General features: G+C 61.3%; 97 protein-coding genes and 1 pseudogene (1 of these 98 running past the window's edge). 53 read left to right on the forward strand and 45 right to left on the reverse strand.

The window, feature by feature from the left end; translation table 11 throughout:
* Positions 1–2,695, reverse strand: partial view of an NEL-type E3 ubiquitin ligase domain-containing protein gene (locus tag ACLK1G_RS10055; RefSeq protein ID WP_420765299.1) — the 5' portion only. The gene continues 1,727 nt to the left of window position 1, outside the view; only the first 2,695 of its 4,422 coding nucleotides appear in the window; it begins with the start codon at positions 2,693–2,695; the stop codon falls past the left edge of the window.
* A 325-nt stretch (positions 2,696–3,020) separates the two neighbouring features.
* Here ACLK1G_RS10055 and ACLK1G_RS10060 point away from each other — a divergent pair, with 325 nt between their 5' ends.
* The 4 genes from ACLK1G_RS10060 (at position 3,021) to ACLK1G_RS10075 (ending at position 9,101) form a co-directional block, all read left to right on the forward strand.
* Positions 3,021–4,283, forward strand: coding sequence for an RHS repeat domain-containing protein (locus ACLK1G_RS10060; protein ID WP_420765300.1), 1,263 nt, complete (start codon positions 3,021–3,023; stop codon positions 4,281–4,283).
* Positions 4,228–5,802: an RHS repeat domain-containing protein gene (locus tag ACLK1G_RS10065; protein ID WP_420765301.1), complete on the forward strand. Its 1,575-nt coding sequence runs from the start codon at positions 4,228–4,230 to the stop codon at positions 5,800–5,802. The genes ACLK1G_RS10060 and ACLK1G_RS10065 overlap by 56 nt, the downstream gene beginning before the upstream one ends.
* 205 nt (positions 5,803–6,007) lie before the next feature.
* The gene (locus ACLK1G_RS10070; RefSeq protein ID WP_420765302.1) at positions 6,008–7,774 is read left to right on the forward strand and encodes a sensor histidine kinase; all 1,767 of its coding nucleotides are present in this window, start codon (positions 6,008–6,010) and stop codon (positions 7,772–7,774) included.
* Positions 7,767–9,101, forward strand: a complete 1,335-nt coding sequence (locus ACLK1G_RS10075) for a sigma-54-dependent transcriptional regulator (protein WP_420765303.1) — start codon at positions 7,767–7,769, stop codon at positions 9,099–9,101. Before ACLK1G_RS10070 ends, ACLK1G_RS10075 begins: the two co-directional genes overlap by 8 nt.
* A 63-nt stretch (positions 9,102–9,164) precedes the next feature.
* On the opposite strand, the gene ACLK1G_RS10080 is transcribed toward ACLK1G_RS10075, so the two are convergent.
* A complete protein-coding gene (locus ACLK1G_RS10080) occupies positions 9,165–9,491 on the reverse strand; it encodes a hypothetical protein (protein ID WP_420765304.1) in 327 nt (108 codons plus the stop codon).
* 336 nt (positions 9,492–9,827) lie between these two features.
* On the opposite strand from ACLK1G_RS10080, the gene ACLK1G_RS10085 reads away from it, so the two are divergent.
* From ACLK1G_RS10085 to ACLK1G_RS10125, 9 genes are all read left to right on the forward strand, one after another.
* Positions 9,828–10,583 (forward strand): hypothetical protein, encoded by a 756-nt coding sequence (locus tag ACLK1G_RS10085; RefSeq protein WP_420765305.1) that lies wholly within the window; start codon positions 9,828–9,830, stop codon positions 10,581–10,583.
* 78 nt (positions 10,584–10,661) lie between these two features.
* Complete coding sequence (locus ACLK1G_RS10090) at positions 10,662–11,159, forward strand: CS1 type fimbrial major subunit (RefSeq protein ID WP_420765306.1); 498 nt, start codon at positions 10,662–10,664, stop codon at positions 11,157–11,159.
* A gap of 72 nt (positions 11,160–11,231) precedes the next feature.
* Entirely contained in the window at positions 11,232–13,919 is a 2,688-nt protein-coding gene (locus tag ACLK1G_RS10095; protein WP_420765307.1) for a TcfC E-set like domain-containing protein, read from the forward strand.
* Positions 13,916–15,067, forward strand: a complete 1,152-nt coding sequence (locus ACLK1G_RS10100; RefSeq protein WP_489685930.1) for a CblD like pilus biogenesis initiator family protein — start codon at positions 13,916–13,918, stop codon at positions 15,065–15,067. The genes ACLK1G_RS10095 and ACLK1G_RS10100 overlap by 4 nt, the downstream gene beginning before the upstream one ends.
* A gap of 157 nt (positions 15,068–15,224) precedes the next feature.
* Entirely contained in the window at positions 15,225–16,370 is a 1,146-nt protein-coding gene (locus ACLK1G_RS10105; protein ID WP_420765308.1) for a CblD like pilus biogenesis initiator family protein, read from the forward strand.
* A gap of 156 nt (positions 16,371–16,526) precedes the next feature.
* On the forward strand, positions 16,527–17,690 hold the full coding sequence (locus tag ACLK1G_RS10110; RefSeq protein WP_420765309.1) for a CblD like pilus biogenesis initiator family protein: 1,164 nt from the start codon (positions 16,527–16,529) through the stop codon (positions 17,688–17,690).
* Positions 17,691–17,978: 288 nt separating this feature from the next.
* Complete coding sequence (locus tag ACLK1G_RS10115) at positions 17,979–19,298, forward strand: MFS transporter (protein WP_420765310.1); 1,320 nt, start codon at positions 17,979–17,981, stop codon at positions 19,296–19,298.
* 147 nt (positions 19,299–19,445) lie between these two features.
* Positions 19,446–19,664 (forward strand): hypothetical protein, encoded by a 219-nt coding sequence (locus tag ACLK1G_RS10120; protein ID WP_420765311.1) that lies wholly within the window; start codon positions 19,446–19,448, stop codon positions 19,662–19,664.
* A gap of 131 nt (positions 19,665–19,795) precedes the next feature.
* A complete protein-coding gene (locus tag ACLK1G_RS10125) occupies positions 19,796–20,416 on the forward strand; it encodes a flavin reductase family protein (RefSeq protein WP_420765312.1) in 621 nt (206 codons plus the stop codon).
* A 43-nt stretch (positions 20,417–20,459) separates the two neighbouring features.
* On the opposite strand, the gene ACLK1G_RS10130 is transcribed toward ACLK1G_RS10125, so the two are convergent.
* Together ACLK1G_RS10130 and ACLK1G_RS10135 are read right to left on the reverse strand one after the other, a co-directional pair.
* A complete protein-coding gene (locus ACLK1G_RS10130; protein WP_420765313.1) occupies positions 20,460–20,693 on the reverse strand; it encodes a hypothetical protein in 234 nt (77 codons plus the stop codon).
* Between the two features lie 41 nt (positions 20,694–20,734).
* Positions 20,735–21,088: a putative quinol monooxygenase gene (locus ACLK1G_RS10135; protein WP_420765314.1), complete on the reverse strand. Its 354-nt coding sequence runs from the start codon at positions 21,086–21,088 to the stop codon at positions 20,735–20,737.
* A 328-nt stretch (positions 21,089–21,416) separates the two neighbouring features.
* On the opposite strand from ACLK1G_RS10135, the gene ACLK1G_RS10140 reads away from it, so the two are divergent.
* Entirely contained in the window at positions 21,417–22,346 is a 930-nt protein-coding gene (locus tag ACLK1G_RS10140; RefSeq protein ID WP_420765315.1) for an AraC family transcriptional regulator, read from the forward strand.
* A 42-nt stretch (positions 22,347–22,388) separates the two neighbouring features.
* Here the strand turns inward: ACLK1G_RS10140 and ACLK1G_RS10145 are convergent, their stop codons facing one another.
* Both ACLK1G_RS10145 and ACLK1G_RS10150 read right to left on the reverse strand, forming a co-directional pair.
* Positions 22,389–23,837 carry an aldehyde dehydrogenase family protein gene (locus ACLK1G_RS10145; protein ID WP_420765316.1) on the reverse strand — a complete coding sequence of 483 codons (1,449 nt, stop codon included), beginning with the start codon at positions 23,835–23,837 and terminating at the stop codon, positions 22,389–22,391.
* On the reverse strand, positions 23,834–25,471 hold the full coding sequence (locus tag ACLK1G_RS10150; protein WP_420765317.1) for a 5-guanidino-2-oxopentanoate decarboxylase: 1,638 nt from the start codon (positions 25,469–25,471) through the stop codon (positions 23,834–23,836). The genes ACLK1G_RS10145 and ACLK1G_RS10150 overlap by 4 nt, the downstream gene beginning before the upstream one ends.
* 157 nt (positions 25,472–25,628) lie before the next feature.
* Here ACLK1G_RS10150 and ACLK1G_RS10155 point away from each other — a divergent pair, with 157 nt between their 5' ends.
* Positions 25,629–26,510, forward strand: a complete 882-nt coding sequence (locus ACLK1G_RS10155) for a LysR substrate-binding domain-containing protein (protein ID WP_420765318.1) — start codon at positions 25,629–25,631, stop codon at positions 26,508–26,510.
* A 30-nt stretch (positions 26,511–26,540) separates the two neighbouring features.
* On the opposite strand, the gene ACLK1G_RS10160 is transcribed toward ACLK1G_RS10155, so the two are convergent.
* Positions 26,541–27,560 carry an alpha/beta fold hydrolase gene (locus tag ACLK1G_RS10160; protein WP_420765319.1) on the reverse strand — a complete coding sequence of 340 codons (1,020 nt, stop codon included), beginning with the start codon at positions 27,558–27,560 and terminating at the stop codon, positions 26,541–26,543.
* A 123-nt stretch (positions 27,561–27,683) separates the two neighbouring features.
* Positions 27,684–28,268: pseudogene (locus ACLK1G_RS10165) on the reverse strand (5-methyltetrahydropteroyltriglutamate--homocysteine S-methyltransferase); the annotation flags it as partial.
* A 194-nt stretch (positions 28,269–28,462) separates the two neighbouring features.
* Between ACLK1G_RS10165 and metR the strand changes: the two are divergent.
* On the forward strand, positions 28,463–29,380 hold the full coding sequence (gene metR, locus ACLK1G_RS10170; RefSeq protein WP_420765320.1) for a transcriptional regulator MetR: 918 nt from the start codon (positions 28,463–28,465) through the stop codon (positions 29,378–29,380).
* 37 nt (positions 29,381–29,417) lie between these two features.
* On the opposite strand, the gene ACLK1G_RS10175 is transcribed toward metR, so the two are convergent.
* The 4 genes from ACLK1G_RS10175 to nosR all read right to left on the reverse strand — a co-directional run bounded on the left by ACLK1G_RS10175 (position 29,418) and on the right by nosR (position 32,565).
* Positions 29,418–29,915 carry a GNAT family N-acetyltransferase gene (locus ACLK1G_RS10175; RefSeq protein ID WP_420765321.1) on the reverse strand — a complete coding sequence of 166 codons (498 nt, stop codon included), beginning with the start codon at positions 29,913–29,915 and terminating at the stop codon, positions 29,418–29,420.
* Entirely contained in the window at positions 29,912–30,550 is a 639-nt protein-coding gene (locus ACLK1G_RS10180; RefSeq protein ID WP_420765322.1) for a LysE family translocator, read from the reverse strand. The genes ACLK1G_RS10175 and ACLK1G_RS10180 overlap by 4 nt, the downstream gene beginning before the upstream one ends.
* A gap of 19 nt (positions 30,551–30,569) precedes the next feature.
* Positions 30,570–30,986: an NUDIX hydrolase gene (locus tag ACLK1G_RS10185; protein WP_420765323.1), complete on the reverse strand. Its 417-nt coding sequence runs from the start codon at positions 30,984–30,986 to the stop codon at positions 30,570–30,572.
* Positions 30,987–31,197: 211 nt separating this feature from the next.
* Complete coding sequence (gene nosR, locus ACLK1G_RS10190) at positions 31,198–32,565, reverse strand: response regulator c-di-GMP phosphodiesterase, NosR family (protein ID WP_420765324.1); 1,368 nt, start codon at positions 32,563–32,565, stop codon at positions 31,198–31,200.
* A gap of 226 nt (positions 32,566–32,791) precedes the next feature.
* Between nosR and ACLK1G_RS10195 the strand changes: the two genes are divergently transcribed.
* The 8 genes from ACLK1G_RS10195 to ACLK1G_RS10230 all read left to right on the forward strand — a co-directional run bounded on the left by ACLK1G_RS10195 (position 32,792) and on the right by ACLK1G_RS10230 (position 47,250).
* Positions 32,792–35,083, forward strand: coding sequence for a GGDEF/EAL domain-containing response regulator (locus ACLK1G_RS10195; protein WP_420765325.1), 2,292 nt, complete (start codon positions 32,792–32,794; stop codon positions 35,081–35,083).
* Complete coding sequence (locus tag ACLK1G_RS10200; RefSeq protein WP_420765326.1) at positions 35,080–36,954, forward strand: EAL domain-containing protein; 1,875 nt, start codon at positions 35,080–35,082, stop codon at positions 36,952–36,954. Before ACLK1G_RS10195 ends, ACLK1G_RS10200 begins: the two co-directional genes overlap by 4 nt.
* Before the next feature lie 57 nt (positions 36,955–37,011).
* Positions 37,012–37,971, forward strand: a complete 960-nt coding sequence (locus ACLK1G_RS10205; RefSeq protein WP_420765327.1) for a cytochrome-c peroxidase — start codon at positions 37,012–37,014, stop codon at positions 37,969–37,971.
* Positions 37,968–39,767, forward strand: coding sequence for a DAHL domain-containing protein (locus ACLK1G_RS10210; RefSeq protein ID WP_420765328.1), 1,800 nt, complete (start codon positions 37,968–37,970; stop codon positions 39,765–39,767). Before ACLK1G_RS10205 ends, ACLK1G_RS10210 begins: the two co-directional genes overlap by 4 nt.
* Positions 39,764–41,170 carry an ATP-binding protein gene (locus ACLK1G_RS10215; RefSeq protein ID WP_420765329.1) on the forward strand — a complete coding sequence of 469 codons (1,407 nt, stop codon included), beginning with the start codon at positions 39,764–39,766 and terminating at the stop codon, positions 41,168–41,170. Before ACLK1G_RS10210 ends, ACLK1G_RS10215 begins: the two co-directional genes overlap by 4 nt.
* A gap of 225 nt (positions 41,171–41,395) precedes the next feature.
* Positions 41,396–43,015: an FMN-binding glutamate synthase family protein gene (locus tag ACLK1G_RS10220; RefSeq protein ID WP_420765330.1), complete on the forward strand. Its 1,620-nt coding sequence runs from the start codon at positions 41,396–41,398 to the stop codon at positions 43,013–43,015.
* 268 nt (positions 43,016–43,283) lie between these two features.
* Positions 43,284–44,936 carry an OpgD/OpgG family glucan biosynthesis protein gene (locus tag ACLK1G_RS10225; RefSeq protein WP_420765331.1) on the forward strand — a complete coding sequence of 551 codons (1,653 nt, stop codon included), beginning with the start codon at positions 43,284–43,286 and terminating at the stop codon, positions 44,934–44,936.
* A gap of 4 nt (positions 44,937–44,940) precedes the next feature.
* Positions 44,941–47,250, forward strand: a complete 2,310-nt coding sequence (locus tag ACLK1G_RS10230) for a glycoside hydrolase family 3 N-terminal domain-containing protein (protein WP_420765332.1) — start codon at positions 44,941–44,943, stop codon at positions 47,248–47,250.
* 7 nt (positions 47,251–47,257) lie between these two features.
* Here the strand turns inward: ACLK1G_RS10230 and ACLK1G_RS10235 are convergent, their stop codons facing one another.
* The 4 genes from ACLK1G_RS10235 to ACLK1G_RS10250 all read right to left on the reverse strand — a co-directional run bounded on the left by ACLK1G_RS10235 (position 47,258) and on the right by ACLK1G_RS10250 (position 50,232).
* On the reverse strand, positions 47,258–47,548 hold the full coding sequence (locus ACLK1G_RS10235) for a hypothetical protein (protein ID WP_420765333.1): 291 nt from the start codon (positions 47,546–47,548) through the stop codon (positions 47,258–47,260).
* A gap of 110 nt (positions 47,549–47,658) precedes the next feature.
* Positions 47,659–48,270, reverse strand: coding sequence for a hypothetical protein (locus ACLK1G_RS10240; RefSeq protein WP_420765334.1), 612 nt, complete (start codon positions 48,268–48,270; stop codon positions 47,659–47,661).
* Between the two features lie 16 nt (positions 48,271–48,286).
* The gene (locus tag ACLK1G_RS10245) at positions 48,287–48,616 is read right to left on the reverse strand and encodes a polysaccharide synthesis protein GtrA (protein WP_420765335.1); all 330 of its coding nucleotides are present in this window, start codon (positions 48,614–48,616) and stop codon (positions 48,287–48,289) included.
* Positions 48,617–48,810: 194 nt separating this feature from the next.
* The gene (locus ACLK1G_RS10250; protein ID WP_420765336.1) at positions 48,811–50,232 is read right to left on the reverse strand and encodes an amino acid permease; all 1,422 of its coding nucleotides are present in this window, start codon (positions 50,230–50,232) and stop codon (positions 48,811–48,813) included.
* Between the two features lie 559 nt (positions 50,233–50,791).
* Here ACLK1G_RS10250 and ACLK1G_RS10255 point away from each other — a divergent pair.
* From ACLK1G_RS10255 to purT, 6 genes are all read left to right on the forward strand, one after another.
* Positions 50,792–51,253 carry an REP-associated tyrosine transposase gene (locus ACLK1G_RS10255; protein WP_420765337.1) on the forward strand — a complete coding sequence of 154 codons (462 nt, stop codon included), beginning with the start codon at positions 50,792–50,794 and terminating at the stop codon, positions 51,251–51,253.
* A gap of 147 nt (positions 51,254–51,400) precedes the next feature.
* Positions 51,401–54,508, forward strand: a complete 3,108-nt coding sequence (locus tag ACLK1G_RS10260) for a transglycosylase domain-containing protein (protein WP_420765338.1) — start codon at positions 51,401–51,403, stop codon at positions 54,506–54,508.
* 176 nt (positions 54,509–54,684) lie between these two features.
* On the forward strand, positions 54,685–55,254 hold the full coding sequence (locus tag ACLK1G_RS10265; RefSeq protein WP_420765339.1) for a PadR family transcriptional regulator: 570 nt from the start codon (positions 54,685–54,687) through the stop codon (positions 55,252–55,254).
* Between the two features lie 4 nt (positions 55,255–55,258).
* Positions 55,259–56,044, forward strand: a complete 786-nt coding sequence (locus ACLK1G_RS10270; RefSeq protein WP_420765340.1) for a siderophore-interacting protein — start codon at positions 55,259–55,261, stop codon at positions 56,042–56,044.
* A gap of 240 nt (positions 56,045–56,284) precedes the next feature.
* Positions 56,285–56,752: a VUT family protein gene (locus ACLK1G_RS10275; RefSeq protein WP_420765341.1), complete on the forward strand. Its 468-nt coding sequence runs from the start codon at positions 56,285–56,287 to the stop codon at positions 56,750–56,752.
* Between the two features lie 92 nt (positions 56,753–56,844).
* Positions 56,845–58,026 carry a formate-dependent phosphoribosylglycinamide formyltransferase gene (purT, locus tag ACLK1G_RS10280; RefSeq protein WP_420765342.1) on the forward strand — a complete coding sequence of 394 codons (1,182 nt, stop codon included), beginning with the start codon at positions 56,845–56,847 and terminating at the stop codon, positions 58,024–58,026.
* Positions 58,027–58,258: 232 nt separating this feature from the next.
* Here purT and ACLK1G_RS10285 read toward each other — a convergent pair whose 3' ends face one another.
* The gene (locus ACLK1G_RS10285) at positions 58,259–60,673 is read right to left on the reverse strand and encodes a glucose/quinate/shikimate family membrane-bound PQQ-dependent dehydrogenase (protein ID WP_420765343.1); all 2,415 of its coding nucleotides are present in this window, start codon (positions 60,671–60,673) and stop codon (positions 58,259–58,261) included.
* A 494-nt stretch (positions 60,674–61,167) separates the two neighbouring features.
* Here ACLK1G_RS10285 and ACLK1G_RS10290 point away from each other — a divergent pair, with 494 nt between their 5' ends.
* Complete coding sequence (locus tag ACLK1G_RS10290; protein ID WP_420765344.1) at positions 61,168–61,398, forward strand: VF530 family protein; 231 nt, start codon at positions 61,168–61,170, stop codon at positions 61,396–61,398.
* Positions 61,399–61,401: 3 nt separating this feature from the next.
* A complete protein-coding gene (locus ACLK1G_RS10295) occupies positions 61,402–62,046 on the forward strand; it encodes a Pr6Pr family membrane protein (RefSeq protein WP_420765345.1) in 645 nt (214 codons plus the stop codon).
* A 63-nt stretch (positions 62,047–62,109) separates the two neighbouring features.
* Here the strand turns inward: ACLK1G_RS10295 and ACLK1G_RS10300 are convergent, their stop codons facing one another.
* From ACLK1G_RS10300 to ACLK1G_RS10310, 3 genes are read right to left on the reverse strand one after another with little or no spacing between them, the layout of a single operon-like run.
* Positions 62,110–62,319 (reverse strand): DUF1289 domain-containing protein, encoded by a 210-nt coding sequence (locus ACLK1G_RS10300; RefSeq protein ID WP_420765346.1) that lies wholly within the window; start codon positions 62,317–62,319, stop codon positions 62,110–62,112.
* Entirely contained in the window at positions 62,316–62,840 is a 525-nt protein-coding gene (locus ACLK1G_RS10305) for a gamma carbonic anhydrase family protein (RefSeq protein ID WP_420765347.1), read from the reverse strand. Before ACLK1G_RS10305 ends, ACLK1G_RS10300 begins: the two co-directional genes overlap by 4 nt.
* A gap of 16 nt (positions 62,841–62,856) precedes the next feature.
* The gene (locus tag ACLK1G_RS10310; RefSeq protein WP_420765348.1) at positions 62,857–63,456 is read right to left on the reverse strand and encodes a CoA pyrophosphatase; all 600 of its coding nucleotides are present in this window, start codon (positions 63,454–63,456) and stop codon (positions 62,857–62,859) included.
* A 146-nt stretch (positions 63,457–63,602) separates the two neighbouring features.
* On the opposite strand from ACLK1G_RS10310, the gene ACLK1G_RS10315 reads away from it, so the two are divergent.
* The 7 genes from ACLK1G_RS10315 to nagE all read left to right on the forward strand — a co-directional run bounded on the left by ACLK1G_RS10315 (position 63,603) and on the right by nagE (position 72,688).
* Positions 63,603–64,154, forward strand: coding sequence for an NUDIX hydrolase (locus tag ACLK1G_RS10315; RefSeq protein ID WP_420765349.1), 552 nt, complete (start codon positions 63,603–63,605; stop codon positions 64,152–64,154).
* A gap of 80 nt (positions 64,155–64,234) precedes the next feature.
* Positions 64,235–64,741, forward strand: coding sequence for a L,D-transpeptidase family protein (locus ACLK1G_RS10320; protein WP_420765350.1), 507 nt, complete (start codon positions 64,235–64,237; stop codon positions 64,739–64,741).
* 781 nt (positions 64,742–65,522) lie between these two features.
* A complete protein-coding gene (locus ACLK1G_RS10325) occupies positions 65,523–66,251 on the forward strand; it encodes a GntR family transcriptional regulator (protein WP_420765351.1) in 729 nt (242 codons plus the stop codon).
* A gap of 16 nt (positions 66,252–66,267) precedes the next feature.
* Positions 66,268–67,374, forward strand: a complete 1,107-nt coding sequence (gene nagA, locus ACLK1G_RS10330; protein ID WP_420765352.1) for an N-acetylglucosamine-6-phosphate deacetylase — start codon at positions 66,268–66,270, stop codon at positions 67,372–67,374.
* The gene (locus ACLK1G_RS10335; protein WP_420765353.1) at positions 67,355–68,377 is read left to right on the forward strand and encodes an SIS domain-containing protein; all 1,023 of its coding nucleotides are present in this window, start codon (positions 67,355–67,357) and stop codon (positions 68,375–68,377) included. The genes nagA and ACLK1G_RS10335 overlap by 20 nt, the downstream gene beginning before the upstream one ends.
* A 49-nt stretch (positions 68,378–68,426) precedes the next feature.
* Positions 68,427–70,940: a phosphoenolpyruvate--protein phosphotransferase gene (ptsP, locus tag ACLK1G_RS10340; RefSeq protein WP_420765354.1), complete on the forward strand. Its 2,514-nt coding sequence runs from the start codon at positions 68,427–68,429 to the stop codon at positions 70,938–70,940.
* 32 nt (positions 70,941–70,972) lie between these two features.
* Positions 70,973–72,688, forward strand: coding sequence for an N-acetylglucosamine-specific PTS transporter subunit IIBC (gene nagE / locus ACLK1G_RS10345; protein ID WP_420765355.1), 1,716 nt, complete (start codon positions 70,973–70,975; stop codon positions 72,686–72,688).
* Positions 72,689–72,894: 206 nt separating this feature from the next.
* On the opposite strand, the gene ACLK1G_RS10350 is transcribed toward nagE, so the two are convergent.
* Positions 72,895–73,206 (reverse strand): YqfO family protein, encoded by a 312-nt coding sequence (locus ACLK1G_RS10350; protein ID WP_420765356.1) that lies wholly within the window; start codon positions 73,204–73,206, stop codon positions 72,895–72,897.
* Positions 73,207–73,210: 4 nt separating this feature from the next.
* Positions 73,211–77,107 (reverse strand): phosphoribosylformylglycinamidine synthase, encoded by a 3,897-nt coding sequence (gene purL / locus ACLK1G_RS10355; RefSeq protein ID WP_420765357.1) that lies wholly within the window; start codon positions 77,105–77,107, stop codon positions 73,211–73,213.
* Between the two features lie 288 nt (positions 77,108–77,395).
* On the opposite strand from purL, the gene mltF reads away from it, so the two are divergent.
* Positions 77,396–78,856 carry a membrane-bound lytic murein transglycosylase MltF gene (gene mltF / locus ACLK1G_RS10360; protein ID WP_420765358.1) on the forward strand — a complete coding sequence of 487 codons (1,461 nt, stop codon included), beginning with the start codon at positions 77,396–77,398 and terminating at the stop codon, positions 78,854–78,856.
* 116 nt (positions 78,857–78,972) lie between these two features.
* On the opposite strand, the gene pdxJ is transcribed toward mltF, so the two are convergent.
* From pdxJ to lptF, 8 genes are all read right to left on the reverse strand, one after another.
* Positions 78,973–79,716: a pyridoxine 5'-phosphate synthase gene (gene pdxJ / locus ACLK1G_RS10365; RefSeq protein ID WP_420765359.1), complete on the reverse strand. Its 744-nt coding sequence runs from the start codon at positions 79,714–79,716 to the stop codon at positions 78,973–78,975.
* 50 nt (positions 79,717–79,766) lie between these two features.
* Positions 79,767–80,456: a DNA repair protein RecO gene (gene recO / locus ACLK1G_RS10370; RefSeq protein WP_420765360.1), complete on the reverse strand. Its 690-nt coding sequence runs from the start codon at positions 80,454–80,456 to the stop codon at positions 79,767–79,769.
* 220 nt (positions 80,457–80,676) lie between these two features.
* Complete coding sequence (era, locus tag ACLK1G_RS10375) at positions 80,677–81,579, reverse strand: GTPase Era (protein ID WP_039591481.1); 903 nt, start codon at positions 81,577–81,579, stop codon at positions 80,677–80,679.
* Positions 81,572–82,261, reverse strand: coding sequence for a ribonuclease III (gene rnc, locus ACLK1G_RS10380; protein ID WP_245142433.1), 690 nt, complete (start codon positions 82,259–82,261; stop codon positions 81,572–81,574). Before rnc ends, era begins: the two co-directional genes overlap by 8 nt.
* 184 nt (positions 82,262–82,445) lie before the next feature.
* Complete coding sequence (gene lepB, locus ACLK1G_RS10385; RefSeq protein WP_420765361.1) at positions 82,446–83,300, reverse strand: signal peptidase I; 855 nt, start codon at positions 83,298–83,300, stop codon at positions 82,446–82,448.
* A 5-nt stretch (positions 83,301–83,305) separates the two neighbouring features.
* Positions 83,306–85,105, reverse strand: coding sequence for a translation elongation factor 4 (lepA, locus tag ACLK1G_RS10390; RefSeq protein ID WP_245142437.1), 1,800 nt, complete (start codon positions 85,103–85,105; stop codon positions 83,306–83,308).
* 141 nt (positions 85,106–85,246) lie between these two features.
* Positions 85,247–86,308, reverse strand: a complete 1,062-nt coding sequence (gene lptG, locus ACLK1G_RS10395; RefSeq protein ID WP_420765362.1) for an LPS export ABC transporter permease LptG — start codon at positions 86,306–86,308, stop codon at positions 85,247–85,249.
* Positions 86,301–87,422 (reverse strand): LPS export ABC transporter permease LptF, encoded by a 1,122-nt coding sequence (gene lptF, locus ACLK1G_RS10400; RefSeq protein ID WP_420765363.1) that lies wholly within the window; start codon positions 87,420–87,422, stop codon positions 86,301–86,303. Before lptF ends, lptG begins: the two co-directional genes overlap by 8 nt.
* A 361-nt stretch (positions 87,423–87,783) precedes the next feature.
* On the opposite strand from lptF, the gene ACLK1G_RS10405 reads away from it, so the two are divergent.
* The 5 genes from ACLK1G_RS10405 (at position 87,784) to rlmF (ending at position 94,412) form a co-directional block, all read left to right on the forward strand.
* A complete protein-coding gene (locus tag ACLK1G_RS10405; protein WP_420765364.1) occupies positions 87,784–89,274 on the forward strand; it encodes a leucyl aminopeptidase in 1,491 nt (496 codons plus the stop codon).
* A 58-nt stretch (positions 89,275–89,332) separates the two neighbouring features.
* Positions 89,333–89,761 carry a DNA polymerase III subunit chi gene (locus tag ACLK1G_RS10410; protein WP_420765365.1) on the forward strand — a complete coding sequence of 143 codons (429 nt, stop codon included), beginning with the start codon at positions 89,333–89,335 and terminating at the stop codon, positions 89,759–89,761.
* Positions 89,762–89,768: 7 nt separating this feature from the next.
* Positions 89,769–90,134 (forward strand): DNA polymerase III subunit chi, encoded by a 366-nt coding sequence (locus tag ACLK1G_RS10415; RefSeq protein WP_420765366.1) that lies wholly within the window; start codon positions 89,769–89,771, stop codon positions 90,132–90,134.
* Between the two features lie 221 nt (positions 90,135–90,355).
* A complete protein-coding gene (locus ACLK1G_RS10420) occupies positions 90,356–93,202 on the forward strand; it encodes a valine--tRNA ligase (protein WP_420765367.1) in 2,847 nt (948 codons plus the stop codon).
* 190 nt (positions 93,203–93,392) lie between these two features.
* Positions 93,393–94,412, forward strand: coding sequence for a 23S rRNA (adenine(1618)-N(6))-methyltransferase RlmF (gene rlmF / locus ACLK1G_RS10425; protein ID WP_420765368.1), 1,020 nt, complete (start codon positions 93,393–93,395; stop codon positions 94,410–94,412).
* Positions 94,413–94,583: 171 nt separating this feature from the next.
* Here the strand turns inward: rlmF and ACLK1G_RS10430 are convergent, their stop codons facing one another.
* Positions 94,584–94,865, reverse strand: coding sequence for an HU family DNA-binding protein (locus tag ACLK1G_RS10430; protein WP_030139622.1), 282 nt, complete (start codon positions 94,863–94,865; stop codon positions 94,584–94,586).
* Between the two features lie 395 nt (positions 94,866–95,260).
* Between ACLK1G_RS10430 and yejK the strand changes: the two genes are divergently transcribed.
* Positions 95,261–96,265: a nucleoid-associated protein YejK gene (yejK, locus tag ACLK1G_RS10435; protein WP_420765369.1), complete on the forward strand. Its 1,005-nt coding sequence runs from the start codon at positions 95,261–95,263 to the stop codon at positions 96,263–96,265.
* Positions 96,266–96,482: 217 nt separating this feature from the next.
* Here the strand turns inward: yejK and ACLK1G_RS10440 are convergent, their stop codons facing one another.
* From ACLK1G_RS10440 to ACLK1G_RS10460, 5 genes are all read right to left on the reverse strand, one after another.
* Entirely contained in the window at positions 96,483–97,418 is a 936-nt protein-coding gene (locus ACLK1G_RS10440; protein ID WP_420765370.1) for a glutathione S-transferase family protein, read from the reverse strand.
* 79 nt (positions 97,419–97,497) lie between these two features.
* On the reverse strand, positions 97,498–97,821 hold the full coding sequence (locus ACLK1G_RS10445) for a GIY-YIG nuclease family protein (RefSeq protein ID WP_420765371.1): 324 nt from the start codon (positions 97,819–97,821) through the stop codon (positions 97,498–97,500).
* Between the two features lie 40 nt (positions 97,822–97,861).
* The gene (locus tag ACLK1G_RS10450; RefSeq protein WP_420765372.1) at positions 97,862–98,332 is read right to left on the reverse strand and encodes a nuclear transport factor 2 family protein; all 471 of its coding nucleotides are present in this window, start codon (positions 98,330–98,332) and stop codon (positions 97,862–97,864) included.
* 87 nt (positions 98,333–98,419) lie between these two features.
* Entirely contained in the window at positions 98,420–99,748 is a 1,329-nt protein-coding gene (locus tag ACLK1G_RS10455) for a CynX/NimT family MFS transporter (RefSeq protein ID WP_420765373.1), read from the reverse strand.
* Positions 99,738–100,397, reverse strand: coding sequence for a FadR/GntR family transcriptional regulator (locus ACLK1G_RS10460; RefSeq protein ID WP_420765374.1), 660 nt, complete (start codon positions 100,395–100,397; stop codon positions 99,738–99,740). The genes ACLK1G_RS10455 and ACLK1G_RS10460 overlap by 11 nt, the downstream gene beginning before the upstream one ends.
* 167 nt (positions 100,398–100,564) lie before the next feature.
* Here ACLK1G_RS10460 and ACLK1G_RS10465 point away from each other — a divergent pair, with 167 nt between their 5' ends.
* Both ACLK1G_RS10465 and ACLK1G_RS10470 read left to right on the forward strand, forming a co-directional pair.
* Positions 100,565–100,876, forward strand: a complete 312-nt coding sequence (locus ACLK1G_RS10465) for a type II toxin-antitoxin system MqsR family toxin (RefSeq protein WP_420765375.1) — start codon at positions 100,565–100,567, stop codon at positions 100,874–100,876.
* The gene (locus ACLK1G_RS10470; protein ID WP_420765376.1) at positions 100,873–101,358 is read left to right on the forward strand and encodes a type II toxin-antitoxin system MqsA family antitoxin; all 486 of its coding nucleotides are present in this window, start codon (positions 100,873–100,875) and stop codon (positions 101,356–101,358) included. Before ACLK1G_RS10465 ends, ACLK1G_RS10470 begins: the two co-directional genes overlap by 4 nt.
* Before the next feature lie 56 nt (positions 101,359–101,414).
* Here ACLK1G_RS10470 and ACLK1G_RS10475 read toward each other — a convergent pair whose 3' ends face one another.
* From ACLK1G_RS10475 to ACLK1G_RS10490, 4 genes are all read right to left on the reverse strand, one after another.
* On the reverse strand, positions 101,415–102,179 hold the full coding sequence (locus ACLK1G_RS10475; protein ID WP_003178331.1) for an amino acid ABC transporter ATP-binding protein: 765 nt from the start codon (positions 102,177–102,179) through the stop codon (positions 101,415–101,417).
* 10 nt (positions 102,180–102,189) lie between these two features.
* On the reverse strand, positions 102,190–103,287 hold the full coding sequence (locus ACLK1G_RS10480; protein ID WP_420765377.1) for an amino acid ABC transporter permease: 1,098 nt from the start codon (positions 103,285–103,287) through the stop codon (positions 102,190–102,192).
* A gap of 10 nt (positions 103,288–103,297) precedes the next feature.
* Positions 103,298–104,479 (reverse strand): amino acid ABC transporter permease, encoded by a 1,182-nt coding sequence (locus ACLK1G_RS10485; protein WP_420765378.1) that lies wholly within the window; start codon positions 104,477–104,479, stop codon positions 103,298–103,300.
* Positions 104,480–104,544: 65 nt separating this feature from the next.
* On the reverse strand, positions 104,545–105,576 hold the full coding sequence (locus tag ACLK1G_RS10490) for an amino acid ABC transporter substrate-binding protein (protein ID WP_186610954.1): 1,032 nt from the start codon (positions 105,574–105,576) through the stop codon (positions 104,545–104,547).
* A gap of 470 nt (positions 105,577–106,046) precedes the next feature.
* On the opposite strand from ACLK1G_RS10490, the gene ACLK1G_RS10495 reads away from it, so the two are divergent.
* The 5 genes from ACLK1G_RS10495 to ACLK1G_RS10515 all read left to right on the forward strand — a co-directional run bounded on the left by ACLK1G_RS10495 (position 106,047) and on the right by ACLK1G_RS10515 (position 111,378).
* On the forward strand, positions 106,047–106,703 hold the full coding sequence (locus ACLK1G_RS10495) for an alpha/beta hydrolase (RefSeq protein WP_420765379.1): 657 nt from the start codon (positions 106,047–106,049) through the stop codon (positions 106,701–106,703).
* A 97-nt stretch (positions 106,704–106,800) separates the two neighbouring features.
* Positions 106,801–108,276 carry an ATP-dependent RNA helicase RhlB gene (gene rhlB, locus ACLK1G_RS10500; protein ID WP_420765380.1) on the forward strand — a complete coding sequence of 492 codons (1,476 nt, stop codon included), beginning with the start codon at positions 106,801–106,803 and terminating at the stop codon, positions 108,274–108,276.
* 165 nt (positions 108,277–108,441) lie between these two features.
* Complete coding sequence (locus tag ACLK1G_RS10505) at positions 108,442–109,389, forward strand: ornithine cyclodeaminase family protein (RefSeq protein WP_420765381.1); 948 nt, start codon at positions 108,442–108,444, stop codon at positions 109,387–109,389.
* Between the two features lie 147 nt (positions 109,390–109,536).
* Positions 109,537–110,664 carry an NAD(P)/FAD-dependent oxidoreductase gene (locus tag ACLK1G_RS10510; RefSeq protein WP_420765382.1) on the forward strand — a complete coding sequence of 376 codons (1,128 nt, stop codon included), beginning with the start codon at positions 109,537–109,539 and terminating at the stop codon, positions 110,662–110,664.
* A gap of 87 nt (positions 110,665–110,751) precedes the next feature.
* Positions 110,752–111,378 carry a helix-turn-helix transcriptional regulator gene (locus ACLK1G_RS10515; protein ID WP_420765383.1) on the forward strand — a complete coding sequence of 209 codons (627 nt, stop codon included), beginning with the start codon at positions 110,752–110,754 and terminating at the stop codon, positions 111,376–111,378.
* 127 nt (positions 111,379–111,505) lie between these two features.
* On the opposite strand, the gene ACLK1G_RS10520 is transcribed toward ACLK1G_RS10515, so the two are convergent.
* The 5 genes from ACLK1G_RS10520 to ACLK1G_RS10540 all read right to left on the reverse strand — a co-directional run bounded on the left by ACLK1G_RS10520 (position 111,506) and on the right by ACLK1G_RS10540 (position 115,300).
* Entirely contained in the window at positions 111,506–112,282 is a 777-nt protein-coding gene (locus tag ACLK1G_RS10520) for an ABC transporter substrate-binding protein (protein WP_420765384.1), read from the reverse strand.
* A 269-nt stretch (positions 112,283–112,551) separates the two neighbouring features.
* The gene (moaE, locus tag ACLK1G_RS10525; protein WP_420765385.1) at positions 112,552–113,004 is read right to left on the reverse strand and encodes a molybdopterin synthase catalytic subunit MoaE; all 453 of its coding nucleotides are present in this window, start codon (positions 113,002–113,004) and stop codon (positions 112,552–112,554) included.
* A 3-nt stretch (positions 113,005–113,007) separates the two neighbouring features.
* Positions 113,008–113,250 (reverse strand): MoaD/ThiS family protein, encoded by a 243-nt coding sequence (locus ACLK1G_RS10530; protein ID WP_420765386.1) that lies wholly within the window; start codon positions 113,248–113,250, stop codon positions 113,008–113,010.
* Positions 113,247–113,720 (reverse strand): cyclic pyranopterin monophosphate synthase MoaC, encoded by a 474-nt coding sequence (moaC, locus tag ACLK1G_RS10535; protein ID WP_420765387.1) that lies wholly within the window; start codon positions 113,718–113,720, stop codon positions 113,247–113,249. The genes ACLK1G_RS10530 and moaC overlap by 4 nt, the downstream gene beginning before the upstream one ends.
* A gap of 185 nt (positions 113,721–113,905) precedes the next feature.
* Complete coding sequence (locus ACLK1G_RS10540; RefSeq protein WP_030139644.1) at positions 113,906–115,300, reverse strand: PhoH family protein; 1,395 nt, start codon at positions 115,298–115,300, stop codon at positions 113,906–113,908.
* Positions 115,301–115,343: the final 43 nt, after the last annotated feature.

Here is a 115,343-nt window from a genome sequence, read left to right on the forward strand (position 1 = left end):
ACTCAACAAACCGGGCAAAACTCTGAGTCGACGCTTCCGGATACAGCACCTTGAACCGCGCCTCCAGGCTCAACGCATCACCGGTTCCAAGCAATTGCTCATCGAGCCGCCCATAGCCCGGTTGCTCCCCGAGCAAACGTGCGACTATCGGTGGATCCTCCGCCGTACCGGCAGCGTTCAGAAGGACTTTGCGAAACGTCGTCCGGTCTAGCGGCGCTTGTTGAACAGCCTTCCTCAGCAAGGACCCATCGCCGAGCTTGTAACCCAACGCCCGACGCTCGGCCTCGGTCAAGGCGCTCAGGATTTCGGTATAGAAATCGGCGGCACTGTCCACCGAGTTACCTTGCTCGCCAAACAACTCAGGCGTCGCTTCTTCCACCGGCACGAGCACCTTGCGCACCACCGATGACGACGGTCCGACGCTGTCGAGCAGCGGCCCCTCCAGCGCCCCGTCGCGAATCTCGATACGCACCTGCGCCGGCCAACCCGGCAGATGCTCCAGGCTGTGCAACGCCAACCGCCAGGTGTCGGGGTTGCCCTTGGTGGGCAAATACAATCCCTCGTATGCCTGGACAATCCGCCATTCGCCCATGGCTGTGCGAGCCGCCTGACGCAGGCGCAAAGGCAAGTACCCTCGCTCACTCATCTGCCGGCGCTCCACCTCGGTGACGTCAACCAGCAGCTCGTCCTCCACGGCGCGGGGCAACTGGGGAAACTCGCTGCGCAAGACCTGGGCGCCAGTACCGCCCGCCTCGTCTACCACCGGCTCGACACCCGTTGGGCTGCCCTGCGCGGCCCGGAAGCGCTTGATGGTTTCGACCAGCAACACCGGGGGCCGGGCGTGCTCGACATGCAGCTGGCGCAAGCTGGATTCTTCGACGCCGCTGACGATACGGATCTGCTCCAAGGTTTCATCCGAAAAAGACTCGACGCTATGCCCCAGGCGCCGCATCAGTGTTGGCCCTTGCCAGCTCAGCGGGCGTTCACCCTCATGGACCCAGGCGCCCGCCTCGTTATGGGCGAGCTTTGGCGCATACGCATCGGCGCGCACGGGATGTTGAATCCGATACTGCCCAGAACCCGCGGCCTGCTCGACCACGAACGGCCGGTCGCCGAGCAACAGCACCTCTTGTCCCTGATGAAGATAAAGGCCATTGGCTTGTGGCCGAGCGTTCGTCTTGAGGTCCAACGCCTGCTCGTAGGGCGCGAGATCGGGGTGCCATAGACGCGACTGCCCATCGCGGCTCTGGACCACTTTCATCTGCTCGACAAACGATGAAGGCCGCGTGGAACGCACAGCCCCCGCCACTTTCCCCCCCGCCACGAAAAGCCCCATGAGCGCCATGTTCTCGGCCACCCCCAGCAAGTGCGCGGCCGCTTCGGCACGTCGGCCTTGAGACCAATCGGCGATGCCTTCGAATGTTTCGTCGAGCAATTGATAGGCGGTGTAGACCAACAACGCTTCGCCAAGGACCGGCACAAACGAGGCTGCCGTAAAAGCGGCCATTTCCAGCACCGTCTCGGCCACCTGCATGAAACTGTCCCAGCGAGCCCACCGGGACTTGAGATCTTCGTTCCCCGTCGGCACTGCTATCAGGCGGGCGTCCTGGAGGATCTGGTTGAGCCGCTGCTCGAACCCGTGTTGCCAAACATCATCCTTTATCTGCCGGCAGGTCATTCGCAGCTTGGGATTTTCCACCGGCTCGCGCCGAGCCTTGAATAGCTGGGCGTCCAGCGCAGCGAAAAATCGTCCGCGGTTGGCAACGGGAATGAAGCGGCTGAAGAACTGCTGGTAACGTTGCGACCGTAATCGAACGGCCAGCGCTGCCAGGAGCGCAGCCGTCGAACTGTACTGCTTTAACGGGTGTTCGGGATCGCGGGGGATATAGACCACAACCGGTTCCGCCTGCCGGCTGCGCTGGAGGTCAGGGGCGATCATTACGATGCCGGTCAGACGAGTGTCCAGTAGGTAAAGGTCGTGGCAATACTGCGGCTTGCCGCGATAGCTGACACGCTGGCCGGCCATCAGGGCTTGCAGCGCCTGGTGAAGCTGCGGGCTGATGTCGCCCTTGATCAGCGCCAACGCCGCAGCCGCTCGGAAGGCGTCTTTGTCGGCGTCCTGGAAACGCTCCTGCACCACAGCGCTGGCGACAGGCTCATCGAGCAGATTGTTTTTCAGGTACGCCTGGTAGCGGCCGCCAATATCCAGGTCCCGGCAAAGCGCGACGAATACCGGCAGGGTCAGCGTGAGGCCGACAGGCAAGACATCGAACTGCCCACTCGCGCTGGGCGGGGTGATGAAACAGGACGCTTCGTCGAAGAAGCCGGGACGCGCCTCTTTTGCCTCGAAATTCTGCAGTGCGGCGTCCAACAGGGAAATGGTTCGGGTCCTGTAGGCGACGGCCACGCCCTCTGGGATGTAGAGCCGCAGATAGATTTGCCTGACGTCCAGCATCATGTTGCAACGCTTTTTCAAGGCAGCCACCAGCAGCGGTTCGGCAAACGCCTCGATCGACTGGAGCCGACCGAGCATCTGCTCCAGCCTATGGTGGGACTTCCAGCTGGTTTGCAGGGCGCTTCTCAGGTGTTCCTTGTTCGCGTCATTGGCCTGGACGAACCCCGGTGGTATAGGCCCGGCGGCTTGTACCAGTGCCGTGCGTTGTTGGGATGAAAGCCCGGACAACCAATCGGGCATCGAATGAACGAGCCATTCCCTAGGGTTGGAAGGACCCGCCGGGTTTATCGCCGCGGGCATTCTGTTTTGTTGCAGTGCAGACATGTTCAAGTCATCCATGACCCATGAAAACGTTAACGCTAAACGAACACATCCCACCAAAGCCAGGCGAAACCTGTTACCGGACAAAACGTCCGATCCCTCCCTCCGTATCCCATCCATGCACATCGAAGCCCTGTCAGACCTGACAGGTTCTGCCCAGCAGCTTCATTGCTATAGTGAGCCTTCCTCGGAACTTGACGTCGCCAATCAGCAATCTAAGACATCCTTGGAGGTTGATCGCTTCATGAGCACTGTCCATTTCCGCACGCCAACGACCACTGCCTATGATCCTGGAGGCAACAGCGTACGACAGGTCCAGTACCTGCGCGCCGAGGCCAACGACCCGGTACGCGGCGTGGCCAACCAGTATCGCCATGATGTCGCCGGTCGGGTGACCGAACAGCTGGATGCGCGATTGGCTGTGGCGGCTCAGACCGATATCCATACGTCGTCGGGCGTTGCGCTATTGAGCCAGCATGTGGACAGTGGCCGCACTCTCCGGTTGATCGGCCTGGCCGGCGAGACGCTCCAGGCTTGGGACGGGCGCGCAACACGGTTGCGCAGCGAGTACGACTCGCAACTTCGGCGGATCGCCCTCCACGAACGGGCCGAGGGTGCAGCCGAGCAGACCACCGAACGGATTTTCTTCGCAGACCGATCGCCCACGGCCGTAGCCCGAAATGCTTGTGGCCGAGTCATCGAACAACTCGATCCTGCCGGCCAGATCACTTTCAGCGGCTACAATCTCATCGGCCAACCGCTGGACGAAACCCGTCGTTTTCTCAAGACCCCGGACTCCCCGCACTGGAGCGCCGACCCTGCGGAAAACGACCTCCAACTTGAACCCGAACGCTTTGTCTCATCCAGCGACCACGACGCAACGGGCGCCCTCATTCACCGAAAGGACGCTCGCCAACACACGCAATCCATGACGTATGACGTCGCAGGCCAGTTAAACCGTATCGCCCTGCAACCAGCAGGCCAGCCGGAAGCCGTGCTTTTTCTCAACCCCCGTTATGATGCCAACGGCCAACCGCAAAGCCAGACCTACGGCAACGCCATCGTCGACACCGCGACCTATGACCCGTCCGATGGGAGTGTGATCGAACTCAAGACCCAATCGGCCACTGGCAAGATTCTGCAGCACGCACGCTATTGCTACGACCCGATGGGCAATGTGCTGAAGATCGTCGACCTGACCTTCACCGTCCGGTACTTCGCCAACAGACACGTCACCGGCGAGCAGGTTTTCAACTATGACAGCCTGTCCCGACTGACCCACGCCAGTGGCTGCGAAGCGCAGGTGGACCCCGGCCATCCCGGCCTACCGGAGCCCGGCCCGATAGACGACAGCTTGTTGCTCAACTACACGCAAAGCTTTTCCTACAATGACAGCGGCGGCATGGTCACGCTGCTCCATCGCAGTGACCATGCCGGACCGGACGTTGGAAATGGCGATCGCCCCCGACAGCAACCGAGCCTTGTCCAAGGATGGTGCCGAACCTGATTTTGCCAACAGCTTCGATCCCTGCGGCAATCAGATTCTGTTGCAGCGCGGTGGACAGCCCCTGCTCTACAACCGGCGCAACCAGCTTATGCGCTGCACGACGGTAGCCCGCGCGGCACCTGCCGCGAGCGACCACGAACAGTATGTCTACGCAGCCAACGGCAAGCGCCTGAGAACGATCAGGACTGCCCAGGCGAAAAACACCCGTGTGATCAGCCAGACCCGTTATCTGCCAGGGCTGGAGCTGCACGAAAAAACCGATCAGGACCTGGAAGTCATCGTGCTCGACGCCGCCGCGAGCCCTATCCGCTGCCTGCACTGGGCACGCGGCAACCCAGGGATCGACGACTATCAGATGCGCTACAGCCATGGCGATCATCTCGGATCGAGCACGCTTGAGACGGATGCAAGCGGCCTGCTGATCAGCCGCGAGCGCTTCCATCCGTTCGGCACCACAGCCTCGTGGGCGAGTCGTTCGGCGGTAGAAGCCGACTACAAGACCATTCGCTATAGCGCCAAGGTCATGGACGCCAGCGGCTTGTACTATTACGGGCTGCGCTATTACGCGCCTTGGCTCAGGCACTGGATCGGTCCGGATCCCTTGGGAAACGTGGATGGACTGAACCGATATGCGATGGTGGGAAATAATCCGGTCAGTTTCGTTGATGAACAAGGTGCGGGGAAAACAAGACATAGCGTTTCAATTCAAATGCCCACATCCTCACCACCCTCACCGATAAGCTCATCCGCACAGGAGTCTCTGTCTCGGGGATATTGGGTCCCGGGTCTTTCGACGCCTCCCGTGAGCCCATCCGCACAAGAGTCGCTGTCTCCGGGATTTTGGCTCCCGGATCCTTCGACGCCTCCCCCGATGCCGTCCAAGTCCGACGAAACGTGGCAAGCCTGGGCCAAGCGAAAGGCCTTGGCATTGGTCAATTCCAGAGCCGGGTTGTCATGGCTTCCGGAGGGTGCAACAGGCGCAGGCAACGCGGCATTCGTTTCATTGCTCGGTGCTGGCGGAAGTTTGGCGGTGTACAGCATGTTCAATCCCCAATGGTCGCTGGCCTCCACCTGGGATCCGGAGGGTGATGGCGAATCCCCACCTGCTAACGTTACACAAAGCGTCTACCGCAGGCATCTCACAGAGGTCCTCGCAATCACCCTTGCGACGACATTGGCCGGCACCTTTCTGAGCCCTTTGGTGGGCAGGTCTATCGATGAATTTAGACGGATACAGGACAGAGCCCGGGCCAACACGTTGATGGACAACATTAAAAAATCTATTGGGCAGCAAAGCCAGAACCAGAACGTGACAAAAAAGGCGCAAGACTCATTTCGCGAACAGACCCTGGAAGTCGAAGCGCTGATTGGTATTACCGATAGAACAACGAATTTGCTCCACGGCATCGGCCTACTGATACTACTCAATACCAGCAATGTTGCCCCCCCTGGCGTATCCAGGGAAGTGCAAAGGATCGCTGCGATTCGAGCGAAATACGGAAATAACGCACGGTTCTGAACGTCCACACGGTGTGCTGGACTATTTCGGCCGGGCGCAAAAGAGCATGGCTTTGCACAACGAGTACAGAACCACCGACAACCCGTTCGTACGGAATCGGATGAAGGCTTCCAGACGATGATTCGATGGGACTCGGCATCGAGAAGATCAGGTCCGGAGGTGGCATGCTATCGTGCCCCTCCCAGTCCATCTGCGTGATACCTTCATGCCCGCAATGCCTCGTCCCCTGCGTCTGTCGTTGTACATCCTGCTGATCGTCGCTGGCGCTATCGTTGCCGCCACCCTGGCCGTGCGCCACGCTGAACGTGAGGCCCTGGAAGAAGACGCCAGCCGCGCGAGCCAGCAATTGGCGCTGTACGCCAACTCATTGCACACCTTGATCGAACGCTACCGCGCCCTGCCCGCCGTGCTGGCGCTGGACCCGCAGTTGCGTGACGCCCTCAAGGGGCCGGTCAGCGCGGCACAACAGGATGCCTTGAACCGCAAGCTGGAAAAAATCAACGGTGCCGCGCAGTCCTCGACCCTGGAGCTGCTGGACCACACCGGCCTGGCGATCGCCGCCAGCAACTGGCAGTTGCCCAGCAGCTACGTCGGCCACAACTATGGCTTTCGTCCCTATTTCCTCCAGACCCGCACCCAAGGCACCGGGCGCTTTTATGCGGTGGGCGTGACCAGCGGCATCCCGGGCTATTTTCTGTCCAGCGCGGTCACTGGCGATAGCGGCGAGTTCCTCGGCGCGATGGTGGTGAAGCTCGAGTTTCCCGAGCTTGAGCGCGAATGGCGCCAGGGCAGCGACACCCTGTTGGTCAGTGATGCGCGCGGGGTCATTTTCATCGCCAATCGCCCCGGTTGGCGTTATCGCCATTTGCAACCCTTGACCGACAGCGACCGCGCCGAGCTCAAGGCCACGCGCCAGTACGACAAGCAACCGTTGCAACCCCTGGCCTTCGATCCGCTGCGACGCTTTGACGACAACAGCCACCTGACCCTGGTCGAGGCGCCCGAGGGTACGGCGCAGTACCTCTGGGAATCCCTGCCGTTGGCCGGCGAAGGCTGGACCCTGCATTTGCTGCGTCGACCACAGATCGCCTTCGAAGACCTGCGCAACGCCGGGCTCGCCGCCGCCGGGTTGTGGCTGGCGCTGGTGTTTCTGTTGCTGTTTCTGAACCAGCGTTGGCGCCTGGCGAAACTGCGCCAGCGCAGCCGCCAGGAACTCGAACGACTGGTGGACGAACGCACCCGAGAATTGCGCACCGCCCAGGACGGCCTGGTGCAATCGGCCAAGCTGGCGGCGCTGGGGCAGATGTCGGCGGCGCTGGCCCACGAGATCAACCAGCCGTTGACCGCCCAGCGCATGCAACTGGCGACCCTGCGCCTGCTGCTGGAGCACGGCCGCGTCGACGATGCCTATAAAGCCCTCAAGCCGGTGGACGACATGCTGACCCGCATGGCGGCCCTGACCGGCCACCTGAAGACCTTCGCCCGCAAGAGCCCCAGCGGCCTTCGCGAACGCCTTGACCTGGCGGCGGTAGTCGACCAGGCCCTGCAATTGCTCGACACGCGCCTGCGGGACGAAAACGTCAGTACCGTCTTGCACCTGACGCGTCCGGCGTGGGTGCGCGGCGATGCCATCCGTCTCGAACAGGTGTTGATCAACCTGCTGCGCAACGCCCTCGACGCCATGGTCGAACAGCCCCTCAAGCGCCTTGAAGTGCGCCTGCAAGCCGATGAACAACTGTGGCGCCTGACCGTCAGCGACAGCGGCACCGGGATCGCCGAAGAACATCTGGCCCAGGTGTTCGACCCGTTCTTCACCACCAAGGCGGTGGGCGATGGCCTCGGGCTGGGGCTCGCGGTTTCATTTGCGATCATCCACGAATCCGGCGGGCGGCTGACAGCGGACAATCATGACAACGGCGCGGTATTCTGCGTGACCTTGCCCATCGATCAGGAGGCGCAGCTGCATGCTTGATTCGGTCATAGTCGTCGATGACGAAAACAGCATCCGCACGGCCGTGGACCAATGGCTGAGCCTGTCGGGGTTCCAGGTGCAGTTGTTCAGCCGTGCCGAAGACTGCCTGGCGCGGTTGCCGGACAACTTCGCTGGCGTGATCCTCAGCGACGTACGCATGCCCGGTCTCAGTGGTCTCCAACTGCTTGCGCAAGTGCGCAAGCGCGACGCGGACCTGCCGGTGATCCTGTTGACCGGCCACGGCGACGTGCCGATGGCCGTGGAAGCCATGCGCGACGGCGCCTATGACTTTCTCGAAAAACCGTTCAGCCCCGAAGCGCTGCTCAGCAGCCTGCGTCGGGCCTTGGACAAGCGCTTCCTGGTATTGGAAAACCGTCGCCTGCACGAGCAGGCCGACGCTCGGGTCAGGCTCGACACCACGCTGCTGGGCGTCTCCCGCGCCTTGCAGAATCTGCGGCGCCAGGTGCTGGACCTGGCGACATTGCCAGTCAACGTGTTGATCCGCGGCGAAACCGGCAGTGGCAAGGAATTGGTCGCCCGCTGCCTGCACGACTTCGGCCCGAGAGCGAGCAAACCCTTCGTTGCGCTGAACTGCGCGGCGATCCCCGAACCGCTGTTCGAGGCTGAACTGTTCGGCCATGAAAGCGGCGCTTTCACCGGCGCCCAGGGCAAACGCATCGGCAAGCTCGAATACGCTGACGGCGGCACGCTGTTTCTCGATGAAATCGAAAGCATGCCGCTGGCCCAGCAGGCCAAGTTGCTGAGAGTCCTGCAAGAGAAGAAGCTCGAACGCCTGGGCTCCAACCAGAGCATCCACGTGGACCTGCGTATCATTGCCGCGACCAAGCCGGACTTGCTGGACGAAGCCCGGGCCGGACGATTTCGTGAGGACCTTGCCTACCGCTTGAACATCGCCGAGCTGCGCCTGCCGCCCTTGCGTGAACGGCGCGAAGACATTCCATTGCTGTTCGAGCATTTCACCCACGGCGCCGCCGAACGCCTCGGCCGCCCCGCCGCGCCCTTGAATGGCCCGCAACTGAGCCATCTGCTCAGTCACGATTGGCCGGGCAACGTGCGCGAACTGGCCAACGTCGCCGAACGCCAAGTGCTGGGACTCGACCAGCCGCCTGCCCTGGACACCGAACCGGGCCAGTCCCTCGCGGCCCAGCAGGAAGCGTTCGAAGCCCAATGCCTGCGCGCCGCGCTGACGCGGCATAAAGGCGACGTAAAAGCCGTGCTTGAGGAACTGCAACTGCCGCGCCGCACCTTCAATGAAAAGATGCAGCGGCATGGGTTGAATCGGGAAATGTTCGTGCGGGACATCTGAGGAGGCGTGGCGGCTGCCCGCTAAGCCATCGCCAAGCCTTGCACGAACCTCCAGCGCCGTCGGCTAACCCGAGATCAGACGGGCGATCATGCGCTTGCGCCCCGCCACATCCAGCGCGCGATAGCTTTCCAACAACAGCTCTTCATCAGGCGCCAATGCCGGCGCGGCCTGGACGCGCTCGCCCGTCAGGACGTATTGGACATCCACTCCGATAGCCGCCAGTTTTGCCACCAGATCGGCTGGACATTTCTGCCGCCCGGAGACGACTTCCTTCAAGCGCTGCGGGCTCGCTTCGCCCGCCCCACGGGAGGCGGCAGCCAGCGAAACACCACAGCGATCAATCTCTTCGCGCAGCCGAACGTGGATATATTCCACCAAAACTATTGACATGGTGTATATATCCCACCAAAATCGCCGACATAAACAACGGCCATCATTGCCTCACAGAGAATCGGCACCATGGCCGTGCTGAGACTGCGCACACTCGGAATCCTGTCCATTTCGCAGTAACACGCACGCTGGGTGCATTGAACATGAATCTACTCCGGAAATTTCCTACAGAAAATAGCGGAGAGTGAAAGTGACAAAAAAAACGAAAAAAAGGGGCCCGAGGGTCGTTGTCCAGATGCTGGCTTTGCTTGCCTGGCGCCGGTCCGGTCGAAGCAGGCCACCCGCACTCGGTGCATAAAAACAGTGACCGTCCATCTTCCTTGTTTGAGGTTTGAAATGCATTCGAATCAAACGTTTATCCATCGCTGGGCTGTCATGGGCAAGCTGGCGCTCATGGCGCTCGCCGTCACCCTGTCGTTTCCGGCAGCCGCGAACATGGTGGTCTACCCGATGAACAGCACCATCGGCGCCGAGCAGGACGGCATTGGCCAGATCCAGCTGCACTCCAAGTCCGACAAAGTGCAATACATCAAGGTCAGCGTCACCCAGATCCAACGTCCCGGCACGCCGGACGAACATGAAAGCCCGCTGTCGCCGGCCGATGCGCTGGGTATCGTCGTATCGCCGCAGCGCACGGTACTGGCCCCCGGCGCCAGCCGCACGGTGCGGATCATCGCTCAGTCGATGCCCACCGAGGAAACCGTCTACCGGGTCTATTTCGAACCGGTGGGAGCACCCGATCTGATAGATGAAGACGTCCTCGAACAATCCGGTGTGCAGCCCAGAGTCGGCGTAAACCTGGTCTGGGGCGCCTTGGTGCGCCTGCTGCCCGATGAGCGCCGTACCAGCATCAAACTGCAACCCAAAGGCAACGAATTGCGCAACGACGGCACCCTGCGCGTCGGCGTATTGCAAGTGGGTCGGTGTACCGACGCAGCGGGCGAGAAGGACTGCATCTGGAATGACGTCAACCGCAGCCTGTATCCCGGCAGCACCCTGCCCGTCTCCGCCCCCGGCGCGAACGGTAACGTAATCGTACGTTTCGTGACCAGCGACGACAGGCGTCCGCGCACCCTCGCCATTCAGCCGTAACCCCAATTTTATTGACCCAAGCTACGTGCAGCGCACGTGGTTGGGCCCCCGTTCACCCACAGCAAAAGAGGAACACCCATGAAACTGTTGAAATTCGCCCCATTGGCACTGGTCGCCCTGACCTCGCTGCCCGCCATGGCGGTGGAAAAAAGCATCCTGGTCTACGCCGATGTCGACCCGACGTTGGAGATCCTCCAGTCGGACGGCAGCCCGCTGCCGGCGTCCATGGAGATGGCCTATCTGCCGGGTGCAGGCCTGCGCCCTACTCAGGTGGGTACGCGGATCTACAGCAATGACACCGACAAGGACATGACCCTGCGACTGATCACCAGTCCGGTCCTGGCCAACATGACCAACCCCGCCGCCACCGGCGTGCCGCTGAGCGTCAGCTATGGCGGACGGACGCTGAACACCACCGGTGTCACGCTGCCTGCCGCCGATCTGTTCCCTGGTGGTGACTCCACTGGCGGGTCGATCGAGCAACTCCTGGAGATCCGGCAGACCAGCGCGGGTGCAATCACCAACGCGGGTCGCTACGAAGGCATCGTCAGCCTGCTGCTGACCCAACAGCCTTAAGTACCGCCGGTTTTTCCTTAAAAGGGAGGTACGGCGCCGTCGTACTTCCCTTTTCCTTCGTCAAGGCCCTGTATGAAACGCCACTTCACCGCACTCTCAATCTCCCTTACCTGGGCGCTGGCCGATGCCGTATCGGTCGCGTCCACCGATCTGCCCCAGGTGCCGGCCGGTTTCGAGGCCCTGGTTGAAGGTCAGGTGGAACAACTTGAACTTCAATTGCTCAACCGTAATCTCGGCCTGCACCCTGTCGTGGTGCGGCCTGGTCGTATCGAATTCCAACAGCCCGAACGAATCGCGGCCCTGCTGATCGAGGCAGGGGCTTCGGCGTCATCCGAAGAGTTGCTGCCGCTGCTGTCCGAACCGTTGCCCAGCAACAGCCAGTTGGCGTGCTCCTACGGCCTGGCCAGCGAAGCGAGCTGCGGTTACCTGGACACCGACGCGGTGGCAGTGATTCTCGACGAGGCCGGCGCGCGCCTGCAGATACTCATGCGCAAGGATTGGCTGCCGGCCAGCGATACGGCGGCGCTGCGCCTGCACACTCCGACCGAGGCCGCGAACGCCTTGGTCCATCGACAGAACATCAATATCGCCCAGGCCGACAGTTACCGCGCCCTGGGCGCCAGCGGCCTGGGCGCGGTAGGCCTGGGTGAAAGCAGCCATTTTGGCTTTACCTGGAACTACCAGGCCTACCAGAACAAGCGCGGCAGCGACAGCAGCCTGGAATTCAACAACGCCTACTACCGCCAGGATTTCGAGCGCGAACACTACGCCCAGGCCGGGCGCATGGACATGAGCAACCTGTCCAGCGCCGAGGGTGGCAACTTCAGCTTCAGCCTGTTGCCCCTGGGGCGAATCGACGGTGCCCGAGTCGGCACTACCCTGGCCTACCTCAACCGCGAGGTCGTCGGCCAAGGCACGCCCATCTCGCTGATCCTGACCCAACGCTCGCGCGTCGATGCGTTCCGTGGCGAGGAGCTGTTGTCGACGTCCTACCTGGATGCCGGCGTGCAGAATGTCGACACCCGGACCTTCCCCAACGGCAGCTATCCGGTGACCTTGCGGGTGATCGAAAACGGTCAGGTGACCCGTACCGAAACCGTGCCTTTCAGCCGTACCGACGGCAATGGCCTGGGTGACGACACCGTGCAATGGTTCCTTCAGGGCGGGCGCACGGCGGAAGACTCGCTCTATGAGCAGGATCCCTCCGCGGTCGCCCAGACCGGCCTGCGCTTTCCGTTGCGCGATGACCTGGCGCTGACCAGCGCGATCACCTGGCTGGACACGGCGTTCTACAACGAAAGCCGCCTGGACTGGGCCGGCACGCTGGGCGCCAGCAGTTGGTCGTTGTCGGGCGCCCTGCTGCGCGGCAACAACGGCGCGAGCGGCAACAGCCAGCAAATGACCTTCACCCATGGGGTCTCCTGGAGCGTGTACCGCTACTCGCTCAAGAGCCCGTCCTGCGAACACAACACCCGCGCCTACCAGCAGAGCGGCTGCAACGAGTCATTGACCGCCAGCGCCTCGTTGCCGCTGGCCGGTGGCACCCTCAGTGCCGGCTACAACTACAACCGCTACGCCCAGGTGAATCCGTTTTCCTACTGGAACGATTTTCCCGAAGAAGACGACCTGACCCGGGACCTGACCACCTCCACCTGGGCCAGGACCTTCCAAGTGGGCTTTTCCCGTGGGCATGCCCTGGGACCGTTCCAGCTCATTCATCGCGTCGGCGCGTTCCGCAATGCCAGCGGCAACCGGGACACCGATCACGGGCTGTACCTGAGCCTGAGCCTGTCCCATAACGAGCGCTCGCCCACCGGCGGCTACCGCCAGAGCAACATCGGCCTGGATGCGCGCCGCGAGCAGAATGCGCCCGACAGCCTGCGCACCAGCATGGGCCATACCCGTGCCTGGGACGGCGACCAGGGCAGGAACGAAGTGAACACCGGGGTCGGCTACGACGACCTGGGCCGCTGGGACGCTGAACTGGCCGGACGGATCGAGCGCAGCTGGGGCGAGAGCAGCCTGGCGGTGGCCCAGCGTGGCGGTGACCAGCAAGACTCTCGACCGGGTTTTAGCGGCAATCATTCCTCGTCCCTGGCGCTGGGCCGCGACGGCTTCTTCTGGGGCCAGGGCCAGGGCGGCACAGGCCCGGGCGCGGCGGTGGGGATCATCGCGGCGCCGGTGGAAAACGCCACGGGCGCGGCGGCCAAGGTCAGCGGCGGCTACGGTGCCCAGACCAGCATCGGCTTTGGTGAGAAGCGGCTGATCCCGGTCAACGGTTTCGAGGCCACGCACACCCGGATCAGCGACGCCGACGCCTCGCGCCAGAACCTCAGTTCGGTGAATGTCGGCAACGGCAACCGCGAGTGGTTCCTGCAACCGGGCAAGCTGGCGGTGCAACGGATCGAGTCTACTGTCAGCTACACCTACGTCGGCCGCTTGGTGGATGCACAGGGAGAGCCACTGGTGCAGGCCGCCATTCTCAATGCATCGATGATGGAAACCGGCGAGGACGGCAGCTTCGTCGTCGACCTCAACCATCACCCCGACCCCTTGTTCGCCCTGGACCTCAACGGCGTACACGCCTGCACGGTACAAAGCCGCACCGCCCACAGCAGCCTGCGACGGGTCGGCACCCTCACCTGCGAAAGCACCACTCTGGACGCTTTGCCCAAGGACCTGAACGATCCCGACCGCCTGGGTCGCTGGACCGCGCGTCGCAGCGCCGCGCTCTCGCCAGACAAGAGGAACCAGCCATGAGCGAAACCTCGATCCGTTGGGGCCGTCGCCTTTTCGCACTGGTTTGCTCGGTTGCAACGCTACCGGTGCTCGCCGATGTTCATCCCAGCGACCATTATCAGATGGTGGCGCTCAATTACGACCGGGCGGCGCCACCTGGGGATCATTACCTCTGGAATAAGATGCTGCATGGCTGGCACGAGCAACCAGTCTCAGGAGTTGGCTATAAGACTATGCATTTGGTCTGCTTGTCCAATTCCGACCCTGCGACGGGTCAATGCCGCACAAGCAGTTACGGACAAACCGGTATTACCAACGTAGCGCTACGGTTTACCGAGCGCCGCAGTCGCTTGTCCACGGTACTGCATGTCAGAGGCTACCTCTCGCGCAGGACGAAACTTAACAACACCTGTGGCGGAGACTGGTTACCTTTCGATTACCTGATCACTTCAACGACAACATCGGACTGTCATGGCGTCAACGTCTCCACCGGCACCGCCTCAACGCTTTGGATCCCCCAAACAGAGCTTGCCAAATTGCCCTCTGGAGGCATCTGGACCGCTCAGTTGGTCATGAAGCTAAAAACGTTCCACTCGCAACCCATCGGTAACGCCAAGACCTTCACCGTCGACTTCAAGCTGGACGTCACCGACCAGAACAACATGCAGATCTACCTGCCCGCCTACGGCGTCAGCACGCCGCAGGTGGACCTCAACCTGCGCACCCGCCCGTTGAGCACTGCCCCGGGTGGTATCGTCTCAGGTCAATCCGTGGTCGATGCCTGCCTCTACGACGGCTACAACGCCAACAGCCAGAGTTATGAAATCCGTGTCACCGGCACCAACCCCGTGCCCGGCATGGAGGGCCGCTTCTTCGTCCGCCACGCGTCCGGCGGCAGCGGCGAGCGTGACCGCATCGAATACAAGGTGCGCACCCGCACCGCCAACCTCGGCGAGACGCAGCATGTGTCCGGGCAACCAGTGAGTTTCAACGGCATCAACAATGCCGATATTCGCGCCGTGCGTCTGCCCAACGTGCCTTTCCCGGTGGTGTGTACGCCGTGGCCCATCACCTTGGAGACGCCACCGTTCAATCAGATCGACAAGAACACCGGGCAGTACCGGGGGGAGCTGAAGTTGGAATTTACGCCCTCAACCTCTTCGCCCTGAGGCATTAGTGGTGTCTGGACTGGCCTCATCGCGAGCAGGCTCGCTCCCACACTGGATTTGTGGATACCGGGCGAATGTGGGAGCGAGCCTGCTCGCGATGGGGCCGGTGGAGCCGCCGATTTTTTCCCATTCAAAAATGCAGCCATAAGAACCCGCAATGAACACATTCTTAACCCGTTGGGCCCGCCGGCTGAGCGCGCTCATCGTGGCAGCCACGGCATTGCCGACGCTTGGGGACATCATCCCCAGCGACCATCATCAGTCCGTGATACTCAACTTTGACCGTTCGGCGCCACCGGCCGATCACTACCTTTGGACCCGAATGGTCCATGGCTGGAAAGAGCAAGATTTGCCAGGCGCAGGCTATACGACCATGCACTTCGTTTGTTTGTCCGATACCAACCCAGCCAACGGCCAATGCCAGACCAGAGGCGATACAGGGAGGTATGGCATCACAGACATTGCGCTGCGGTTTACCGAGAGACGTAGCGGCCTGTCGACTGTCTTGTCGGTCAAGGGTTACGTCACCCGCATGCATGCGCTGAACAGCAGTTGCGGAATCTGGGAGAAGGACTACGTACTGAACGCAACCGGGTCAGGCTGGTGCGACGAGGTCAGAACCACGGGCACCGCGTCGACTGTCTGGATCCCTCAATCAGAACTCGCCAAGCTACCTTCAGGTGGTATCTGGTCGGCGAAGTTGATCATCAAGCTCAAGCGCTATTACTCGGAGCCGATTGGCGCCGCCAGAACTTTCACCGTCGACTTCAAGCTGGACGTCACCGACCGCGACAACATTCAGATCTACCTGCCCGCCTACGGCATCAGCACGCCGCAGGTGGACCTCAACCTGCGCACCCGCCCGTTGAGCACCGCCCCGGGCGGTATCGTCTCAGGTCAATCGGTAGTCGATGCCTGCCTCTACGACGGCTACAACGCCAACAGCCAGAGTTATGAAATCCGTGTCACCGGCACCAACCCCGTGCCCGGCATGGAGGGCCGCTTCTTCGTCCGCCATACGTCCGGCGGCAGCGGCGAGCGTGACCGCATCGAATACAAGGTGCGCACCCGCACCGCCAACCTCGGCGAGACGCAGCATGTGTCCGGGCAACCAGTGAGTTTCAACGGCATCAACAATGCCGATATCCGCGCCGTGCGCCTGCCCAACGTGCCTTTCCCGGTGGTGTGTACGCCGTGGCCCATCACCTTGGAGACGCCACCGTTCAATCAGATCGACAAGAACACCGGGCAGTACCGGGGGGAGCTGAAATTGGAATTTACGCCCTCAACCTCTTCGCCCTGAGGCATTAGTGGTGTCTGGACTGGCCTCATCGCGAGCAGGCTCGCTCCCACACTGGATTTGTGGATACCGGGCAAATGTGGGAGCGAGCTTGCTCGTGATGGGGCCGGTGGAGCCGCCGATTATTTCCATTCAACAATGCAGTCATAAGAGCCCGCAATGAACACATTTTTTACCCGTTGGGCCCGCCGGCTGAGCGCGCTCATCGTCGCAACCACTCCGTTACCCGCCTTAGCGGGCGTGGTACCCAGCGACCACTACCAATCCGTTGTGCTCAACTTCGACCGTTCGGCGCCGCCCGCCGATCACTACCTCTGGAATCGGATGGTCCACGGCTGGAGCGAACAGCACATACCGGGCGCCGGTTATACGAACATGCATTTTGTCTGCCTCTCCAGCACGGACCCGGCAACGGGCCAATGCCATACGTCGTCCTTTGGCAGGCTGGGCACTACCGAGATCCCGTTACGCTTCACCGAGCGGCGCAGCCGTCTTACCCATGTCCTTGTGGTCAAAGGCTATCTCCAGCGCAGGTATCCGCTCAATCTCTGCGGTGGGGCATGGGATGGCCGTCAATTCGTCCTGACCACCACATCACCCGTCTACTGCAATGAAGACGAAGATGACCTTACCCAGCGATCGGAGGGGACGGCCACGACGATGTGGGTGCCCCAGTCAGAATTCGCCAAACTGCCCACCGGAGGCATCTGGACCGCCAAGATGATCCTGAAACTCAAGCGGTACAATTCGCAACCGATCAGCGCGGCCAATACCTTTACGGTGGACTTCAAGCTTGACGTCACCGACCAGAACAACATGCAGATCTACCTGCCCGCCTACGGCATCAGCACGCCGCAGGTGGATCTCAACTTGCGTACTCGCCCGTTGAGCACCGCCCCGGGCGGCATCGTCTCCGGTCGGTCCGTGGTCGATGCATGCCTCTACGACGGCTACAACGCCAATAGCCAGAGTTATGAAATCCGTGTAACCGGCACCAACCCCGTGCCCGGCATGGAGGGCCGCTTCTTCGTCCGCCATACGTCCGGCGGCAGCGGCGAGCGTGACCGCATCGAATACAAGGTGCGCACCCGCACCGCCAACCTCGGCGAGACGCAGCATGTGTCCGGGCAACCAGTGAGTTTCAACGGCATCAACAATGCGGAAATCCGCGCCGTGAAGCTACCCAATGTGCCGTATCCAGTGGTGTGTACGCCCTGGCCCATCACCTTGGACACGCCGCCGTTCAATCAGATCGACAAGAATTCCGGGCAGTACCGGGGGGAGCTGAAGTTGGAATTTACGCCTTCGACTTCGTCGCCCTGATTTTTTGATGCCAGGACTGGCCCCATCGCGAGCAGGCTCGCTCCCACAATGGACCTGTGAATACAGGAAAAAATGGGAGCGAGCCTGCTCGCGATGAAGCCAACCCATTTCTTGTTGATAAGCGGATCCCCGCCCACACCTCTAGCTGCAATAAGCGGATTTCCGCTCACTAAACAGCCACATCCCCTCTAGACCGGCCTTCTTCCCACCTGGCACAGCTCCTGCTATAGCCCTGGCAGGCTGCGTTCCTACGCGCTCCACAAAAACAATTAAACGAAGGATCCTTCAATGGATAACTCAAACGCCCTTCCCATTGGGTCGGCTGCCGCGCCCGCCCGTGAAAGAACCACCGCCAGCCGGATCAAGTCGATCTTCAGTGGCTCGGTCGGCAACATGGTCGAGTGGTACGACTGGTACGTCTACGCCGCGTTCTCGCTGTACTTCGCCAAAGCCTTCTTCCCTAAGGGCGACACCACCGCCCAGTTGCTCAACACCGCCGCGATCTTCGCCGTCGGCTTCCTGATGCGCCCCATCGGTGGCTGGCTGATGGGCCTGTACGCTGACCGCGCCGGTCGCAAACGCGCGTTGATGGCCTCGGTGTACTTGATGTGCTTTGGCTCGCTGATCATCGCCCTGAGCCCCGGTTACGAAACCATCGGCGTCGGCGCGCCGATCCTGCTGGTGTTCGCCCGCTTGCTCCAGGGCCTGTCGGTGGGTGGCGAGTACGGCACCTCGGCAACGTACCTGAGCGAGATGGCGACCAAGGAACGTCGCGGTTTCTTCTCCAGCTTCCAATACGTGACGCTGATTTCCGGCCAGCTCATCGCCCTCGGCGTGCTGATCGTGCTGCAACAATTGCTGACCACCGAGCAGCTGTACGCCTGGGGCTGGCGCATCCCGTTCGCCATCGGCGCGCTGTGTGCAATCGTTGCGCTGTACCTGCGTCGCGGCATGGAAGAAACCGAGTCGTTCACCAAGAAGGAAAAGGCCAAGGAAAGCGCCATGCGCACCCTGATGCGCCACCCCAAGGAATTGTTGACCGTGGTCGGCCTGACCATGGGCGGCACCCTGGCCTTCTACACCTACACCACTTACATGCAGAAATACCTGGTGAACACGGTGGGCATGAGCATCTCCGATTCCACCACCATTTCCGCCGCCACGCTGTTCCTGTTCATGTGCCTGCAACCCGTCATCGGCGGGCTCTCGGACAAGATCGGTCGTCGGCCGATCCTGATTGCCTTCGGCATCCTCGGCACGCTGTTCACCGTGCCGATCCTCACCACCCTGCACACCATCGAGACCTGGTGGGGCGCGTTCTTCCTGATCATGGCCGCGCTGATCATCGTCAGCGGCTACACCTCGATCAACGCGGTGGTGAAAGCCGAGCTGTTCCCTACCGAAATCCGCGCCCTGGGCGTCGGCCTGCCCTACGCGCTGACCGTGTCGATCTTCGGCGGCACCGCTGAATACATCGCGCTGTGGTTCAAGAGCATCGGCATGGAGACCGGCTACTACTGGTACGTGACGGCGTGCATCGCGGTTTCGCTGTTGGTGTACATCACCATGAAAGACACCCGCAAGCATTCGCGGATCGTGACTGACTGACAGGCCAGTCGTACAAAAAAAGGGGCGAACCTGCACAGGTTCGCCCCTTTCGTCGTTCCGGGACGGCGTCATTTCCTACATTAATTTCCACTTAATGGCTGCACTCCACCCTCGCGCTTATCAACTATCGATGCTTGGAGTATGACCATGAAAACCAAACTGATCTTCGCCCTGACCCTCACCGCACTGGCCAGTAGCGCGTTCGCCGACGACGGCTTCGAGCGTACCGGCACGGCCGCTTTCATCGCCAGCAGCCATGAGCGCGCCGGTTCCGCCGTCGTTGCCAAGAAGGACGAGAACCACGCCATCGAGCCCACCGTGGCTGCCGACGGCTCCGACCCTAGCGATGCGGCGTCGACCAACTGATCCCAACCGGCAACACCAAGACCTGTGGGAGCGAGCAACCTCCCACAGGTTTTTTTTGTGGTGCTGACAAAAGGGTCAGGGCGCTGCACTATCGTCGGATCCTTCTGACACGCACCGGACCTACATCCTTCATGCCCGACGACATTCACTACTACGAACCCGCCCAAGGCCATGGCCTGCCCCACGACCCGTTCAATGCCATCGTCGGCCCACGGCCGATTGGCTGGATCTCTTCACAAGATGGCGAAGGCCGCCTGAACCTGGCGCCCTACAGTTTTTTCAACGCTTTCAACTACGTTCCGCCGATCATCGGCTTCTCCAGCGTCGGTCGCAAAGACAGCCTCAACAACATCGAACAGACCGGTGAATTTGCCTGGAACCTGGCCACGCGCCCACTGGCCGAGCAGATGAACCAAAGCTGCGCGATGGTCGCGCCGCAGGTCAACGAATTCGAGCTGGCGGGCCTGACGCCGGCGGCATCGCGGATCATCCAGGTGCCGCGCGTCGCCGAGAGTCCGGTGTCCTTCGAATGCAAGGTCACGCAGATCATCCAGTTGCAGCGAGCGGACAAGGCGCCTGTGCCGAGCTGGTTGATTCTGGGCGAAGTGGTTGCCGTTCACATCGCCAAGTGGCTGTTGAAGGACGGCGTCTACGACACCGCCGCCGCCGAGCCGATCTTGCGCGGCGGCGGGCCGGCGGATTACTTCCAGCTGGGGCCGGAGGCGTTGTTCAAGATGCATCGCCCGCGATAAGGATGGGCGGTGAGATCACTTGTGGCAATCCTTGAAATGCTGCTTACCAGGCCAATCCGCCTTCGTCGTCGACACCCTTGAGGTGAGTCAACTGCTGGGCAGCCGCTTCATCGGCTTTGAAAGCGGTCTCGAAGGTCTGCTCTTCGAGCACTTTATTGAAACGCGGCTTCTCGGCACTGCCGATGGCCTTGGTGGCGATGGCAGCGTAGTAGCCGCCACCTTCCTTGGGAACAACAGCGGAAACAGCTTCAAAAGTTTCAAAGGCTTTGCGTGCCATACTTCGCATCCTGGCGGTGGGAAATGCCTGTCATTAAACCTTCAACCGGCCAGTTTGTGTACCTTCGCCATGCACCCTTCGGTCGCCTGGGCGGCGGACACTTCCCGAAAGGTGTGGAAGTCCAGGCTGCTGACCACCAGGTCTTGCACCAATTGGGCGAAGATCGCCATGGCCGGTGAGTTGAAATAAGCGTCCATCGCCTGTTGGTTGACCCACAGCCCGGACACCAGCCACAAATCGGCGTCGCATTGCGATTGTTGCAAGGCAAAGTGCAGGCAACCGGGCGCCTGGCGCGAAGGTACGATCAAGCTGCTGAGGCGTGCGCCCAATGGCTTGGAGCAACCGGCGCGGGCCCGGACAAAAGCCATGTGACTGACGGGGATCTGTGTAGTCATGTTCAACCCTCCCAGGTCATCCGTTGGCAGCCGGGGACAGGCTGCGACAGGATCAAAGGTTAAGCGCGCTGCCGCCAGCTTCGTTAGTCGATTCCTGCCGACTCATTGCACGATTCTGCGCCTGGGAATTCACCGATCTTGTGCCTGATGGGTGGGAATTGCCGGGAGTTGAAACAAAAGGTTTCAAGCAAGTTTCGGCCAGGCTGCACAGCCCTTCACGCCGCCGCCTTGCAGGATCAGGCAAGCTTTCAACAGGATGTGACTACCGCCATGCCTTGCACAAACATAAGCTTTGTCCTATCGCTCCCTTCGCCATGAGGATCCCGGCATGTCGCCACTCGATCACGCCCACGCCCCGCTGGACACGTACCTGGAACAGCAGCGCGCCGAGCTGGCGTCGATCATCGACCGCAACACCAGCGAGGACGGCAGCTACGCCACGGCCATCGGCTCGCTGAACCTGTCGCGCCACAGCCAGCCACACAAGTTTGCCCCGGTGCTGGCGCAACCGGCGCTGTGCATCATGGCCCAGGGCAGCAAGCAGGTGCGCCTGGCGGACGAATTTTTCAACTATGACCCGCTGCATTACCTGGTGGTCTCGGTCTCGATGCCATTGAGCGGTTGCATCGCCGACGTCTCGCCCGAGCAGCCGATCCTGGCGCTGCGCCTGGACATCGACCCGGCGGAAATCACCGCGCTGATCGCCGATGCCGGCCCCCTGGGCGTGCCGACTCGCCCGGCCGGCCGTGGCCTGTATGTGGAACGCCTGGACACGCCGATGCTCGACGCGGTGCTACGCCTGACGCGCCTGCTCGATACGCCAAAAGACATCGCCATGCTCGCGCCCCTGGTGCGCCGGGAAATCCTTTACCGCCTGCTACGCAGCCCGCAAGGCTATCGGTTGTATGAAATCGCCATTGCCAATAGCCAGAGCCATCGCATCAGCCAGGCGATCAAATGGCTCAACGGCCATTTCGAACAACCGTTGCGCATCGATGACCTCGCTCGGGAGGTCAACCTCAGCGTTTCGACCTTGCATCATCGGTTCAAGGCCATGACGGCCATGAGCCCGTTGCAATACCAAAAGCAATTGCGCTTGCAGGAGGCTCGACGGTTGATGCTGGCCGAAGGGCTGGAAGCGTCGGCGGCGGGGTATCGAGTGGGGTATGAAAGCCCGTCGCAGTTCAGCCGGGAGTACAGCCGCTTGTTTGGCGCGCCGCCGTTGCGGGATCTGGCGCGGTTGCGGATGACTGTCTGATCCTGGATTCGCACAGCATTCGCCGCCTCGGCTTCGCAGCCTTCAGACCGCCCGGATCACGTGTTTGATTTCCTGGAACGCGGCCAGTCCCCAAGGTCCCAATTCACGACCCAGGCTGCTCTGCTTGTAACCGCCCCAAGCGGCCTGGGGGAAAATCACTTGCGGTGCGTTGATCCACACCAGCCCTGCCTGCAAGGCGTCGGCGACCTTCCCGGCCGCCTCGGCATCGCGGCTGACCACGCTCGCCACCAGGCCGAAGCGGCTGTCATTGGCCAGGGCAATCGCCTCTTCCGGGTGGCCGAAACGACGCACGCACAACACCGGCCCGAAGATCTCCTCGCACCACAGCGCACTGTCGAGGGGCACGTCGGTGAAGATCGTTGGCTGTAAAAAAAACCCGCGTTGCAGATGCGCGGGTCGTTGACCGCCGCACACCAACGTTGCGCCGTCGCTCACGCCTCGATCGATGTGCCCGAGCACCCGTTGGTATTGCGCCTGGTTGATCAGCGCACCCATCTCCACGTCCGGATCGAATGGATCGGCCACGCGGATCGCCTCGGCCCGCGCCTTGAGCCGTCGCACGAATTCATCGGCCAGCTCATCGGCGACCAACACCCGAGTGGTGGCCGAACACATCTGCCCCGCGTTGAAGAAACCGCCGCCACAGGCCAGCTCCACCGCCAGGTCCAGGTCGGCGTCGGCCAGCACCAGCAAGGACGATTTGCCGCCCAGCTCCAGGCTCACGCCCTTCACGGTTTCCGCCGCCCGTTGCATCACTTGCACCCCCACCGCGTTGCTGCCGGTAAAGGAAATCTTCGCCACGCGCGGGTCGGACGCCAGCGGCGCCCCGACCGCCAACCCCGTGCCGCAGACCAGGTTGAACACGCCATCGGGCAAGCCGCATTCGGCGATGACCGAGGCCAGCGCCAGCTCCGGCAGCGGCGTGACTTCCGAAGGCTTGAGCACCACGCAGCAGCCGGCGGCCAAGGCCGGGGCAAGTTTCCAGGCGGTGGTGACCATCGGGAAATTCCACGGCACGATCAAGCCGACCACCCCACAAGGTTCGCGGCGTAGACGTGCGCAGAAATCATCGCTGGGCAACGCCAGCGGACCGTCCTGACGAGCGTCCAGTTCTTCGGCCAAACCGGCGTAGTACTCGAAGGTCGCGACCACATCGTCGACGTCGATGGCCGCTTCGAACAACGGTTTGCCGTTGTTGCTCGATTGCAAATGCATCAGCCGCTCACGAGCATCCCGCACGCCGGCAGCAATACGCCGAAGCACCGCGCCGCGCTCGGCACCCGAGGTGTTCGACCATGGGCCAAAAGCCTGGGTAGCGGCCTCCAAGGCTTGATCGACGGCGGGTTTCTCGCCGCCGTAAACAGTGGTCAGCAGCGCCTCGGTCGCCGGGTTGATCACCCGCAGCGGTTGATCGCCCGCCAACCACTCGCCGTTGATGTACAGGCCGTCTTGCGTCGTCGGGAAATTCATTCCGCCACCTCCGCCATCCAGCGCGCCTGGTCAATCTCGAGCAACGTCGGCCCCTGGCGGTGACTGGCGGCCAGCAATGCGCTGCGCAGGGAATGCACGCCGTCGATCGTCTCGGCGCCGCACCCCAGCGCTTTGGCAACGCCGATGAAATCCGGCGTGTAGATGTCCACGCCCACCGGTTCGATGGCGCGGTTGACCATGTATTTCTTGATCTCTTCGTAGCCCTGGTTATTCCACAGCAGCACGATCACCGGCGTGCGCGCTTCCACCGCGCTGGCCAGTTCCGGGAGGGTGAACTGCAACCCACCGTCGCCGATCAGGCACACCACGGGCGGGCGGCCATGGCCGTTGTCGACACCACCCAGCCAGGCACCAATGGCCGCCGGCAACGCGTAGCCGAGGGTGCCGTAGCCGGTGGACGAATTGAACCAGCGGCGCGGGCGTTCGGGATTGAAGGTGAGGTTGCCGGTGTAGACCGGCTGGGTGGAATCGCCAACGAAAACCGCGTCGGGCAAGGTCTGCAATACCGTATCGAGGAATACCGTCTGGGCGCGGGTCGGGACGTCCCATTGCTGATCGAGTTCGGTCCGCAGCCGTTCGACACGAATCGCTCCCCAACTGTCGTCTCTCGCGCCGGGCACGCCGCGCTTCAATGCATCGAGCAATGCCCGCGCGGCACTTTGTGCGTCGGCCACCAGCGCCAGTCTTGGCGCGTAGTTGCGCACGGTCTGGTCGGGGTCGATGTCGATGCGCAACAACGCACCGGGAATCTCGAAGCCACCGGCAAAGGTGACGTCGTAATCGGTCTCGGCCAGCTCGGTGCCGATCGCCAGTACTACATCCGCTTCGGCCACCAGGGCACGGGTGGCCACCAGGCTCTGGGTGGAACCGATCAGCAACGGATGACGGGACGGCAGCAGGCCCTTGGCATTGATGGTCAGCGCCACGGGGGCGCCGAGGCGTTCGGCCAGTTCGGTCAATTCAGTCCCGGCGTCCAGCGCCCCCCCTCCGGCAAGCACCAACGGCCGCCGGGCCGTCGCCAGCAAGGCTGCCATTTGCTCCACGGCACTGGGCGCGGCCCCGGCGCGATTGATGCTCACTGGCGTGCTGGCGAGCAGGTCATCGGCTTGTTCAACGAGCACATCCAACGGAATCTCGATGTGCACCGGCCGCGGACGCCCGGCCTGGAACAAGGCAAAGGCCCGGGCCAGCACACCCGGCAATTCGGCGGCCGACATCAGCGTGTGGGAAAACGCCGCGACCCCGCCCACCAGCGCGCTCTGGTTCGGCAGCTCATGCAGCTTGCCGCGCCCACCGCCCAACTGGCTGCGCGACTGTACGCTGGAGATCACCAGCATCGGAATCGAATCGGCATAGGCCTGGCCCATGGCAGTGGTGATGTTGGTCATGCCCGGGCCGGTGATGATGAAGCACACGCCCGGCTTGCCGCTGACACGGGCGTAGCCGTCGGCCATGAAGCCGGCGCCCTGTTCATGGCGCGGCGTCACATGGCGGATGCTTGAACGGGCCAGCCCGCGATACAACTCCACGGTGTGTACGCCAGGAATGCCGAACACCTGCTCCACGCCATAGCCTTCCAGTAACTTGACCAATACTTCGCCGCACGTCGCCATTGCCATTGCCTTTTTGTTGTCTTGAAAAGGACCCCGCACGACACCTGCGGGCCGCTTTTGCTCTGAGGGAATGGCGTTATTGGACGGCCAGGCCGTAGCGGCAACAATGGATAAAAAGTCATACTAGCCATGCCCTCACGTCATGGCTTGGATCCAGATGAAACGACTCCCACCGCTGCCGACGTTGCACACTTTCTTGATCACGGCCCAGTGCTGCAACTTCACTCGCGCCGCCGAACAGCTGCACATCACCCAGGGCGCGGTGAGTCGGCAGATCGCAGGGCTTGAGGATCATCTGGGTTATGCGTTGTTCCAGCGCCAGGCACGCGGGTTGAGCCTGACCGCCGAGGGCCAAGCGTGGCTGCCCCGGGTGCAGCAGGTGTTCGGCCTGATCGGCGAGGCGGTCGAGCAGATCGGCGAGAAGCGCCAGACCCTGAAGCTCAAGGCCCCGACCTGTGTGATGCGCTGGCTGCTGCCGCGCCTGTTGCAATGGCAAAAAGAGCGCCCGGACGTGCCGGTGGAGCTGACCACCACGGTCCGGCACGGCGTGGATTTCCAGCGTGAGGCATTCGACGCGGCGGTGGTTTACGGCCCGCCGCCCGACGCCTCGCTTGACTGCCTGCACTTGTTCGACGAACAGCTTACACCGGTGTGCTCGCGCCCCTTGCTGGAAGGTCCGGTCCCGTTGAATTCACCCCTCGATCTGCAACAACACTTGCTGCTGCATCCCACCACCGACGAGCGCGACTGGAACGCCTGGCTGGTCGCGGCCGACGTGCGTTTGAGCAATGTCAGCAAAGGCCAGCATTTCGAAACCCTGGACTTGGCGATGTCCATGGCCTCCCAAGGCACCGGCGTGGCGATTGGCGATTGGTCGCTGATCGGCGAAGACCTCAGCGCCGGCCGGCTGGTGATGCCGTTCGAACTGAAGGTCAGGACCGGGCTGGGTTATCACTTGGTCTATCCGCGCCGGCCGCAGGTGTCGGGCCAGTTGCAGGAGCTAATGGACTGGTTGGTGGAGCAGGCCCAAGCACGGTAGTAGCGCCACAAAAGCACCCCCCGGTGTCAGTTAGAGCACATTCGGCGCCTGCGCCGGCTCGATCTGCGCCCAGTGCGAGGTGTCTTCGCGGTGTTGCTGCAAATAGGGCAGCACCGCCCCCAGCAATGGTTCCTTGAAGGCCTCTTGAAAGCGATGGGCGAGGCCCGGGATCAGCTTCAACCGGCTGCCGCGAATATGCGCCGCGAGATGCACCCCATGCATCACCGGCAACAAGGGATCAGCGGTGCCGTGGACCACCAACGTCGGCACCTGCAGCTGATTGAGCAGCGCCACCCGGCTTGGCTCGGCCATGATCGCCATGATCTGGCGCTTCACACCCTCGGGGTTGAAGGCCCGGTCGTAGGCCACCGCAGCCTGGTGCAGCAGAGCCTGTCGATCGTCGACCACCATCGGGCTGCCCAGCGCGGCCAGCAGGTCGGCCTGCTGTTCGAGCGCCACTTCACGATTCGGCGCACTGCGCCGCGACAACAGTTGCACCAGCGTTTCACTGGGCGCCGGCAAGCCCGCGGCGCCGGAGCTGGTCATGAGCAATGTCAGGCTCTCGACCCGCTGAGGCGCCATGGCGGCCATGTGCTGGGCGATCATCCCGCCCATGCTGACGCCCAACACATGGAAGCTTTGCACCTGCAAGGCGTCCATCAAGCCCAGGCCATCGGCGGCCATGTCCGTCAACGAATAAGGCGCCGCCACGGGCAGGCCGAGCTTGTAGCGCAACGCCTCGAATGTCAGGTTGGCGCTGCCGGGCGCCTGGCGCCAGGTGGATAAACCGACGTCCCGGTTGTCGTAGCGGATCACCCGAAAACCCTGTTCGCACAGCGCCACCACCACTTCATCCGGCCAGTGAATCAACTGCCCACCCAAGCCCATCACCAGCAGCAACGCAGGGTCGGACGCCCGCCCGATGCTCTGGTACGCCAGGCTTACCTGATCCAGGTCGACCCGCTGGGTCGCGACATTGACATCACAACGAGAAGCCGCCAACGACGGCAAGCCGCACAACAAGGCGGCCAGGAAAATGAATACACGCATGAACAAACACCAAAACGCAGAACCCCAGTAGAGCGCGAGTCTGATGAAGTTCGTTCAAGCGCGCTGCCACAGTTGCGTGACAGTTTGATGAAGATTGCCGAGTGGTCGTGTGAAGCCATAGGCCGGCGATGGTTCAAGCCCATTGGCGACGCTGACCCAAAGGTTGTCGCCGAACCGTTCCTGGGCCGGGCGCAACTGCGCCAGCGCCTGCTCGAATTCGCAACGCCAGGCATCGCGGTCATTGACCAGGCCCACCGAGAGGATCTTGTAGGTCGGCAGGCGATCCAGTACCCGGCCCAGTTGGTCTGGGGCGGGCACGGCGTCGATGTGCAGGCCATCCACCGGCAGGCTAACCGCCAGGCCGAGGTTGTCGTCCAGGCCATTGAAGCAGGTCGCCACCAACTTTTTCAGCGGCGAGTACTGAAGGATGTGATAGGCCCGCTCGAAGGCGCTTCGCCAGGCCAGGGGCAGGTCGAGCGTGAGGATCGGTTCATCGATCTGCACCCACTCCACGCCTTGGGCCTTGAGACGATTGAGGACGTCACCGTAGACCGGCAGCAGGCGCTCCAGCAGGTCGAGCTTGTCAATGTCGCCATCATTGGCTTTGCCCTGCCAGAGGTACGTCAGCGGGCCGATGACTGCAGGCTTGACCCGATGGCCCTGGGCGTGGGCTTCGTCGATTTCGTCGAACAGCCGCTCCCAGCCCAGCGTACCTTTCCAATCAGCTTCCAGGTCGTTCAATTCGCGGTCGGCGCCGATGCGGGGAAAACCGAGGGTATGGGCCAGGGCCATGGGAATGTCCTCCTTGTAAAAGATGACGCCAATTGTCGACAGCCAGTCCCACATGAGACAAACTCAATTTTTTCGTGTTGATCACAAGTTTTACTCATGGAGCAAATCCGGTGCTTGAACTCCGTCACCTCAAGACGCTGCACGCCCTGCGCGAAGCCGACAGCCTGGTCGAAGCCGCTGAACGCCTGCACCTGACCCAGTCCGCCCTCTCCCACCAGTTCAAGGAATTGGAAGAACGCCTGGGTATGCAGTTGTTCGTGCGCAAGACCAAACCGGTCCGTTTCACCAGCGCCGGCCTGCGCTTGCTGCAACTGGCCGACGCCACCCTGCCGTTGCTGCGCAGCGCCGAACGGGACATCGCGCGGCTCGCGGGCGGCACCGCCGGGCGTTTGCACATGGCCATCGAATGTCACAGCTGCTTCCAGTGGTTGATGCCCACCATCGACCAGTTCCGCGATGCCTGGCCGGAAGTCGAGCTGGACCTGGCCTCGGGCTTCGCCTTCGCCCCGCTGCCGGCCCTGGCCCGTGGCGACCTGGACCTGGTCGTCACCTCCGATCCCCTTGAACTGGCGGGCATTACCTACGTGCCGCTGTTCACCTACGAGGCGATGCTGGCGGTGGCCAACCAGCATCGGCTGGCGGGCAAGGCCTACATCGTGCCCGAAGACCTGATCAGCGAAACCCTGATCACGTATCCGGTGGAACGCGATCGCCTGGACATCTTCACCCGCTTCCTCGAACCGGCCGACATCGAACCGGCCCAGGTGCGCACGTCCGAGCTGACGGTGATGATGATGCAACTGGTCGCCAGCGGCCGTGGCGTCTGCGGCATGCCCCATTGGGCGCTGCATGAATACAGCTCACGGGGCTACGTGAAGGCCAAGCGGCTGGGGGAAAAAGGTTTGTTCGCCACGCTCTACGCGGCGGTGCGCACCGACATGCTCGACGCGCCGTATATGCGCGACTTTCTGCTGACGGCAAAGGACACGTCGTTTTCCACACTCGACGGTGTCAGCGCGGTGCGGTAATTGCCACAAAGCTCCATCACTCAAATTTGCGGTGAGATCAGAGTTCAAGCCACATATGGATCTTGTCGAGGTACTCGTCCCCCACGCGAATCGCCATTGGCTCTAGGCCATACAACAGAAAGCCGCAGCGCTGGTAAAGCTCGATGGCCGGGTCGTTGCCGGCGGTGACGGTCAATTGCACAAGGCGCAGGAAGGGATGGCGTCGGGCTTCGTCGAGGGCGGCCCGCATCAACTGTTCGCCGAGCCCGGCGTGACGATGGGCCTCGACGACGTACATGCCGAACAGCGTCGCCTTGTGCCGCGCCTTCAGCCGAGGCTCCAGGGCCAGGCCGACGATACCCACCAGCTCGTGCGCGATGAACGCGCCGAGGATCACTTCGAGCCGGCTGGTCAGGCGCGACTCCCACCAATTTATGGGCAGCGTCGCCCGTTCGCTGGCGCTGGAAGTGAAGGCCTGTGGATGGAATTCATAGGCCTGGAGCATCAGCTCCCGATAGCTCTGGGCGTCACCCGCCTTCAGCCGTCGGATGCTCACGCCGAACGCCGTTGCTCAAGCATCAACCGCAGGGCCAGCGCACCGAGCACGAAGCCCATGAAATACCGTTGCGCCGCCAGCCAGGTCGGGTTGTGGACGAACCATGAGGCGATGCCGGCGGCGAACAGTGCGATCAGCAGATTGACACTGAAACTGACGCTGATCTGGGTCAGCCCGAGGATGACGCTCTGGGTGAACAGTGAACCGTGCTCCGGGCTGATGAACTGCGGGAACACCGAGAGGTAGAACACCGCGATCTTCGGGTTCAGGGCGCTGGTGAGAAAGCCCATGGTGATCAGCTTGCGGGTCGAGTCCGCCGGCAATTGCTGGGCCTGGAACGGCGAGCGGGCGCCGGGTTTCACCGCTTGCCAGGCCAGCCACAGCAGGTACAGCGCACCGGCCCACTTGAGGACTTCATAGGCCATGGGCACCGCGAGGAACACCGCCGTCAGCCCCGCCGCCGCCGCGAACATGTGCACGAAGAACCCCGCCACCACGCCCAACAAAGAAGTGACGCCGGCCTTGCGCCCCTGACAGATCGAGCGGGAAATCAGGTAGATCATGTTCGGGCCGGGCGTGAGCACCATTAGCAACGCGGCGGCGGCGAAAATCAGCAGGTCCGGCAAGGGGATCATGAAGGCGTCGCTCCTTGAATCAGCAGGTCGAGAGGCAGTGGGTTCGATAAAACGGCAGGATCACTTCGCCTGTCAACGGCGCCAGCAGTAATTCGCTGTCGCGGGACGGGTCGATCCAATGCACTTCTTCAATCTCGGCAGCCGGGGAAACCGCTGCATCGGTCTCCAGCAAAAACACCTCGGCCTGCACGATAAATCCCGGCTCATTGGCGGCCGGCGCGCTGAATTGCCCCAGATGACGGGCCTGGGCCGGATCGATCCTGAGCCCGAGTTCCTCGTCCAATTCCCGAGCCAGGGCCTGGATCGGTTGCTCATGGGATTCGATCTTGCCGCCGGGTTGCATGAAGGCCTGGGTGCCGCGCTTGCGCACCAGCAGGGTCCGGCCGTCCGGGCCGATGAGCAGGGCGGCGGCGATGCGGATCAGAGGGGTGGTCATGTACAAGGGCCTCGGGCGGAAAATGCCGGGCAGGTTACAGATCAAAGCGGCGGGAGCAAAGCCTGGCGCCATCTGACAACCCACCGCAGCCCCTCTGTGGGAGCGAGCTTGCTCGCGATTGCGGTATGTCAGTCGAGAAATATCCGACTGATACTCAGCTATCGCGAGCAAGCTCGCTCCCACAAGGGATAGCGGGTTTGTCAGACCCCGGTCACCCCAAGATAGGCTTCGGCGCCGAAGGATCCGCCTCATCCTCTGGGATCTTGACGAACACGCTGTACCGCGCCCCTTCCATTGCTTCGAAGGCGATGAGCTTTTCGATCAGCGGGCCGCTCATGACCTTTCCGGCGTTGAGCAGCAGCATGCCATTGTCGGCATTGAGGTTGCGCGCCAGAACCATGCCTGCCTCCAGTTCACGGGTGCTGGTGACTTTCACGGTCGGGTCGGACAGCGTCACGTCTTCCAGGTATTCGCCACAGGCCTTGATGAAGTCTTCGACCATGTTCGGGTCGTACAGCTTGCCGGCGTATTTGCGGATGTAGACCAGCGCTTCGTCGCTGTTCATCTGCCGCTCCAGGATCAACCCGCGCTGCAACTCGATGAAATCCACCGCCAGTTTCAACAGGCGCGAGCCGAACGGAATCGCCTCGCCCTTCAAGTGATCGGGGAATCCGCTACCGTCCCAACGTTCCTGGTGATGAAGGATGATCCGCGCCGCGTCCTTCATCGGGTCCAGGGTCATCAGCAGCGATTCGCTCTGCTTCGGATAGGCGCGGTACAGCTCCAGTTCGCTGTGATGCAGCATGTCCGCCGGCGTGACCATCATGTTATCGGTCCAGCTCAGCTTGCCGATGTTGTAGAGCGCGGCGGCCATGGTCAGGTCGCGGTCGGTGGACTCGTCGAGGAAATTGAGCCGGCTATAGACCCGGATGAGTTCGATGATCTGCCGGTTGGTCTGCTTGGCCTTGGGCAGGCGCAGGTTGGCGATCAGCGAGAACACCTCGGTGCCGGTCACGTAGCTGCGCTTGAGCTCTTCATAGGCCAGGTCGAGCATGTCGGCGGTCTGCTGCAGCTCGGCGGTCCGCGACGCCACGCGTTTTTCCAGGGTGGCGTTGAGGGTCTTGAGTTGCTGGTTCTGCTCACGATTCAGGGCTTCGAGGCGCTGACGCTCGCTCTCCGAATGCTGGTGGGCCAGGGCTTGGCGCAGGGCCTGCACCAACTCCTCGTCATTCCAGGGCTTGCTGAGGTAGCGGTAGAGCTGCCCCTCATTGATAGCCTTGGTCATCATGTCCACGTCGGCATAACCGGTGAGCAGGATGCGCAATGTCGAAGGATAAAGCTTGCGAATTTCCGCCAACAGCGTGGCGCCGTCCATGTTGGGCATGCGCGCATCGGTCATCACCAGATCGACCGGCCGCTCCTTGAGAATTTCCAGGGCCTTGGCGCCACTGTCGGCCACCAGGATTTCGTACGGCTGGCTGCGCAACAGCCGACGCAGGCTGTTGAGGATCGATTCTTCGTCATCTACCAACAACACCGTCGGCTTTGTTGCCGGAACGCCCGGCGCTTGATCTTCCATTGGAACCCCCTCCTGTCATCGACAACCGTTCTACCTTAGCCCCAAAAAACAGGCTAGTAGATTGCGAAAATTTAGACACAATTCGCCATCACTCACCTCGCGCTTTCGATGAGCCGACTATGCTGTACCCCATGAAGGGCCAAGTACAGGCCGAATACTCATGCCAGCGAAAGGGATATCAGATGTACCCACGGTTCCGTAGTCAGCATCTCGACGGTGCACGGCCATGAGCCTGCCGATGGAAAGATCCAATCGGCGGATACTGATCGTCGATGACACGCCGACGATCCATGAGGATTTTCGAAAGATTCTCAGCCCTCACGCAGCGCCCGAAGACAGCCTGAGCAATGCTGAAGAAGCCTTGTTCGGCGCCCCCGTGGTGGTTTGCGCCCAGAGCTTCGAGCTCGAATCGGCGTTCCAGGGCATGGAAGCCCTGAACAAGGTTGAAACCGCCCTTGCCCAGGGCAAACCGTTCGCCATGGCTTTCATCGACATGCGCATGCCGCCGGGTTGGGACGGCCTGGAAACCATCGAGCGGCTGTGGCGCGCCGACCCCAAGTTGCAAGTGGCGTTGTGCACGGCCTACTCGGATTATTCCTGGGAGGACATCGCCGACCGTCTCGAACTGGGCGACCGCCTGCTGATCCTGAAGAAACCTTTCGATGCGATCGAGATTCGCCAGATGGCGAGCACCTTGACCGTCAAATGGCAGATGACCGAAGACGCCGCGTTGAAAATGGACATGCTCGAACGGGCAGTGGAAGAACGCACCCGGGAGCTGGCCGACGCCAACATCATCGTGCAGAACAGCCCGACCATCCTTTATCGCCTGCGCGGCGAGCCGCCTTTTCCATTGATGTACATCTCCCACAACATCACCAAGTTCGGCCATGTCGCGGCGCGCCTGATCAGCTCGCCGGACTGGGCGCAAACCTTGATCCACCCCGACGACCAGGCCAAGGTCGACGAAGCCATGGTGCGCGTCCTGGACCGCGACACCGCGGGCGCCTCCATCGAATTTCGCATGCGCACTGGCGACGACACGTTCCGCTGGGTAGAGAACCGCTACATCCCGGTGCGCAACGAGCAAGGCCTGCTGCTGGAAGTCGAAGGCATCATCCTCGACATCACCGAGCGCAAGCTGGCCGAGGAAAAGATCGCCTTGCTGGCCCGCACCGATGGCCTGACCGGGCTCGCCAACCGCGCCACCATGATCGAGCGGCTGCACCAGGCCTTTGCGGCTGCCCGTCGGGGGGCGGCGCCCTTCGCAATGTTTTACCTGGACCTGGACCACTTCAAGCGGATCAACGACACCCTCGGGCACCCCATCGGTGACCTGCTGTTGCAACAAGTCGCAGCGCGGCTCAAGGGCTGCACCCGGGAAAACGACGTGGTGGCGCGCCTGGGTGGCGACGAATTCGCCATCCTGCAACTGGACGTCCACGAAGCGACCCACTGCGCCGCGCTGGCGGCCAAGATTCGCGACACGCTGGTGGCGCCCTATTCCCTGGATGGCAACGACGTACGCATTTCCGTGAGCATCGGCATCAGTCTCTATTCCCCGCAGAGCCCAAGCGCCGACAGCCTGATGGCCCAATCCGACATGGCCCTGTACCGCTCCAAGGAAAAGGGCCGCAACCAGTATCACTTCCACAACGAGGAAATTAACCAGGAGGTCACGGATCGGGTCGCCCTCGCCAATGACCTGCGCCTGGCCATCGAGAACAACGAGTTGCACTTGCACTACCTGCCGGAAGTCGACCTTGGCACCGGCCGGATTCTCGGCATGGGCGTGCAGGTGCGCTGGAACCATCCCGCGCGCGGCTGGCTGGAACCGGCCGCCTTCATGCCGGCCGCGGAAAAAACCGGAATCATCATCGGCCTGGGCCATTGGGTCCTGGACCAGGCCTGCCAGCAGATGCGCCAATGGCGAGACCAGGGCATGGCGCCACCCGTGATCGCCATCGACCTGTCCCTGACCCAGCTCAAGACCGGCCCGGAACTGATCTACGACGTGCTGCGTACCACCGCGCGCTGGGAGCTGGCGCCCTGGGACCTGCGTTTCGACGTCACCGAAGCGACCCTGGCCCAGACCAAATGGACCCATAACGACGTGCTGCCGCGCCTGTGCGAATTGGGCGTGCAGGTCGCCATCGACGACTTCGGCACCGAGTACTCATCCTTCGATTACCTCAAGACTTACCGCGTGAACCACCTCAAGCTCGCCCAACGCTTCCTCGACAGCGCCAACGCCGATCCGGAGAACGCCACGACCCTGCGGGCAATCATCAACTTCGCCCGGGACGTGGGCATCGGCATCATCGCCGAAGGGGTCGAGACCCAGGAGCAACGCACGACGCTGATGTCCAGCGGCGGGTCGATACAAGCCCAGGGGCACTATTTCAGCACTGTGGTGGACAGTGAGCAGGCCGCCGCCCTGCTCAAGGCGGGCGCCATCGTTCCGGTGGCGGACCACTGGACCCGGCCGGCGAGCCAGCTATCGGAGAGCAGCCCATGAACCCCATGTCCGTACCGGCAAACAGGCGCATCCTGGTGGTGGACGACACGCCCGCCATTCACCACGACTTTCGAAAGATCCTCAGCCCCAGCGCAGGCAACGATGACTCGCTGGACGACACCGAGAGCCTGTTGTTCGGCACGCCGCAGGTGAACCGGGTGCAATTCCAGATCGACTCGGCCTACCAGGGCGAGGAAGCGCTGGAACTGGTCAAGCGCGCCCAGGCCGAAGGCCAGCCCTATGCCCTGGTGTTCGCCGACATGCGCATGCCGCCCGGCTGGGACGGCCTGCAGACCATCGAACAACTGTGGAAAGCCGACCCGCGCCTGCAGATCGCCCTGTGCACCGCGCATTCGGATTACTCCTGGGAGACCATGTCGGAACGCATCGAATTCGACGATCAGTTGTTGATCCTCAAGAAGCCGTTCGACACCCTGGAAATCCGCCAGATGGCCAGCGCCATGACCTGGAAATGGCAATTGGCCCAGGACGCCGCACGCAAGATGCGCAGCCTGGAACGCACCATCGAAGAGCGGGTCCAGGAGCTGCTCAAGGTCTCCCACCTGCTGCAATATGACGTGCTCACCGAGCTGCCCAACAGCATGCTGCTCGGCGACCGCCTGACCCAGGCCTTGGCCCAGTGCCGCCGGCATGACCGACAGTTGGCGGTGATGTTCATCGGCCTGGACCGCTTCAAGCGCATCAACAATGCGCTGGGGCACCCGGTGGGCGACGAGATGCTCAAGCGCGTGGCGCGGGCGTTGGCGGCCGTGGTGCGCGAATCCGACTCGGTGTTTCGCTACGGCTCCGATGAGTTCGTGGTGATCCTCGGCGACATCGCCGACCCACAATTGACCAAGGGTGTGGCGGAAAAGCTGCTGGGGGCTATCAACTCCCCGCACCCCATCGACGGTCACGACCTGACGGTGACAGCGAGCCTGGGCATCAGCGTGTATCCGGCCGATGGTTTCGATGCCGTGGCGCTGATCAAAAAGGCCGAGACGGCAATGCGCAACGTCAAGGAAAACGGCCCCAACGATTTCCGTTTTTTCACCGAGGACATGAATCGCCGCGCCCGTCAGCAGCAGACCATCGAATCTGGCTTGCGCCTGGCCTTGCAGCGTAAGGAGTTCGTGCTGCATTACCAGCCCAAGCTCGATCTGACGAGCGGTAAAGTGGTCGGTGCCGAGGCGTTGGTGCGCTGGAATCGCCCCGACCAGGGGCTCGTCTATCCGTCGGATTTCATCCCCGTGGCCGAGGACAGCGGCCTGATCGTCCCGCTGAGCCAGTGGGTACTCCAAGAGGCCTGCCAGCAGGCCTGTCGCTGGCAGGCCGAGGGCATGCGGCCGCTGTACCTGTCGGTCAACGTCTCGGCGATCGATTTCCGCCAGCGCGGTTTCGTCGATGGCATCGCGCGCACCCTAAAGGAAACCGGTCTGGACCCGACACAGTTAGAACTGGAGATCACTGAAAGCGTGCTCATGCAGAACATCGACACCACCGTCGCCACGCTCAATGCCATCAAGCATCTGGGCATACGGCTGGCCATCGATGACTTCGGCACCGGCTATTCGAGCCTGAGCTACCTGCAGAAATTTCCGGTGGATGTGTTGAAGATCGACCAGTCGTTCGTCGGTGACCTGAGCATCGACAGCAACGACGCGAAACTGGTGAGCACCATCATCAGCCTGGGCAAGAGTTTGAACCTGCACATCATTGCCGAAGGCGTGGAAACCCGGGAGCAGCTGGAATTCCTCAAGATCCACCAGTGCGAGGAAGCCCAGGGCTACTACTTCAGCAAGGCCGTGGCACCGCAAGCCTTCAGCCAATGGATGGCTGAATGGGAACAACGCCCGAACCCGTTTTCGTGAGCGCCAGCGTCATAACCCCCTTGTTTCAAGGGACAGCATTTCAAAGGAAAGCACCCCATGGCGTCACACGGACTGATTCTGGCTCTCGGCCTGCTGGTGGGACTGAGCGTGACCGCTCGCGCCGAGCCATTGGACGAACCGCTCAAACCCCTGCCTCCCGCTCCCGCCCTGGACCCCAAGCGAGTCCAGTTGGGCCAGCGGCTGTTCAATGACCCACGGCTGTCGGTCAACAACACCCTGTCCTGCGCCAGTTGCCATCGCCTGGACAAGGGCGGCGCCGACGACAAAGCCTTATCCCTGGGTTTCGACGGCAAGCCAGTGGAGGTCAATACGCCCACGGTGTTCAATGCCAGCCTGAATTTCCACCAGTTCTGGGACGGTCGCGTCGACACCCTGGAAGAACAGGTGCATATCGTCGTCACCAGCCCCGGTGAAATGGGCAGTAACTGGGAAACGGTGGTCAAGCGCATCGCGGGCGATACGGGCTATGCCAGGGATTTTGCCGACGCGTACCCAGACGGCGTGACCCAACCCAATATCCAGGGGGCGCTTGCCGACTACGAGCGCACCCTGCGGACACCCAACTCGCGCTTCGATAAATACCTGCTGGGCGATACCGACATCCTCACGCCTCGGGAAAAGTTCGGCTACCAGCGCTTCAAGGAGTACGGCTGCATCGCTTGCCATCAAGGCGTGAACATCGGCGGCAATATGTTCCAGAAATTCGGCGTGATGGGCGACTACATCCAGGACCGGGGCAATCCGACCCGAGCCGACGAAGGACGCTTCAACGTCACCGGCGACGAAGCCGACCGCCAGGTCTTCAAGGTGCCGAGCCTGCGCAACGTGGCCGTCACCGCGCCGTATTTCCATGGAGGATCGGCACAGACCCTGGAGCAGGCAGTGAAAGTGATGTTCAAGTATCAACTGGGCCGCGAACCCCAGAAGAACGATACCGAACTGATCGTCGAATTCCTCAAGACCCTCACCGGCGAATGGGAGGGCAAGCCGCTATGACTCTCGCACGCCGCCTCGGCCTGGTTTTCATTGGTGTATTGCTGGCCTCGATCCTCCTGTTCATGTACATCCAATCGGGTGCCCAGCAAGCCGCCTCGCACATTGAATCCCGGGACCTGATCCGCCTGCTCAAGCAGCAGGACGGTATCTGGGACAACGAAGTGCTCAAGTCCCGGATCGCCCTGAGCCACAATTACGACCCGCTGGTCTCGCCATTGAGTGAAATGACGCGCCTGTGGCAGCGTCTCGATGCCATCGAGTCGGAGCCCGGCCGGCACGCGCCTACGCTCTGGTCATCCCAGCGCGACGAATACCTGAAGGCAATCAAGGAAAAAACCCGCCTGGTGGAACAGTTCAAGTCCCATAACGCGGTACTGCGCAACTCCCTGGCATTCCTGCCTACCGCCGAGGACGACATCCAGCGCCAGTTCACCCAACTGTCTGACGGTGAAAAACTGGAACTGCAAAACGTTGCCATCGACACCTACGACCTGCTGCTCAGCACGATGGAGTTCGCCCAGATCACCACCCGCGAGCAGGCCGCCGAAGTCTTGCTGGGCCTCAATCAGCTGGACGTCAATAAAGAGCGGCTGCCGGCGGGGATCGTCAGCTCCGTCGACATCCTGGGCAGGCACATCGCGTTGATCTTGCGCGAGCAACCGTTGGTCAATCAGCTGTTGCATGACTTCGAGGCGGTCCCCCTGGCCGCACGCCTGGACACCATCACCAGCCTGCTGGAAAAAGATCAGGAAAAAGCGGCTGCCAAACATCAGCGCAACCACATTCTCTTGCTCTTGTTCGCCACCTTCCTGACGTTGATATTGATTTGGCTGGCGGTTCGGCTGGTGCGCAGTTTCGGCGAGATCAAGCGGGTCAACAGCGCCCTGCAAACCGCCAACGACGAGCTCGAACAACGGGTCGAGGAACGCACCCGCCAGCTCAAGGACACCCAGAGTGAACTGATGGACACTGCCCGCCAGGCCGGCATGGCGGAGATCGCCACCAACGTGCTGCACAACGTCGGCAACGTGCTCAACAGCGTGAACATTTCCGCCGACCTGGTCAGCCGAAAACTGCGCAGCAGCAAGGCCCTGGGCCTGGGCAAGGCGATGAACCTCATCAACGAGCACAGCCACGACCTGGGGCACTTCCTCACCGAGGACGAAAAAGGCAAGCTGCTACCCGGTTATCTCAACCAATTGGTGGAAGCCATCGCGACGGAACAACAAAGCCTGACCGACGAGCTTGCGCAACTGAGCAAGAGCGTCGACCACATCAAGGACATCGTTTCCACGCAGCAGTCCTACGCCGGCGCCAATAGCCTGATGGAACCGCTGGTGGTCAGCGAACTGCTCGAGGACGCCCTGCGCATGAACTCAGGGGCCCTGACCCGCCACCATGTGACGGTGATCAAGGAGTACGGCGAGGTGCCACGGATCATGGGCGACAAACACCGCATGCTGCTGATCCTGATCAACCTGATCAGCAATGCCAAATACGCCATGGCGGGGGTTTCCAACCATGCGCGGAACATGACGCTCAAAGCCAGGGTCGTAGATCAAGAGCTGCAAATCAGCGTGAAGGACGAAGGCGAAGGAATCCCGGAGGAAAACATGACGCGCATCTTCGCCCACGGTTTTACCACCCGTAAGGACGGTCACGGGTTTGGCCTGCACAGTTGCGCACTGGCGGCGATTGAAATGAACGGCCACCTCACCGCGCACAGCGAGGGGCCAGGGACCGGGGCGACATTCGTATTGCAACTGCCCTTGAAACTCGCAGAAGGTGAGCCATGAATAGCCTGAGTAACCGGCGCATCCTCTTGATCGACGATACGCCAGCCATCCATGACGACTTCCGAAAGATCCTGACGCCCGAGGACGAGAGCAACGCTGATCTACAGGACATGGAAAGCGCGCTGTTCGGCGAAGCGCCGAAAGCGGCCGCCACCGTTTTCGAACTTGACTCCGCCTACGGTGGCCAGGAAGGCCTGGCCAAATTGCAGCAGGCGCTGGCCAAGGAGCATCCCTATGCCCTGGCCTTCGTCGACATGCGCATGCCCGAAGGCTGGGACGGCGCCAAGACCATCGAGGAACTGTGGAAAGTCGATCCGCAACTGCAAGTGGTGGTCTGCACCGCGTACTCGGATTATTCCTGGGATGAGCTGCTCGACCGTCTCAACGGCCACGATCGTCTGCTGATCCTGAAAAAGCCCTTCGACAACATCGAAGTTCAGCAGATGGCCAACACCTTGACCACCAAATGGGAAATGACCTCCCGCGCCCGTTTGAAAATGAACAAGCTCGAAGACCTGGTGGAACAACGCACCCTGGCGTTCAAACAGGCCAGCGAGTTGCTACAGATGGAAATCGACGAACGCAAGATGCTCGAGAGCCAGCTGGTGCAATCGGAAAAACTCGCCTCCCTGGGCCAACTGGCCGCCGGCGTGGCCCACGAGATCAACAACCCGATCGGCTTCATTTCCTCCAACCTCGGCGCCCTCGGCGGTTACTTCAGCAAACTGGAGGAGATGCTCCAGGCCTACGGCAGTGCCGAGCAAGCCATTGCCTCGCCGGAGTTGGTGCTGAATCTGAAAAGCCTGCGCGAGCAGGTGGAACTGGACTTCCTGGTGGAAGACATCCCGGTGCTGATCAAGGAATCCAAGGACGGCATCGCCCGCGTCGGGCAGATCGTCAAGGACCTCAAGGACTTCTCCCGCGTCGACTCCAGCCAGGAATGGCAGATGGCCAATTTGCAGCAAGGCATGGACTCGACCTTGAACATCGTCGCCAACGAGATCAAGTACAAGGCCGACGTGGTCAAGCAATACAGCCCGTTGCCGGAGGTCGAGTGCCTGCCGTCGCAAATCAACCAGGTGATCATGAACCTGATCGTCAATGCCGCCCAGGCCATCGGCCCGGAACGCGGCACCATCACCCTGCGCAACGGGGTGGAAGGCGACAACGTCTGGATCGAAGTCGCCGACAACGGCTCCGGCATCCCGCCGGAAACCCTGCAGAAAATCTTCGACCCGTTTTTCACCACCAAGCCCATCGGCCAAGGCACGGGACTTGGATTGTCGCTGTCCTACGGCATCGTGAAAAAACACAACGGCGACATCACGGTGAGCAGTGAAGTGGGGGTGGGAACGACCTTTCGGGTGGAATTGCCGGTGCGGCAGATGAAATTGGCGGGGTGAGCGACCGCAGTTTCCAATTTCAGCGAGAGGGCTCTGTGGCGAGGGGATTTAGCGAAACGTCGCACCGCCCCGCTGGGCTGCGCAGCGGCCCCAAGAATTTCAGGGCCGCTTCGCGCCCCAGCGGGGATAAATCCCCTCGCCACAGGGTTCTTGTTGCCTGCCGTTTCACAGCAAGCGCAGAATCTCTGCTTCGCCCCACCCATCGCTCGCCCCCAAGGAACCCGCATGAGCCTGTCTTTGCTGAGCCGCTACGCCTTCTTCGCTGGCTGCGTGATCTTCACCCTCGCCAGCTTGCCGTTCCTGCAACATGACTGGCTCTGGCCGATAGCGCTGGTGACGGGGCTGCTGAGCCTGCTGGGGTTGTTCGACCTGCTGCAAACCCGCCATGCCGTGCGCCGCAACTATCCGATCCTGGGCAATATCCGTTACCTGGTCGAAGGCATCCGCCCGGAGATCCGCCAGTACCTGCTCGAATCCGACAGCGATGCCCTGCCCTTCTCCCGTGCCCAGCGCTCGCTGGTGTATTCACGGGCCAAGAACGAAAGCGCCGACAAACCGTTCGGCACCTTGATCGACGTCTACCAGGCCGGCTTCGAATTCATCGGCCACTCCATGCGCCCGGCGCCGTTGAGCGACCCCAGCGGCTTTCGCGTCACGGTCGGCGGCCCGCAATGCACCCAGCCCTATTCGGCCTCGGTGTTCAACATCTCGGCCATGAGCTTCGGCTCGTTGAGCGCGAACGCGATCCGGGCGTTGAATCAGGGCGCCAAGCTCGGCAACTTCGCCCATGACACCGGCGAAGGCAGCATCAGCCCCTACCACCGCGAACACGGCGGAGACCTGACCTGGGAATTGGGCAGCGGCTATTTCGGTTGCCGCAGCAGTGACGGGCGCTTCGACCCCGAGCGCTTCGCCACCCAGGCCCGGAACCCGCAGGTGCGGATGATCGAAATCAAGATGAGCCAAGGCGCCAAGCCCGGGCACGGCGGGATCCTGCCCAAGCACAAGGTCACCCGGGAAATCGCCGAGACCCGTGGCATCCTCATGGGCGAGGACTGTGTTTCGCCGTCCCGCCACAGCGCGTTCTCCACGCCAATCGAGCTGATGCAGTTCGTCCAGCAATTGCGCGAATTGTCCGGCGGCAAACCGGTGGGCTTCAAGTTCTGCCTGGGCCATCCATGGGAGTTCATGGGCATTGCCAAGGCCATGCTGGAAACCGGGATCCTGCCGGACTTCATCGTCGTCGATGGCAAGGAAGGCGGCACCGGCGCGGCGCCAGTGGAATTCACCGACCACATCGGCGTGCCACTGCGCGAAGGCCTGCTGTTCGTGCACAACACCCTGGTGGGACTGAACCTGCGCGACAAGATCAAGCTCGGCGCCAGCGGCAAGATTGTCAGCGCCTTCGACATCGCCAGCGTCCTGGCCATCGGCGCCGACTGGGCCAACGCCGCGCGCGGCTTCATGTTCGCCATCGGCTGCATCCAGTCGCAAAGCTGCCACACCAACAAATGCCCCACCGGCGTCGCCACCCAGGACACCCTGCGCCAACGCGCCCTGGTCGTCCCGGACAAGGCCCAGCGGGTCTATAACTTCCACCGCAACACCCTCAAGGCCCTCGCAGAAATGCTTGCCGCCGCCGGGCTTGAACACCCTTCGCAATTGCAGCCCAAGCATCTGGTGCGGCGGATGTCGGCCACCGAAATCAAACTGTTCTCGCAGTTGCATGTGTTCTTGAAACCGGGGGAATTGCTGACGGGTGAAGTGAACGGACAGTTCTATTCGCGGATGTGGCAACTGGCGCGGGCGGATAGTTTTGAGCCGCGGGAAATAGCGGTGGCGTAACCTGTGAACACAGTACATCCGTGGCGAGGGAGCTTGCTCCCGCTGGGCCGCACAGCGGCCCCCAGACAGGCGCAGCAGTACAACAATCGAACCATGCCAACCGGATTGCGACTGCTGCGCAGCCGAGCGGGAGCAAGCTCCCTCGCCACGGGTGCATCGTTTTTCTCGAATGCGCGTTCACGCCCTACCTGTAAGTTCTGACAGTAGACGTCACCTTCCATGCGATTGACCATTCACCCTAATGGCTCAATCGTCACGGAAGGTGCTCATGTTGACTCGGCGCGATCTGGTTGGTTTTGCTTCGCTTTTTGCGGCATTGGGGGTGGTTAAGGGTGTCGATACGGCGGTGGCTGGGCAGGCCCAAGTGGGGGATGCTGGTCCGTTTACGTATGAGACGTTGGTGCGGATTGCTGAAGAGAAGGCGTTGAAGCCTTACGTCAAACCCTCTACTGCCGCTGAACCGTATCTGTCGAAAATTGATTACGATGATCTGAACCAGATTCGATTCGATACCTCCCGAGCAATTTTCGCCAAGGGGCCAGGAAAATATCCTGTCACTCTGTTTCACATGGGCAAGTTTTTCCGCGTTCCGGTGAAGATACATGTCGTCACCCGTGGCGCAGTCCGAGAAATCCCATACGACAAATCATTATTCAATATGCCCGCCGATAGCCCGGCGCAGGCCCTCCCCCCTGATAGTGGTTTTGCGGGCTTCCGCTTTCAGGAGAATCGCCTGGGCGATCAAAAAAAACTAAGTTGGGAAAAATACGACTGGGTCGCCTTCCTCGGGGCATCTTACTTTCGTGCCATAGGCGAAGAACACCAATACGGGCTTTCGGCACGAGGTATAGCGCTGGATGTTGCCCCCCAACCGGGTAAAGCCGAGGAGTTTCCTAACTTCACAAACTTTTGGATCGAAGCCCCTACCGATGATCGTCAGGAAAACGTGAACCTCTACGCGTTGCTGGACGGCCCTAGTTTGTGTGGTGCGTATCGTTTTTCGATCAACCGTACCAAGGGCGTAGTTATGGATATCGAGTCCGCTCTTTTTTTGCGCCAGAACATTGATCGTTTCGGTATAGCCCCGCTGACCTCGATGTTCTGGTTCAGTGAGACGGTAAAGCGTCAGGCCAATGACTGGCGTCCTGAAATCCACGACTCCGATGGGCTGGCGATGTGGACCGGTACGGGAGAGCACATCTGGCGACCGCTCAACAACCCTCGGCGCACCATGGCTTCAGCGTTTTCAGACAGTAACCCGCGAGGTTTCGGGCTGCTCCAGCGGGACCGCAACATCGATCACTATCTGGAGGCCATTTACTACGACCGACGTCCGAGCGTGTGGGTCGAACCTCTAGGAGAGTGGGGCGAGGGCAGCGTTCAGTTGGTAGAGATTCCTACTGATGATGAGATTCACGACAATATCGTCGCAATGTGGGTACCCAAGGAACCCGCAGAAGCCGGCAACCAGTACCGCTTTAAATACCGCCTGCACTGGCGAGGTGACGAGCCCTACCCTACTGACTTGGCTCGTTGCGTCGCGACACGTTTGGGTAATGGAGGCAGGCCAGGGCAACCACGTCCCAAGGGAGTGTGCAAGTTTATCGTGGAGTTCATTGGCGCTCCGTTGGAAACCATCGCTCCCGACGTTAAGCCGGAGGCCATGCTCTGGAGCTCTCGCGGCACATTCCTAAATGTATTCTTAGAAATCGTGCCTGGAGGGAAAATAGGCCACTGGCGCGCCATGTTCGATCTTAGCGCCGAGGGGGAGGAACCTGTCGAGATGCGCCTGTATCTACGCCTGGGTGAAAAAACGCTTACCGAAACCTGGCTGTATCAATACCACCCCGCCGCCGCTCAATCCGCAGCCGCAGTACAGCAAACTGATACGCAAACCTCGTCGTACGTATCGGATGCCTGACACTATGGACAGGACACGACTTGCCACCGCGGCCTTGCTTGGCACATTGATCGTAGTTACATGGCTTCATACAACAGCCCAAGCCGACGAAGCAACCCGGCCCCAAAAGGACTCAGCGTTCATCGAGCAACTGATCAGACAGATGACTCTTGAGGAGAAGGCCGGCCAACTGACTCAACTGGGCATGCAATCCACGCCCACCGGTCCGGTTGTGGATACTAAAGGCCGCAAGACTATTGGCATTGCTCAAGCAGGTTCGCTGATCGGTGTGCATGGCGCCGAGCAAACTCGAAAGCTCCAGCACGAAGCAGTCCAAGGCTCGCGCCTTGGCATCCCATTACTGTTCAGCTTCGATGTGATCCACGGTTTCCGTACGATATTTCCCGTTCCGCTGGCCGAGGCGGCGGCATGGGACCCGGACCTGTCACAACGAACCGCAAGGGCCGCCGCCGTGGAAGCAACCGCCAGCGGTCTGCATTGGACCTTCGCGCCGATGGTGGATATTGCGCGAGATCCGCGTTGGGGTCGAGTGGTCGAGGGTGCCGGCGAAGACCCGTATTTGGGAGCGGCGCTGGCCGCTTCGAGAGTGCGAGGGTTTCGGGGCAACGGACCTCCCGACACTTCGTCAATCCTGACGACGGCGAAGCATTTTGTCGCTTATGGTGCGGCAGAGGGTGGCCGGGACTACAACATTTCAGACCTGTCCGAGCGCACGTTGGAGGAAGTTTATCTGCCCCCTTTTCGAGCTGCCATCGAAGCAGGCGTCGACACGATCATGCCCGGATTCAATGAAGTGAACAGCGTGCCGATGCATGCCAGCCAAAAGCTACTCAAACAAAAGCTGCGCGAGGAATGGGACTTCCAAGGGGTGATCGTCAGTGATTACACCGGTGTGATGGAGTTGATGGCACATGGTGTCGCATCCAACCCACGGCAGGCCGCCCGACTTGCTCTTGACGCCACGGTTGACATAGAAATGGTCGGCGGTGACTACGCCAACGAATTACCTAGTTTGGTGCGCAGCGGTCAGCTTTCGCAGAGTGCCGTGGATGATGCGGTACGTCGGGTACTCCAGGTCAAACACCGCTTAGGCTTATTTGATAATCCGTACCGCTACAGCGACCTGGCTCGCGAAAAGGCGCGGCTTTCGCTGCCACAAACCCGTGCGTTGGCGAGGGAGGCCGCGCAAAAATCAATCGTGCTATTGAAAAACGACAGTGCGCTGCTGCCACTTTCAAAGGACCTGCGCAAATTAGTTGTCGTAGGTGCCTTGGCGGATGACGCGGTATCCACTTTGGGCTCTTGGCCGGGGGATGGCCGCGCCAACGAATCAGTAACTATTCTGGAAGGGATAAAACGGGCTGCCTCACCCACGACTGAGGTTGTCTATTTCCCGGCGGGCTCCCCCGAACGTTCGAGCCTAGTCAATACTGATCCAGTCCTACACGCAGTGAAGGATGCCGATGTGATTGTGGCCGTGCTCGGTGAAACAGCGGACATGAGCGGCGAGGCACGCAGCCGTACCTCCCTCGGGTTGCCCGGAACGCAGGATGAATTGATCGCTCAGTTGATCAAAGCAGGTAAACCTGTAGTGGTTATCCTGATGAACGGACGCCCGCTCGCCATTCCCGATGTGGACCAACACTTCCCCGCGATACTTGAGGCTTGGTTTTTAGGCTCCGAGATGGGTAATGCCGTGGCGGATGTCCTGTTCGGTGATATCAATCCAAGCGGCAAACTACCCATTACCTTCCCACGCACAGTGGGACAAGTGCCTATTTATCTCGCCGGTAAAAACACGGGGCGCCCACCGGACAGTACAAACCCCTACAGCTCAAGCTATATAGACTCCAAGTGGACGCCTCTCTACCCTTTCGGCCATGGGCTCAGCTACACCACCTTCAGCTATGGAGCGCCAAAACTGAGCAAGCGGCGACTGACCGCCGGTGAAACGCTGACCGTTCAGGTAGACATCCGTAACAGTGGTCAACGAGCCGGGGAAGAAACGGTGCAGCTGTACCTACGACAGAGTGTCGCTAGCATCACACGCCCAATGCGGGTATTGCGTGGTTTTGAAAAAGTCAGGCTCGAACCCGGTGAAAGCACGACCGTAAGCTTTTTGCTCGATCAAGACGACTGGGCATTGCTGGACGATAAACTCTTGCGGTCCGTGGAGTCGGGGACCTTTACAGTATTTGTTGGCGGTAGTTCCGCCACTGACAACCAGGCGAAATTTGAAATCACCACCGATGCGCAACTGACCGGCCCTGGCTCAGCCATTCCGCGCACGCTGCGGGATTCATCGATGCGTTGAGCAAGCATCATTTTTTTCTGAAATTACCGAACCACATGTCTGGAGCCGACGTGTTGTGTTTGGAAGGGACCGAGCGCCCAAGACGGATGCTCTGCACCTCGGCACGATCAAATTCCATTAAAGGCTCTTCTTTTAACGGCCCTCCTCCCCGACGCAAATAGATCACCTGCGAGGCGTCCGCATTGTCCGGAGCTACATACATGGAGCGCATGGCGACCATAGGTCGTCCGGCGAGGGAGGGACCATCATGCGTGTACTCCAACACGGCGTGCTGTCGATTGATCTCGACGATTTTCATGCTGCCATGGGAGCCGTCACGATAGTCCAACTCGAAGGTCCGATTCGAAGGGATAAACTCCACTTTAGCTAGGTCAACTACGGGACGTAACGCTTCTTCTACGGGGCCGACTAAAAAGGAAGTTCCATAAGGCCATTAATTAAATGGCGCATCGGAAGCGGCTTGAGGCGCCAATAACCGTCCGGAGGATATAGCACTAGAAACTCGTCATTTTCTCTCGCAGGGTGTTGCCCCTCCTTGAAAAAGACCTGAATCAAATGGATGTCGTTGTGCTTCGTACCGTTGACGCTGACCTCAACCATCTCAGACCGCCAGAAACGCTCGAATGTAAGCCCTTTAATTAGAAGTCCGTCAGATTCCCAGAGAACCACGCGTTTGGGTGAAAACTCGAATACAGGATCTTGGATGTTTCCGCTTCCGTTAAAAGAACAACCGGAAAAATCCGGAGCCGAACTGTCGGAAACTAAAGAGTCAATATAAACCGGATGCGTAGATTCAATCCGAAGCCCATGAAGATCCTGACCCACCAATTTCAAGTAAACGTTGTCCTCTTCGGCACAGCGGGTGGAATAACTGGCATTGATAGCTGTGATCCCATCACCTTGCTCATGCCATACCGAGCAAGCAGCAGAAACAAGAACGGCGCTACCCACCAATAGCCGCATGCTTTTTTTTGGAAAAGCCCCAACTTTCGGAACTGTTAATTTAATTGGAAGCTGCATGAGAGTCCTGTGCCAACTACAACTTAAACCGAAAAAAACCATACCCCATCATCAGGTTCAGCGATGAATACAAAGACAAAACAACCGCCATCCACCCCGGCAATTGCAACGCGTCGCTAATCGCGCCGATGCCATAACAAAGGCCGGCCATCGCGCAATTGCTCAGCAGATAACCTCGCCACGACTCCCCGGGCCGGAAGATGTAAAGCCCACTCACATAAAACGAAAACACCGCAGCCACGCCGAACGCAGCCAAGTTGCTAGTCGCCTGGACCAGTCCAACGGCGTCATGCAACAGAAAAAAAACCTGGCCATGGATCAGTCCATTGACCAGTGCGATAACCATCAACGCAGAAGACCCGTTCATCTTGGTACCTTGCCACTCCCCTATTGGCGTGCGTCCAAGCTAGGCGACGGTCCTACGGCGGTCTACTGTCAAATCTTACAGGTCGGGCCCCGATTCCGACGGACGGTCATGCTAACAGCTACAAAAAAGCCCCAGTCATCTGACCGGGGCTTTCCTTTGCATCACGCTTGACCTTACGACACCGAACGCACCGAACCCGGTGCCTCTGCTGTCGGCTGCAACTTGAAGGTGTAGAACAGCACCGTCAGCAGCACCAGGAACGCCGGGCCGATATACAGCGCCACGCGCGTATCGGGGAAGTACGCCATCAGGCCCACCACCAGCACCAGGAATGCCAGCGCAAGATAGGAGCTGACCGGGTAGAGCCACATGCGATATTTCAGCGTGGCACGCTCGGAAGCGCTCAGGCCTTTGCGGAACTTGAGTTGGGCCAGCAGGATCATGACCCAGGTCCAGATCGCGCCGAAAGTGGCGATGGAGGTCACCCAGACGAAGACTTTTTCCGGCACCAGGTAGTTGAGCAGCACCCCCAGCAGCAAGGCGGCGATGGACAGCAGCAGTGCGCGGCGTGGCACGCCGTTGCTGGAGGTCTTGGCGAAACCGGCCGGGGCCTGGCCGTTCTGCGCCAGGCTGTAGAGCATGCGACCCGTGCTGAAGATTCCACCATTGCAGGACGACAGCGCGGCGGTGATCACCACGAAGTTGATGATGCCGGCGGCGGTCTTGATGCCCAGGCGCTCGAAGGTCATCACGAACGGGCTGCCCTGGGTGCCGATTTCGTTCCACGGGTAGATCGACAGGATCACGAACAACGCGCCGACGTAGAACAGCAGGATCCGCCAGAACACCGAGCCGATGGCGTTGGGGATGGTTTTCTGTGGGTTGCGTGCTTCACCGGCGGTCAGGCCGATCATTTCCACGCCCAGGTAGGCGAACATGACCATTTGCAGGGACATCAACACGCCGGACACGCCGTTGGGCATGAAACCGCCGTGGGTCCACAGATTGGAAATACCCAGTGCCACGCCGTCGTTGCCGAAACCGAAGGCGATGATGCCGACGCCGCCGATGACCATGGCGATGATGGTCACGATCTTGATCAGGGCGAACCAGAATTCGAATTCACCGAAGGCCTTGACGGCGATCAGGTTGATCGAGCCCATGCTGACCAATGCGGCCAGGGCCCAGATCCAGCGGGGCACGTCGGGGAACCAGATGCCCATGTACACCGCCACCGCGGTGATCTCGGCCACGCAGGTCACCAGCCACAGGAACCAGTAGTTCCAACCGGTCAGGAAACCGGCGAGCGGGCCGAGGTAATCCTGGGCGTAGCGGCTGAACGAACCGGCCACCGGGTTGTGCACGGCCATTTCGCCGAGGGCGCGCATGATCACCAGGATCGCCAGGCCACCGATGATGTAGGACAGCATGATCGCCGGCCCGGCCATCTCGATCGCCTTGGCCGAACCTAGGAACAGCCCGACACCGATGCAGGCGCCAAGCGCCATCAAGCGGATATGCCGCTCGCCGAGCTCACGTTTGAGCGGACCACCCTGCGCGGTCTCGCCATGGGGCAGAGGATTGCCGACTGGCATAGGGATACAACCTCGTCTTGTTATTGGATTGACCACCGAGTCTCCAAAGCCGCGGGCGGATGGGCCTGCGGGCATTGCCGAAACCGGGCCTGCCTTATGGGCAGACCGTCCTGTAGGAAAATTCCTCAAGATCAGCGGGTCGTGCAGTATAAAAAGCTCGGAACAGAAAGTTTCACTATAAAAGCAGGTTAATTCAGGTAGTTCCTCAGCCAAAAATGACTTTCTGGAGAGGCATTATCTGAGCTGACGATCTTTGAGAAGCTGCGCCGAGTATTGCACAGTGATGGTGCAGCGTCATGCGCTGGCATGGGTCGATGGCTCTGGCTCAAGGCTTTCAGACCCAACCAGCCCGTGGCGAGGGAGCTTGCTCCCGCTGGGGGGCGAAGCCGCCCTCGCTTTTCAGCTTTCAACTGCAGGCGGCCGCTGCGCGACCGAGCGGGAGCAAGCTCCCTCGCCACGATGACTACGTTGTTTTCGGAAAAGTCGTTCAGCCATCAACGCGCCGGGTCGGAACAAGCACGGCTACCGTTATGGTTAACTCAGCCAAAGGAAGCACGGAATGCATCCTCTACGTCCAAACTCTCATCGGCTACGTCATGGACGTTCATCAGAACCGGGGCGAGGTTATCTTGTCACCACGGTAATCCACCGACGCGTACCTATCTTCAAAGATTTTCAGCTAGGCCGTTTGCTGGTTGCAGAAATGCGTCTGGCTCATGAGCGATATCAGGTCAATTCGCTTGCCTGGGTTGTGATGCCGGACCACCTTCATTGGTTGGTGCAGCTGGAACAACCTCGACTGTCTGAAGTGATGCAAGGGGTCAAGTCTCGCAGCACCCTTGCGATCAATCGAGCCATGGGCCGGACGGGCGCCATCTGGCAAAACGGGTTCCACGACAGGGCAATCCGCGACAATCAGGATTTGCAGCCCTGCGCTCGCTACATTATCGCCAACCCCCTTCGCGCTGGCCTGGTAGATCGCATTGGCGATTACCCGCTCTGGGATGTCATTTGGCTCTGAGTGCTTTTGTGGCGAGGGAGCAAGCTCCCTCGCCACAGGAACCTCAGCGCTCATGATTTCGGTGTCCACAATTTCCCCTCCCCCACGCCAACCACCGTCTAAGCTTCAAGCAAGTCCGATCAATCTGCGTGAATGGATCAGTCGACTATGGGCGCTTTGTGGCAAACCGATTCGAATAAACCTGTGGCCCCGACTGAACGTATGGAAGAAGCGCCTTTACCCAAAAAAACTCGCCGCGCCCGGCATGGCTGGCGGGCGTTCTGGTTGTTGTTGCTGATTATCGTGGTGGTGGTCGGGCTGGCCGTGGCCAAGGAGATGCGCACGTCCCGGTTCCAGGCCCAGGAGCTCAGCAAATACGCGGCGTCCCTGACCTATGCGGTGCAACCCGGCCCCAGCGACGCCATCGTCTACCCCGGTGCGGGCCCGTTCGATCAGCGATTGGGCTACAGCTCCCTGGGGGAATTCCTGCCTCGTTTGCTCAAGCGTGACTACGTGATCGAGGCCCAGGCGCGTTTTTCTCCGGCCTTGATGGACTATGTCGACAAAGGCCTGTTCGTGCCCTACGCGGAAAAGATCCAGGCTGGCTTGACCATTACCGATTGCCGCGCCGCGCCGGTCTATCAGTTCAAGTATCCGCAACAGCTTTACGCCAGTTTCGATGACATTCCTCCGGTCGTGGTGCAAAGCCTTTTGTTCATCGAGAACCGCTTCCTGCTCGACCCCAAGCAACCATTGGCCAACCCCGCGGTGGACTGGCCACGCTTCGGCATGGCGGCGTGGTCCCAGGTCGCCAAATTGTTGAGCCTGCCAGGGCAATCCGCCGGCGGCAGCACGCTCGCGACGCAGTTGGAGAAATACCGGCATTCCCCCGAGGGCCTGACCGTGTCGGGCGCGGAGAAGATCCGTCAGATGATTTCCGCTAGCGTGCGCGCCTATCAGGCCGGCCCGCAAACCCTCGAGGCCCGCCAACGGGTCATTCGTGACTACCTCAACAGCGTGCCGCTTTCCGCCGTGCCGGGGCATGGCGAGGTCCACGGCATGGCGGAAGGGCTGAGGGTCTGGTATGGCGCGGATTTCAGACGGGCCAACGAACGATTGTCCAGCACCGCCACCGACCCCAAGAGCCTTGCGGAAAAAGGCCTGGCCCTGCGAGAAATGTTGTCGTTGATGATCGCCCAGCGGCGCCCGTCGCACTATCTCTCGAAGGGGCACGACGAACTCGCTCGTCTCACCGACAGCCACATCCGGCTGCTGGCCCAGAACGGCGTGATCGATGCCGCGCTGGCAGATGCCGCACTGGCCAGTAAGGTCAGCTACCGCGATTGGGTCCAGGACCCGACCGTCCAGCCTATCGAAACCAACAAGGGCATCAGTGCCGCCCGCAGTCGCATCGCCGCGCTGCTCAATCGTCCGCTGTACGACCTCGATCGCCTCGACCTCTCCGCCACCAGCACGTTGCAAAGCGATTTGCAGGCCCAGGCCACCGAGTACCTCAAGCGATTGGCCGACCCGGCATTCGCCGCCGAGATCGGCCTGATGGGAGAACGCCTGTTGACCCCCACCAGCACCACGCAGGTGCGCTACAGCTTCACCTTGCTGGAACTGACCCCGGACGGCTCGCGAGTGCGCATCCAGACCGACAGCACCGACCAACCCTTCGACATCAATGAGGGCAGCAAACTGGAACTGGGCTCCACCGCCAAGTTGCGGGTGCTGACCACGTACTTGCAGATCATCGCCGAACTCCACGAGCGTTATGCGCAACAGGCCCCGGCTGCCCTGAAAAAAACCGAGATCGCCGACCAGGACCGCCTGTCCCGCTGGGCCGTGGACTACCTGATCGAAAACACCGACCGCAGCCTGCCGAAGATGCTCGAAGCGGCGCTGGACCGCACGTATTCAGCCAGCCCCGGCGAGGCGTTTTTCACCGGCGGCGGGCTGCACACTTTTCATAACTTTCGCAAGGAGGACGACGGTCGCAACCCCACGCTGCGCGACGCCTTGCGTGAATCCATCAACCTGCCTTTCATTCGCCTGATGCGCGACCTGGTGCGCTACGCCACCTACGCCGGCCCGAATAACAGTTCCGAACTGCTCAAGGACGACAAAGACCCGCGTCGCCAGGAATACCTGGCCCAGTTCGCCGATCGCGAAGGCACCTCGTTCCTGCTCAGGTTCTGGAAGAAGTACCAGAAAAAGGACACCGGCCAGCGCCTCGAAACCTTCCTCGACGGCATGCGCCCCACCGCCATCCGCCTGGCCGCCGTGCACCGCTATTTCTTTCCCAGCGACAGCCAGGAAAGCTTCAACCGCTTCGTGCGCGCTCATCTGAAGTCGGCCAAGAGTGCTGAAAAACTCACCGATGAACGCCTGGAACGGCTCTACCAGAGCTACGGCCCCGGCGCCTATGACCTGCCGGACCAAGGCTTCATCGCCAAGGTCCATCCGTTGGACCTGTGGCTGATGGGCTATCTGTTGAACAACCCCGACGCTAAGTTCAGCCAGATCGTCAAGGCCAGCCGGTTCGAGCGCCAGGAAGTCTATAGCTGGTTATTCAAAAGCCGGCACAAGAGTGCCCGGGACAGCCGTATCCGTACCATGCTCGAAATCGAAGCGTTCCTGGATATTCACCAACGCTGGCAGAAGGTCGGCTACCCGTTCGACCATCTCGTGCCGTCCCTTGCCACCGCGATCGGCAGCTCTGGGGATCGCCCCGCCGCGCTTGCGGAGCTGGTGGGGACGATTCTCAACGACGGTGTCCGCCAGCCTGCGCTGCGGGTCGACAGCCTGCAGTTTGCCGTCGACACACCCTATGAAACGCGACTGGTCAACGATCCGGATAACGGCAAGCGCGTAATGCCGGTCGAAGTGGCCCGTGCGTTGCGCGGTGCATTGTCCCAAGTGGTGGATGCCGGCACCGCGAAACGGGTGGCCGGCAGCTTCAAACTGGCCGATGGCACGCCACTGGCCATGGGTGGCAAGACGGGCACCGGCGACAACCGTATCGAAGCCGTCGGCTCCGGTGGACGGGTCATCAGCTCCAAGTCCATCAACCGCACCGCGACGTTCGTGTTCTACATCGGTGACAGCCATTTCGGCACGCTCACCGCTTACGTACCCGGCGTGTCGGCGCAGAACTTCAAGTTCACCTCCGCCTTGCCGGTCCAGGTGCTCAAGGGCATGGCGCCGTTTCTCTCTCCCTACCTGCAACCGGGCACGCATACCCAGTGCCAGCCGTTGGTGACGAGCCGTTAAGGGACGAGCGATACGCGACGTCCGATTCCCACGCATTCCCGTCTCCATTCCCACACTCAACGCGTGCTCGTCACGCCGTTGGACAATCGGCTGCTCGTCGGATTTATCGAAAACAGGCGTGCACAAAACAAAGATATATCTTAAGTTCTATCTTAAGAACCTTGGAGGACACACAAATGAGAGACCCGCATTTCCATCCCCACCGCGAACATGCCGCCCACGACGGCTTCGACAAACGCCCGCCAGGCCGCGAACGCGGCGGCCGTGGCCCCAGGGTATTCGCTCCTGGGGACTTGAAGTTGCTGTTATTGGCGCTGATTGCCGAACAACCCTGCCATGGCTATGACCTGATCCGCCGGATCGAAAGCATGTTCGACGGCGCCTACAGCCCCAGCCCCGGCGTGATCTACCCAACGCTGACGTTCCTTGAAGAAAGCGAAATGATCAGCGGCGACGCCGATGGTGGGAAAAAACGCTACAGCGTGACCGATGCCGGACGTCTATCCCTTGAAGAGCAAGCCGTGGCGCTCGACGGCGTAAGGATGCGCATCGAAGTGAGCAAGCGTTCGCTGCGCGGCCAGGATCGGCCCGCTGAAATCCACGAAGCGGTCCATAACTTGCGCCACGCCCTGCATATGCACCATGGCCGCTGGAGCCCGGATGAAATCCTGCGGGTACGCGACCTGCTCAACGACACCGCCAAAGCCATTGTCGACGGCCCTGGCCGTCCAACCGTTTCGGAGTAAAAGCATGACTGGAGTCGATCCAAACACCATCCACCGCGTCAGCCACGAGATCAAACGCCGCCGCCTGCAAGTGCTGCGGGTGGTCGACCTGACACCGCGCATGCGCCGCATTACCGTCGGCGGGCCGGAACTGGCCGGGTTCGTCAGCCTGGGCACCGACGATCACATAAAACTGTTGCTCCCCCAGAACGCCGAGGAACACGCCGCCCTGGAAAACTTTGCGCCCGGCGCGGGCAAGGCACAGGGTCCGATGCCAGAAATGCGCGACTACACCCCGCGCCGCTATGACTTGGACGCCCTGGAGCTGGACATCGATTTCGTGCTCCATGGCGACGGCCCCGCTTCGACCTGGGCGGCCCAGGCCGCGCCCGGCCAATACCTCAACATCGCCGGGCCACGGGGGTCGATGATTGTGCCGGACGTCTTCGACAGCTACCTGTTGATCGGCGACGAAACCGCCTTGCCCGCCATCGCTCGCCGTCTCGAAGGCCTTGCCCCCAACCGGAAGGCCTTGGTGGTGGTGGAAGTGGAAAATGGCGCCGAACAGCAGGTGCTCCACAGCCCCGCGCAGGTGCATGTGATCTGGGTATTGCGTGAGGGGCGCCAGGACAGCCTGCTACGTACCGTGCAGCAGTTGGAAATGCCCGGCGGCAAGCTGTACGCCTGGGTCGCGACCGAGAGCAAGGTGTCCCGGCAGATCCGTAAGGTATTGCTGGAAGAGAAAGGCCTGGACCAGGATTTTGTGAAGGCCGTGGGGTATTGGAAGCTGGATGACAGTGAGGAAGATTGAGGGATGGCTTGCTGCTGAAGTAACCTTCTGACACTAATGGCCCTTGTGGCGAGGGAGCTTGCTCCCGCTGGCTGCGCAGCAGCCCCCCAAAAAACAGTCACCTCGATCTATCTGATCCACCGAGTTGTCAGGTTTTGGGTCTGCTTCGCAGCCCAGCGGGAGCAAGCTCCCTCGCCACAGGGGGCTTCGTTGTCCTTGAGGGTTCACCCGACATTCCATCCCCACCAGGTACCCGGTCCCATGCTTTTCCTGATCGCCTACATCGGCAGCGTCGTGCTGATCAACTTCGCATTTTCAGCCGCGCCGCACCTGGACATCATCTGGTCGGCCTGGGGGGGCCTGGTGTTTATCTTGCGGGACATGGTGCAGACCCGCTTCGGCCATGGCGCCATCGTGGCGATGCTGGTGGCGCTGGTGCTGTCCTACGTCACCTCCGACCCAACCATCGCCCTGGCCAGCGCCACGGCGTTTGCCGTCTCCGAGTGCATCGACTGGCTGGTGTTCACGGTCACCAAGCGTCCGCTGCATGACCGGTTGTGGATCAGTTCGGCACTGAGCATCCCTCTCGACACATTCATTTTCTTCGGCCTGATCGACGCCCTGACGCCCGCCGTGATAATCACCGCCCTGCTCTCGAAATTCGCCGGGGTCACGGCCGTTTGGCTGATCATGGCCTGGCGTTTGCGCAAACAGGCCGTCGCCGGCTGACGCGGTTCATGTAAAATGCCGCGCTTTCTCCCCATGGGAAGCTCGCCCGGCGCGCGCCCCCGATGATCCGCTCCTGTTTTGAGGACCTTCAGATGACCCGTATCGGAACTCCATTGTCGCCCACCGCGACCCGCGTTTTGTTGTGTGGCAGCGGTGAGCTGGGCAAGGAAGTGGTAATCGAACTGCAGCGACTGGGCGTTGAAGTGATTGCCGTGGATCGCTACGCCAACGCGCCGGCGATGCAAGTGGCCCATCGCAGCCACGTGATCAACATGCTCGACGGCGCCGCCCTGCGTGCGGTGATCGAGGCCGAGAAGCCGCACTACATCGTGCCGGAGATCGAAGCCATCGCCACCGCCACCCTGGTGGAGCTGGAAGCCGAAGGTTTCACGGTGATTCCTACGGCCCGCGCCGCGCAACTGACCATGAACCGTGAAGGCATCCGTCGCCTGGCCGCCGAAGAGCTGGGCCTGCCGACTTCCCCGTATTTCTTCGCCGACACCGTGGAAGACTACCGCAAGGCCGTCGAGACCCTGGGTTTCCCCTGCGTGGTCAAGCCGGTGATGAGTTCCTCGGGCAAGGGCCAGAGCCTGCTGCGCGGCGTTGAAGACGTGCAGAAAGCCTGGGACTACGCTCAGGAAGGCGGCCGCGCTGGCAAGGGCCGGGTGATCATCGAAGGCTTCATCGATTTCGATTACGAAATCACCCTGCTCACGGTGCGCCATGTCGGCGGTACCACGTTCTGCGCACCGGTCGGCCACCGTCAGGAAAAGGGCGACTACCAGGAATCCTGGCAGCCACAGGCCATGAGCCCGGCGGCGCTGGCCGAATCCGAGCGCGTCGCCAAGGCAGTGACCGAGGCCCTGGGTGGCCGAGGCCTGTTTGGCGTCGAGCTGTTCATCAAGGGTGACCAAGTGTGGTTCAGCGAAGTCTCCCCGCGCCCCCACGATACCGGCCTGGTCACGCTGATGTCCCAGGACCTGTCTCAGTTCGCCCTGCACGCCCGGGCCATCCTCGGCCTGCCGATTCCGTTGATCCGCCAGTTCGGCCCATCGGCTTCGGCGGTGATCCTCGTGGAAGGCCAGTCGACCCAGACCGCGTTTGCCAACCTCGGCGCCGCCCTGAGCGAGCCGGACACGGCGCTACGTCTGTTCGGCAAGCCGGAAGTCAACGGTCAGCGCCGCCTGGGCGTGGCCCTGGCCCGCGACGAATCCATCGAAGCCGCCCGCGCCAAGGCGACCCGGGCTTCCCAGGCGGTAAAAATAGAATTCTAAAAGCCCAGGGCCGAATACCGTTCTCCGTGGCGAGGGGATTTATCCCCGCTGGGCTGCGCAGCAGCCCCCCTCAAGCGAGTCACCTCAATCTTCCTGATCCACCGGGGTGTCAGGTTTTAGGGTTGCTTCACAACCCAGCGGGGATAAAACCCCTCGCCACAAAAGCTAATGGTCACAGTGAAAAAGGCGACACCCGCAAGGGTGTCGCCTTTTTCATGAGCGCCGGTAGGGCTTAATCCGGCAGTTTGTAGGCGATCACATAGTCCCCCTGCTTGGTGCCCAGGGAACCGTGCCCCCCTGCAACGACCAGCACGTATTGCTTACCGTCCTTGCCGGTGTAGGTCATCGGCGTGGTCTGAGCGCCAGCAGGCAGGCGGCCTTCCCACAGTTGCTTGCCGTTCTTCACGTCATAAGCGCGCAGGTACTGGTCAAGAGTGCCGCTGAGGAATGCCAGGCCACTGGCGGTGGTGAATGTGCCGCCCAGGCTTGGAACACCCATGCTCAGCGGGATCGGAACCGGCGAGCTGTCGCGCACCGTGCCGTTCTTGTGCATCCACAGGGTCTTGTTGTTGGTCAGGTCCACGGCCGCGACATAACCCCACGCAGGCGCCTGGCACGGCAGCCCCATGGGCGAGAGCAGCGCTTCGAGGATCACGCCATATGGCGCGCCTTTGTTTGGTTGCACGCCTTCGGTCTCGCTCTTGCGACCCGGGCCACCGGCCACTTCCGCCGCCGGTACCAACTTCGATTTGAACGCCATGTAGCTCGGGTTGACGAAAGCGATCTGGCGCACCGGATCGACAGAAATGCCGCCCCAGTCGAACACACCGAAGTTGCCGGGATAAACAATCGAGCCCTGCAACGAAGGCGGTGTGAACATACCGTTATAGCGCAGCGACTTGAAGTCGATCCGGCACAGCATCTGGTCGAACGGCGTGACGCCCCACATGTCCCGCTCCTTGAGGACCGGCGGCACGAAGTTCAGGTCGGACATCGGCTGGGTCGGCGAGGTGAAGTCGCCTTCCACCGCGCCTTGGGGCACCGGGACCTCCTTGATCGGCACGATCGGCTGGCCGTTGCTGCGGTCCAGCACGTAGATGCTGCCCTGCTTGGTCGATGCCAGCACAGCCGGCTTCACGCCATCGGCGGTTTTCATGTCCATCAGGGTCGGTTGACCACCAACGTCCATGTCCCACAGATCGTGGTGAGTGAACTGAAAGTACCAGCGCACCTTGCCGGTGGCGATGTCCAGGGCGGTCAGGCCAGCGGCGTATTTTTCCGATTCAGGGGTACGGAAACCACCAAACTGGTCGGGGGTCTGGTTGCCCATCGGCAGGTAAAGCATGCCGAGTTTTTCATCGACGCTGAACATGGACCACATGTTCGGCGAGTTGCGGGTGTAGGTCTGGCCTTCGGCAATCGGCGTGGTGTCGTCCGGGTTGCCGCTGTCCCAGTTCCACACCAGCTTGCCGGTGTGCACGTCATAGGCGCGGATCACGCCGCTTGGCTCGTCGGTGGAGACGTTATCGGTGACATGGCCGCCGATAACGACCAAATTCTGGGTGACCGCCGGTGGCGAAGTGGAGTAGTAACCGCCGGCCGTGAAACCACCGATGTTGGCGCTCAAGTCGACCTGGCCTTTGTCGCCGAAGTCTTCGCACATCTTGCCGGTGTCGGCGTTGAGGGCGATCAGGCGGGTGTCGGCCGTCGGCAGGAAGATCCGCCGTGGGCAAACGGTGCTGGCCGGCGTAGTGCTGGCGGCGCCGGTCGGGCTCTGCTCGGCCGAGGCGTAGACGGCGTCATCGTGATAGCTCACGCCACGGCAGGTCATGTGGGCCCAGCCCTTGAAGTTTTCCGCGTTCTGCGTAGAAAGCTTCGGATCGAAGCGCCAGATTTCCTTGCCGGTTTCTGGCTCCAGAGCGATGACCTGGCTGTGGGGCGTGCACACATAAAGCATGCCGTTGACCTTCAGCGGGGTATTTTCCGCGGTGGTCTCGCCTGGGTCATTCGGCCCTGGCAGGTCACCGGTGCGGAACGTCCAGGCTTCCTTCAGCTTGCTGACGTTTTCAGGGGTGATCTGCGCCAGTGGCGAATAACGGTCGCCATGGGCGCTGCGGCCGTAGGAGTTCCAATCCCCGTCCGGCATGGCCGGTGCGGTGTTGGTCACGCCCGGTACGCTGTCGCGGTCCAGTTGGCCCTTGATCTCACCAGGGTTGGTGAATTGGCTGGCGAGGGCGGCGATACCCGCGACGACAACGGCCGCACCCAGCGCTCGGGTGCCCATCGGCGATGCATCGGCGGTCAGCAACGGGCGCCGGAACCACGGCAGCAGCATGACGATGCCCAAGGCGAACAGCATGGCCAGGCGCGGCACCAATTGCCACCAATCCAGGCCCACTTCCCATAACGCCCACACCGTACTGGCGAATAAAACCAGCGCGTACATCCCCAGCGCTGCACGGCGCGCCAGAATCAGCAGTACACCAGTAATCGCCAGGCCGATGCCCGCCAGCAGATAATACAGCGAGCCGCCGAGCGTGCTCAGTTTGATCCCACCGGCCAACAAGGCCAGCCCCATCAATAGAAGCAGAATGCCGAGCAAGCTCGGTAGCAGACGGCTTCGACTCAAAGCACCCTCAGCGCTCATAGTGTGTATCTCCGTGACGTTTTAAAGAGTCCCGCGCAAGTAGTCACTTTAGATGACGATCTTGAGGGGGCATGGTTCAGTTGGAAAAAGGCAAATTCGATGACGCGGTCGCTGTAGGAACGGGCTTGCTCGCGATCAAGGCGTGTCAGTCGACTCGAATGTCGAATGTGCAATCGCTATGGTGAGTAAGCTCGTTCCCACAGGATTAACCAAGACAGCGCTGTCTCTCAGGATCGCGACATTCGGCATTCTTTAGACCTTTCAACAGGGAGTAGCTGGACGCAGAGGCTCTGGTACGCCAGAAGAAGCGTTTCAGCAAGCGGCGCAAGGATAATGTCCTGTTACAAATAGCGAAAGCGCTTTTGTTGACATGGATCATCTCGAATTCGGTAACAGTGTGCCGGGGACACAAGCCCTGATAACGGCGGCACTTCCCCCCGCAGAGCGCCTCGGCTAAGGTGCGCGGCTTCACAGCTCATCATGCAAGGCTTGCCATGACCGAACCGAACAACAACCCACTGCACGGCGTGACCCTGGAGCAGATCCTCAATGCCCTCGTGCAGCACTACGAATGGTCAGGCCTGGCGGAACGCATCGACATCCGTTGCTTCAAGAGCGACCCGAGCATCAAGTCGAGCCTGACCTTCCTGCGCAAGACGCCATGGGCACGGGAGAAAGTCGAGCGCTTGTACGTCAAGTTGATGCGCACCAAGCGGCCTATCTGAACCATGAACGTGCGAACCGGTTTCGTGTCGATGCTGGCATTGCTCGGCTGGGTGGGATTGAGCATTCAGCTCTACCTGATCCTGCTGGGCCGATGGGAACTGGGCGCGAGCCTGTTGGGCGGCCTGGTCAACTTCTTCAGTTTCTTCACCGTATTGACCAATACCTTGGCCGCCGTGGTATTGACCTGGGAAGTGACCCGCCGTGAATCAGCGGTGAGGCGTTGGTTCCTGCGTCCAGCGGTACGCAGCGGCATCGCGGTGAGCATCGCCTTTGTCGGCCTGGCCTATAACGTATTGCTGCGCCATCTCTGGCAACCGGAAGGCTGGCAATTTATCGCCGACGAACTGCTGCACGACATCATGCCGGTGCTGTTCATCATCTATTGGGGGCTCTGGGTGCCCAAAGGCACGTTGCGCCTGGGCCACGTCGGGCTGTGGATGATTTACCCGCTGGTGTACTTCGCCTACATCCTGCTACGGGGTGATCTGCTGGCGGCCTATCCCTACCCTTTCATCGACGTGACGAGCCTGGGCTATCCACAGGTGTTCATCAATGCCGGGGGCGTGTTGGCCGGGTTTGTCGGGATTGCGCTGGGGGTGGTGGGGTTGGATCGGTGGTTGGGACGACGATCGATCAAAGCCTTGTGAGACGCCCTTGTGGAGAGGGAGCTTGCTCCCTCTCCGCAGGGATTTTGTATTCACAAGTGGACATCAACGCCTCGCCGGCAGCATCCACACCAATCCATTGGCCTTGGCCCGTTCATGACACAACGCCAGGACGCTGCGCCGTTCATCGTTGCTCATCTTGCGCCATTGGGTGATCTCGGAGACGGTGCGCTGGCAACCGGTGCAGACGTCGTCATCGTCCAGCGAGCAGATGTTTACGCAGGGCGACGGAATCGGGCGTTCAGGTGTGTTCATTGTTCCTGCTCGATCAGGTCGCGTGCGTAGCGCTGCGAGTTGTGAACGTAGTGCGCCGCACTGGCTTCGAGCATTTTTTTCTGGGCCTCGGTCAGTTCTCGCACGACCTTGCCCGGCGAGCCCATGACCAGCGAACCATCGGGTATTTCCTTGCCTTCGCCGATCAGCGAGTTGGCGCCGATGATGCAGTTCTTGCCGATTTTCGCGCCGTTGAGGATTACCGCGTTGATGCCGATCAGGCTGTAGTCCCCGACTGTGCAGCCGTGAAGCATGGCGTTGTGGCCGATGGTCACGCCAGTGCCGATGGTCAGCGGATAACCCATGTCGGTGTGCATCACCGTGCCGTCCTGCACGTTGCTGTCCTTGCCAATCAGGATCAATTCGTTGTCGCCACGCAACACCGCGTTGAACCAGACGTTGGCGCCCTCTTCGAGGCGGACCTTGCCCACCAGCGTGGCGTTGGGCGCGACCCAGCTCTGTGGGTGGGTTTCGACACGGGCATCGCCCAAGCGGTATTTCATGGGAATCCTCGGGGCATCAGGTGTTGATGAAAGTCTTGGGCGGCGTGTGCAGGTCGATGCCGGCGTCGTACAGCAGGTTGACCAACTCCACGATCATGATCGCCGTCAGCCCCCAGATCTTGTACCCCTCGAAACGGTAGCTGGGCACGTACCAACTGCGGCCCTGGTAGTCGATGCGGTGGGTGTGCTCGCGCGGGTCCTTGCGGAAAAATTCCAACGGCACGCTGAACACGGCGGCGATCTCGGCGTCGTTGGCCTGGTATTCGACGTAATCCGGAATCACGCCGACGTAAGGCGTGACCTTGATACCGTGCAACGAGATCAGTGGACTGAGGGGACCAATCACCTCCACCAGGCCGGGGGGCAGGCCAATTTCCTCTTCGGCTTCGCGCAGGGCGGTGAAGATCAGGTCGGGGTCTTCCGGGTCTCGACGTCCACCGGGGAACGCCACTTCGCCGCCGTGGGTCGAGAGACCGCTGGCGCGCAGGGTCAGCACCAGCTCCGGTTCATCACTGCGCGTGATCGGCACCAGCACCGCCGCTTCAGGAAAACGCCGATCGGTCTCCAGATCGCGCGGCGTATGGTTGCTTACTCGATGCAGTAGCTCGTCCAGCATGAGACTTCTCGATTTATTCGCTGCCTAGCATCATGCACCAATCAGGCAAGCGGCCCAAGCCCCGGACCGCGTCATGTCGCGAAACGACAACTTGCCGATACCGGCCCGCACACGCCAAGATAGGCGCAGCCTTCAGGAATCCAAGCATGAAATTCTGCAGCCAGTGCGGTAACCCGGTGACCCAGCGCATACCCGAGGGCGACTCGCGCCTGCGTTTTGTCTGCGACACCTGCCACACCATTCATTACCAGAACCCCAATATCGTTGCCGGATGTGTACCGACCTGGGGCGGTAAAGTCCTGTTGTGCCGGCGCGCCATCGAGCCACGGCGTGGTTACTGGACCTTGCCGGCGGGCTTCATGGAAAACGGCGAAACCGTCGAGCAAGCCGCCGTGCGCGAAACCGCCGAGGAAGCCTGCGCCCGGGTGCGAAACCTGAGCATCTATACGCTGATCGACGTTCCGCACATCAGCCAGGTGCATGTGTTCTTCCGCGCCGAGCTGGTGGACGAGGATTTCGCCGCGGGCCCCGAAAGCCTGGAAGTGAAGCTGTTCGAAGAAGCCGACATCCCGTGGGACGAGCTGGCTTTCCGCACCGTGGGTCGTACCCTAGAATACTTCTACGCTGACCGGCGGGCCGAGCAATACCCGGTGCGATCCGAGTCGATTCCGCCGCTGACTCAGCCTGCCAATACGTAGGCTCTGTACGAAATGGATACATTTCGTACAGAGCCCAGAAAATCCAATATAGCCGCGACACCTCTAGGGATATCGTTTCAATGCGCTGGTTGCTTGTGCTGTTCTGCTTGTCGTTCACCGCCCTGTCCCAGGCCGCCGCCGTGGGAACCTACAACGGCAAAGTCATCGAAAAAGTCCTGGTGCTCAAGTCCGCCCATCAATTGCAATTGATCAACGACGGCAAGCCCCTCAAGACCTATCGCATCTCCTTGGGCAAGGGCGCCAAGAAAGGCCCCAAGTTGATCGAGGGCGACAAGCGCACCCCCGAAGGCTTTTACTGGATCGACTGGCGCAAGGTCAGCGACCGGTTCTACCTGTCGATGCACATTTCCTACCCCAACATCAGCGACGCCGCCCGCGCCCGCCGCGAAGGCGTGGAACCGGGAGGCATGATCATGATTCATGGCACGCCGGACTCGGAGGAGAACCCTGAGCAGTTGTTCCACACCCTGGACTGGACCGACGGCTGCATCGCCATGCGCAATGTGGACATGCGTGAGGTGTGGAACCTTGTGCCGGATGGGACGATGATCGAGATTCGGCCATAGCGCCCCGTTCTTGTGGCGAGGGAGCTTGCTCCCGCTGGGACGGTCCGACGCCTCGGGCGCAGCAACCCCAAGGCAGGCGACTCAATCTACCTGACACACCGAATTGCCTGGCTTGAGGGCCGCTTCGCTGCCCCACCGTTTTTGCGTTGGTCTTTCGATTTATCGCGAGCAAGCTCGCTCCCACACTGGATCTTCAGCAGACCCAAAATTCATGTGCACCCAGTCCCCCTGTGGGAGCGAGCTTGCTCGCGATGAGGCCGGCACATCCAACATCTTTATTGACTGAGCCACCGCTATCGCGAGCAGGCTCGCTCCCACAGTGTTTACCGTGGATCAATCTGTGCCGTGATGGCTGGGAAAGCTTTTGTGGCGAGGGAGCTTGCTCCCGCTTGAGTGCGTAGCGCTCATCGCTTTTTTGAGGCCGCTGCGCGCCCCAGCGGGAGCAAGCTCCCTCGCCACAGAGCGGAACCCCTAAGCCGCCGTGACCGCAGCAACGGATATACACACAAAACGCACTACCACCGGTCGCCATAAAATAAATATCAATATCCGCAACCCGCCCTCCGTGCATACCACTGACCTTCAAAAACCCCATCCCAACGCTGTAATACCACGCCCCACAAAAACCACCCTAATACCACTTAAATAACACCCGAATGAATACCCAGAAAACACAGGCCAACCCTAGAAAAGCAGCGTTGACATGGTATTCAAGTGGTATTAGCTTCCACCCCAAGCCACCGAGCGACAACGCCCACAAAAAACCGCATCGGACACCCAAATGAACATCCAGACCCTGCGCCCCGACGACACCCAACCCACCCCGCTCTACCTGCAACTGGCCCGCAATCTGGAAGCCGCCATCCACGCTGGCCAGTGGAAAGCCGAACAAGCGATGCCGTCCGAGCGCAGCTTGAGCGAGCAATTGGGGATATCCCGGGTCACCGCGCGCAAGGCGCTGGAAGTGCTGTTCGAACAAGGCCTGATCCGCCGCAACCAAGGCTCGGGTACGTTCATCACCCCACGCCTGGAACAACCGCTCTCACGCCTTAGCGGTTTCAGCGAAATGCTCCGGCTCAAAGGCTTTGTGCCCGGCTCCCAATGGCTGGAGCGGGAGATCACCCCGCCAACCCATGAGGAATTGATACGCCTGGGCCTCTCGCCCACCGACAAAGTCGCCCGGCTCAAACGGCTGCGCAAGGCCGACGACACGGTCATGGCCATCGAGATGAGCACCCTGCCCGCATCGATCATTGCCAAGCCGCAGGCGGTGGGCGATTCGCTTTATGAATTCCTCGACAGCATCGGCAAACCGGTAGTGCGCGCCCTGCAACACATCCAGGCCATCAACGCCTCGGACGAATTCGCCGCCCTGGTGGGCATCGCCCCCGGCACCGCGATGCTGTTGATGACGCGGGTCGGCTACCTGGAAGACAACACGCCCATCGAAGTCACCGACACCTATTGCCGCAACGACTATTACGACTTCGTCGCAGAGTTGCGGCGCTAGACGACCCGAGAATCCCATGTCCGAAAACAACATCCTCACCGCCGACGGCTGGATACGCGGCCGCCTGATCCATGAACGCGGCAGGGTCGTGTCCATCGAAGGCCAGCCCTGCGACCCGACGAGCAACGACCTGCCCTACCTGCTGCCCGGCTTCATCGACCTGCATGTGCACGGCGGTGGCGGCAAGGACATCATGGAAGGCGCGGCGGCGTTCGAAACCATTGCCCGCACCCATGTGCGATTCGGCACAACGGCGTTGCTCGCCACGACGATGACGGCGCCGAGCGAAGAAATCATCCGCGTACTCAAGGCCCTCGGTAAATTCTGCGAACAGCGGCCCAGCGGCAGCGCACGGGTGCTCGGTGTTCACCTGGAAGGCCCTTACATCAACCCCGGCAAACTCGGCGCCCAACCGAATTTCGCCCACACCGCCTTGATGGCCGAGGTGGAAACGTACCTGGCCCTGGCGCCGATCCGCGTGATCACCATTGCGCCGGAAATCGCCGGTCACGATGCCTTGATTCGCGCCCTCAGCGCTCGCGGCGTGCGCATGCAGATCGGCCATACCCTCGGCAGCTATGAAGAAGGCGTCGCGGCACTCGCGGCCGGGGCCAGCAGTTTTACCCATTTGTATAACGCCATGAGCCCACTGCATCACCGCGAGCCCGGCATCGTCGGTGCGGCGCTGGCCCATGCGCAATACGCCGAACTGATCCCGGATTTGCTTCACGTGCACCCCGGTGCGATGCGCGTGGCGTTGCGTTCGATCCCGTGCCTGTATTGCGTCACCGACTCCACCGCCGCCGCTGGCATGCCCGACGGCGAATACAAGCTGGGCAGCCACACCGTGACCAAATGCCTGGGCGGCGTGCGCCTGGCCGATGGCACCCTGGCCGGCAGCACCCTGACCATGGACCAGGCCCTGCGCAACCTGGTGAAAATCGGCCTGCCCATCAACGAAGCTTCCCGACGCCTGTCGCAATTTCCCGCCGACTACCTCGGCCTGCCCGAGCGCGGACGCCTGCAACCCGGCGCCTGGGCCGACTGTGTGCGCCTCGACCGTAACTTGAACCTGATCGACGTGATGGTCGAAGGAGAAGCCATTGACTTGCAAAATGCTTGAAGAGGCCCAGGCCTCAGCCGAAGCCGTCGAGCGCCAACTGCAGCGGCTGGACCCAACGCTGGAGGAAATCGCCGGACGCCTGCGTCGTCAACCGCCGCAAGTGGCGATGACCATCGCTCGGGGCAGTTCCGACCACGCCGCCAGTTATTTCGCCTACCTGACCATGCAGCAATTGGGCTTGCCGGTGGCGTCGCTGCCGATGTCGGTGGTGACCCTGCAACAGGCGCCTTTGAAGGTCAGTGGCCAGGTGGCGTTCGCGTTCTCCCAGTCGGGGCAGAGCCCGGACCTGGTCAACAGCCTGCGCCTGTTGCGCAAACGCGGCGCGTTGAGCGTTGCGATGGTCAACGCAGAGGATTCTCCGCTGGAGGCGGCCTGTGAATTCAGCGTGCCGTTGTGCGCCGGCGTCGAAAGCAGCGTTGCCGCCACCAAGAGTTTCATCGCTACCCTCAGCGCCAGCGCGCGTTTGGTGGCGCACTGGAAGGATGACGCCGAGTTGCTCGACGCCGGCGCTGCGCTGCCTGAAGGTTTGCGCGAGGCCGCAGGCCAGGACTGGGGCGCCGCCGTCGAAACGCTCCGTGATTGCCAGCGGCTCATGGTGATTGGCCGTGGCGCCGGGTTCGCCATCGCCCAGGAAGCGGCGCTTAAATTCAAGGAAACCTCGGCGATCCAGGCCGAGGCCTTCAGCAGCGCCGAGGTCCGCCACGGCCCGATGGCGCTGATCGATGAAAACTACCCGCTGTTGGTGTTCGCCCCGCGCGGTGCCGAGCAGGCCGGCGTGTTGGGTCTGGCCGCCGATATGCGCCAGCGCGGCGCCCGGGTGCTGCTGGCGGCCCCCGATGACATCGTCGAGCGCGACTTGACCTTGTCCCGCGCCGATCACCCGGCCCTAGACCCGATCCTGGCGATCCAGAGCTTTTATGGCATGGCTGCCCGGCTGGCCCTCGCCCGGGGCCTGGATCCGGACAAACCACGGCATTTGAGCAAGGTCACCCGGACCCACTGACCCGACGGCGTTCATGCAAGGCCTATGAAATTACACAGAGAGCGAGCCCATGCCCAACAACAATAAAGAGCTGACCCTCAGCGCCCCGCTCAGCGGCCCGGTGCTCACCCTCACCAACGTTCCGGACGCGGTATTCGCCAGCGGCGCCATGGGCGACGGGATCGCCATCGACCCGCTGAACGACACCCTCTACGCCCCCTGCGACGGCGAGGTGATCCACGTCGCTCGCACCGGCCACGCCGTGACCCTGCGGGCCGACAACGGCGCCGAATTACTGCTGCACCTGGGGCTGGACACCGTCGAGTTGCAGGGCGACGGCTTTTTCATGCTGGTCAAGGAAGGCACGCGCGTCAGCAACGGGCAAGCGCTGCTGCGCTACGACCTGGACAAAGTGGCCCAGCGCTGCAAAAGCCTAGTCAGCCTGTTGGTCATCACCAATGGCGAACATTTCCAGGCACGGCCCATCACTCTTAAAGGAGTCAAGGTCGGCGAACCTCTGTTGCACGTCGTCCCCAGGGCGCCCGGTGCAGGACAGCTTGACGACCTGGAAGTCGGCATCGAAGTGTCCGGCCAGATTCGCATCGCCCATCGAGGCGGCTTGCATGCGCGGCCGGCGGCCTTGGTTCGCCAGACCGCACGGGGATTCAAAAGCCGCTCGCAGTTACACTTTGGGGGGCGGTCGGCGTCCTGTGACAGCGTCATGGGCTTGATGGGCCTGGCGATCACCGAACAGGCCGAAGTGCATGTCAGCTGTCGCGGCAGCGATGCCGAAGCGGCGCTGCAAGCGCTGCTGGCGAGCTTGTCCACCGCTCTGGCCGAAGAGGCTCACGGCAGGGCGCCGCAGGTCCTGACAACTCGGCACGCCGCCGAAGAAGGCGTATTGCATGGCGTCTGCGCCGCGCCCGGCCTGGCGAGCGGACCGCTGGTTCGATTGGATGGCATTCAATTACCCCAAGATCCCGGCGGCCACAATGTCGAAGAACAACGCCAACGACTGCTCGATGCCCTGGCTCAAGTCAGTCAGGATATCCAGCTGACACTCGAAAACGCCAAGGCCCGGCGCCACATCGATGAGCAAGCGATCTTCAGCGCTCATTTGGCGTTGCTGGAAGATCCGGCCCTGTTGGATGCCGCGGACCTGTCTATCGAGCAAGGGAGCGCGGCGGCCCACGCCTGGAGCCGGTCGATCGACGCACAGTGCCAAGTGCTGCGGCAATTGCAAAGCGCGCTGCTGGCCGAGCGCGCCAATGATTTGCATGACCTGCGCCAGCGGGTCCTGCGGGCACTGCTGGGCGAAGCCTGGCAATTCGACGTGCCGGCGGGCGCCATTGTCGTCGCGCAGGAACTGACCCCGTCGGACCTGTTGCAACTCTGCGCCCAGGGCGTGGCAGGCGTATGCATGGCCGAGGGCGGCGCGACGTCCCACGTGGCGATCCTGGCTCGCGGCAAAGGCCTGCCCTGCCTGGTTGCGTTGGGCGATGCACTGCTTGAGCAGTTGCCCGGTCAATCGGTGGTGCTGGACGCCGACGGTGGCCGCCTCGAACTCACACCAAGCGCCGAGCGCCTGGCCCAGGTGCGGCAAGCACAAAGCCAACGCGCAGCGCTGCGGGCCCAGCAGCAAACCCTCGCCCACGCCCCGGCGCGAACCCTCGATGGCGTAGATGTCGAAGTCGCTGCCAACGTGGCCTCCAGCGCCGAAGCCGGCCAGGCCTTTGCCAACGGCGCCGATGGCGTTGGCCTGCTGCGCACTGAATTCCTTTTCGTCGACCGTCACACCGCCCCCGACGAACAAGAGCAGCGCCAGGCTTATCAAGCCGTGCTCGATGCCATGGGCGACAGGCCGGTGATCATCCGCACCATCGACGTCGGCGGCGACAAGCAATTGGACTACCTGCCGCTTCCGGCCGAAGCCAATCCGGTGCTCGGCCTGCGAGGCATTCGCCTGGGCCAGGTGCGCCCGGAACTGCTGGATCAACAATTGCGCGCGCTGCTGCAGATCCGTCCGTTGCATCGCTGCCGGATCCTGTTGCCAATGGTCACCGAGGTCGCCGAGCTGCTGCACATTCGCCAGCGCATTGACGTCCTGGGTGCGCAAATGGGCCTGGAGGAGCGTCCGCAGGTGGGCGTGATGATCGAAGTGCCAGCCGCCGCATTGCTCGCCGAGCAACTGGCCGAGCATGCGGACTTCTTGTCCATCGGCACCAACGACCTTTCCCAGTACACCCTCGCCATGGACCGCGACCACGCCGGTCTCGCCGCCCGCGTCGACGCCTTGCACCCCGCGCTGTTGCGGCTGATCGCCCAGACCTGTGCCGGCGCCGCCCGCCATGGGCGTTGGGCTGGCGTGTGCGGGGCCCTGGCCTCCGATCCCCTGGCGACGCCGGTGCTGATCGGGCTGGGTGTACGGGAGCTGTCGGTCAGCCCGCCGCAGGTAGGCGAAATCAAGGACCGCGTGCGCCGCCTCGACACAGCGCAGTGCCGCCGCGTCAGTACCGATTTGCTGAACCTGCCCAGCGCCGCCGCCGTGCGCCAGGCCTGTCATCAACATTGGCCCCTGGGCTGAGACTGTCGCAGAACAATAAAAGGAGAGACGCCATGTACCAGCATTTCATCGAAGGGCTGCAGCGCCTCGGCAGGGCGCTGATGCTGCCGATCGCGATTTTGCCGATTGCCGGCCTGCTGCTGCGCCTGGGTGACACGGACCTGTTGAACATCGCGATCATCCACGATGCCGGCCAGGCGATCTTCGCCAACCTGGCGCTGATCTTCGCCATCGGCATCGCCGTGGGCTTCGCCCGGGACAATAACGGTACGGCCGGACTGGCCGGGGCCATCGGCTACCTGGTAATGGTCGCGACATTGAAAGTGCTCGACGCGACGATCAACATGGGCATGCTCGCCGGGATCGTCAGTGGGTTGTTGGCCGGCGGGCTGTACAACCGCTTCAAGGACATCAAGCTGCCGGAGTACCTGGCGTTTTTTGGGGGCCGGCGCTTCGTGCCGATTGTCACCGGTTTCAGCGCGGTGGGCCTTGGCGTGATGTTCGGCCTGATCTGGCCGCCGATCCAGCACGGCATCAACAGCTTCGGCGAGCTGTTGATGGCCAGCGGCAGCTTCGGCGCGTTTGTCTTCGGTGTGTTCAATCGATTGCTGATCGTCACTGGCCTGCACCACATCCTCAACAACATGGCGTGGTTCATTTTCGGCAGCTTCACTGACCCGGCCACCGGCGCCGTGGTCACCGGTGACCTGACCCGTTATTTCGCCGGCGACCCCAAGGGCGGCCAGTTCATGACCGGCATGTTCCCGGTGATGCTTTTCGGCCTACCCGCTGCGTGCCTGGCGATGTACCGCAATGCCCTGCCCCAGCGGCGCAAGGTCATGGGCGGGATTCTGCTGTCCATGGCGTTGACCTCGTTCCTGACCGGCGTCACCGAGCCGATCGAATTCGCCTTCATGTTCCTCGCGCCGTTGCTGTATCTAGTCCATGCGTTGCTCACCGGCCTGTCGATGGCGGTGACCAATCTGTTGGATATTCACCTGGGCTTTACCTTCTCGGGCGGTTTCATCGACATGGTCCTGGGCTGGGGCAAATCCACCAACGGGTGGCTGGTCGTACCGGTGGGCCTGGTCTATGGGGCGATCTATTTCCTGGTGTTCGACTTCTGCATCCGCCGCTTCGACCTGAAGACGCCGGGGCGTGAAGACGTGGCGATGGGCGAAAAGCCGATCATCGCCGAGAACCAACGTGCCGCCGCCTACATCCAGGCCCTGGGTGGCGCCGACAACCTGATTACCGTCGGCGCCTGCACCACGCGCTTGCGCCTGGACATGGTGGATCGCAACAAGGCCTGCGACGCCCAGCTCAAGGCCCTTGGCGCCATGGCGGTGGTCCGCCCCGGCAATGGCGGCAGCTTGCAGGTGGTGGTGGGGCCGATGGCCGATAGCATTGCCGATGAGATTCGCTTGGCGTTGCCCTCTTCCGATCAGGCCGTCAGTACGCCCGCGAACGCCGTGGTCGAGCCGGCCTTAACGAAAATTGTCCCGGAGGCCGAAGCACAGCAATGGCTCGATGCCCTGGGCGGTGGCAGGAATGTGTTGCAGCTCGATTGCGTGGCGATGAGCCGTTTGCGCGTGCGGTTGGCCGATGGCAAAGGGTTGTCGGAAAGCCAGCTCAAGACGCTGGGTTGCCAGGGGGTCAGTTCGCTGGAGGATGGCGTGTGGCATTTGCTGCTGGGGGAGAAAGCGCCGGGGTTGTGGCGGGCGTTGGAGGCGGTGGTGCCGAGTCGTCAGGCGGGTGTCAAAGCCTAGGCCTTCGCCGACTGTCTGGCCCCTGTGGCGAGGGGATTTATCCCCGCTGGGCTGCGCAGCAGCCCCCTAAGCAGCAACGCCATCTGCCTGACACACCGGAGAATCAGTATTTGGGGCTGCTGCGCAGCCCAGCGGGGATAAATCCCCTCGCCACAATAAAAAACCCGCTGATCCAATCAGCGGGTTTTTCATTTAAACGGGGAGGATCAGAAATCCTCCAACCGCCACACCTCAAACGCCGGTGTCTCGTAGGGATGGCTCTGTCTCAATGCCTCCACCACGGGGCGAATCAGATCGTCGGCGACAACAAGCTCAACCTTCCATTCCTCGACCTGCTCGACCTGCCCCGCCTCGCCAATGAACGGCTGGCTGCCGTCCAACGGGCGAAACTGGCCCAGGCCCAGCACTTGCCAGGCGCAGTGGTCATAGTCGCCGATTCGCCCACCACCCGCAGCGAATACGGCGCTTTTGACCTCGTCCACGTGGCTGGCCGGGACGAAGAAGCAGAGCTTGTACACCGCCTCAGTTCACCCAGACGCGCGCGTTGCGGAACATGCGCATCCATGGCGCGTCTTCGTTCCAGTCGTCCGAACGCCACGAGTTCTGCACCGCGCGGAACACCCGCTCCGGGTGCGGCATCATGATCGTGACGCGGCCGTCGCGGCTGGTCAGGCCGGTGATCCCGCGCGGCGAGCCGTTCGGGTTGGCCGGGTAGGTTTCGGTGACCTTGCCGTGGTTGTCGACAAAACGCAGCGACACACAACCGGACAGGTCGGCTTCAAGCAACGCTTCCTCGCTCTGGAACTCCGCATGGCCTTCACCGTGGGCGATGGCGATCGGCATGCGCGAACCGGCCATGCCCTGCAGGAAGATCGAGTTCGACTCCTGCACCTGGACCATCGCGACGCGGGCTTCGAACTGCTCGGAACGGTTACGCACGAAGTGCGGCCAGAACTCGCTGCCCGGGATCAGCTCGTGCAGGTTGGACATCATCTGGCAACCGTTGCACACACCGAGGGTGAAGCTGTCGTTGCGCTCGAAGAAGCCCTGGAACGCATCGCGGGCGCGGCTGTTGAACAGCGCCGACTTGGCCCAGCCTTCACCGGCGCCCAGCACGTCGCCGTAGGAGAAGCCGCCGCAGGCGACCATGCCTTTGAAATCGTTCAGGTCGACACGTCCGGCGAGGATGTCACTCATGTGCACGTCGATCGCGCTGAAACCGGCGCGGTCGAACGCCGCCGCCATCTCCACCTGGCCGTTGACGCCCTGCTCGCGCAGGACCGCCACTTGCGGTCGGATGCCTTTCTTGATGTAAGGCGCGGCCACGTTTTCGTTGACGTCGAAGCTGAGCTTGGCGCTGAGGCCCGGGTTGTCTTCTTCCAGCAGCGCGTCGAATTCCTGCTCGGCGCATTCGGCGTTGTCGCGCAGGCGCTGGATCTGGTAGCTGGTCTCGGCCCACTGGCGCTGCAACAAGCGACGCTGGCCTTCGAAGACGGTGTCGCCGTTGAAGGTGATATTGATGTGGGCGTTGTTGATCGGCTGGCCGATGACCGAGACGCACTCGGCCAGGCCGGCGGCGCTGAACTGGGCGAGGATGTCCGGGGTGGCGTCCTGGCGAACCTGGATCACCGCACCCAACTCTTCATTGAACAGGATCGCCGGGATTTCACTGGCCGACTCGGCCACGCTGTCCAGGGTCAGGTTCAAGCCGCAGTGGCCGGCGAAAGCCATTTCCATCACGGTGGTCAGCAAGCCGCCATCGGAACGGTCGTGATAGGCCAACAGGTGACCGTCGGCGTTCAGGCCCTGGATCACGGCGAAAAACGCCTTCAGGTCTTCGGCATCGTCGACGTCCGGTGCTTGCGAGCCGAGCTTGCCATGCACCTGGGCCAGGATGGAGGCGCCCATGCGGTTCTGGCCACGGCCCAGGTCGATCAGGATCAGGTCGGTGGTGCCCTTGTCCATGCGCAGTTGCGGGGTCAGCGTCTGGCGGATGTCGGTGACCGGGGCGAAACCGGTCACGATCAGCGACAGCGGCGAGGTCACGCTCTTGTCCACGCCTTCGTCGTTCCAGCGCGTGGCCATGGACATGGAGTCCTTGCCCACCGGAATGGTGATGCCCAGTTCAGGGCACAGTTCCATGCCGACGGCCTTGACGGTGTCGTACAAGCGCGCGTCTTCACCGGGGTGACCGGCGGCGGACATCCAGTTGGCCGACAGCTTGATGTCGGAAATCTTGCCGATGCGCGAGGCCGCGATGTTGGTCAGGGTCTCACCGATCGCCATGCGGCCCGACGCCGGGGCGTCCAGCAGCGCCAGCGGCGTGCGCTCGCCCATGGCCATGGCTTCGCCGGTGTAGACGTCGAAGCTGGTGGCGGTCACGGCCACGTCGGCCACCGGCACCTGCCATGGGCCGACCATCTGATCACGTGCCACGAGGCCGGTGATGGTGCGGTCGCCGATGGTGATCAGGAAGCTCTTGCTCGCCACGGCCGGGTGATGCAGCACGCGCTCGATGGAATCGGCGATGTCGAGGGTGGACGGATCGAAATCGTCGCCCAGCTCGGTTTCGCGAACCGCCGAACGGTGCATGCGCGGGGCTTTGCCCAGCAGCACTTCCAGCGGCATGTCCACCGGGCTGTTGCCAAAGTGGCTGTCGGTCACGGTCAGTTGCGGCTCGGCGGTGGCTTCACCCACCACGGCAAACGGGCAACGCTCGCGTTCGCAAATGGCCTGGAAGCGCTCGAAGTCAGCCGGGCCGACCGCCAGGACGTAACGCTCCTGGGATTCGTTGCTCCAGATTTCGTGCGGGGCCATGCCCGGCTCGTCGTTCGGAATGTTGCGCAATTCGAAGCGGCCTCCACGGCCACCGTCGTTGACCAGTTCCGGGAAGGCGTTGGACAGGCCGCCCGCGCCGACGTCGTGGATGAAGCTGATGGGGTTGTTCTCACCCAACTGCCAGCAACGGTCGATGACTTCCTGGCAACGGCGTTCCATCTCCGGGTTTTCCCGCTGGACCGACGCGAAATCCAGGTCGGCCGAGCTGGTGCCGGTGGCCATGGAGGACGCCGCGCCGCCGCCCAGGCCGATCAGCATGGCCGGGCCGCCGAGGACGATCAGCTTGGAGCCGACCACGATCTCGCCTTTCTGCACGTGTTCGGCGCGGATGTTGCCCATGCCGCCAGCGAGCATGATCGGCTTGTGATAACCGCGAACCTCTTCACCGCGAGGGGTGGTGATGGACTGTTCGAAGGTACGGAAATAACCGGTCAGGGCAGGACGGCCGAATTCGTTGTTGAACGCCGCGCCGCCCAGTGGGCCTTCGATCATGATGTCGAGGGCGTTGACGATGCGCTCAGGCTTGCCGTACGGCTTTTCCCACGGCTGTTCGAAGCCAGGAATCTGCAGGTTCGACACGGTGAAGCCGGTCAGGCCGGCCTTGGGCTTGGCACCGCGACCGGTGGCGCCTTCGTCGCGGATCTCGCCACCGGAACCGGTGGACGCGCCCGGGAACGGGGCGATGGCGGTCGGGTGGTTGTGGGTCTCGACTTTCATCAGGATGTGCACCGGCTCCTGGACCGCACCGTACTGGCGGGTCTCGGGGTTCGGGTAGAAGCGACCGGCAACATTGCCGACGATCACCGCGGCGTTGTCCTTGTAGGCCGACAGCACACCTTCGTTGTGCATCTGGTAGGTGTTCTTGATCATGCCGAACAGGCTTTTTTCCTGGCTCTGGCCGTCAATGTCCCAACTGGCGTTGAAGATCTTGTGGCGGCAATGCTCGGAGTTGGCCTGGGCGAACATCATCAGTTCGATGTCGTGGGGGTTGCGCTTCAAGCCCTGGAAGGCGTTGACCAGGTAATCGATCTCGTCTTCGGCCAGGGCCAGGCCCAGCTCGGCGTTGGCTTTTTCCAGCGCGGCGCGGCCACCGCCCAATACGTCGATGGCGGTCAGCGGCTTGGGTTCGGCGTGGCTGAACAGGCCGGCGGCCTGCTCCAGGTTGCCCAGTACGACCTGGGTCATGCGGTCATGCAGGCCTTCGGCGATCAGTTGGGCCTCGGCCTCGCTGAACTCACCGGCGACATAAAAGGCAATGCCGCGCTCCAGGCGCTGGATCTTCGACAGGCCGCAGTTGCGGGCAATGTCACTGGCCTTGCTCGACCACGGCGAAATGGTGCCGAAACGCGGCAACACCAGGAACAGGCGGCCGGTTGGCTCCTGGACTGGAACACTTGGGCCGTACTTCAGGAGGCGCGCGAGCACCTGCTGTTCGTCGCCAGTCAAACCGCCGGTAACTTCGGCGAAGTGAGCGAATTCAGCATACAAGCCACTGACAGCCGGTACTTTCTGGCTCAGTTGCTCAAGAAGTTTGCTGTGGCGAAAGGCAGAAAGGGCAGGAGCGCCGCGCAGGATCAACATCTTCGGGACAGCCTCGGGAAGGGGTGTGCTTTGAGGCCGTGCATTCTAGCCTAAACCGCTGCCAACGGCACCCGAAACGCTACGTCAGGTGCGAGCCGAACGTCGGTCGTGGCGCGGATAGCTTGATTACCCGGCCATCCGGCCCGCGCCACAGAGATATTTTTTATCCCTGCGGGGCCTTGCCGCGCGCCGGCCCGCTTGGCTTGCGGACACGTTTTGCAACCTCTATCAGACTGGCCTTTTGCTGTCGATATATGGCGGTCGAGGCCGTTTGCGTATACTGCGCAGATGTTTTCCCCAACGGCTTTGCGTCCGCGGTACGCCAGATGGCTGATCGCAACCGGACTCTTCCTGGTGCTCAGTGGCTGTGTTGAGAAACCCAACACACTGGAGCGCGTAAAGGAGGATGGCGTGCTGCGGGTCGTTACCCGGAACAGCCCCGCCACCTACTTCCAGGATCGCAGTGGTGAAACCGGCTTCGAATACGAGCTGGTGAAGCGTTTCGCCGAGGATTTGGGGGTCGAGCTGAAAATCGAGACCGCCGACAACCTCGACGACCTGTTCAGCCAGATCGGCAAGCCCAACGGCCCGGTGCTGGCCGCGGCAGGCCTGGTCAGCAGCGAACAGCGCAAAAAACAGGTTCGCTTTTCCAGCCCTTACCTGGAAGTCACCCCGCAGATCATCTATCGCAACGGTCAGTCGCGCCCCACCGACGCGGCGGCCCTGGCCGGCAAGAAGATCATGGTGCTCAAGGGCAGCTCCCATGCCGAACAATTGGCACAGCTGAAGCAGCAATATCCTGGGATCGAATACGAAGAATCCGACGCCGTTGAAGTCGTCGACCTGCTGCGCATGGTCGACGAGGGCCAGATCGACCTGACGCTGGTGGACTCCAACGAAGTGGCGATGAACCAGGTCTACTTCCCCAACGTGCGCGTGGCGTTCGACCTGGGCGACACCCGCAGCCAGAGCTGGGCAGTGGGCCCCGGCGAAGACAACAGCCTGCTCAATGAAATCAACGCCTACCTGAACAAGGTGCAGAAGAATGGCACGTTGCAGCGGTTGAAGGATCGCTACTATGGCCACGTTGACGTCCTCGGCTACATGGGCGCAACGACGTTTGCCCAGCACCTGCAGCAGCGGCTGCCCAAATACGAACAGCATTTCAAGACCTACGCCAAGAAGGAAAAAGTCGATTGGCGGTTGCTGGCTGCCATCGGTTACCAGGAATCGCTCTGGCAACCGACGGTGACCTCCAAGACCGGTGTGCGCGGCCTGATGATGCTGACCCAGAACACCGCCCAGGCCATGGGTGTATCCAACCGCCTCGATCCGAAGCAGAGCATCATGGGCGGCGCCAAGTACCTGGCCTATATGAAGGAACAACTGGATGAAAGCATCGAGGAACCGGACCGCACCTGGTTCGCCCTCGCCGCCTATAACGTGGGCAGTGGTCATCTGGACGACGCGCGCAAGCTCGCCGCCAAGGAAGGACTGAATCCGAACAAGTGGCTGGATGTGAAAAAAATCCTGCCGCGCCTGTCCCAGAAGCAGTGGTACAGCAAGACCCGCTACGGCTACGCCCGGGGCGGGGAGCCGGTGCATTTCGTGGCGAACATCCGTCGCTACTACGACATCCTGACCTGGGTGACGCAGCCACAGCTCGAAGGCAACCAGGTGGCCGAGGGCAACCTGCACGTGCCCGGTGTCGACAAGAGCAAGCCGAGCCAGGAATCACCGCAACTTTAAGGCATACCCCCTGTGGGAGCGAGCTTGCTCGCGATAGCAGACTGACAGTCAATATCGATGTTGGCTGTCAGGCCGTCATCGCGAGCAAGCTCGCTCCCACAGGGCTCGTAGTGATTTTAAGGCTTAGCGGCCGCCAGGATCAGCGCCTTCATTTCCGACACAGCTGACTTGAACCCGACAAACAACGCATGGGCCACCAGCGCGTGGCCGATGTTCAGCTCGTTGATGCCCTTGATCGCCGCGACGGCTTCGACGTTGTGATAGTGCAGGCCGTGGCCGGCGTTGACGATCAGGCCCTGGGCCAGGCCAAAGGTGACGCCGTCTGCCACCCGTTGCAGCTCATCGGCCACATCCGTGGGGTTCTGGGCATCGGCGTAGCGCCCGGTGTGCAGCTCGATGGCCGGCGCCCCGACCCGCTTGGAGGCTTCGATCTGCCGCTCGTCGGCGTCGATGAACAGCGATACCTCGGCGCCCATCTTCGACAGCCGCTCCACCGCAGCCTTGATCCGCGCCTCCTGCCCCGCCACGTCCAGGCCGCCTTCGGTGGTCAGCTCCTGACGGGTTTCCGGGACCAGGCAGATGTGCGCAGGGCGGATGCGCTCGGCAAAGGCCATCATTTCTTCGGTCACGCCCATTTCGAAGTTCATGCGGGTTTGCAGCACATCCTTGAGCAGCAGCACATCGCGCTCCTGGATGTGGCGACGGTCCTCGCGCAGGTGCACGGTAATGCCATCGGCGCCCGCCTCTTCGGCATCCAGTGCGGCCTTGACCGGATCCGGGTAGCGAGTACCTCGGGCCTGGCGCAGGGTGGCGACATGGTCGATGTTCACGCCGAGAAGAATGCGATTGCTGGTGCTCACGAAAAGCGCTCCTGAATGGACAGAGATTCGGCCCACAGCATACGGGTAGATCAGGGCTTGCGAAACAGCTCGCGACTGACCAGCGGCCGGCCGCCCAAATGAACCGCCAGGGCTTGGCGCATCAAACGCTTGGCCGCCGCCAAAGCACCGGGCGCGGTCCAGTCGGCCTCGGCCATGGCAAGAAGCTCAACGCCATTGAACAACCCGGGTTGCAACTGGTAGACCTGCTCCAGGCCCGCGTCCACCTGTAAGCGGTAGAGGCCGTCCGCCGCGATGGGTTGTCCGTGCAGGTCGGTGTCGAGGGAAAAACCGTAGCCCAGATCGTCCAGCAGGCGCCATTCGAAAGAGCGCAGCAATGGCTCCAGAGGGCGACCTTCGGCCAGGGCCAGCAGCGTGGCGGCATAGTGGTCGAAGACTTCAGGATGAGGATCCTCGGCGGGGAGCAGGCGGATCAGCAGTTCATTGAGGTACAAACCACTGAACAGCGCTTCGCCGTTGAGCCAGGCCGCGACGCCGTTGCTTTCCATGCGCCCGACATTCTTCAATTCGCCCCTGCCGCGAAACTCGACGTCCAATGGGACGAACGGCCGCGCCAGCGTCCCGGCCTTGCCCCGAGCCCCACGCAACACCGCCCGCAGCCGCCCTTGGGGCGTGAGGAAGTCCACCAGGGCGCTGCTTTCGCGGTAGGCGCGGCTGTGGAGGACATAGGCGGGTTGGGCGGTGGGTGGGTTGGGGGACATCGGGGGCCTGAATATCAACAAGACATCAATGGTTGAAGAAATCCTGTGGCGAGGGAGCTTGCTCCCGCTCGGCTGCGAAGCAGCCGTGAAACCAGGCCATACGATGGGTTTGGCTAGATGCGATCGCAGATCCGGGGGCTGCTTCGCAGCCCAGCGGGAGCAAGCTCCCTCGCCACAGAGGCTCGCTCCCACAGTGGCATTCATGTACTCACATTAACGATTACAGGTCGCCGTAACCCAGCGAACGCAACGCGCGCTCGTCATCGGACCAGCCGCCTTTCACCTTGACCCACAGGTTGAGCATGATCTTGGAGTCGAACAGCAGCTCCATGTCCTTGCGCGCCTCGGTGCCGATGCGCTTGATGCGCTCGCCCTTGTCGCCAATGATGATCTTCTTCTGGCCATCACGCTCGACGAGGATCAAGGCATGGATGTGCAGGGTCTTGCCCTGTTGCTTGAATTCCTCGATCTCCACCGTGATCTGGTACGGCAGCTCGGCGCCCATCTGGCGCATGATTTTCTCGCGCACCAGCTCGGCGGCGAGGAAACGGCTGCTGCGGTCGGTGATCTGGTCTTCAGGAAAGAAATGATCGTTTTCCGGCAGGTGCTCGGCGATCACCCGCTCCAGCGCGTCGAGGTTGTGACCGTGTTGGGCGGAGATCGGGATGATTTGCGCGTTCGGCAACTGTTCCTGCAACCAGGTCAGGTGCGGCATCAGCTCTGCCTTGTCTTCGATGCGGTCGGTCTTGTTCAGCGCCACGATCAAGGGACCGGTCACGTATTGGACGCGCTCGAGGACCATCTGGTCTTCTTCGGTCCACTTGGTGCGGTCTACCACGAAGATCACCACGTCAACATCTTTCAACGCTGCCGAGGCAGTCTTGTTCATGTAGCGGTTCAGGGCCTTCTCACCGCCCTTGTGCATTCCCGGAGTATCGACGTAGATCGCCTGCACATCGCCTTCGGTCTTGATGCCCAGCATGTTGTGGCGCGTGGTCTGAGGCTTGCGCGAGGTGATCGCCAGCTTCTGGCCCAGGATGTGGTTCAGCAACGTGGACTTGCCCACGTTCGGCCGACCGACAATGGCGACATAGCCGCATCGGGTGACGGTTGTATCAGTCATTGCCATTCTCCACGCCCAAGGCGATCAGTGCTGCGGCGGCCGCTACCTGTTCGGCGATACGACGGCTCACGCCCTGGCCACGGCTTTTTTCATTCAATAAGACCACTTCGCATTCGACGAAAAAGGTTCGGCAATGCGGTTCCCCCTGGATATCCACCACTTCGTAGCGTGGCAGTTCGCAACTGCGCGATTGCAAAAATTCCTGCAAGCGGGTCTTGGGGTCCTTGTTGGTGTCCACCAGCGTCAGGCTGTCGATCTCGGAAGTCAGCCAGGCCAGCACGCGCTCGCGCGCCATTTCCATGCCCGAGTCCAGGTAGATCGCGCCAATCAATGCCTCCAGGGCGTCGGCGAGGATCGATTCGCGGCGGAAACCACCGCTTTTCAGTTCGCCGGAACCCAGGCGCAGGTACTCGCCCAAGTCGAAACCCCGGGCCAATACGGCCAGGGTCTCACCTTTCACGAGCCTTGCGCGCAAACGCGACAACTGGCCTTCGCGAGCCAGGGGAAAGCGTTCGAACAACGCCTCGCCGGCGACGAAATTGAGGATGGCATCGCCGAGGAATTCCAGGCGCTCGTTGTTGCGCCCGGCAAAACTGCGGTGAGTGAGGGCCAGGAGCATCAGCTCCTGATCCTTGAAGGTGTAGCCGAGCTGACGCTCGAGGCGGCTTAGAGAAACGCTCACGGTTTACCCACGCTGAGTTCGTGGCTGGATTCCACCGCCACGGCGGCAAGGCGCCGTTGGCTTGGGACAATTAACGCTGTGTTCAAAAATGACGTCCTGACTATCGTTGGCTTCATGCCTTCGGGCAGCCTTGTGCAGGCTCCAGAAATGCATTCGGCGCTGTGTTCAACAGCGCCGTGTGTGATTACTTGATCAACCCTACCCGCGAGAAGTTCGGCAGGTGGCTGAGTTTGGGTTCCGGCCAGCTCATCCAGACCGCAAAGGCCTTGCCGACAATATTGCGGTCGGGGACCATGCCCAACATGTCCTTGGGTATGTTCGGATCATCCCAGTAACGGCTGTCGTTGGAGTTGTCGCGGTTGTCGCCCATCATGAAATAGTGCCCGGCCGGCACGGTCCATGAATGGTCCGGCGTGGCGCGGTAGCGGCTCATTTCCTTGCGGATCTGGTGTTCTGCCTCGCCGAGCTTTTCCTTGTAGAGCTCGGCACTGCCCAGCGTGCCCGGTTCGGAACCGATCAACTGCTCGGCCACCAGTTCGCCATTGACGAACAAACGTTTGTCGGCCGTATAGCGGATCTTGTCGCCCGGCAGGCCCACCACACGCTTGATGTAGTTGACGTTCGGATCGCTTGGGAAGCGGAACACCATCACGTCGCCGCGTTGCGGGTCGCCGATCTCGATGACCTTCTTGTCGATCACTGGCAGCCGGATCCCATAGGAAAACTTGTTCACCAGGATGAAGTCGCCCACATCCAGGGTGGGCTTCATCGAACCGGACGGAATCTGGAACGGCTCCACCAGGAACGAGCGCAGCACCAGCACGATGAACAGCACCGGGAAGAACGACTTGCCGTACTCGACAAGCAGCGGTTCCTTGTTGAGCTTTTCAATGACCACGCCGTCAGGCTGGCTGACACTGCCCTGATAAGAGGCAATGGCGGCCCGGCGCCGAGGCGCCAGGAACAACAGATCAAGCAACGCCAACAGGCCGCAGACAAACACGGCGATAACCAGCAACAGCGGGAAATTTAGCGACATAGGACCTAACTATCCAACCTGAGCACCGCGAGGAAGGCTTCCTGTGGAATTTCCACGTTGCCGACCTGCTTCATGCGTTTTTTACCGGCCTTCTGCTTTTCCAACAGCTTGCGCTTACGGCTGACGTCGCCGCCGTAGCATTTGGCCAATACGTTCTTTCTGAGTGCCTTGACGGTTGTACGCGCCACAATCTGCCCGCCAATGGCGGCCTGGATTGCCACATCGAACATCTGCCGCGGAATCAGCTCCTTCATCTTCTCGGTCAACGCACGACCTTTGTAGTGCGCGTTGTCGCGGTGCACGATCAATGCCAGGGCATCGACTTTTTCGCCGTTGATCAGCACATCCAGTTTCACCAGATTAGCCGATTGGTAACGATCGAAATGATAGTCCAGCGAAGCATAGCCGCGGCTGGTGGATTTCAGGCGATCGAAGAAGTCCAGCACCACTTCGTTCATCGGCAGGTCGTAGGTCACCTGGACCTGCGAGCCGAGGAACAGCATGTCGTGCTGCACGCCGCGCTTCTCGATGCACAGGGTAATGACGTTGCCCAGGTGCTCCTGGGGCACAAGGATGTTGGCCCTCACTATCGGCTCGCGCATGTCTTCGATGGCCGACAGGTCCGGCAGCTTGGACGGGTTGTCGACGTAGATAGTCTCGCCGTTCTTGAGCAGCAGCTCGAAGATTACCGTCGGCGCCGTGGTGATCAGGTCCAGGTCGTACTCGCGCTCCAGGCGCTCCTGGATGATTTCCATGTGCAACATGCCGAGGAACCCGCAACGGAAGCCAAAGCCCAAGGCGTCGGAACTTTCCGGGGTGTACTGCAGGGACGAGTCGTTCAGGGTCAGCTTTTGCAGGGCTTCGCGGAAGTCTTCGAAGTCGTCGGAACTGACCGGGAACAGGCCGGCGTAGACCTGTGGCTGGATGCGTTTGAAACCGGGCAGGACGTCGACATCGGGGGTGGAGCTCAAGGTCAGGGTATCGCCCACCGGCGCCCCATGAATGTCCTTGATACCCGCGATGATGAAGCCCACTTCACCGGCCTTCAGGTCGGTGGTAGCGGTGTGTTTCGGGTTGAAGACACCGACGCTGTCCACCAGGTGGATCTTGCCGGTGGACTTGACCAGGATCTTGTCGCCCTTCTTCACGCGGCCATGGCGCACGCGAACCAGGGAAACCACGCCCAGGTAGTTGTCGAACCAGGAGTCGATGATCAACGCTTGCAGCGGATCTTCGATATTGCCGGTCGGCGCGGGAATGGTGGTGACGAGGCGCTCGAGCACTTCATCCACGCCCAGGCCGGTCTTGGCGCTGCACGTGACCGCGTCGGTGGCATCGATGCCGATGATTTTTTCGATTTCTTCCTTCACGCGGTCCGGATCGGCCTGGGGCAGGTCGATCTTGTTCAGCACCGGCATGACTTCCAGGCCCTGCTCGATGGCCGTGTAGCAGTTGGCGACCGACTGGGCCTCGACGCCCTGGCCGGCATCGACCACCAGCAACGCACCTTCACAGGCCGCCAGCGACCGGCTGACTTCATAGGTGAAGTCGACGTGGCCCGGGGTATCGATGAAGTTGAGCTGGTAGGTAATGCCGTCGCGAGCCTTGTAGTAAAGGGTAACGCTGTGGGCCTTGATGGTGATCCCGCGTTCACGCTCGAGGTCCATGGAGTCCAGGACCTGGGCTTCCATTTCACGCTCGGCCAGGCCGCCGCACATCTGGATGAAGCGATCAGCCAGCGTCGACTTGCCATGGTCAATGTGGGCGATGATGGAGAAATTGCGGATATGACTCAAATCACTCACGGATCAACACTCAAAAAGGCTGCAGGCATGGCCCGCCGAAAAATAGCCGGGAATTGTACCCGATACACCGCGCAAGCGTCACGCTCGCCTGTCGATGAGCATGTGTGGCGAGGATGCTTGCTCGCCACATCGAGCGTTGAATCAACCTGCCCGGCGCAACAGCCAGAGCCCGGCCAACGCGCAGACGCCGGCCGGCACCAGCACCGCGAACAATGGCGAGAAGCCGAACACCAGGCTCGATGGCCCGAGCAGATCCTGGGCAATGCGGAAAGTAAAGCCCACCAGCACACCGGTGAATACCCGTTGGCCAAGGGTCACGGAGCGCAGCGGACCGAAGATGAAGGAGATGGCCATCAACACCAGCGCAGCGGTCACCAGGGGTTGCAACACCTTGACCCAAAAAGCCAGCCAGTAGCGACCGTTGTTCAGGCCCTGGTCCGCCAGGTAATGGATGTACCCCCACAATCCGGTGATGGACAACGAGTCCGGCGCCATGACCACGGTGCTGAGCAACTGCGGGCTGAGCGCCACGTCCCAGCGTTCCTGCGGTGCGGCGACGACTTCGGTGCGCTTGTCATGGAACAGCGTGGTGGTGACATCGCTCAGTTGCCAGTGATCGTCGGCGAATTGGGCCCGCTTGGCGAAGCTGGAGGACAACATATGCCGCTGATCGTCGAAACGGTAGCGGGTCACGCCATACAAGGTTCCGTTGGGTTGGACCGAGTTGATATGGATGAACTCTTCACCCTGGCGGTGCCACAGACCGTGCTTGGCGCTTTGCGCGTCACCGCCGCCCTGGGCCAGGGAGCGGTTGGCCTGGGCGGTATTCTCGGTGGCCGGGGCGACGTACTCGCCGATCAGCACACCCACCAGCATCAGCACCAGCATGGGTTTCATCACCGCCCAGACGATCCGACCGATGGACACGCCAGCGGCGCGCATGATGGTCAGTTCGCTGTTGCTCGCCAGGCTGCCCAGGCCGATCAGGCAGCCGATCAATGCGGCCATCGGCAGCATGTCGTACAAGCGGCGCGGCGCGGTCAGCAATACGTAGCTCGCCACGTCCAGCAGCGTATAGGTATCGCTGACATCGCCCATTTCATCAATGAACGCGAACAAGGTCGCCAGGCCAAGAATGATCCCCAATACGGCGAGGATCGCCATGAATACGCTGCTGCCGATGTAGCGATCGAGCTTAACCACGGGCCACCTCCAGCGCGCTGCGACGACTTGCGAGCTTCAGGCGCAGTGGCTCCCAGTAGAGCAGCCCCAGGCCAATGGCCAGGAATATCGAATGCACCCACCACAGGCCCAGCGTCGGCGGAATCTTGCCTTTTTCCAGGGCGCTGCGGGCGGAAATCAGGATGGTCAGGTAAGCCATATACAAAAGAATCGCCGGCAACAACTTGAGGAAACGGCCCTGGCGCGGATTGACCCGCGACAGCGGAACCGCCATGAGCGTCACGATAAATACCAGCAGCGGCAGCGACAGGCGCCATTGCAGCTCGGTGCGGGCGCGGATGTCGTCGTTGCCCAGCAGGCTGGCCGTGGACATGGCGTCACGATCGGTGACTTCGTCGCTGGCCTCCGGCTTGGGTAGCAATACGCCGTAGGTGTCGTACTTGATCGCCCGGTAGTTGGCCTGGCCTGGCGTGCCATCGTACCGATAGCCATTTTCAAGGATCAGGTAGCGGTTGCCGTCGGGGTTGATTTCCTGGCGACCTTTTTCAGCCACCAGCACGGAAATGCCCCGATCCTTCTTGGTGTCAGAAGACACATTCTTCTGGGTAATGAAGACGCCGCCCAGGTCGATGCGATCGTCCGAGAGCTGTTCGGTATAAGTGACCCGCGTCCCGTCCCGCAGGGCCTGGAAGCGCCCCGGTACCAAGGTGTCGAATTCGGTCATGGCGTCCTGCTGGTTGATCAACAGCTGGAACTGGTTGGCCCCTTGCGGCGACAGGCTCAGGCTCAGCCACGCGACCACCAGCGCCACGAGCGTTGCCGGGAACAAGGTGATGCGCAACAGCCGTTGCTGGCTCATGCCGGTGGCCGACAGCACGGTCATTTCGCTGTCCAGATACAAGCGCCCATAGGCCAGCAGGATGCCGAGGAACAGCCCCAGCGGCAGAATCAATTGCAGGAAGCCCGGCAGGCGGAACCCCATGATCAGGAACAGGGAGCCCGGGTCCAAGGCACCGGAGGCCGCCTGGGCGAGGTATTTGATGAAGCGCCCGCTCATGATGATGACCAGCAGCACGGCGCTGACGGCGCTCAGGGTCAACAGGACTTCGCGGGATAGGTAACGGAAGACGATCAAACCAGACACTCCAGGATTGTCAGGCTGGGCCTTGTACGAGAAGCGCCTGCGCGACTTTTCATACAAACCCTAAGGCGGCCAAACTAGCAAACGTATCGAGCCGGCCCACAATGCGAGCCGCCGAAAAAAGAGCCGCATTATCCTGTGATTGGAGGCGCCTGTCACTGCGCACGCTTTAAGCAGACGCTTCATGGCCAAAAAGTTAACGATTGCCAGGGTTGTCAGGCTCGGGCGCCGAGGTTCAAACTGCCGCCTTTGTCGCCGGCAAGCCCCGGCGCTTCTTTTTATAGAAGACAGCTGTTCAGCGCGCCAATGTCGTCGTGGCGCCTGGCCTCTTGACCATTGACTCAAGGATCCGGACATGGAACTGGTTGTAAAAAGCGTCAGCCCAGAAACGTTGAAGACCGCCACCCTGGTGGTTGCCGTGGGTGAAAACCGCAAGCTCGGTGTCGTTGCCAGCCAGCTCGACGCCCTGAGCGGCGGTGCAATCAGCGCCGTGCTCAAGCGCGGCGACCTGGCCGGCAAGGTCGGCCAGAGCCTGTTGCTGCACAACCTGCCCAACCTCAAGGCCGACCGTGTGCTGCTGGTGGGCGTGGGCAAGGACGCCGAACTGGGCGACCGTCCGTTGCGCAAGATCATCGCCGGCGTGCTGGCCACCCTGAAAAACCTCGGTGGCGGCGACGCTGCACTGGCGCTGGACGAACTGATAGTCAAAGGCCGCGACAGCTACGGCAAGAATCGCCTGCTGGCCGAAACCCTGATTGACGGCGAGTACCAGTTCGACCGCTTCAAGAGCCAGAAAGCCGAACCGCGTGCCCTGAAGAAAATCACCCTGCTGACCATCAAGGCCGCCCAGGCCGAAGTCCAGCGCGCCGTGACCCATGCCACCGCCATTGCCAACGGCATGGCTTTCACCCGTGACCTGGGAAACCTGCCGCCGAACATCTGCCACCCGACTTTCATGGGCGAACAGGCCAAGGCGCTTGGCAAGGAATTCAAGGGTCTCAAGGTCGAGGTCTTCGACGAGAAGAAGATCAAGGACCTGGGCATGGGCTCGTTCTATGCCGTCGGCCAGGGCAGCGCCCAGCCGCCGCGCCTGATCGTCATGCAATACAACGGTGGCAAGAAATCCGAGAAGCCGTACGCGCTGGTCGGCAAGGGCATCACCTTCGACACCGGCGGCATCAGCCTCAAGCCCGGCGCCGGCATGGACGAAATGAAATATGACATGGGCGGCGCCGCCAGCGTGTTCGGCACCCTGCGCGCCGTGCTCGAACTGCAATTGCCGATCAACCTGGTGTGCATCCTCGCCTGCGCCGAGAACATGCCCAGCGGCACGGCGTCGCGCCCTGGCGACATCGTCACCACCATGAGCGGCCAGACTGTCGAAATCCTCAACACCGACGCCGAAGGCCGCTTGGTGCTGTGCGACGCCCTCACCTACTCCGAACGCTTCAAGCCGCAAGCGGTGATCGACATCGCCACTCTGACCGGCGCCTGCGTGGTTGCCTTGGGCGCCCATACCTCGGGCCTGCTGGGCAACAATGACGAGCTGATCGCCCAATTGCTGAGCGCCGGCCAGCAAGCCGACGACCGCGCCTGGCAACTGCCGTTGTTCGACGAGTACCAGGAACAGCTGGACAGCCCATTCGCCGACATCGCCAACATCGGCGGCCCGAAAGCCGGGACCATCACGGCGGCGTGCTTCCTGTCGCGCTTCACCAAGAACTTGAATTGGGCGCACCTGGACATCGCCGGCACGGCCTGGACCAGCGGCGGCAAGGACAAGGGCGCCACCGGCCGTCCGGTCCCCCTGTTGACCCAGTACCTGCTGGACCGCGCCAAAGCCTGACACTGATGATCGCCGGTACGTCGCCTTCGGGCGGCGCATCGGCGATCCAGGAACCGCAATGACCAAAGTCGATTTCTATATCCTGCCCAGCGCCGATCCCTCGGCGCGGCTGGATTTCGCCTGCAAACTCACCGAAAAGGCCTGGCGCATGGGCCATCGCATCTACCTGCATTGCAGCGATGCCGCCCAGCGTGACGACCTCGATGCGCGCTTGTGGGCGTTCAAGGGCGAGAGCTTCGTGCCCCATGGCCCTGCCGAAAACGAACCCGAGGGCTTGATCGTACTCGGGCTTGGGAATGACTGCGGGCAACACCACGACCTGCTGGTCAACCTCGACCTGAAAGTGCCGGCCTTCGCCCAGCGCTTCGCCCGGGTGGCGGAAGTGGTGGTGGAAGACCCGGCCATCCGGCAAGCCGCTCGGGAGAGTTTCCGTTTCTACCGTGAACAGGGCTATCCTCTGCAAGACCACCGTTTACAGCGACTCTGAGCCTACGATGGATACTCCAAAACCTTCGCAAAAACCCGCGCAACTGCTGGATGACCTCGAGTCGATCCGCCAACTGCTCGGCGATGACAACCTGCAACCGCCGCTGCTGACCGATACGGTGGAGCACGAGCCGGTGCATGACGAACAAATCCCGCTGCTGTTCGACCCGATCAACGGCCAGCCTGAACCCCAGCCAGCCACCAAGGCAGAACCGAAAGGCCCCGACGCCTTGCTACACCTGGACCGAGAACTTCGCGCCGCCGCGCAGTTGATCATGCAAGACGTCATCGACGACTTCGCACCGCATATCGAGACCGAGATCAAGCGCCGGTTGGATGCGCGGATGGAGCGGTTGTTGAGCCAGTACCAATAGCGTCCTCCGCCTCATTGTGAACATCCTGTGGGAGCGAGCCTGCTCGCGATAGCGGGCTGTCAGTCACCATCAATGTTGAATGTGATGGCCTTATCGCGAGCAAGCTCGCGCCCACAGGGGTCAACTGTCTCCGCATTCATCGCAGCTTGTGGCTTGCACCAGCCCTGCCCGCTATACTTCCCGGCTTTTCCTGAATAAATGCCTATAGGGTCCCGCCGCGCATGGATAAGACCTACCAGCCGCACGCCATTGAAACTTCCTGGTACAACACCTGGGAGTCCGAGAATTATTTCGCTCCGCAAGGCGCGGGCGATTCCTACACCATCATGATCCCGCCGCCGAATGTCACCGGCAGCCTGCACATGGGCCACGGTTTCAACAACGCGATCATGGACGCCCTGATCCGTTTCCGTCGCATGCAAGGTCGTAATACGTTGTGGCAACCGGGCACCGACCACGCCGGTATCGCCACCCAGATGTTGGTGGAGCGCCGCCTCGAAGCCCAGGGCCAGAACCGTCATGACCTGGGTCGCGAAAAATTCCTGGAGAAAGTCTGGGAATGGAAAGAGGAGTCCGGCGGTACCATCACCCGCCAGATCCGCCGCCTCGGTTCGTCCGTGGACTGGAGCCGCGAGCGCTTCACCATGGACGACGGTCTCTCGGAAGCGGTGAAGGAAGCCTTTGTGCGCCTGCATGAAGACGGTCTGATTTACCGCGGCAAGCGCCTGGTCAACTGGGACACCAAGCTGCACACGGCGATTTCCGACCTCGAAGTGGAGAACCACGACGAGAAGGGTTTCCTGTGGAACCTGAAGTACCCGCTGGCCGACGGCGCCAAAACCGCCGAAGGCAAGGATTACCTGATCGTTGCCACTACCCGTCCGGAAACCATGCTCGGCGACGCCGCCGTGGCGGTGAACCCGAACGACGAGCGCTATAAGGCATTGATCGGCAAGTTTGTCGAGCTGCCGTTGGTGGGCCGTCGTATTCCGATCATCGGCGACGATTATTGCGACCCTGAATTCGGCACCGGTTGCGTGAAAATCACCCCGGCCCACGATTTCAACGACTACGAAGTCGGCAAGCGCCACAACCTGCCGCTGCTGAACATCTTCGACAAGAACGCCAATGTCTTGCCAGCAGCCCAGGTATTCAACCTCGATGGCACGCTGAACGAGAACGTCGACGGCCAGATCCCGGCCGAATACGCCGGCCTTGACCGCTTCGAGGCACGCAAGCAGATCGTCGCGGCCTTCGAAGCCGCCGGCCTGCTGGTGAGCGTCGATGATCACGCCCTGAAAGTCCCGAAAGGCGACCGTTCCGGCACCATCATCGAGCCGTGGCTGACCGATCAATGGTACGTGTCCACCAAGCCATTGGCCGAGCCGGCGATTGCCGCCGTGGAAGACGGCCGCATCCAGTTCGTGCCCAAGCAATACGAAAACATGTACTTCTCGTGGATGCGCGACATCCAGGATTGGTGCATCAGCCGTCAGCTGTGGTGGGGTCATCGCATCCCGGCCTGGTACGACGAGTCGGGCAAGGTCTACGTTGGCCGCGATGAAGCCGAAGTCCGCGCCAAGCACAACCTCGGCCCGAACGTTGCCCTGCAACAGGACAACGACGTTCTCGATACCTGGTTCAGCTCCGGCCTGTGGACCTTCTCCACCCTAGGCTGGCCGCAGCAGACCGAATTCCTGAAGAAATTCCACTCCACCGACGTGCTGGTCACCGGCTTCGACATCATTTTCTTCTGGGTCGCCCGGATGATCATGATGACCATGCACTTGATGAAAAACGAAGACGGTACCCCTCAGGTGCCGTTCAAGACCGTTTACGTCCATGGCCTGGTGCGCGACGGCCAGGGCCAGAAGATGTCCAAGTCCAAGGGCAACGTCCTGGATCCGCTGGACATCATCGACGGCATCGACCTGGAAACCCTGGTGCAGAAACGCACCTCCGGCCTGATGCAGCCAAAACTGGCGAAGAAGATCGAGAAAGCCACCCGCGAAGAATTCGCCGACGGCATCGCCAGCTATGGCACTGATGCCCTGCGTTTCACTTTCTGTTCGCTGGCATCCACCGGCCGCGACATCAAGTTCGACATGGGCCGCGTCGAAGGCTATCGCAACTTCTGCAACAAGATCTGGAACGCCGCGCGTTACGTGTTGGATAAAGGCGAAGATTGCGGCCAGAACGGCGAAGCCTACGAGCTGACCCTGGCGGATCGCTGGATCATTTCCCAGCTGCAACGCACCGAAGCCGAAGTAACCCGCCAGCTCGACCAGTTCCGTTTCGACCTGGCGGCGCAAGCGCTGTACGAGTTCATCTGGAACCAGTATTGCGACTGGTACCTGGAACTGTCCAAGCCGGTTTTGTGGGACGAAAACGCTCCGGTCGAGCGCCAGCGCGGCACCCGTCGCACCTTGGTTCGGGTATTGGAAGTGGCCTTGCGCCTGGCGCATCCGTTCATGCCGTTCATCACCGAGGAAATCTGGCAGCGCGTCGCGCCGCTGGCTGGTGCACAGGGCAAAACGATCATGCTGCAACCATGGCCGGTGGCCAATGAGAGCCGCATCGATCCGGCGGCCGAAGACGACATCGAGTGGCTGAAGACCTTCATGCTCGGCCTGCGCAACATCCGCGCCGAAATGAACATCGGTCCGGGCAAGCCGCTGACCCTGTTCCTCAAAAACGCCAGCGCCGAAGACCTGCGCCGCCTCAATGAGAACGAAGCGCTGCTCAAGAAGCTGGCGAAGCTTGAATCGGTGACCGTGCTGGCTGCCGGCGAAGAGGCGCCGCTGTCGGCCACCGCGTTGGTTGGCGAGATGGAAGTGCTGGTGCCGATGGCCGGGCTGATCGACAAGGCCGCCGAACTGGCGCGCCTGGACAAGGAAATCCTGCGCCTGAAGGGTGAAGTCCAGCGCGTTGGCGGCAAGCTGTCGAACGCCGGCTTTGTCGACAAGGCGCCGGCCGAAGTCATCGAGAAGGAACGGGCCAAGTTGGCCGAGGCTGAGCTGGCCCTGGGCAAGCTGGCCGAGCAACACGCGCGGATTTCCAGTCTGTAACGGTTGTTCGCAATGAAAAGGGAGGTCCAGCTCGACCTCCTTTTTTATGCCTGCCACTTTTCTTTCAGGTATCGCCCCCCTGTGGGAGCGAGCTTGCTCGCTCCCACATTTAACCCGCGCAGTCATCAAGAACGGACCAGATGTGGGACAATGCTCGCCACTTTTTGACCAGCCCCGAATCGACCCGCCCATGACCGCCCCTCGCACACCCAAGCCTGCCCGCCAGAAGCCCAAGCCTGCCACCGAGGCCAAGGCGCCACGGGAGAAAGCCAGCCTGCACCCGCGCAACCGCCACCAGGGCCGTTATGACTTTGCGGCGCTGATCAAGAGCACGCCCGAACTGGCGAGGTTCGTAATCATCAACCCCTACGGCAAGGAAAGCATCGATTTCGCCAGCCCTGAAGCCGTGCGGGTGTTCAACCGGGCGCTGCTCAAATCGTTTTACGGCATCGCGCATTGGGACATTCCCGCTGACTACCTGTGCCCGCCGGTGCCAGGGCGTGCGGACTATGTGCATTTTCTCGCCGATCTGCTCGCCAGCCACAACGAAGGTGAAATCCCCCGCGGGGCTGCGGTAAAGGTGCTGGATATCGGCACCGGCGCCAATTGCGTCTATCCGCTGATCGGCTACAGCGATTACCGCTGGCATTTCCTCGGCTCGGAGATCGATCCGACGGCGATTGCCTCGGCCAAGACGATCGTGCAGTCCAACGGGCTGACCAAGGCCATCCAGTTGCGCCAGCAAACCAACCGCAAGCAGATTCTGCTGGGCCTTCTGGAAAGCGCCGAACGCTTCGACCTGACGATGTGCAACCCACCGTTTCACGCCTCCCTGGAAGAAGCGACCAAGGGCAGCCAGCGCAAATGGCGCGCGCTGGGCAAAGCGGATCCGAAGCGCAAGTTACCGGTGCTGAACTTCGGCGGCCAGGCGGCGGAGTTGTGGTGCGAGGGCGGCGAGGCGCGGTTTGTCACGCAACTGATCAGCGAAAGCGCACAGGTGGCGGGCCAAGTGTTGTGGTTCAGCACCCTGGTATCGAAGGCGTCGAACCTGCCGGCCATCGAGACAGCGCTGAAAAAGGCGGGGGCCTTGCATAGTCAGGTGGTGGAAATGTCCCAGGGACAAAAACAGAGCCGCTTCGTGGCCTGGACCTTCCAGACCGAGGCACAGCAACAGGCTTGGGGCCAGTCGCGTTGGGTTCGCAAGGGCTGAGTGGAGCCACCCAATACAAAGTACTCGCAGTTGGGGCTGCTGCGCAGCCCAGCGGGAGCAAGCTCCCTCGCCACGGGTTTACTGCGACAGCATTGCCGTCTCACTGGTTTTTCCAAGGCAATAAAAAACCGTGCCCGGATCGCTCCGCGGCACGGTTTTTATCGGGCGGTCTTACTTGTTGACCGCGTCGGTCAGGCCTTTGGCCACAACCAGCTTGATCACTTTCTTGGCCGGGATTTCGATGGCTGCGCCAGTCGAAGGGTTGCGACCGGTACGGGCAGGACGCTCGGTGACTTTCAGCTTGCCAACGCCTGGCAAGGTCAGTTCGCCGCCGTTTTCCAGCTGATCGGCAACGACTTGGCCCAGTTGGTCCAGCAGAGCACGCACGGTAGCTTTAGGTGCGTCTACAGATTCAGCCAAATCAGCGATCAGTTGGTCTTTAGTAAGAGCCATGTAGTGTTCCTTCCCTATCAAATTCATATGGATTGCAGAGTGCAGTGTCAGCCATCGAGCCCGATCTGTCTGATCAGCCGCCCTCGGTCATCACCACGACGGATCGGGGTAATAGATGCCGAAATCCGGGTTTGGTTCGACCTGACAAATGCTGAATGCACGCTTAACGCAGTGACATCGCGTAAGACCGGGCAAAACTAGCACAACGCCTGTGAAATATCCGCCTCTACCTACCCATTTGGTCAGCTTTATTGCGCTAAATCGGTAAAAAAATGCTCGCAGGGTGTCGGAAGGGTCTGAAAGGGCCTTCGACGCGTTGCAAAACCAGTGATTGCGGTACACTGAGCCCTTTTTCGGGGAGCGCGCCCTCCTCTCTTTCACCAGCCGAGAAATCCATGCCGATCCGTCATTGCATCGTCCACCTGATCGACAAAAAACCCGACGGCACGCCTGCTGTGCTTCACGCCCGCGACTCTGAACTCGCCGAATCCACGGCCATCGAGAACATGCTCGCCGATCTCAACGAGAGCTATAACGCCAAGCAAGGCAAGGCCTGGGGATTTTTCCATGCCGAGTCCGGCGCGCATCCGTTCAGCGGCTGGCTGAAGGAGTACCTGGACGGCGGTAAGGACTTCACCGCCTTCAGTCGTGTGGCGGTGGAACACCTGCAAAAACTGATGGAAGAGTCCAACCTGTCGGTAGGCGGCCACGTGCTGTTTGCCCACTACCAACAGGGCATGACCGATTACCTGGCCATCGCCCTGCTGCACCACAGCGAAGGCGTGGCAGTCACCGACGAGCTGGACGTGACCCCGTCCCGCCACCTGGACCTGGGCCAGTTGCACCTTGCGGCGCGGATCAACGTGTCGGAATGGCAGAACAACAAGCAGTCCAGACAGTACATCTCGTTCATCAAGGGCAAGAACGGCAAGAAGGTTTCGGAGTACTTCCGTGACTTCATCGGCTGCCAGGAAGGCGTCGACGGCCCCGGCGAGACCCGCACCCTGCTCAAGGCCTTCAGCGACTTCGTCGAAAGCGAAGACCTGCCGGAAGACGATGCCCGGGAGAAAACCAAGACCCTGGTGGACTACGCCAGCAGCCAGGCCAAGCTCGGTGAGCCGATGGGCCTGGAAGAGCTCTCCGAGCTGATCGACGAAGAGCGCCCGAAAGCCTTCTACGACCACATCCGCAACAAGGACTACGGCCTATCGCCGGAAATCCCCGCCGATAAACGCACCCTCAACCAGTTCCGCCGCTTCACCGGCCGCGCCGAAGGCTTGTCCATCAGCTTCGAAGCGCACTTGCTGGGCTCGAAGATTGAGTATGACGAAGAGGCTGGGACGTTGATCATCAAGGGGTTGCCGACATCGCTGACTGATCAGCTCAAGCGCCGCAACTGATGCAGACAGGGTGCTGAAGAAGTGCCCGCGATATAGGCTTAAGGGCCTCATCGCGAGCAAGCTCGCTCCTACACAGTGATTAGCGGCAAACGCAGATCCTGTGAACACCCCCCCTGTGGGAGCGAGCTTGCTCGCGATAGCGGACTGACATTCAACATCAATATTGATTGCCCTGGCCCATCGCGAGCAAGCTCGCTCCCACAAGATCATTCGTTGTTCATCGGGTCTCGACCCGAAATCCAAACCGCGGAAAGTGCACATGCACCACCCCGCCACGCTCATCTTCGCGACGCAGAATCAATTCCTCGCTACCGGCAAACAGCAACTCCCCAGCCACCGGATCGACACCATAGTCCGTCGCGGCGATGGTCACCTGCTGCCCAACCGCGAACCCGTTCGGCTCTTCAAACGACTCATCCGGCAGCGCGGCCGGCGTCGCATTGCGGGCAACCCCCAAGGCTTCTTCGGCACTCATCTGGCTCGACGCGCCGTGGCCGAAACCCAGCACTCGCGCGAGCCATGCCGAAACAGCCGGATATACGTCCACCAGCGGCGAGGTCACCGGAGTGCCTTTGAGGAACCACAGCGGATGAGCCATGGCAAAGTCGGCAATCGAAGGATCACCCAGCAGGAAATCCCCCTCTTCGCGCTGCAACTGCTGCTCAAGCCGCGCCATGATCGCCGGCCATTGGTGCTTGGCCTGCTCGGCGGACAAGCGCGTGGCCGTGCCGCCACTGAACAGGCCAGCGCGGTCGCTGATGAACGCCTTGATCGCTTCAGGCGGCAACTTGGCAAAACGCACCGCCACCGACTCCGGCTGGAACACCAGACTCACCGCATGCTGGAACACCACCGAATCGGCCCACGCCGCAAAGGACGCCGCGATCATTTCACGACCTTCAGGGAACAGCGCCGGCGAGGCTTTTTCCTGCTCCAACCGACGAGCCATCAAGGCGGTGTCGCAATAGATATCCGCGCCGATTTGCAGGACCGGTGTCTTGCGGTAGCCGCCGGTGAGCGCGGTCAGGTCGGGCTTAGGCATCATCGGCGGGATGTTCACCGAGCGCCAGGCCAAGCCTTTATAACCCAGCAGCAGGCGGGCTTTTTCCGCGAAAGGAGATGTCGGGTAATGATGAAGAATCAGCTCTGACATGAGATTCGCCAATGCAGGTAGGAAGTCCCGCACTTTAGCGCGCCAAGGAACAACAGCCTACCGGCGTGATGAAGGACTATCAGCGCGGTTGATCAAGAGCCGTTGCGCTGGCTACCAGGCATTCCTTGGCGCTCTTCCTGAGCTTCTTGATCAGCCGTTCCTGGCGCAGGGCCTCGCCCTTGTCGCGACAGGCCTCGGTGTACACCAGCGCCACGGCCGGGCTGGACAGGAAGAAGCGCGCGCCCTTGCCGCTTTGATGCTTGGCGAAGCGCCGCACCGGGTCATCGCTGATGCCGCAGTACAACGAGCCATTGGCGGCCCGCACCAGGTAGACGAACCAGGGCTTGCCCGGCTCGGTCGCCTCGGGCACGCACAGCTCGGAAGATTCGTTGGCGGTCGTCACGGATGTTCAACAAGCAGGTAGGAAACAAGCCGCGATCTTATCAGCGACTGGCCTGGAACGCCCGCAGCCCCTTGAGGGCCTGCGCCCTGACAGCGTTGCGCACCAGCGGCGTCCAGCCCAGCAAGAGACCCTTGGCGCCCAAAGCCTGGCGAGACCAGCGCCACAGATCGAAATTGTCGTGGTGCTCGCAGATCTTGTCATCGCGAAACACAAAGCGCGCCTGGATATCGTTGACCACGATATTGCCGGTCTGGCTGAACAGGTACGTTGCCACCCAATGGGCGCCGCCGCTGCGCTCGTCGCTGCGCACATTGTCGAACGTCAGGGAAAAATCCTTGGCCCGAGTGGTCAACATGCGCCACATGTCACCGGCATCGCGCCCGCGCAGTTCGCCGAACGCCGGATCGCTGAACACCACGTCATCGGTATAACAAGCGCTCATGGCCTCGGCATCCAAGCGTTGGAAGGCCTGGTAGAAACGGGTGATCAGGGCGTTATGGGCATCACTCATGGACAGGCTCCGGGAAACGGTTCGACAGGCCTGCACGATAATCCCCCGCCGCCGGGAAGACCATCGTCATTCGCCATGAAAATGATATCAATGAGGCTCGGTGACTCTTTCGCTGACCACGCCGACGTACAGAGCCCGACCGGCACCGATTCCCGCGATGATCGCCCCCAGGCCAATCACGCCGAAGATCCAGCCCAGAGCACTCCAGCCGCCAGTCCAGTCATGTACCACGCCCACCGCGAACGGCCCCAGGGACGCCAGCGTGTAACCAAAGCCCTGGGCCATGCTCGAAAGGTTCGCGGCCACGTGGGCATCGCGCGAGCGCAATACGATCAGGGTAAGGGCCAGGCTGAACGTCGCGCCCTGCCCCAACCCCAACAAGATCGCCCAGCCCCACAGGCCCTCGATAGGGGCATAGAGGCAACCGAACAGACCGCCGAGGGCCATGACCATCACAATCACGATGGCGAGCCGTTGGTCCTTGCCGCGCGTTGCCAGCCATGGCGCCGCCAGCGAGCTGATCAATTGCACGATCACCGAACCGGACAGCACCAGCCCGGCCTGGGTTGGCGTCAGGCCCCGGCCGATGAGAATCGACGGCAGCCAACCGAATACGATGTAGGCCAGGGAAGACTGCAACCCCATGTACAGCGTCACCTGCCAGGCCAACGGATCACGCAGCAGACCGCGGACACGATAGGCCACGTTGTGAGCGCCGTGCTTGTGCCCAACTTGCGGTAACCAGAACACCGCGGCCAATAGCGCAGGCAACATCCAGAAACCCAGGCCAAGCGACCAGCTATCGCCCATTCGTTCGCTCAAAGGCACCGTAGCCCCGGCCGCCATCGCGGCGCCCAGGCACAGCGCCATGGTGTAGACACCGGTCATGGCCCCAGCCTGTTTGGCGAAGTCGCGCTTGACGATGCCCGGCAGCAGCACGCCGATCACGCCAATGCTGGCACCTGCCAGGATGCTACCGGCGAACAGCCCGAACTGGCCGAACGAACTGCGCAGAATGATCCCGCCAGCCAACGTGAGCAAAATCCCCAACACGACGCGCTCTGCGCCAAAACGCCGAGCCAGAACCGGAGCCAGCGGTGCAAACAACCCCAGGCAAAGCACGGGCAGCGTAGTCAGCAGGCCCGCTTGGGCAGCCGACAGTCCAAGGCTTTTTGATACATCACTGAGCAGCGGCGCCATGCTCGACAGAGCCGGACGCAGGTTCAGCGCCACCAGAATCAGCCCGAGCAACAACAGCCAGGGCCGGCGCACCAATGGATGGTTCTGCTGGGCTTGCTCATCGTCGGCTTCGGCGTCGATCAGCAGTTCTTCGAGTTCGGCGGCACGTTTGTGCGTCGTCGCGGTGGCGTGGTCAAGCGGGTCGCGGGACATGGAAAGCTCTGGTTCAGGGTTCATTGATCAACTGCCGGCAAAGGGCCTTGGCCCGCTCCGGCTCCTGTCGTTCGACGGCGTCGAGGATTTCGACATGCAGGTCAAACACGTGTTGATGGCGAGGAATGACGTTGAGGCTCTGGCGCAACTGCGCGCCGATCACGCTGGAAAAATAACGATAGAGCTCGCTGAGGGCCGGGTTATGCGCGGCATCCACCAGAAGCCGATGGAAAATCAGGTCGCAGGCGATGTAGTGCTCCAGGTCGCCGTGGTAATGCTCGCCGCTGGTTTTCAGCGCCTGGCGCAAGGCAAGCAAATCCTCATCGGTACGCCGCAGCGCCGCCAGGCCAATGGCCTCCACTTCCAGGATGTGCCGGGTTTCCCTCGCCTGCTCCAGCGAGCAGCGCGACAACGCCTTGAGCGTGTCCAGCGGATCGACCACCGCCCGCACATAGCTGCCGTCGCCCTGGCGGATCTCGATCAACCCGGAAAACGCCAGCACGCGCATGGCTTCGCGCACGGTGTTGCGGCTGATGCCCAACTCGGCAACCAGCTCCGGCTCGGTGGGCAGGCGCTGGCCGACGACCCACACGCCGTCGCTGATGCGTTGGCGCAATTGCTCCAAGGCCTGATCGACCAACGAGCGCTTTATCAATGGAGAAATGTCGGACATGGGCTTCGCCTTTTCATCCAATCATGGGATGAATTTTCTGACATGTTAGTCAGCTTCGTGTAGGACAGCAACCGCCTACGTTTTATTGGAGGTAAAAGATCCTGAAATTTCGATTGGACATAATTACCCAATATGGGTAATTTCAGAAACAGGGCAAATGACTTCTTATGGAAAAGAGCACACCCCATTACGACCTGGCGGTGGTCAAGGTCGAGACTCGCAGGTTGGGAAGCAAGGCCTTCACGCTAAGTGCGCGGGAGGGCGGCAGAAGGATGTCGCTGAGTCTTCCCCAAATGCTGCGAATCGTTCAATTGCTCGAATACAGAATGCTGCACAAATCAATGACGACCTACGCCGATCACCGAATCTGGCAAGACGTCTATCACACAACATTTCAGGATCGGGAGATCTACATCAAAGTGTCCTATCGCCCCGGCGGTGGGCATCCGGTGATCTCCTTCAAGGAGAAAAACCAATGAAAACCCAGCAATGCGTCAGCTGCGGCACTCTCGAAGCGATGCATCACTTCCAAGGCCGCACATTTGCGGTCGACTATAAGCAGGTTACCCGTCAAGTATCCGACATCGCCGGATGGGAATGCCGGATCTGCGGGGAAATCGAATTCGATCACGACACTGACAGTGCCGAGCGTTATTCCAAGGCCAGCGACCTGTTGCTCGAAGATTATGCGCTGGCCATAGGTGCGGAAATCAAACGCATCCGGCGCAAACTGCACCTCACGCAAAAAGACGCAGTGAAGCTGTTGTCGGGAGGCGGACACAACGCCTTCTCCCGCTATGAGCGCGGCGAAGTCGCCCCGGCTCAATCGCTGTTCGTGCTGATGCGGCTGCTTGATCGCCATCCGCATCTGATGGCTGAGGTCGTTGCGCTGAGTGACGGAGCCGATTTGCAGCGACTGCTGTCGAGTCGCCATGGGGAACGCGACACGGCGGATCTCTGACCTGCGGACAAAAATAAACCCGGACAAGTCCGGGTCTATTTCGCCGCCTAATCAGATCAATGCAGGATCTGGCTCAGGAACAGCTTGGTGCGGTCGTTCTGCGGGTTGTCGAAGAAGTCGTTCGGCGCGGCCTGTTCGACGATTTCACCCTTGTCCATGAAGATCACACGGTTCGCCACGGTACGGGCGAAGCCCATTTCGTGGGTTACGCAGAGCATGGTCATGCCGTCTTCGGCCAGGCCGATCATGGTGTCCAGAACCTCTTTCACCATTTCCGGGTCGAGGGCCGAGGTCGGTTCGTCGAACAGCATGATTTTCGGTTTCATGCACAGGGCACGGGCGATCGCCACGCGCTGTTGCTGACCACCGGAGAGCTGACCCGGGTATTTGTGCGCCTGCTCTGGAATGCGAACGCGTTCCAGGTAATGCATGGCGATTTCCTCGGCCTTGCGCTTGGGCATCTTGCGCACCCACATGGGCGCCAGGGTGCAATTCTGCAGAATGGTCAGGTGCGGGAACAGGTTGAAGTGCTGGAACACCATGCCGACTTCACGACGGATCGCTTCGATCTGCTTGAGGTCGTTGGTCAGCTCGACGCCGTCGACCACGATGCGACCCTGCTGGTGCTCTTCCAGGCGGTTGAGGCAGCGGATAGTCGTGGACTTGCCGGAACCCGACGGGCCGCACAGCACGATGCGCTCGCCCTGCTTGACGTTCAGGTTGATATCTTTCAACACGTGGAACTGGCCGTACCACTTGTTCACGCCCTGCATCTGAATAATGCCTTCAGGGCTCACAGGCTGTTTGATCGCTTCACTCATGAGTCAACTCCTAACGCTTGTGGCCAGTGTCCAGCTTGCGTTCCAAATGCATGGAATAGCGGGACATACCAAAACAGAAAATCCAGAACACCAGGGCGGCGAACACATAGCCTTCAGTGGCCATGCCCAGCCATTTCGGGTCGGCGGCAGCTTGTTTCACGCTGTTGAGCAGGTCGAACAGGCCGATGATGATCACCAGGCTCGTGTCCTTGAACAGCGCAATGAACGTGTTGACGATCCCCGGGATCACCATCTTCAGTGCCTGTGGAAGGATCACCAGGCCCATGCTGCGCCAGTAACCCAGGCCCATCGCCGCGGCCGCTTCGTACTGCCCCTTCGGAATGGCTTGCAGGCCGCCGCGCACCACTTCGGCCACATAGGCCGACTGGAACAGGATCACCCCGATCAATGCCCGCAGCAGCTTGTCGAAGTTCATGCCTTCGGGCAGGAACAGCGGCAGCATCACCGAAGACATGAACAGCACCGTGATCAACGGCACGCCGCGCCAGAACTCGATGAACGTCACACAGACCACGCGGATCGCCGGCAGGTTGGAGCGACGGCCAAGTGCAAGGACGATACCCAGCGGCAAGGCTCCGGCGATGCCGACGGTGGCGATCACCAGAGTCAGCATCAGGCCGCCCCACTGGCTGGTCGCCACGGTATCCAGGCCCAGCACGCCGCCGTGCAACAGGCACCAGGCGATGATCGGGTACAGCACGAGGAAGCTCAGGCCGTAGATCGCCTTGCGCGGGAAGCGCGAGATGAACAGTGGCGCCACGCCGATCACGGCCAGCCACACGGTCAGGTCCACGCGCCAGCGCAGGCCCGTCGGGTAATAGCCGTACATGAACTGGCCGAAACGCTGCTGGATGAACACCCAGCAGGCGCCTTCCTTGGTGCAGTCGGCCTGGGTGGTGCCGACCCAGTTGGCATCCAGGATCGCCCATTGCAGGATCGGCGGAATGATCAGGTAGATCAGGTAGAACGCAAACAACGTCAACAGCGTGTTGAGCCAGCTGGAGAACATGTTGGCGCGCATCCATGCCACCACGCCGATACTGCTGCTCGGCGGTGGCATGTCGGGTTTGAAAGTATGAGATGTCATGCGCGTTTCCTCACCGCTCGATCAGCGCAATGCGCTTGTTGTACCAGTTCATCAGCAAGGAAATGCTGATACTGATCGCCAGGTACACGCTCATGGTGATCGCAATCACCTCGATGGCCTGGCCGGTCTGGTTCAACACCGTGCCGGCAAACAGCGAAACCATTTCCGGGTAACCGATACCAGCCGCCAGGGAAGAGTTCTTCGCCAGGTTCAGGTATTGGCTGGTCAAGGGCGGAATGATCACACGCAGGGCTTGCGGGATGATGACTTTGCGCAAGGTCGGACCGTTGCGCAGCCCCAGGGAACGGGCCGCCTCGGTCTGGCCATGGCTGACCGACTTGATGCCCGAGCGCACGATCTCGGCGATGAACGCCGCGGTGTACACGGTCAAGGCCAGGGTCAACGCAAGCAGCTCCGGGATCAACACCCAGCCACCGACGAAGTTGAAGCCCTTGAGCTGTGGCATTTCCCAATGCACAGGCGCCCCGAAGACCAAAGCGCAGATTGCCGGGATCACCAGGAACAGCGCCAGGCCGACCCAGAATTTGTGAAACGGCTCGCCCGTCGCTTCGAAGCGCTTGTTGGCCCAGCGCGTCATCAGCACGATCGCGACAATCGCCAGCACGATGCTGATCACGAACGGCCAGAACCCATCGGCCACCAGCGCCGCCGGCATGTTCAGGCCCCGGCTGCTGACGAAGAACGTGTCACCGAAATTGTGGGCAGCCCGTGGTCCCGGCATGGTCAGGAATACGGCGAAGTACCAGAACAGGATTTGCAACAGCGGTGGGATGTTACGGAAAACCTCCACATAGACGGTCGCCAGCTTGGAGATGATCCAGTTCTGCGACAAGCGTGCGACGCCGATGATGAACCCCAGGATGGTCGCCAGGATCACGCCAATGAAGGTCACCAGGAGGGTGTTGAGCAGACCGATGACAAAGACGCGGGCATAACTGTCCGCTTCGGTGTAGTCGATCAGATGTTGGGCGATGCCGAACCCGGCACTGCGCTCCAGAAAACCGAAACCGGACGTGATGCCCCGGTGTTCCAGGTTGGTTTGTGTGTTATCGAACAGAAACCAGCCCAGCGAGATGACCGCCACGATGGTGACGATCTGAAATACCCACGCACGCACTCGTGGATCGCTGAGGCTGAACCTCTGCTTAGGTGCGCCGATTGAATTTTGCATGAAGTGCCCCGCAAAGAATGGAACAGAACATCACCCGGTGGTTGGCCCACCGGGTGATAGAACCATCAGCGCACTGGTGGTGCGTATTGGATGCCGCCTGCGTTCCACAGAGCGTTCAGACCGCGATCGATTTGCAGCGGGGTGTCTTTGCCGAGGTTGCGCTCGAACATTTCGCCGTAGTTGCCGACTTGCTTGACGATCTGCACGACCCAGTCCTTAGGCAGCTTCAGGTCTTTACCGTATTCACCGTCAGCGCCCAGCATACGAGCGACGTCAGGGTTCTTGGTGGACTTGGCTTCGGCTTCGACGTTCTTCGAAGTCACGCCTGCTTCTTCGGCATTGAGCATGGCGAAGCCAGTCCAACGCACGATAGCCAGCCACTCGTCGTCGCCGTTACGCACGACCGGGCCCAGAGGCTCCTTGGAAATGGTTTCCGGCAGAACCACGTAGTCCTTTGGCGAGGCCAGCTTGCTGCGCTGGGCGAACAGCTGGGACTTGTCGGAGGTCAGCACGTCGCAACGACCGGATTCCAGCGACTTGGCGCTTTCATCGGAGGTGTCGAAGGTGATCGGGGTGTATTTCAGGCCGTTGGCGCGGAAGTAGTCGGATACGTTCAGTTCGGTGGTGGTACCGGCCTGGATGCAGATGGTTGCACCGTCCAGTTCTTTGGCGCTCTTGACGCCCAGTTTGCTGTTGGCCAGGAAACCGATGCCGTCATAGTAGGTGATGAAGCCAGGAAACTTCAGGCCCATGCCCGCATCACGGGAGCTGGTCATGGTGGAGTTGCGCGACAGCACGTCGATTTCGCCCGATTGCAGCGCGGTGAAGCGCTCCTTGGCGTTCAACTGGCTGAACTTGACCTTGGTCGCATCGCCAAATACCGCAGCGGCAACGGCACGGCAGAAGTCAGCGTCGATACCGACGATCTTGCCGGTGGAATCTGGCACCGAGAAGCCCGGCAAGCCATCACTTACACCACATTGCACAAAACCTTTCTTCTGCACGGCATCCAGGGTTGCACCCGCCTGAGCGAACCCGCTGACGCCGAGGACTGCTGCTGCAGTCACGACTGCCAGGGTGGATTTCAGTAACTTCATTCAAACCTCCAGTTTTGCTCTTGTTGTGTCGGAGCTTGAGCCCTGTCGCACCCTTTTGAGGCATTGCCGACCCCTGTTGGCTTTTTTTAGGGTCGACCGACGTCTGGGCCTTCGCTATGAGTCTATTAATGAGAGCGCCCATCAACAGCGGCCTGCTCACTTCTCACCAATCGGCCGAACGGGCTGTAGCCCTTCACGTTCGCGAAGCCCGTAGCGGCTATTGGCGAACATCCATCACCGGATTTCTGATATCCCATGCGTCGCGTCTAGCTGATAGTGTTACCGCGCAGCGTAAGAATCATCACTCAGCTACCCCATAGCAAAGCCCGTACCATACCGCTGCGCTTACCCCATACCGGGTACGTCAAGACAAAAAGTTGTAGCATTGCGACATGTAATTAACTGAGGCACCAAGCGCGCACCGTAACCATGCACCGATCGAGCGCGCCCGCACATTTTTGGAGCACACCATGACCGACCCCTTGATTCTCGAGCCTTCTGGCACCGCCGATGCCTGCATTATCTGGCTCCACGGCCTGGGCGCCGATCGCTACGACTTCATGCCGGTAGCCGAAATGTTGCAGCAAAGCCTGCTCACCACACGTTTCGTCCTGCCTCAAGCACCCACTCAGCCCGTCACCATCAATGGTGGCTATGCCATGCCAAGCTGGTACGACATCCGCGCCCTGAGCCCCGCTCGAGCCATTGACGAAGATCAACTCGAAACCTCGGCCCAGCGGGTCATCGACCTGATGGAAACCCAGCGATCCAGCGGAATAGACGCTTCGCGAATCTTCCTCGCGGGTTTTTCCCAAGGTGGCGCGGTGGTCTATCACACCGCATTCGTCAAATGGCAGGGGCCCCTGGGGGGCGTTATCGCGCTGTCCACATATGCGCCAACTTTCAGCGAGGAATTGCAACTCTCTGCCAGCCAGCAGCGCATCCCGGTACTGGCGTTGCACGGACAATACGACGAGGTGGTGCTCAACCCGATGGGCCGGACGGCGAAAGAGTATCTGAAGCAGCATGGTGTCACCGTGACATGGCAGGAATACCCAATGGGCCACGAAGTGTTACCCGAGGAGATCCGCGACATCGGCGCCTGGCTGGATAAGCAGTTGCGCTAAGAGGCCTATCGCACGCCAGCGCTTTGATGAACACACTACGCCGCGCCCGTTTCTTGCATTACACTGGCCGGCGTACATTCCTTAACCAATCGATGAGATGACCGTGCTCAAAGCACTCAAGAAGATGTTCGGTAAAAGCGAGGCCGAGCAGCTCGCGCCTGTCGCCAGCGCGCCCCAGGCCCCGAACCGCGCCGATGCGCAGCAGTCGCGCCGGACCGCACCGCCGGTTGCGGAGGCGAAAACAACGCCGCCAACCGCCACCGCAGCTCAGCCTGTCGCGGCCCCTGCCCAGGAAAAGCCACGCAGCGAAGCGCCAAGGCCGCGCCGCGAACGCGCACCAAAACCGTCCGTCGTCGCCTGGAAGCTCGAGGACTTTGTCGTAGAGCCCCAGGAAGGCAAGACCCGCTTCCACGATTTCAAGCTCGCCCCTGAATTGATGCATGCCATCCAGGACCTGGGCTTTCCCTATTGCACGCCGATCCAGGCGCAGGTGCTCGGTTACACCCTCGCTGGCAAAGACGCCATCGGCCGTGCCCAGACCGGCACCGGCAAGACCGCCGCATTCCTGATTTCCATCATTACCCAATTGCTTCAGACCCCACCGCCCAAGGAACGCTATATGGGCGAACCGCGCGCGCTGATCATTGCGCCGACCCGCGAACTGGTGGTGCAAATCGCCAAGGACGCCGCCGACCTGACCAAGTACACCGGTCTGAACGTGATGACGTTCGTGGGCGGCATGGATTTCGACAAGCAGCTCAAGCACCTCGAAGCCCGCCACTGCGACATCCTCGTGGCCACGCCGGGCCGCCTGCTGGATTTCAACCAGCGCGGCGACGTGCACCTGGACATGGTCGAAGTGATGGTGCTGGACGAAGCCGACCGCATGCTCGACATGGGCTTCATTCCCCAGGTCCGCCAGATCATTCGCCAGACCCCGCCGAAAAGCGAACGCCAGACCCTGCTGTTCTCCGCCACCTTCACCGACGATGTGATGAATCTCGCCAAACAGTGGACGACTGACCCGGCCATCGTCGAAATCGAAGCCGAGAATGTCGCCAGTGAGAACGTCGAGCAACATATCTACGCCGTCGCCGGTGCCGACAAGTACAAGCTGCTCTACAACCTGGTCAACGACAATGGCTGGGAGCGGGTGATGGTGTTTGCCAACCGCAAGGACGAAGTGCGCCGCATCGAGGAACGCTTGGTGCGCGACGGCGTCAACGCCGCCCAGCTCTCGGGCGACGTGCCGCAGCACAAGCGGATCAAGACACTGGAAGGTTTCCGCGAAGGCAAGATCCGCGTGCTGGTCGCCACCGATGTGGCGGGTCGGGGCATTCACATCGACGGCATCAGCCATGTGATCAACTTCACCTTGCCTGAAGTACCGGACGACTATGTGCACCGCATTGGTCGCACGGGTCGTGCCGGGGCAGCAGGTGTATCGATCAGCTTTGCCGGCGAAGACGACTCTTACCAGTTGCCGTCGATCGAAGCGCTGCTGGGTCGCAAGATCAGTTGCGAGATGCCACCGACTCATCTGTTGCGGCCGGTTGAGCGCAAGCGGCCCTAACGTCGAGACGGACGCAACGCGTCCATTCAGGCATTCCCACGCAGCGCGTGGGAATGATCAGCGCAGCCAACTCAGGCTGCGTTTTTTTTGCCCGGGGATATTGCTCGAATAAACTAAAAGTCCATAATGGACAAATTAGTTTATTCGAGACACCCGGAGTCTACGATGACCAGTACGCCTTATGTCATGACCCAAGCCCAGGCCCGAGAACTGCTCGGGCACGTCGATGTGCTGGCAGTCCTGCGCAAGCTGTTCCGCGATCTTGCGGCCGGGCAAGCGGTGCAGCCGCCCCAGCAAAGGGTGGTGTTTCCCGAGGGCGCCGGGGACTTCATCAACTTCCTCGGTGTGCTGGCTCAAGACCAGGTCTATGGGGTCAAGACCTCGCCCTACATCGTGCGCGAGCAAGGGCCACTCATCACCGCCTGGACTTTGCTGATGTCGATGCAGACCGGCCAGCCGTTGATGCTGTGCGATGCCGCCGAGCTGACGACCGTCCGCACCGCCGCCACCACCGCCGTCGCCATCGATGCCCTCGCCCCCCACAACGCCAGGCGCCTGGCGGTGATCGGCAGTGGCGCGCTGGCGCGCGCCCATGTGCAGTACGTCAAGGGACTGCGGGATTGGCAAGGCATCAGTCTCTATTCGCCAAGCCTCAAAGAGCGCTCAACCCAGGATCTCGCGCAAATCACCGGGCTCGACCCGCGCCTGCACATCGCCGATACACTTGAAGCCGCGTTGCACGACGTCGATGTGGTGATGCTCTGCACCTCGTCCGCCGTAGCGGTGCTCGACCCGCAGACCTTGGGCAGACCTGCGCTGATCACTTCCATCAGCACCAATGCCCCACGTGCCCATGAAGTACCGCCCCAGAGCCTCAACGACATGGATGTGTTCTGCGACTATCGTCAGACCACTCCGGGCTCGGCTGGCGAGATGTTGATCGCCGCTGAACAGCATGGCTGGGAGCCTTCAAGCATTGTGGGTGACTTGCCCGATCTGCTGAGCGAACGTGCGGTGCGACCAAACTATGAGCGCCATGTGTTTTTCCGTTCCATTGGGTTGGGGCTGGAGGATGTTGCGCTGGCGAATGCGCTTTACCAACTTCTCGACTGACACACCCATTTTCCCTTGTGGGAGCGAGCCTGCTCGCGAAAGCGGTTTATCAGATAAATACGCGTGACTGACACACCGCTTTCGCGAGCAGGCTCGCTCCCACAGGTTCTCGGAAACTCCCGGCAATGCGCTCGACAGGAGAACTTCATGACACAAGCAGACTTCATCATCATTGGCGGCGGCATCGCCGGTGCTTCCACCGGCTACTGGCTCGCACCCCACGGCCGGGTCATTGTGCTTGAACGCGAATCCCATCCGGCCTATCACTCCACCGGACGCTCGGCGGCGTTGTACACCGCAGCCTACGGCACCCCTCAGGTACGGGCATTGACCCAGGCCAGCCGGGATTTCTTCGACGCACCACCAGCCGGGTTCTGCGAACACCCGTTGCTCACCCCGCGCGGCGAAATGACGGTGGATTTCATCGGCGACCCGGCCGAGCTTGGTAACCAATACCTCAGCGCCAAGGCCACGGTCCCGCAAATGCAATTGCTCAGCGCCGAAGAGGCCTGCCTGCGCCTGCCGATCCTGCGACGGGATAAAGTCCACGGCGCGATCTACGACCCCACGGCTTGCGATATCGATACCGATGCGCTGCACCAAGGCTATCTGCGCGGTATCCGTCGCAGCGGCGGCGAGGTACACACCGGCAGCGAAGTGCTGGACTTGATCCACGACGACCAAGGGCTATGGCAGGTCAGGACCGCCAGCCAGACGTTCTACGCGCCGGTGCTGATCAACGCGGCCGGCGCCTGGGCCGATCAAGTGGCCGAAATGGCCGGCGCGCGCAAGCTGGGCCTGCAACCCAAGCGGCGGGCGGCGTTCATTTTCGCCGGCCCCGAGGGGGTGGATATCCACGACTGGCCGATGCTGGTGAGCCTCGACGAATCCTTCTACATGAAGCCCGACGCTGGCATGTTTCTCGGCTCTCCGGCCAATGCCGACCCGGTCGAACCACACGACGTACAGCCCGAAGAGCTGGACATCGCCATGGGCATCTACCAGATCGAAGAGGCCACCACCCTGACCATTCGCCGTCCGACCCGCACCTGGGCCGGATTGCGTAGCTTCGTGCCTGACGGTGATCTGCTGGCCGGCTTCGACCCACAAGTACCCGGCCTTTTCTGGGTCGCGGCCCAGGGGGGCTATGGCATCCAGACCTCCCCTGCCATGGGCCAGGCAAGCGCGGCACTGGCGCGCGGTGAACCACTGCCTGAGCCTTTGACCCGTTTCGGCCTGAACGCCGCGATGCTATCGCCCACTCGCCTGGGTTGACCTTCGGTGAGGTGACGCATCGCCACGATTGCGGCACACTCCCTCGCGCCCCTGTTCCACGGGGCGCTGACCGTCTGGAGTCCCGTCATGAATGCCCCGCAAGCCAATCCGACACTCGATAACTTCCGCACTATCGCCGATGCCATCGCCACACTGTTCTACCCCCACGCGGAAGTGGTGTTGCATGATCTGCGCACCCAGAAGGTCGACTACATCGCCAATAACCTGTCCAAGCGCGAAATCGGCGATGACTCGTCCCTGGAAGACATGCTCAGTGAGGACGTCAGCGAACGTAACATCGGGCCGTACGAAAAACTGAACTGGGACGGACAGAAGATTCGCAGCCTCAGCAGCGTCCTGCGCGATGCAAACGGTCATCCGCTGGCGGTGCTGTGCATCAACCTGAATATTTCGCTGTTCGAGAATGCCAAGGCCGCGCTGGATCTGTTCCTGTCGCCAGGCAAATTGATTCCCCAGCCGGATTCACTGTTTCGTGATGACTGGCAGGAGCGGATCAACACTTTCCTGCACGCCTGGATGCGCGAGCGTCAACTGAGCCTGAACCTGCTGACCCGCGACCACAAACGCGAGCTGGTGTTGGCGCTGCATGCTGAAGGCGCGTTCAAGGGCAAGAGCGCGTCCAACTATGTGGCCAATGTGCTGAACATGGGGCGGGCGACGGTGTACAAGCATCTGAAGGAATTGAAGGGCTGAGGTTTTGGGTTGCCTGGCCTGACGCCATCGCGAGCAAGCTCGCTCCCCCATTGAATCGCATTGCACACATATCTCGTGCACGACACAAATGCTCTGTGGGAGCGAGCCTGCTCGCGAAGGCTATCGATCAATCGCCGTAGATATCCGACTTGAAATACTTGGCCTGGATTTTCTGATACTCGCCACTGGCCCGAATCCCATCGATGGCCTTGTTCAAATCCGCCACCAATTGGGTGTTGCCCTTGCGCACCGCAATCCCGGCGCCCTCGCCGACGTATTTCGGGTCCTTGAGCTCCGGCCCGACGAAGGCATAGCCCTTGCCACGAGGCATCGACAGGAAGTCTTCCAAAGGAATGGTGTCGGCAAAAATCGCATCCAGGCGACCCGACGCCAGGTCCATGTAGATTTCTTCGTTATTGCTGTAGCGCTTGACCGTAACGCCCTTGGGCTCAAAGACCTCCGTGGCGAAACGGTCCGTGGTGGTGGCGCGCTGCACGCCGACGGTCTTGCCCTTGAGGCTGGCGTACTGGTCATCGACCGACGCCCCTTCCTTCATGACCAGGCGCGATGAGGTGAAGTAATACTTGTGGGTAAAATCCACCGACTTCTTGCGCTCTTCGGTGATGGTCATGGACGACAGGGCCAAGTCGATCTTCTTCACTTTGAGCGACGGGATCAGCCCATCGAACTCACCCTCGACCCACTCGCACTTCACCTGCATCTGTGCGCACAAGGCATTGCCGATGTCGTAGTCAAACCCCTCGATTTTCCCCTCCGAGGTTTTCGAAGCAAACGGCGGATAAGCCGCCTCGATACCGATGCGCAAGGTTTTATCGGCGGCGAACAGGCTACTGGAGGCCAACAGACTCAAGGCCAGACCAGTGATGAGGGGGAGCTTCTTCATAATCGTTCTCACGCGGGTTGTTGTTGGTTTGGCAGAGAAAGGCAGGCGCGACTTATTTTGTACTTATAAATCCATACTGGACTTTAATGTACACATCGTCAATTGGGGAAACAGGCGAAAGTGATGGGAGGCTACCGGCCTCATCGCGAACAGGCTCGCTCCCACAGGGGGATCTGTGTCGGACACAAACATTGTGTGCAACGAAGCGCCACTGTGGGAGCGAGCTTGCTCGCGATGCGGGCATAAGTATTGCGAAGAAACGACGTGGACTACTGCTTCCAGCGATCCGCCGCCGCATGATCACTGTCCCGCCCTTCGACCCAGCGCGGGCCATCGACGGTGTTTTCTTTTTTCCAGAACGGCGCGCGAGTCTTGAGGTAGTCCATGACAAAGGCGCAGGCGTCGAACGCCGCCTGGCGGTGGGCGCTGGCGGCGCCGACAAAAACGATCGGCTCACCCGGCTCCAAGGCGCCGATGCGGTGCAGCACTTCAAGCTTGAGCAATGGCCAGCGCTGCTCGGCCTCGATGGCGATCTTGCCCAGCGCTTTCTCGGTCATGCCCGGATAATGTTCCAGGAACATCCCGGACACATCGAGGCCGTCATTGAAGTCGCGCACGTAGCCGACAAAACTGACCACAGCACCCACGCCGACATTGGCCGCGTGCATCGCGTTGACTTCGCTGCCCGGGTCGAACGGTTCCACCTGTACCCGAATCGCCATGGCTCAGCCTCCGGTCACGGTGGGAAAGAACGCCACCTCATCGCCGTCCGCCACTGGCTCGTCGAGTTGACAGAGATCCTCGTTGCGGGCACACATCAGGTTTTGCTCTTTCAGCACTTCGGCGCCGTCACGCTGCGCGAGCAAGGCGCGCACGTCGTCAATCGTGGCGAAACCGCCTTCCACCTTAACCGAGTCCACGCCGAGCGCTTCGCGGTAGCGAGCAAAAAACTTCACAGTGATTTTCATGATGCATCCGCCTGGAAATGACCACTCTTGCCGCCAAGCTTTTCCAGCACCCGCACGCCTTCGATGGTCATGCCCCGGTCCACGGCCTTGCACATGTCATAAATAGTCAGCGCGGCGACGCTGGCGGCGGTGAGCGCTTCCATTTCCACGCCGGTCTGCCCCGACAGTTTGCAACGGGCAACGATACGTACCCGGTCCTCGCCTTCGGCATTGAGCTCGACCTTGACGCCGGTGAGCATCAGCGGGTGGCAGAGCGGAATCAGGTCGCTGGTTTTCTTCGCAGCCTGGATGCCGGCGATGCGGGCAACGGCAAACACGTCGCCCTTGGGATGGCCGCCACTGACGATCATCCGCAGGGTATCGGGCTGCATTCGCACAAAGGCTTCAGCCGTGGCTTCACGGAACGTCACGGCCTTGTCGGTCACGTCGACCATATTGGCGCGACCTTGGGAATCGAGATGAGTCAGCACAGGGTTACTCCTGATCAGGAGCGTCGATTGTAAACCCGTGGGTCAGATTCTGGCAGGGCTGATTGTCGTGCCCGTAATTAACAGACACTGAAGATCCTTGGTGGGAGCGAGCCTGCTCGCTCCCACAGGGTTATGTGGTGCATGGAAGAACCGGGCGACGGTGAGGTCGCCCGGTTCGGCTGGTGTTACAGATGAGACTCAGCGTATTCGGCCAGGATCGAGCGCGGTACGCCTTGCAGGGTGATGTGGACCCCGTTGGGGAAGTCCTTGAAGCGTTCGGTCAGGTAGGTCAGCCCGGAGCTGGTCGCGGACAGGTATGGGGTGTCGATCTGTGCCAGGTTACCCAGGCACACCACTTTGGAACCGGCGCCGGCACGGGTGATGATGGTTTTCATCTGGTGCGGCGTCAGGTTCTGGCATTCGTCGATCAAGATCAGGCTTTGCTGGAAGCTGCGGCCTCGGATGTAGTTGAGGGATTTGAACTGCAACGGCACTTTGCTGAGGATGTAGTCGACGCTCCCATGGGTGCTTTCGTCATCCATGTGCAAAGCTTCGAGGTTGTCGGTAATCGCGCCCAGCCACGGCTCCATTTTTTCCGCTTCGGTGCCGGGCAAAAAGCCAATCTCCTGGTCCAGGCCCTGCACGCTGCGGGTAGCGATGATGCGCCGGTAACGCTTGCTGACCATGGTCTGCTCGATAGCAGCGGCCAGGGCCAGGATGGTCTTGCCGGAACCAGCCGCACCCGACAGGTTGACCAGGTGGATATCCGGATCGAGCAAGGCGAACAGCGCCAGGCTCTGGTAGATGTCACGAGGCTTGAGGCCCCACGCCTCCTGATGCAACAAGGGTTCCTGATGCAAGTCGAGGATCAGCAGTTTGTCGACCTGGATTTCCTTGATCCAGCCGACGAAGCCTTGTTCGTCGATGATGAATTCGTTGATGTGCACCGCCGGCAGATTGTCGATCAATTGCACCTGGTGCCACGTGCGGCCATGGTCCTGGCGGGTTTCGACCTTGCTCACGCGGTCCCAGAAGGAGCCGGTCATCGTGTGGTAGCCGTTGGGCAGCAGCGACACGTCGTCGACCAGCTGGTCGGTGCTGTAGTCCTCGGCCGCGATCCCGCAGGCGCGGGCCTTGAGGCGCATGTTGATGTCTTTGGTCACCAGCACCACGGCCTGATCCTTGTTGCGCGCGTGCAGGTCGATCAATTGGTTGATGATGATGTTGTCGTTAAGGTGTTCAGGCAGCACCAGGTTGGGTTCGGTGCGCTTGCTCATCAGGATCGAGAGCAGGCCCTTGGGGCCGCTTTTGCCACGTTGGATCGGTACGCCGAGTTCGACGTCCTCGGGAGAGGCGTCCCCCAGGGTCTTGTCGATCAGGCGGATCGCCTGGCGACATTCGGCCGCCACGCTGTGATGCCCACTCTTGAGCTTGTCCAGCTCTTCAAGGACGGTCATCGGGAGGGCTACGTGGTGTTCTTCGAAGTTCAGGAGCGCGTTTGGATCGTGGATCAATACGTTGGTATCGAGTACATAGAGGATTGGCTGGTTGGAGGAAGGGCTACGTCCGTGGTCATCCATACTCGGTCACCTATGTGGGGGCCATTCGACGCAATACCGTGAC

The organism is Pseudomonas algeriensis (assembly GCF_048847255.1).
Taxonomy (GTDB): domain Bacteria; phylum Pseudomonadota; class Gammaproteobacteria; order Pseudomonadales; family Pseudomonadaceae; genus Aquipseudomonas.

Excerpts from the sequence above, each read along its gene's own strand:
- nagA (WP_420765352.1), top strand. The coding sequence starts at position 66,268 with ATGTCCGAAAACAACATCCTCACCGCCGACGGCTGGATACGCGGCCGC.
- nagE (WP_420765355.1), top strand. The coding sequence starts at position 70,973 with ATGTACCAGCATTTCATCGAAGGGCTGCAGCGCCTCGGCAGGGCGCTG.
- ACLK1G_RS10065 (WP_420765301.1), top strand. The coding sequence starts at position 4,228 with ATGGCGATCGCCCCCGACAGCAACCGAGCCTTGTCCAAGGATGGTGCC.
- nosR (WP_420765324.1), bottom strand. The coding sequence starts at position 32,565 with ATGGAAGATCAAGCGCCGGGCGTTCCGGCAACAAAGCCGACGGTGTTG.
- ACLK1G_RS10180 (WP_420765322.1), bottom strand. The coding sequence starts at position 30,550 with ATGATCCCCTTGCCGGACCTGCTGATTTTCGCCGCCGCCGCGTTGCTA.
- rhlB (WP_420765380.1), top strand. The coding sequence starts at position 106,801 with ATGACCGTGCTCAAAGCACTCAAGAAGATGTTCGGTAAAAGCGAGGCC.
- ACLK1G_RS10215 (WP_420765329.1), top strand. The coding sequence starts at position 39,764 with ATGAATAGCCTGAGTAACCGGCGCATCCTCTTGATCGACGATACGCCA.
- ACLK1G_RS10420 (WP_420765367.1), top strand. The coding sequence starts at position 90,356 with ATGGATAAGACCTACCAGCCGCACGCCATTGAAACTTCCTGGTACAAC.
- ACLK1G_RS10300 (WP_420765346.1), bottom strand. The coding sequence starts at position 62,319 with ATGAACACACCTGAACGCCCGATTCCGTCGCCCTGCGTAAACATCTGC.
- ACLK1G_RS10265 (WP_420765339.1), top strand. The coding sequence starts at position 54,685 with ATGAGAGACCCGCATTTCCATCCCCACCGCGAACATGCCGCCCACGAC.
- ACLK1G_RS10450 (WP_420765372.1), bottom strand. The coding sequence starts at position 98,332 with ATGAGTGATGCCCATAACGCCCTGATCACCCGTTTCTACCAGGCCTTC.
- ACLK1G_RS10275 (WP_420765341.1), top strand. The coding sequence starts at position 56,285 with ATGCTTTTCCTGATCGCCTACATCGGCAGCGTCGTGCTGATCAACTTC.
- ACLK1G_RS10080 (WP_420765304.1), bottom strand. The coding sequence starts at position 9,491 with ATGTCAATAGTTTTGGTGGAATATATCCACGTTCGGCTGCGCGAAGAG.
- ACLK1G_RS10510 (WP_420765382.1), top strand. The coding sequence starts at position 109,537 with ATGACACAAGCAGACTTCATCATCATTGGCGGCGGCATCGCCGGTGCT.
- ACLK1G_RS10185 (WP_420765323.1), bottom strand. The coding sequence starts at position 30,986 with ATGACCACCCCTCTGATCCGCATCGCCGCCGCCCTGCTCATCGGCCCG.
- ACLK1G_RS10475 (WP_003178331.1), bottom strand. The coding sequence starts at position 102,179 with ATGAGTGAAGCGATCAAACAGCCTGTGAGCCCTGAAGGCATTATTCAG.
- ACLK1G_RS10120 (WP_420765311.1), top strand. The coding sequence starts at position 19,446 with ATGAAAACCAAACTGATCTTCGCCCTGACCCTCACCGCACTGGCCAGT.
- ACLK1G_RS10410 (WP_420765365.1), top strand. The coding sequence starts at position 89,333 with ATGACCAAAGTCGATTTCTATATCCTGCCCAGCGCCGATCCCTCGGCG.
- ACLK1G_RS10230 (WP_420765332.1), top strand. The coding sequence starts at position 44,941 with ATGGACAGGACACGACTTGCCACCGCGGCCTTGCTTGGCACATTGATC.
- ACLK1G_RS10155 (WP_420765318.1), top strand. The coding sequence starts at position 25,629 with ATGAAACGACTCCCACCGCTGCCGACGTTGCACACTTTCTTGATCACG.
- ACLK1G_RS10260 (WP_420765338.1), top strand. The coding sequence starts at position 51,401 with ATGGGCGCTTTGTGGCAAACCGATTCGAATAAACCTGTGGCCCCGACT.
- ACLK1G_RS10490 (WP_186610954.1), bottom strand. The coding sequence starts at position 105,576 with ATGAAGTTACTGAAATCCACCCTGGCAGTCGTGACTGCAGCAGCAGTC.
- ACLK1G_RS10295 (WP_420765345.1), top strand. The coding sequence starts at position 61,402 with ATGAACGTGCGAACCGGTTTCGTGTCGATGCTGGCATTGCTCGGCTGG.
- ACLK1G_RS10405 (WP_420765364.1), top strand. The coding sequence starts at position 87,784 with ATGGAACTGGTTGTAAAAAGCGTCAGCCCAGAAACGTTGAAGACCGCC.
- ACLK1G_RS10105 (WP_420765308.1), top strand. The coding sequence starts at position 15,225 with ATGAACACATTCTTAACCCGTTGGGCCCGCCGGCTGAGCGCGCTCATC.
- recO (WP_420765360.1), bottom strand. The coding sequence starts at position 80,456 with ATGTCCCCCAACCCACCCACCGCCCAACCCGCCTATGTCCTCCACAGC.
- ACLK1G_RS10195 (WP_420765325.1), top strand. The coding sequence starts at position 32,792 with ATGAGCCTGCCGATGGAAAGATCCAATCGGCGGATACTGATCGTCGAT.
- ACLK1G_RS10290 (WP_420765344.1), top strand. The coding sequence starts at position 61,168 with ATGACCGAACCGAACAACAACCCACTGCACGGCGTGACCCTGGAGCAG.
- ACLK1G_RS10205 (WP_420765327.1), top strand. The coding sequence starts at position 37,012 with ATGGCGTCACACGGACTGATTCTGGCTCTCGGCCTGCTGGTGGGACTG.
- ACLK1G_RS10235 (WP_420765333.1), bottom strand. The coding sequence starts at position 47,548 with ATGAAAATCGTCGAGATCAATCGACAGCACGCCGTGTTGGAGTACACG.
- ACLK1G_RS10160 (WP_420765319.1), bottom strand. The coding sequence starts at position 27,560 with ATGCGTGTATTCATTTTCCTGGCCGCCTTGTTGTGCGGCTTGCCGTCG.
- ACLK1G_RS10530 (WP_420765386.1), bottom strand. The coding sequence starts at position 113,250 with ATGAAAATCACTGTGAAGTTTTTTGCTCGCTACCGCGAAGCGCTCGGC.
- ACLK1G_RS10415 (WP_420765366.1), top strand. The coding sequence starts at position 89,769 with ATGGATACTCCAAAACCTTCGCAAAAACCCGCGCAACTGCTGGATGAC.
- ACLK1G_RS10090 (WP_420765306.1), top strand. The coding sequence starts at position 10,662 with ATGAAACTGTTGAAATTCGCCCCATTGGCACTGGTCGCCCTGACCTCG.
- ACLK1G_RS10225 (WP_420765331.1), top strand. The coding sequence starts at position 43,284 with ATGTTGACTCGGCGCGATCTGGTTGGTTTTGCTTCGCTTTTTGCGGCA.
- ACLK1G_RS10130 (WP_420765313.1), bottom strand. The coding sequence starts at position 20,693 with ATGGCACGCAAAGCCTTTGAAACTTTTGAAGCTGTTTCCGCTGTTGTT.
- ACLK1G_RS10100 (WP_489685930.1), top strand. The coding sequence starts at position 13,916 with ATGAGCGAAACCTCGATCCGTTGGGGCCGTCGCCTTTTCGCACTGGTT.
- ACLK1G_RS10285 (WP_420765343.1), bottom strand. The coding sequence starts at position 60,673 with ATGAGCGCTGAGGGTGCTTTGAGTCGAAGCCGTCTGCTACCGAGCTTG.
- ACLK1G_RS10245 (WP_420765335.1), bottom strand. The coding sequence starts at position 48,616 with ATGGTTATCGCACTGGTCAATGGACTGATCCATGGCCAGGTTTTTTTT.
- ACLK1G_RS10135 (WP_420765314.1), bottom strand. The coding sequence starts at position 21,088 with ATGACTACACAGATCCCCGTCAGTCACATGGCTTTTGTCCGGGCCCGC.
- ACLK1G_RS10240 (WP_420765334.1), bottom strand. The coding sequence starts at position 48,270 with ATGCAGCTTCCAATTAAATTAACAGTTCCGAAAGTTGGGGCTTTTCCA.
- ACLK1G_RS10455 (WP_420765373.1), bottom strand. The coding sequence starts at position 99,748 with ATGAACCCTGAACCAGAGCTTTCCATGTCCCGCGACCCGCTTGACCAC.
- ACLK1G_RS10495 (WP_420765379.1), top strand. The coding sequence starts at position 106,047 with ATGACCGACCCCTTGATTCTCGAGCCTTCTGGCACCGCCGATGCCTGC.
- ACLK1G_RS10270 (WP_420765340.1), top strand. The coding sequence starts at position 55,259 with ATGACTGGAGTCGATCCAAACACCATCCACCGCGTCAGCCACGAGATC.
- ACLK1G_RS10250 (WP_420765336.1), bottom strand. The coding sequence starts at position 50,232 with ATGCCAGTCGGCAATCCTCTGCCCCATGGCGAGACCGCGCAGGGTGGT.
- purT (WP_420765342.1), top strand. The coding sequence starts at position 56,845 with ATGACCCGTATCGGAACTCCATTGTCGCCCACCGCGACCCGCGTTTTG.
- ACLK1G_RS10310 (WP_420765348.1), bottom strand. The coding sequence starts at position 63,456 with ATGCTGGACGAGCTACTGCATCGAGTAAGCAACCATACGCCGCGCGAT.
- mltF (WP_420765358.1), top strand. The coding sequence starts at position 77,396 with ATGTTTTCCCCAACGGCTTTGCGTCCGCGGTACGCCAGATGGCTGATC.
- ACLK1G_RS10460 (WP_420765374.1), bottom strand. The coding sequence starts at position 100,397 with ATGTCCGACATTTCTCCATTGATAAAGCGCTCGTTGGTCGATCAGGCC.
- ACLK1G_RS10095 (WP_420765307.1), top strand. The coding sequence starts at position 11,232 with ATGAAACGCCACTTCACCGCACTCTCAATCTCCCTTACCTGGGCGCTG.
- ACLK1G_RS10540 (WP_030139644.1), bottom strand. The coding sequence starts at position 115,300 with ATGGATGACCACGGACGTAGCCCTTCCTCCAACCAGCCAATCCTCTAT.
- ACLK1G_RS10075 (WP_420765303.1), top strand. The coding sequence starts at position 7,767 with ATGCTTGATTCGGTCATAGTCGTCGATGACGAAAACAGCATCCGCACG.
- purL (WP_420765357.1), bottom strand. The coding sequence starts at position 77,107 with ATGTTGATCCTGCGCGGCGCTCCTGCCCTTTCTGCCTTTCGCCACAGC.
- ACLK1G_RS10125 (WP_420765312.1), top strand. The coding sequence starts at position 19,796 with ATGCCCGACGACATTCACTACTACGAACCCGCCCAAGGCCATGGCCTG.
- ACLK1G_RS10085 (WP_420765305.1), top strand. The coding sequence starts at position 9,828 with ATGCATTCGAATCAAACGTTTATCCATCGCTGGGCTGTCATGGGCAAG.
- ACLK1G_RS10485 (WP_420765378.1), bottom strand. The coding sequence starts at position 104,479 with ATGCAAAATTCAATCGGCGCACCTAAGCAGAGGTTCAGCCTCAGCGAT.
- ACLK1G_RS10325 (WP_420765351.1), top strand. The coding sequence starts at position 65,523 with ATGAACATCCAGACCCTGCGCCCCGACGACACCCAACCCACCCCGCTC.
- ACLK1G_RS10320 (WP_420765350.1), top strand. The coding sequence starts at position 64,235 with ATGCGCTGGTTGCTTGTGCTGTTCTGCTTGTCGTTCACCGCCCTGTCC.
- ACLK1G_RS10305 (WP_420765347.1), bottom strand. The coding sequence starts at position 62,840 with ATGAAATACCGCTTGGGCGATGCCCGTGTCGAAACCCACCCACAGAGC.
- ptsP (WP_420765354.1), top strand. The coding sequence starts at position 68,427 with ATGCCCAACAACAATAAAGAGCTGACCCTCAGCGCCCCGCTCAGCGGC.
- ACLK1G_RS10465 (WP_420765375.1), top strand. The coding sequence starts at position 100,565 with ATGGAAAAGAGCACACCCCATTACGACCTGGCGGTGGTCAAGGTCGAG.
- ACLK1G_RS10505 (WP_420765381.1), top strand. The coding sequence starts at position 108,442 with ATGACCAGTACGCCTTATGTCATGACCCAAGCCCAGGCCCGAGAACTG.
- ACLK1G_RS10440 (WP_420765370.1), bottom strand. The coding sequence starts at position 97,418 with ATGTCAGAGCTGATTCTTCATCATTACCCGACATCTCCTTTCGCGGAA.
- ACLK1G_RS10210 (WP_420765328.1), top strand. The coding sequence starts at position 37,968 with ATGACTCTCGCACGCCGCCTCGGCCTGGTTTTCATTGGTGTATTGCTG.
- ACLK1G_RS10115 (WP_420765310.1), top strand. The coding sequence starts at position 17,979 with ATGGATAACTCAAACGCCCTTCCCATTGGGTCGGCTGCCGCGCCCGCC.
- ACLK1G_RS10070 (WP_420765302.1), top strand. The coding sequence starts at position 6,008 with ATGCCCGCAATGCCTCGTCCCCTGCGTCTGTCGTTGTACATCCTGCTG.
- ACLK1G_RS10140 (WP_420765315.1), top strand. The coding sequence starts at position 21,417 with ATGTCGCCACTCGATCACGCCCACGCCCCGCTGGACACGTACCTGGAA.
- yejK (WP_420765369.1), top strand. The coding sequence starts at position 95,261 with ATGCCGATCCGTCATTGCATCGTCCACCTGATCGACAAAAAACCCGAC.
- lepB (WP_420765361.1), bottom strand. The coding sequence starts at position 83,300 with ATGTCGCTAAATTTCCCGCTGTTGCTGGTTATCGCCGTGTTTGTCTGC.
- ACLK1G_RS10255 (WP_420765337.1), top strand. The coding sequence starts at position 50,792 with ATGCATCCTCTACGTCCAAACTCTCATCGGCTACGTCATGGACGTTCA.
- era (WP_039591481.1), bottom strand. The coding sequence starts at position 81,579 with ATGACTGATACAACCGTCACCCGATGCGGCTATGTCGCCATTGTCGGT.
- ACLK1G_RS10315 (WP_420765349.1), top strand. The coding sequence starts at position 63,603 with ATGAAATTCTGCAGCCAGTGCGGTAACCCGGTGACCCAGCGCATACCC.
- ACLK1G_RS10430 (WP_030139622.1), bottom strand. The coding sequence starts at position 94,865 with ATGGCTCTTACTAAAGACCAACTGATCGCTGATTTGGCTGAATCTGTA.
- ACLK1G_RS10145 (WP_420765316.1), bottom strand. The coding sequence starts at position 23,837 with ATGAATTTCCCGACGACGCAAGACGGCCTGTACATCAACGGCGAGTGG.
- ACLK1G_RS10515 (WP_420765383.1), top strand. The coding sequence starts at position 110,752 with ATGAATGCCCCGCAAGCCAATCCGACACTCGATAACTTCCGCACTATC.
- moaE (WP_420765385.1), bottom strand. The coding sequence starts at position 113,004 with ATGGCGATTCGGGTACAGGTGGAACCGTTCGACCCGGGCAGCGAAGTC.
- ACLK1G_RS10520 (WP_420765384.1), bottom strand. The coding sequence starts at position 112,282 with ATGAAGAAGCTCCCCCTCATCACTGGTCTGGCCTTGAGTCTGTTGGCC.
- ACLK1G_RS10470 (WP_420765376.1), top strand. The coding sequence starts at position 100,873 with ATGAAAACCCAGCAATGCGTCAGCTGCGGCACTCTCGAAGCGATGCAT.
- ACLK1G_RS10220 (WP_420765330.1), top strand. The coding sequence starts at position 41,396 with ATGAGCCTGTCTTTGCTGAGCCGCTACGCCTTCTTCGCTGGCTGCGTG.
- ACLK1G_RS10150 (WP_420765317.1), bottom strand. The coding sequence starts at position 25,471 with ATGGCGACGTGCGGCGAAGTATTGGTCAAGTTACTGGAAGGCTATGGC.
- ACLK1G_RS10200 (WP_420765326.1), top strand. The coding sequence starts at position 35,080 with ATGAACCCCATGTCCGTACCGGCAAACAGGCGCATCCTGGTGGTGGAC.
- rlmF (WP_420765368.1), top strand. The coding sequence starts at position 93,393 with ATGACCGCCCCTCGCACACCCAAGCCTGCCCGCCAGAAGCCCAAGCCT.
- ACLK1G_RS10480 (WP_420765377.1), bottom strand. The coding sequence starts at position 103,287 with ATGACATCTCATACTTTCAAACCCGACATGCCACCGCCGAGCAGCAGT.
- ACLK1G_RS10060 (WP_420765300.1), top strand. The coding sequence starts at position 3,021 with ATGAGCACTGTCCATTTCCGCACGCCAACGACCACTGCCTATGATCCT.
- ACLK1G_RS10110 (WP_420765309.1), top strand. The coding sequence starts at position 16,527 with ATGAACACATTTTTTACCCGTTGGGCCCGCCGGCTGAGCGCGCTCATC.